We start from the raw sequence: 115,343 nt of genomic DNA on the forward strand, positions 1-115,343 counted from the left end.
CCTGCGGCAGATGCGCGCCGACGCCCTGGCGAAACTGACCCAGGCGCCGAACGCCGAACTGCGGGTGGCCACGGTTCACGCGGCTTACGATTACCTGCTGCGCGAATTCGGCCTGGAAGTGACCGCCGTGGTCGAGCCGGCCCACGGCATCGAACCGAGCCCGAGCCAGCTGAAAAAGACCATCGATCAACTGCGCGAACTGGACGTGAAAGTGATCTTCTCGGAGATGGATTTCCCGTCCAGCTACGTCGACACCATCCAGCGCGAGTCCGGGGTGAAGCTGTACCCGCTGTCGCACATTTCCTATGGCGAATACACCGCCGACAAGTATGAAAAGGAAATGACCGGCAACCTCAACACTGTGGTTCGGGCGATTCAGGAGTCGGGCGCATGACAGCCAAAGAAACACTCGAAGAATCCCCTGTAGGAGCGAGCCTGCTCGCGAAAGCGGTGGATCAGTCACCATCATCGTTGAATGACAGACCGCAATCGCGAGCAGGCTCACTCCTACAGGGTACGGGGCCGACGCTGGAGTTTGCGGAGGTTGGTTTGACGCTGGGGCGCACGACGATCCTCGACAAGGTGACCTTTCAGGTCGAGCCCGGCAGTGTGCATGCGCTGGTCGGTCCGAACGGTGGCGGCAAGAGTTCGTTGATCAAGACCCTGCTCGGGCAGATGCCGCATCAGGGCCGCCTGAGCCTGCAATGGCCGGGCGAACCCGGGACCATCGGTTATGTTCCGCAAGCCCTGGAGTTCGACCGCGGCTTGCCGATGACCGTCGACGATTTCATGGCCGCCATGTGCCAGCGGCGTCCGGCGTTCCTCGGTTTGAGCAAGCATTACGCGGCGGCGATTGGCGAAGCGCTGGAACGGGTCGGCATGCAGGACAAGCGCAAGCGGCGCATGGGTGCGTTGTCCGGTGGCGAGCGTCAGCGCGTGTTGCTGGCGCAGGGGCTGATCCCGGCGCCGCAATTGCTGGTGCTCGATGAACCGATGTCAGCCCTCGATGAGGCCGGCATTCAGGTATTTGAACGCTTGCTGGGTGACTGGCGCCAGAGCGGAATCACCGTGCTGTGGATCGAGCACGATCTGGAGGCGGTCGGGCGTCTGGCGGATCGCGTCACCGGGCTCAATCGCCGAGTGCTGTTCGATGCCACGCCGCAACAGGCACTCACTCCGGAAACACTGCTGACCTTGTTTTCCACCCATCCACGGAGCGCTGCCTGATGAGTTACGAAGCCTTTCGCTTGATGGTTCAGGGCTGGGCGTCTTCGGGTTATCTGCCGGAAGCGCTGGCCTATGGGTTCGTGGTCAACGCCCTGCTCGCCGGTTTGCTGATCGGCCCGGTGCTGGGCGGGCTGGGCACGCTGGTGGTGGTCAAGCGTTTCGCGTTCTTCTCCGAAGCGGTGGGCCACGCGGCATTGACCGGCGTGGCTATCGGCATTCTGCTCGGCGAACCCTACACCGGGCCTTATGGCAGCCTGTTCGGTTACTGCCTGTTGTTCGGGATTTTGCTCAACTACCTGCGCAACCGCACGGGCCTGGCGCCAGATACGCTGATCGGCGTATTCCTGTCGGTGTCGCTGGCACTGGGCGCGAGCCTGCTGCTAATTCTGGCGGGCAAGATCAACGTGCACATCCTGGAAAACGTGCTGTTCGGCTCGGTGCTGACGGTCAACGGCAATGACTTGCTGGTGCTGGCCATCGTCGGTTCGCTGGTCATGGCGCTGGCGTTGCCGCTGTACAACCGCATCATGCTGGCCAGTTTCAACCCGCAACTGGCGGCGGTGCGCGGCGTGGCGGTGAAGACCCTGGATTACCTGTTCGTGATTCTGGTGACGCTGATCACCGTGGCCGCCGTAAAAGTCATCGGCGCGATTCTGGTCGGCGCCCTGTTGGTGATTCCGGCAGCGGCGGCGCGTTTGCTCAGCCAATCGCTGAAGGGCTTTTTCTGGTGCTCGGTGCTGATTGCCACGGTCAGCACGTTGTGCGGGATCCTCGCCCCGATTGTTTTCGACCTGCCTATCCCGTCCGGCGCCGCGATCATTCTGGTGGCCGGTATCGCCTTCGCCCTCGCCGCCATCGCGCGCGGCGTGGTCCCCAGCCTGAAAGGGAATCTCGGATAAATGTCATTTTCTCTGCGTCAACTGACCCTGGCCGTCGCCCTGTCCGGGCTGGCCAACATCTCGTTTGCAGCGGACGTTGCGAAACCCTTGCACGTGCTGGCGTCCCTGCCGATCACTTACGGGCTGGGCGAAGTGTTGCTCAAGGGCACGAACGTCACTCTTGAACGGGCGGCGCCGGCGAACCTGCCCGGCAGTCGCCAGACCGCGTACTTCACCGGACGTGGCGCCCCGGCGCTGGCCAAACTGGCGACCGACGCCGACGCGGTGATCGGCCTGCGTTCGTTGTGGGCGGATGATCCGCTGTACCCGATTTCCCGGCGCAGCAATATCCGTATCGTCGAAGTTGACGCCGCGCGCCCGGTGGACGGCGCCCTGCCCGGCATCGCCGTGCAACCGGGCAACAAGGTCGATGGCCTGAACAGCCAGCCGTGGTTTTCCAGCAACAACATGGGGCGTATGGCGGATGTGATGGCGGCGGACCTGGTGCGCCTGGCCCCGCAGTCCAAGCCGGCCATCGAAGCTAACCTCGCGGCGCTCAAGCAGCGTTTGCTCAAGTTCAGCGCCGACAGCGAAGCGCGTCTGGCCAGTGCCGACAACCTGAGTGTGATGAGCCTGAGCGATCATTTCGGTTACCTGATCGGGGGGCTCAACCTGGAGTTGATCGGGGTCGATGCGCGACCGGATGCCGAGTGGACGCCTGAAGCGCTGACGCAGTTGGGCGCGACCTTGAAGGAGAATGGCGTGGCGGTGGTGTTGCATCACCGGCAGCCTTCGGAGGCGGTGAAGGCGGTGATTACCGGGGCGGGTAGCCGGTTGGTGGTGTTGAGTGTGGATGCGGCGGATCCGGTGGCTGAGCTGGAGGGAAATGTGGATTTGGTGATCAAGGGGTTGAGTGGGGCTTAACACTGGGCCGCTTGATTATTTGGCCGTGACACAAATCCCTTGTAGGAGCCGGCTTGCCGGCGATGGCGGCCTGACAGGCGACCATTTTTGTCCAGGAGTACATATCCATTCCTGCGGTAACGGCCACCATTGGTTTCGCCCTTACGGCGAGTCACTTGGAGAAGCGCCAAGTAACCAAGCGCTCTTGCCCCTTTCGTTCGGTGCCTCGCCATGGCTCGGCATTCCCTCGCTCCGGTCCTGCTCCGTGGGCCCGCCGCCATCGGCCATCCATGGCCGGGGGCGGCTAACCCGGCATCCATGCCGGGTTGCCCACTGCGCAGAACCTCCACTCGGCCTCTCGAGGGGGCGGGCACCTCAAAAGCCAGATCAAAAGCGAAAGGCGAGCTAACGCTCGGCCTGATGAGTGGTGAAGATCAAAAGCGTACGCGATTCCCTGTAGGAGCCAGCTTGCTGGCGAAAAACGCCCAGACACCGCGTTCTTCCAGACAGCTCGCGTCATCGTTGACGCCCATCGCCAGCAAGCCGGCTCCTACACTTTCGACCGTGTGAACCCAATCCCCGTGTGGGAGCGAGCCTGCTCGCGAAAAACGCCCAGGCACCGCGTTCATCCACCCAACCCGCGTCATCGTTGACGTCCATCGCCAGCAAGCTGGCTCCTACAGGTCCGTACCAGACAGCAAATCACCTAGGCAAAAAGAAGCCCGCCGACCTCACCGGTCCAGCGGGCTTCTTTTTGCGTGAAGTCTTCAGTGGGCCACAGCTGCCTGCTCTTCCATCTTCTTGCGCAAACTCAACGGGCGCATGTCGGTCCAGGTTTCTTCGATGTAGGCCAGGCATTCCTTTTTCAGGCCACTCTTGCCCACGGTGCGCCAGCCTTCCGGCACGGCTTTGTAATCGGGCCAGATCGAGTATTGCTCTTCGTGGTTGACCACCACCTGGAAGAGGATGTCCTCGCGGTCGAATACTGACGTCATGATGTCTCTCCATCGCTGTAAGGTGGGCTGCACCCGGTGTACAGCCGTTATGTAGAAAGAACGTTCCGCGCTCCGGAAAATTTAGAGGCTGGCAATCGCCGCCGCCAACGCTCGACCAAAAATGTCAGCCACCTGGTCGATCTCAGCCGCCGTAATCACCAAGGGCGGCAGGAAACGCACCACCCCGCCATGACGACCACCCAGCTCAAGAATCAACCCACGCTTGAGGCATTCGCGCTGGACCAGCGGCGCCAGTCGGGCGAATACCGGCGGATGACCTTGCACATCCGGCGCACCGGCCGGATCAACCAGTTCCACCCCCAGCATCAGGCCACGCCCGCGAATATCACCCAGTTGCGGAAAGTCCCGCTGCAGGATGCGCAGGTGTTCGCTCAAGCGCTCCCCCATGGCAGCAGCGTGCTCGCAGACCTTGTGCTCGACCAGGTAACGCATCACCGCCGAGCCCGCCGCCATCGCCATCTGGTTGCCACGGAAAGTCCCGGCATGGGCGCCCGGCAGCCAGGTGTCGAGCCAGTCGCGGTAAACCACTACCGCCAGCGGCAAGCTGCCGCCAATGGCCTTGGACATCACCACCACGTCCGGGATGATCCCAGCATGCTCGAAGGCAAACATCTTGCCGGTGCGGGCGAAGCCGCTCTGGATCTCGTCGACGATCAGCGCCACGCCAGCCTTCTCGGTGATGCGTCGTACACCGCGCAACCAATCGAGGTCAGCCGGGATCACCCCGCCCTCGCCCTGCACGACCTCCACGATCACCGCCGCCGGCAATTGCACGCCGGCCTCGGGATCGTTCAGCAGGTTGTCGAGGTAGTTGAGGTTGACCTGCACGCCCTGCGCACCACCGAGACCAAACGGGCAACGGTAATCGTAGGGATACGGCATGAACTGCACGCCGCTGCTGAGCAACGCGCCCAACGGCTTTTTCGGCCCCAGGCTGCCCATCAGGCTCAGCGCGCCCTGGCTCATGCCGTGATAACCGCCCTGGAACGACAGCACGGTGCTGCGACCGGTGGCCGTACGTACCAGCTTCAACGCGGCTTCCACTGCGTCAGTGCCGGTCGGGCCACAGAACTGGATCTTCGCTTCAGCGGCGAGCGCCGGGGGCAACAGACCGAACAGGTCCTGAACGAACTGGTCCTTGACCGGGGTGGTCAGGTCGAGGGTATGCAGCGGCAGTTCATCAGTCAGCACTTGCTGGATCGCTTCGATCACCACCGGGTGGTTATGCCCCAGGGCCAACGTCCCGGCCCCCGCCAGGCAGTCGATGAAACGGCGGCCCTCGACGTCTTCGACATAAATGCCCTTGGCGCGCTTGAGGGCCAGGGGAATGCGCCGCGGATAGCTGCGGGCATTCGACTCCTGTTGGCTCTGGCGCGCCAGCAAGGGCGATTCGTTGAACTGATAAAGCATCTCGGCCGGCGCCGGAGTGATCCGGGCCGACTGATCTTCCATAAGGCTGGTAGCGACTGACATCTCTCGACCCCTCAATAAGGTTTTCCTGTTCTGGAAACGCATCAGCACACCGAGGATTTAGACCCTCGGTCAGCTTTCTATGAAGGGGGTGTCAGCGCCTTGTGCATCGGAATGGCGTAGAGCCCGGCGACGGTGAAGGTTTTGGCGCAGGGCTGATAACCCAGGTGGCGATAAAAGGCTTCGCTGGTGCGGGTGCTGTTGAGTCGGACCCGAGCCAGGCCGTTATTGATCAGCCAGTCTTCAAGGTCGCTCACCAGCGCTTGCCCGGCACCCCGGCGAAACCATTCCGGCTGCACGTAGCAGAACGCGACCTTGCCGCTGATTGCCGCCATCGCCACCCCGACCGGTTTGTCCTGCAGCAGGGCGATGTTCAGGTACAGCCGAGGATCGGTCAGCCATGGCTGAATGTGTTCGATGGTTTTGTTGTGAGTCCAGGTGGCGACGGTTTGTGGGTCGTTGCGGTGGTCGAGTGCGCAACCGACGCGGATCGAACGCTCGACAATCCGGCTGATGATCCCGGCGTCGGCGGGGGTTGCCCTTGAGATGTGTATCGATGCTTCCATGGCGCTGTCACCCCAATCCATTGAGAAAAAGCTGGCGGGGACGATAGCGCTGGCGAGGGCAGGAATGCCAACGGAGAGAAGTTACATTTGATGTGCCCCCCTGTAGGAGCCGGCTTGCCGGCGATAGCGGTGGAGCAGGCAACACATTTGTTGACTGGACGGACGCCATCGCCGGCAAGCCGGCTCCTACGGGGGAATTGGTCAGACGGGTTGCAACGGCATCGTCAGCTCAACCCGCAAACCATCCGGCCGGCTGTCGAAATGCAGCGTGCAGCCACAACGCTGAACGATCGCCTGAACGATCGCCAACCCCAGGCCGCAGCCGGTGCTCTGGCCGTTGCGCCAGAAGCGTTGGGTCAGGTGTTGCAGATCATCCGCGGCAATGCCCGGGCCGTGGTCGCGCACCACGAACTGCACGCGATTACCGGTGGTTTCCAGGCTCAACTCCACCGGGCCGTCGTTCGGCGTATGGCGCAGTGCGTTGTCCAGCAGGTTGCGCAACGCGGCGATGGACAGCACCGCCGGCATTTGTACCGGGGCCAGGGACATCTTCGTCGGCGCATTGAACCGGATGCGCTGACGATCACCGCTGGCGGCGTCCTGAATCGCCAGTTTCGCCACTTGTTCGGCGCTGCATTGCACGCCGTCATCGAACGACAGGCTGCCTTCGACCCGTGCCAGCAAGAGCAATTGTTCAAGGGTGCGGTGCAACCGGTCGGCCCCTTCTTCGGCCCGGGCCAGGGATTGATCCCGCGCCGCGCCGTCGGTCATGCGCGCCACTTGCAGGTGGGTCTTGATCGCGGTCAGCGGACTGCGCAATTCATGGGCCGCGTCACCCGTCAGACGGCGCTCGCGCTCGATGGTCTTGCCTATGCGCTGGAACAATTGGTTCTGAGTATCGAGCAACGGTTGCAATTCACTGGGCAGCGGCTGGATCTGCAAGGGTTCCAGCGAGTCGGCGCTGCGCCGCATCAACGCATCGCGCATGCGGTTCAACGGCGCCAGCCCCTGGCCGATACCCAGCCACAACAGGCACAGGCAACCGAGCAGCGCCACACCCACCGGCACAGAAGCGGCCAACAGAATCGACATGTTCAGAGCTTCACGCTCGATCTGCCGATCGGCGGTGGTGATGCGCAAATCCCCTCGGGCCAGGGTGAAGCTGCGCCACGGCGCGCCGTCGATCATCTGGTCGTGGAAACCCATTTTCTCGGCTTCCAGGGTTTGTTGCGGATCGGTGTGGCTGCGGGCGAGGATTTCGCCGCGCAAGGAGCTTACCTGACACGCCATGCCCCCCGGAATGTTCAACTGTTCCGCGCTGAAATGGGTGCCCTCGCCCTTGGTCGGCAAGGCCGGCAATTGCTCCATCAGCCCTGCAACCATGCGCGCCGAAGCCACCAGCCGCTGGTCGAGGGAAAACATCATCTGGTTGCGCAGGTCGCTGAGCATCCAGGCTGCCGCCAGGGCCCAGATCAGCGCAAACGCGGCGCCGAGTGTCAGGCTCAGGCGCAAACGCAGGCTCATCACTTTTTCAATTCCTCTGCACCATCGGCCGGCCCCAGGCGATAGCCCAGGCCGCGTACGGTCTCGACAATCCCGTTGCCGAGTTTGCGCCGCAGGTGATGGATATGCACGTTGAGGGCGTTACTTTCCAGTTCATCGCTGAAACCGTAGACGCTGTCTTTCAACTGCTCGGTGGACAACACCCGTCCACGGTTATGCAACAGGGCTTGCAACAGCGACTGCTCGCGCCGGGAAAGGTCGACCGGCTGGCCGCCGAGCAGGGTCTCCCGGCTGCTCGGATCGTAGGTCAGCCGACCGTGCTCGATCAGATTGACGCTTCGCCCCGCCACCCGCCGCAACAGCGTGTGCAGGCGCGCGGCAAGTTCGCGCAAGTCGAACGGTTTAAGCAGGTAATCATCGGCACCGGCCTGCAAGCCATCGACGCGGTCGGTGACCGAATCCCGCGCGGTGAGGATCAGCACCGGAATTTCCAGCCCGCTGTGACGCAACTGCTGCAACAGCTTCAAGCCGTCCTCATCGGGCAGCCCCAGGTCGAGCACCATCACGTCGAACTCGGCCACCTTGAGCATCGCCCGGGCCGACGAAGCCGTGGCGACGTGTTCGACCGTCAGGCCTTGAGCCGTCAGGCCGGCTACGATACCGCTGGCGATCAATTCGTCGTCTTCGCAAACCAGTACGTGCATGGCGAGCTCCATGAGTAAAAAGGCGAGTCAAGCAGGTGAGGATTAAGGCCAAATTATGACGAGTGATCCGGTGGACGAGAAGTGCATTTTCAATATTTATCCCTCCCACCATAAAGACAGTTAAATATCGCCTACTGCACAGTTGGCTAGTTCAAAACCAATGCATCCGATTTAAATCGAAACACACGACCCCATCATCACCCATTTAAAACCTTCACCCCTCATATTAATCTTTAACTCGTCACACATATCCGACAACACCAAAAACACCTAAACAACAAAACCCTCAAACTCAAAAAGGAAACAACACCATGAAAAACTTCGTCGCCATCGACTGGCGTAACGGACCAGACCGTATTTACTTCTTTTTTAAGGACTCCAATACTTTCTCTCGCTTCAACCTTGGAGAAGACAGCGTTGAAAAATACCACCCAACCCCTGTCAACAATCACTGGGGGGATTTTGGCAAACATGTGAAAGACTTGCGCTTCGGATTCAATACATCAGGCATCAACTGGAAAAGCACTAACGACGGCGATATCGCCTGGTTTTTCTACCATGAAGGAAACACGCCAATGGTATGCAAATACAAACAAGGCGAAAGCAAGGTCCTGTACAAAAAACCCCTTTCAGAAACCGAGTGGTGGCCGCTCGGAAATTATTTCGACAAAATCGTCGGCGTCATGTGGGATGAGAAGGCGGACATCAAACATACTTTCTGTGTGCTGCTGAATGACGGGCGCTATTTTAATTACAGCCCTTGGCTGGAAAAACTACCGAACCCCAAACCACTCAAAAACTCCATGTGGAACGATCTGGCACCGTACAAGAGCCGCATGATCACCGCTGTATTGAACGACCACCCGGCATTCAACACGTTTTTCTACATTTTCCTGACCAACAATGAATATCTGAGATTCGACTTCAACGAAAGAAAGATACTGGGCCCCATTCCCGTGAATGAGTCTTCGTGGCCAGGACTGTTACACAGCTGAAATCGCCCCCCACACCTGCATCAGTTCAACGTCTATTAACTCCCTTTATTGCCCAGGGGTGGGCCATGTAAACGTTCGTCAAAAGGATTTGAATCATGCCGGAACTCAAAAACTTCGTAGCCGTAGATTGGCGCTCAGGCAAAGACCGCTGTTACTTCTTCTTCAAAGACACCAACACCTATTCACGATACAACAACAGCGACAATACGGTTCCACCTGATCATCCGGCCCTGGTGAACCAGGACAATTGGGGGGCATTCCACAAGCACGTAAAAAATTTGCGCTTCGGCTTCTCCACAGACCGGATAGTCGGCAGTGACAGGCTTGGCTGGGACGCTGATGTCCTTTGGTTATTTTATTACGATCAAGCAACACCGATGGTTTGCGAATACGATCAGGATTCAGATGTGGTCGTCAGCTTCATACCCGTCAGCGAATCAATATGGAGCCTGCTACTGCCCTACTTCGACAATATTATTGCAGGCACTTTCTGGCAACGACCGTTCAGAGTCAAAGGCGAGACCCTCTTCAGGTTCATTTTAAACAATGGCAAATACCTGAGCCTTGACTGGCATAGTAAAAAACTTGTCATCGCTGACATCACTGACACCACTTGGCCAGGGTTGGCGCTATATGCCACTTACGCAGATCAATTCATCACCGCGGTACAAATCGAAGGCGACGCGCTGACCCACAGCTATCTGTACATTTTCATGACCGGGAATGTCTACCTGAAGTACAACATCAGCAAAAAACGCCTTGAGAACGGGGGCGTAAAAAATGTTGCCGACCACTGGAATGGGTTGATCCGCGAATAAATTGACTCGCACGCTTGCAAACCGAAAGTTATTAATTATCGATTGTGTACGATTAAACACTGAAAGGAATCAGGATATGCCAGCACTCAAAAATTTTGTCGCGGTCGATTGGCGCGCCGGCAAAGATAAAATCTATTTTTTCTTCAAGGACACCAACAAATATTCCTGTTTTGATCTTGCTGTGGGCGCCGTCGAACCAGGGTATCCCAAGGAAATCAACGCCAGAAACTGGCATGACTTTCACTCGCACGCCAAGGATCTGCGCTTTGGTTTCACGACAACAGGGTTTCATTCGCAAATAGACGGCTCGCACAGTACGAGCTCACTTGATCTGGATGTTTTGTGGCTTTTTTATTACGTAGAAAACACTCCTACGGTCTGCCGCTACGATCAGGATCTGAACAAGGTCATTAGCGTGCAGCACGTGAAGGATTCGAAATGGCATCAGCTGCTCCCCTATTTCGATCAAATCGTTGCCGGGACTTGGTGGTACCCGGTTCATCATCCCAATGCATTTCGCTTTCTTTTAAACGACGGCACATTCCTCAACCTTGAGCTTATTTTTGAGGGAATATACAAACACCCGAAAATCAGTCACGCCCCCATCACAAACCATTACTACCCCGGACTGGAGCGTTACAAAAATCGAATCATCGGTGCAGTCCAAAACGATCAGCCTCTCTTCAACCGTTATTACTATGTTTTCCTGACCAACAACGAGTGCATCCGGTACAACATCGGAGATAACCAAGCCGAGACCGGCCCGGTCAAAATTGACGACACCACCTGGCCGGGCCTGTTGCGCGACTGAACATCTGCGCAACGCCACAGCCGGCAAGCTACCCGGTCGCGGTTAATCATCGGTTAATCGCCGCCTCCCATTGTGCACCTCACCTGCACAGGGATAAGGCTTACCCATGCGTCGTCTGTTTTTGTTTTTTGTTCTCTTGATCTCGGGTGTGGCCCAGGCAGGGACCAATCCGTTTGACACAAAACCCGAGTTCCTGCCGGTGGAAAAGGCCTTTGTCTTTACCTCTGAGCGCCTTGAATCGGGTGAAATGCAGCTTTATTGGCAGATTACCGACGGGTATTACCTTTATCAGAAGCGCCTGAAGTTCGAGGGTTTGTCCGCTGAACATCAACCTGTGTTGCCTGAAGGCGAATCCCACAGTGATGAGTTTTTCGGTGAACAGCCGGTTTATCGCCAAGGTCTGGAACTGAAGATTCCGGCGGGCGCAACCGGCCAGATCAAGGTCGGGTTCCAAGGCTGTGCAGATGCGGGACTGTGTTATCCGCCGCAATCTCAGGTCGTTGATCTGGGCGGTGGCGCAACCACTTCTGCGACCCATGAGGCACCGGATCAAGCACTGGCCAGTGGTTTGCAGCAACAGGCACTGGGCTGGAGTCTGCTAGTGTTCTTCGGCCTGGGCCTGCTGCTGGCCTTCACTCCGTGTTCGTTGCCAATGTTGCCGATTCTGGCCGGTCTGATCGTCGGCAGCGGTGCCACACCCAAGCGCGGTTTTGCCCTGGCCACCAGTTACGTCGTGAGCATGGCGCTGGTGTATGCGGCGATGGGCGTGCTCGCCGCGCTGCTTGGGGCCAATTTGCAGGCGTTGCTGCAAAACCCATGGTTGCTGGGCAGTTTCGCTGCGATCTTCGTGCTTCTGGCGTTACCGATGTTCGGTTTCTTCGAGCTGCAACTGCCGGTGGCGGTACGGGATCGCCTGGAAAATGTGTCGCGCAACCAGCGCGGTGGCAGCCTGATCGGTGCCGGCGCACTGGGTGCGTTGTCCGGCTTGCTGGTCGGTCCGTGCATGACCGCGCCGCTGGCCGGCGCCCTGCTCTACATCGCGCAAAGCGGCAATGCGCTGCACGGCGGGTTGATCCTGTTCGCCATGGGCATCGGCATCGGTGTGCCGCTGCTGTTGCTGGTGACGGTCGGCAATCGCTTCCTGCCCAAACCCGGCGCGTGGATGAACCTGCTCAAAGGCGTGTTCGGCTTCCTGTTCCTCGCCACTGCATTGCTGATGCTGCGTCCGGTGCTGGATCAATCGTTGTGGATCGGCCTGTGTGGTGCGCTGCTGCTGATTGCTGCCTACAGTGCCTGGAAACAATCGCAAGGTTTCGGCCGCGTTGCGCATCTGTTCGGTGCCAGTTCGTTGTTGCTCGGCCTATGGGGCAGCCTGTTGATGATCGGCGCGGCGGGGGGCAGTGATGACCTGCTCAAACCGCTGCGAGTCTATAGCGCCGCACAGGCGGGCAATGCCGCCCGCCCGGTTGGCCACGATGCGTTCACCACGATCAAGGACCCGGCAGTTTTGCAGCGGGAACTGGACGCGGCACGGGCGCAAGGCCAGTGGGTGTTGCTGGACTACTACGCCGACTGGTGTGTGTCGTGCAAGGTCATGGAGAAACAGGTCTTCGGCCAAACCCGTGTGCTTGACGCCTTGAGCGATGTGCGCTTGCTACGGCTGGACGTCACCGCCGACAATGCCGCCAGCCGCGAATTGCTCGGCCGTTATAAAGTGCCGGGGCCACCGAGTTTCCTGTGGATCGGCGCTGACGGCGAAGAACGTCGCAGCCAACGCATCACCGGCGAGGTCGATGCCGACACTTTCCTGCAACGCTGGACCACCACCCGAGACGCCCGTTAATGCTGACTTTTACCCTCGGCACCTTTGCCATCGCGCTTAACCACCTGCTGCTGATCAGTGCCCTGGCGCTGGCGACATTTGTCGGCTGGCGGGTGGCCAAGCGCGGTGGCGAGAACCCCGAGTCGGTGCTGTTCAGCCTGTTCCTGATCGGCATGCTGGCGGCGCGGATCAGTTTCGTGGCGCTCTACTGGATGCACTACCGCAATGATCCGTGGCAAGTCATCGACCTGCGCGACGGCGGTTTCCTCGCGCTGCCCGGGGTCATCGTGCTGTTGCTCGCGGCGTTGTATCGCGGCTGGCGTCGCCCGGGCTTGCGTCGTCCGCTGGGCTTCGGCGTCGGCAGCGGCCTGGCGTTCTGGTTGCTGGCGACGTTTTCCCTGACGATCTACGAACAGGGCACGCGCCTGCCGGACATCACCCTGCGCAATGCCGCCGGTGAAACCGTGCAACTGGTGGACTACAAGGGTGGTCCGCTGGTGATCAATCTCTGGGCCACCTGGTGCCCGCCGTGCCGTCGCGAAATGCCGGTGCTGGAAAACGCCCAGCAACACCGCCCGGACCTGACCTTCCTGTTCGTCAATCAGGCCGAAAGCATGCAAAGCGTCAGCACCTTTCTCGAAACCCAGGGCCTGAGCCTGTCCAACGTGCTGTTCGATGGCAGTGGCCGCCTGGGCCAGGCCGTGGGTTCCATGGCGTTGCCGACTACGCTGTTCTATAGCCCCGACGGTCGTTTGTTGGGCAGTCACCTGGGCGAACTGTCGGAAGCCAGCCTGGCCCGCGCCCTGGAAAATTTCGAGACGCCGAATCCGGCCACACCTTCTACCTCGTCAAGGAAACTGCCATGCCCCGCCTCCGCCACCTGCTGACGCTGACCCTGGGCGCCGCCCTGCTGCACTTGCCGTCGGTGCAGGCTGCCGAAGAACTGCCCGACGCAATCAAGAAGATCGAAGCCAAGGGCGCCAAGATCGTCGGCCAGTTCGACGCTCCGGACGGTCTGCGCGGTTATGCCGCGCAGTATCAGAACCGCGGCATGGCGCTGTACCTGACGCCGGATGGCAAGCATGTGCTGCTGGGTAATTTGTACGACGCCGAGGGCAATGACCTGAGCAGCGCGCCCTTGCAGAAACTGGTGTATGCGCCGATGGCCAAGGAAGTCTGGGCCAAGATGGAAGCCAGCAACTGGATCGGTGACGGTAACAAGGACGCACCGCGCGTGGTGTACCTGTTCAGCGACCCGAACTGCCCTTACTGCAACATGTTCTGGGAACAGGCGCGGCCGTGGGTGAAGGCCGGCAAGGTGCAGTTGCGGCACATCATGGTCGGGATCATCCGCGAGGACAGCCCGGGCAAATCAGCGGCGTTGCTGGCCGCGAAGGATCCGCAAAAGGCCCTGCAGGACCACGAAGGCGCCGGCAAGGCCAGCACGCTCAAGGCGCTGAAAGACGTACCGCCGGCGATTCAGGCGAAACTGGCGGCGAACATGCAGTTGATGGAAGACCTGGAGTTGCAGGCGACGCCGGCGATTTTCTACATGGATGACAAGGGTGAGTTGCAACAGCAGCAGGGCGCGCCTTCGCCAGAGAAGTTGGTGAAGATTCTCGGGCCCAAGTAGCTTGGTCATCCGTGTGTTGTTGGATTTAATGGCGCTTTCGCGAGCAGGCTCGCTCCCACAGGAGGAATGCATTCCATTGTGGGAGCGAGCCTGCTCGCGATGAGGCCAGTGAGGCCGACTAATTTCTCTCTGCCAAAAACGCCAACAACACCTCGGTCACGAACGCCGGATTCTCCAGGTTGGAGATATGCCCCGCCTCCGGCACCAGCACATGCTGGCAACCGATCAACCCGGCCATTTCTTTCGCTTCCGCCGGTGGCCGGGGAATGTCCTGATCGCCGCAGACCACCAGTGTGGTGCCAGCATCCAGCTCACTCAGACGCGGCAACAGATCATCCCGTCCAAAAGTGATCCGGCCCATTGGCGCGATGCTTTCACGCAAACGATCCGCGGGCAGCGCCGCCAGTGAGGCACGGAACCCCTGATAAAGCGCCGACTCCCGATCGATACCGGGACGGAAGAAGATCGGCACCACTATATCCAGCAACTGCGGCGTGATCTCGCCAGCGTCTTCGATCTGCTTGAGCAACGAAAAATAATAGTCGCGGGTCGGTTCCGGCTCGCTGCCGAGGTAGGTGTCCATCAACACCAGGCCGTTGATTCGTTGCGGTGCCGACAAGGCCAGCCGCACGCCCCACATGCCGCCGACCGACAGCCCCGCCAGCGTGACCCGATCGATGTCCAGATGATCCAGCAGCGCCAACTGCTGTCGCGCGATGTCATCCAGTTTCGTGGTGCCGTCGGGCAGCGGCCCGGATTGACCGTGCCCCCACAGGTCCGGGGCGATCACCCGGTAATGGCGTGACAGGGCAAGAATCTGCGGTACCCATTGGGCATGGTCCCACAGGTAGCTGCCGGCCAGCAGGACAGCCGGGCCGGTGCCTTGGTCGATGTAGTGAAGTGCTTGTCCGTCAATCGTAACGAAGGGCATTGGGCTGTTTCCTTTGCCGAAAGAGAGGAAGGAGACTGGTCCGGTCCCGCTCGGCAGTCAACGCTGAAATTGTGACGACAGTTATGTCGCCATCGCGAGCAGGCTCACTCCTACAGGTGGAATACATTCCAATGTGGGAGTGAGCCTGCTCGCGATGGGGCCGCAACAGACGCTAGAGAATCAAAGCCCCTCCAACTCCGCCATCAGATCATTCAACCGATCCACCTTCTCCTCGGTGATGTCACTCGCGGCCAACCCATCGATGTACTCCGCCAGTTCCTCCACCGTGCTGCACTCGAACATCGCCCGCAGCGGCACATCCCGTTGCAAGGCTTTCTGCACCCGCGAAGCGATCTGGGTCGCCAGCAACGAATGCCCGCCCAACTCGAAGAAGTTGTCGCGAATGCCAACCTTCTCGACCTTCAGCACCTCGGCCCAGATGTCCGCCAGCGTCTGCTCCAGCTCGTTGCGCGGCGCCTGGTAATCCTGGCTCTGCAACTGACCGATTTCCAGCGCCGGCAGTGCCTTGCGATCCAGTTTGCCGTTGGCATTGAGCGGCATGCGATCGAGCCACAACCAGTGCAACGGCACCATGTATTCCGGCAATTCGGCGCGCAAACGCTGCTTGATGCGCTCCAGGCGTTCAGCCGGATTGAGCGACGAGTCCGCCGCGACCAGATAACCCACCAGATGCTTGCCGTTCACCCCTTCCTGCACACCGACCGCCGCTTCGCGCACTTCCGGTTGCTCATGCAGACGCGCTTCGATTTCACCCAGTTCGATGCGATAGCCGCGAATCTTCACCTGATGGTCGATGCGCCCGACGTACTCCAGCACGCCGTCACTGCGACGCCGGGCCAGGTCGCCCGTGCGATACAGACGATCCCCCGGCTGGCCAAACGGATTCGGCACAAACACCTGCGCCGTGCGCAGCGGATCGCTGACATAGCCGCGCCCGACCCCGGTGCCGGCCACGCACAACTCGCCCACCGCACCCAGCGGCACCAGGTCCAGCGCGCCGTCGAGCAGGTACAAACGGTTGTTGTCGGTCGGCGTGCCAATCGGCAAGTAACTGCCGCGAGTCGAGGCCATGTCGACCCGGAAGAACGCCACGTCGTCCGAGCATTCCGCCGGCCCGTAGGCATTGACCAACCCGATGTCCGGGTAGCGCAGCAACCATTGATGCGCGAGTTCCGGCGGCATCGCCTCACCCGTCGGCAGCATCCAGCGCAAGCCGTCGAGGCTCATGCGTTCCTGGGCGAGCATGCCCTGGATCAGCGAAGGCACACTCTCCAGCACCGTGATGCCCTGGGCCGAAACGTGCGCCAGCAAGCCTTGCGGATCATGGGCGATGGTGTTCGGCACGATGTCCACCCGCGCGCCGAACAACGGCGCAGCAAGGAACTGCCAGACCGAAATGTCGAAACTTTGCGAAGCGGTCTGGGCGATCACGTCGGCATCGCTCAACTTCAGATACGGCACCTTGCTCAACTGGTTGTTGAGCATCCCGCGCTGCTCGACCATCACGCCCTTCGGCAGACCGGTGGAGCCCGAGGTGTAGATCACGTAGGCGAGGTTATCCGGACCGCTGTAAATGCCCGGATCAGTTACGCATATATCGCTCGCCTGCACCTCCTCCCACACCAGCAACCGAGGCCGACTGGCACACCCGAATTCTTCCAGCAACGCCACCGCCTGTTCACGGCAGGCCTGGGTGCAGACCAGCAACGGCGTGCGGCTCAGGTCAATGATCCGGCTCAGGCGCTGGCTCGGCAGTCCCGGATCCAGCGGCAGATACCCCGCGCCCGCCTTGAAGCTGCCGATGATCATCCCGAGCAGATCGAGGCTTCGTTCCGCCAGCAACGCCACCGGTTGATCCAGCCCGACGCCGGCCGCGATCAGCGCATGGCCAAGGCGGTTACCGCGCTGGTTCAGTTCGACGTAGCTGTGTTGCTGATCGAGGCAACTGGCGGCGATCCGTTGCGGGTGCTGCGCCACCTGGGCTTCGAACAGCGCCACGTAGCTCTGTTCCAGTGGGTAAGCGTGTTCGCTCTGGTTGCAGCCGTGAATCAGGAAATCCTGTTCCTCGACACCCAGCAGCGGCAGGTCCGCCATGTCGCCATGGAAGCCCTCGACCAACGCCAGCAGCAAGCGCTTGAACTCGCCGAGCATGCGCTCGACCGTCGATTCATCGAAGTAACGCTGGTCGTAAGACAGGTGCAGGCCCAGGTCATCGCCCGGATAACACACCGCCGTCAACGGGAAGTTGGTGTGGGTTCGGCCCGAATCCGAGGTCGCGTTGAGACTCTGTGCGCGGTCCAGCACCGAGACTTCCACCGGGGCGTTTTCAAACACGAACAGGCTGTCGAACAACGGCTGGCCCTTCGGCAATTCGCTGTGTTCCTGGATGCTCACCAGCGGCAGGTATTCGTACTCGCGCAGTTGCATGTTGCTGTCGAGCAAGCCGCTGAGCCACTGGCGCACGCTGCAACGTTGATCGTCCTCGGGCATTTTCACCCGCAGCGCGATGCTGTTGATGAACAGCCCGACGGTGCGTTGCATCTCCGGCATGTCCACCGGACGCCCGGCTACGGTGACGCCGAACAGCACGTCGCGATCACCGCTCAAACGCCGCAGCACCAGGGCCCACGCCGCTTGGGCGAAGGTGTTGATGGTCAGTTGATGGGCTTGGGCCAGTTCGCGCAGTTGCGCACCGTCGCGGGCATCGAGCCGGGTGTAACGGTCGCCGACGATCATGCCGCCGCTGTCGCCGGCATGTTCGCGCAGGAATGGCCGGTCGCTCGGAATTGGCGTGGTGCGCTCAAAGCCTTGCAGATTGGTTTTCCACCACTGCCGCGCTTCGGCCAGGCTCTGGCGTTGCAGCCAGCCGATGTAGTCGCGGTAGCGTGGCGGCACCGTCAGTTGCGCTTCGCGGCCTTCACCCAGCGCGGTGTAAATCTCGAAGAAGTCGTTCATCAGCAACGAGCGGCACCAGGCATCGATCAGGATGTGGTGGTTGCTCATCATGAACCAGTAGCGCGCCTCGCCCACGCGGATCAAGCGCAGGTGGAACGGCGCCTGGTTGAGCAGATCGAACCCGGCTTCGCGCTCGCTTTTCAGCAGCGCCTGCAGCTTCGGTTCCTGCTCGGCCTCGGCGATCGCGGTCCAGTCGAGGTACTCGATCGGCGTGCTGCCCGGCTTGTGGATAACTTGCAGCATGTCTTCGCCAACGTTCCAGCAGAACGAGGCGCGCAAGGCTTCGTGACGGGCGATCACCGCTTGCCAGGCTTCGGCAAAACGTTGCGGATCGAGCGCGCTGTTGATGCGGTAGCGGTCCTGCATGTAGTAGAGGCCGGTGCCCGGTTCCAGCAAGGTGTGCAGCAGCATGCCTTCCTGCATCGGCGTCAGCGGGTACACGTCTTCGATGGCGGCGGCCGGGATCGGCAGCGCATCGAGTTGCACCTGAGTCAGCTTCGCCAGCGGGAAGTCCGACGGTGTCAGGCCACCCGCCTCATCACGCAAGCAATGCTCGATCAGGCTGTGCAATTCGCCCAGGTAGGCGTCTGCCAGTTCGTTGATGGTTTGTGCGTCATAGCGTTCGGCACTGAAGGTCCAGCGCAGCACCAGTTCGCCGCCGTAGACCTGACTGTCAACGCTCAGCTCGTTGGGCAGCGGCGCCCGTGGATCGTGGGCGGCACCGATCGGCTCATCCAGCGGACGGAACAACGCGTCCGCGCCGAAGCTCTGGTCGAACTGGCCAAGGTAGTTGAAGGTGATCGGCGCCACCGGCAACGCGGCCATGGCCTCACGGCACGGGTCGTCGGCGAGGTAACGCAGCACGCCATAACCCAGGCCTTTGTGCGGCACGCTGCGCAGTTGTTCCTTGATCGCTTTGATTGAGGCGCCCTGCCCCGCGGCTTCTTCAACATTCAGCGGGGTCAGGCGCAGCGGGTAGGCGCTGGTGAACCAGCCGACGGTGCGGGTCAGGTCGATCTCGTCGAACAGTGTCTCGCGGCCGTGACCTTCGAGTTGAATCAACGCCGATTCGTCACCGCTCCAGCGACACAGCACCCGGGCCAATGCCGTCAGCAACAGGTCGTTGACCTGGGTGCGGTAGGCGCTCGGTGCCTGTTGCAACAACCGGCGGGTGACCTCGCTGTCGAGGCGCACGCTGACGGTTTGCGCATGACGATTCTGTCGCGCACCCTCAGGGTGCTCGCACGGCAACCCGGCGTTCGGCCCGGCCAGTTGCGACTGCCACCAGCCCAGCTCTTCGCGCAGGGATTCGCTGCTGGCATAGGCCTGCAAGCGTGCGGCCCAGTCCTTGAAGGCGCTGGTTTTCGCCGGCAACCTGACCGACTGCCCGACCTCCAGTTGGCGATACACCGTTTGCAGATCGTCCAGCAATACGCGCCAGGAAACACCGTCCACCACCAGATGGTGGATCGCGAAGAACAGCCGTTGCTGCCCTTGCGGCCCGTCGACCAGCAGCGTGCGCATCAACGGCCCTTGCTCCAGGTCAAGGCTGCGCTGGGCATCGGCGAACAACGCCGCGCATTTGTCCATCGAGGTCACACGCACTTGCCACAGCACCGGTGCGTCGGACACTTTCTGGTGCGCCGCCGTCCATGCGCCGCCGGCCTCGGTAAAGCGCAGGCGCAAGGCATCGTGCTGCTCAATCACCGCCAGCAGCGCCTGCTCCAGGCGATGGGGTTCCAGGACCACGGTCGGCTCCAGCAGCAGCGCCTGATTCCAGTGCTGACGCTCGGGCATCTCGGTGTCGAAGAACCAGTGCTGGATCGGGGTCAAACGCGATTCGCCGGTGAGCAAGCCCTGCTCGGCCGTGACCTTCTCGGTGCGGCTGGCCACCGCGGCGAGGGTCTGCACCGTCTGGTGCTGGAACAGGTCACGCGGGCTGAAGTGAATGCCCTGTTGCCGTGCGCGGCTGACCACCTGGATCGACAGGATCGAGTCGCCGCCCAGTTCGAAGAAGTTGTCGTTGAGGCCGACCTGCGCGACGTTCAGCACTTCACACCAGATCTGCGCCAGCGTCAGCTCCAGCGCGTTGCTTGGCGCCACGTAGTGTTGACGGTTGAGCTCCGGGTCCGGCGCCGGCAAGGCGCGGCGGTCGAGTTTGCCGTTGGCGGTCAGCGGCATGCTCGCCAGGAGGATCAGGTGCGTCGGCACCATGTATTCCGGCAGCTGCGATTTCAGGTGCGACTTGAGGGCGTCGCGCAGTTCGGTTTGTTGCGCTTCATCCTGCTCCGCAACCTCGGTGACCAGATAGCCGACCAGTTGTTTGCCGCTCGGGGCGTCGAGGGCCAGGACTACCGCTTCACGGATCGAGTCATGGTCCAGCAGACGGGTTTCGATCTCGCCCAGTTCGATACGGAAACCGCGGATTTTCACTTGATGGTCGATGCGCCCGAGGTACTCCACCAGCCCATCGGCGCGCTGGCGCACCAGGTCGCCGGTGCGGTAAATCCGCCCGCCACCGACGGCAAACGGGTTGGCCACGAAGCGCTCCGCGGTAATGCCCGGACGCTCGTGATAACCCTGGGCCAGGCCCGCACCGCCGACGTACAACTCGCCGGTCGCGCCTTGCGGCACCAGTGCCAGGTCGGCGTCGAGAATGTAGGCCACCCGCGCGCCGATCACGCTGCCGATCGGCACGCTGCCCAAGCCTTCTTCGAGCTGCTCCGGTGCCAGACTGGCCAGCGGCATGACCACGGTTTCGGTCGGGCCGTAGGCGTTGAAGAACAGGCTCGGTTTGAACGCTGCGCGAATCCGCGCCAGGTGTTCGCCAGTCAAGGCTTCACCGCCGGTGATGCACATGCGCACGGGCAGGGTTTCGTCCTGCGTCGCCAGCCACTGTGCGAGTTGGCTGCCGTAGCTCGGGGTGAAACCGAGGATGTTGATGTGGTGGCGGCGGATCAGCCCGCAGATTTCTTCCGCGTCCCACTGCCCTTGCGCACGCAACACAACCTGCGCCCCGCTCAACAACGGCACCAGCAAACGCTCGGTCGCGGCATCGAAGTTGATCGAGTAGAAGTGCAGTTCGCAATCGTCCGGACGCATGCCGAAACGCTCGATCACCGCTTGGCAGTGCATGGCGATTTCACCGTGGGACACCACCACGCCTTTCGGCTTGCCGGTGGAACCGGAGGTGTAAATCAGGTACGCCTGATGCTGTGGCAGGCTGATGAACGGCAGCTCGGTGGCCGGATAGTTGGCCAGTTGCGCCGCGTCTTCTTCCTGGCACCAACGGGTGACAGTGGGTGGCAGCTCACCGAGGGCCTTGAACATCGCCGCATCGCTGAGCAGCAGACCGATGCCACTGTCTTCGATCATGTAATGCAGGCGGTCGAGGGGGTATTCCGGATCGAGCGGCACGTAGGCGCCGCCGGCCTTGAGGATCGCCAGCAGACCGATGACCATTTCCAGCGAACGCTCAAGCGCCAGGCCGACACGCACCTGCGGCCCGACACCGCGCTCACGCAGCATCCAGGCCAGGCGATTGGCGCGGCTGTCGAGTTCGGCGTAACTCAGGGTTTCACCGGCAAACGTCAACGCCGGCGCATCTTTGCGCATCAGCGCCTGCTCGCTGAACAGGTGATGGATGCACTGATCCAGGCGATGCTCGCCCGGCTCGACGCCGAGGCTGTCGAGCAGGTTTTGCTGTTCCGTGGCTTCGAGCAATGGCAGTTCGCTGAGGCGTTGTTGCGGGTCGGCCAGCAGCGCTTCCAGCAGGTTGCGCCAGTGCCCGGCCATGCGCGCGATGCGCGGTTCGTCGAACAGGTCGGTGCTGTAAGTCAGGCAGCAACCCAGTCGATGATCGAGGTCGGTGACTTCCAGGTTGAGGTCGAACTTGGTCGCCCGCGCATCGTTGGCCAGGTACTCGACGGTCATGCCGGCGAGCGTGCGGCTCTGCTGGAATTCCCAGCGCTGCACGTTGCACATCACCTGGAACAACGGGTTGTAGGCAGCGCTGCGCGGCGGTTGCAACGCTTCGACCAGATGATCGAACGGCAGGTCCTGATGGGACTGGCCTTCGATCACGGTGTGGCGCACCTGTTCGAACAATTCGCCGACGGACATCTGCCCGTCGAGCTGGCAACGCAGCACTTGGGTGTTGAGGAACGCACCGATCAGCCCTTCGCTTTCCGGACGAATGCGGTTGGCCACCGGCGCGCCGATGCGCAGGTCGGTCTGGCCACTGTAGCGATAAAGCAGCACGGCCAGCGCGGCGGTCATGGTCATGAACAGGGTCAGGCCGTTTTGCGCGTTGAAGGCGCGAACCCGCGCGGCGAGTTCATCGCTGAGGTCGAAACGGAACAGCTCACCCTGGTGGCTTTGCACCGCTGGACGCGGACGATCAGCCGGCAACTCCAACAGCGGGTGTTCGCGACCCAGTTGCGCGGTCCAGTAATCGAGCTGGCGCTGGCGCTCGCCGGACTCCAGCCACTGACGCTGCCAGACGCTGTAATCCAGGTACTGCACCGGCAACGGCGCCAGCGGCGATTCGCGGTCATCGACGAAGGCTTCATAGAGCGCACTGAGTTCCCGGGCGAAGATGTCCATCGCCCAGCCTTCAGTGACGATGTGGTGCAAGGTCAGCACCAGGTAATGTTCCTGCTCGGCGGTCTTGACCAGGCAAGCACGCAGCAACGGCCCGGTTTCCAGATCGAAGGGCTGATGCGCTTCGCTGTCGGCCAGGGCCTGTACCCGCTGCTCGCGCAAATCGGCCTCCAGCGCGGAGAAATCCTTCCAGTCCATGCGCATCCCGGTTGCTGGGTGCACCCGTTGTTGCGCCACGCCGTCGATGCTCGGGAACGTGGTGCGCAGGGTTTCGTGACGCATGATCAGCGCTTGCAACGCGGTCTCGAAGCGTCCGACATCAAGCACGCCGCGCAAGCACGCCATGCCACCAACGTTGTAGGCCGGGCTGTCCGGCTCCATCTGCCAGAGGAACCACATGCGCTGCTGGGAATAGGACAGCGGCACCGGTTGGCTGCGGTCGACTTTCTCGATCGGCGGTTGCTTATTGGTGCTGCCGCTGGCCTGAATCTGTTGCACCTGCCCGGCAAAGGCGCCCAGCTCGCTGTTTTCGAACAGTGCGCGCAGCGGCAATTCAACGTCGCAAGCCTGACGGGTGCGGGAGATGATTTGCGTGGCCAGCAGCGAATGGCCGCCGAGGGCGAAGAAATCGTCGCGCAGACCGATCTGCTTCAGGCCCAGCACTTCACGCCAGATCCCGGCGATCTGCTGTTCAAGTTCGGTCACCGGTTCGACGTGTTCGCGGACTTGCCATTGCGGTTCCGGCAAGGCGCGACGGTCGAGTTTGCCGCTCGGGCTGAGGGGCATTTGTTCCAGGCGCATCAGTTGCGCCGGCACCATGTATTCCGGCAGCTCGGCCGCCAGCGCGGTTTTCAGGCGGGCGGTTTGAGTGTCTTCGGATTCACCGGTTTCGCTGGCGGTGTAGTAACCGATCAACTGTCCGCCGGCGGCGGTTTCGCGCACCAGCACCACGGCTTGCGCAACACCGTTTTGAGCCAGCAGACGTGCTTCGATTTCTTCCGGCTCGACGCGGAAGCCGCGCAGTTTGACCTGCTGATCGAGGCGACCGAGGTATTCGATCACGCCATCGGCGGTCCAGCGCGCGCGGTCGCCGGTGCGATACAGACGTGCGCCCTGCTCGCCCAACGGGTCGACGACAAAGCGTTCCGCGGTCAGCCCCGGACGGCCCAGATAACCTCGGGCCAGGCCGATGCCGCTGATGCACAGTTCACCCGGCACGCCGGCCGGTACAGGGTTGAGATCGCTGTCGAGCACGCGGCAAATGACGTTACCCAACGGCCGGCCAATCGGCGAACGCTCGCCATCCGCTGCGCTGCAATGCCAATGGGTGACGTTGATCGCGGTTTCGGTCGGGCCATAGCGGTTGTGCAGTTGCACCGCAGGCAACTGTTCCAGCACACGGTTGCGCAACTCCGCCGGCAACGCTTCACCGCCAGAGAACACGCGGCGCAGGCGGGTGCATTCGGCGCTCAGCGGTTCGTCGATGAACAACGAAAGCAGCGGCGGCACAAAGTGCAGCGTGGTCACGCCGTACTGTTGAACCAGCTGCGCGATGCGATGCGGATCGCGGTGCTCGCCGGGGCCGGCGATCAGCAGACGGCTGCCGGTGATCAGCGGCCAAAAGCACTCCCACACCGACACGTCGAAACTGATCGGCGCCTTTTGCATCAGCACATCGCTGTCGTTCAGGCGATAAGTGTCCTGCATCCATTGCAGGCGTTCGGCGAGGGCCGCGTGGGTGTTGCCGACGCCCTTCGGCTGCCCGGTGGAGCCGGAGGTGTAAATCACGTAGGCGAGGTTATCGCCGTGCAAATGCAGCCCCGGCGCCTGGCTCGGCCAGCTCTCCAGGTGCAGCGCATCCATGGCGATCACGCTGACGCCGTCGGTGGCGGGCAAGCGGTCGAGCAATTGGGTTTGGGTCAGCAGCAGTTCCACGCCGCTGTCGCCGAGCATGTAGGCCAGGCGCTCGGCGGGGTAATCCGGGTCCAGCGGCACGTAGGCACCGCCGGCCTTGATGATCGCCAACAGGCCGATCAACAGTTGCGGCGAACGCTCGGCGGCGATGGCCACGCAAACATCCGGGCCGACACCTTTATCGCGCAGGTAATGCGCCAGGCGGTTGGCCTGGGTGTGCAGTTCGGCGAAATCGAGGCTGCCGCCCTCCCACATCAGCGCGATGCGTTCCGGGGTCAGGCGCGCCTGTTCGTTCAGCCGTTCCGGCAGCCATTGGCTGGCAGGTGTGCACGGCGCGACGCTCCAGTTTGCTTGCTGATCGTGCTCGCTCGGCGTCAGCAGTTGCAGGTCGCCGATGGCGGTGGCCGGTTGTTCGCAGATGGCCCGCAGCAGGTTGCTGAAATGCTCGGCCAGGCGCTCGATGGTCGTGGCGTCAAACCGTTCGCTGGCGTAGTCGAAGGACAGGCTGAGGCGACCGTTGCGGTCTTCTTCGCTGTGCAATTGCAGGTCGAACTTGGCCTCGCGGCTGTGCCACGGCAGTTCTTCCGCGAGTAACCCCGGCAACCGGCGCAGCGCGCTCAAGTCCCGTTGCTGGTGGTTGAACATGACCTGGAACAAACCTTGTTCGCGAGCCTGCGGGAACGCTTCCAGCAGTTGCTCGAACGGCAGGTCCTGATGGGCTTGCGCGCCCAAGGCTGCCTGGCGGGTTTGCGCCAGCAGTTCAACAAACGGCAACCGCGAGTCCAGCTCGGCGCGCAGCACCTGGGTGTTGATGAAAAAGCCGATCAGCCCTTGGGTTTCCAGGCGCGGACGGTTGGCGTTCGGCACACCGATGCGGATGTCGCGCTGGCCGCTGTAGCGGTGCAGCAGGCTCTGGAACGCCGCGAGCAACAGCATGAATGCCGTGGATTCGTGGGCCTGGGCGGTCTGGCGAATGGCGTCGCTGAGGCACGCGTCCAACTGCACGGTGTGACGCGCGGCGCTGTGCAGGTGTTGCGCCGAACGCGGGTGATCAGTGGCCAGGCTCAACACCGGATGCTCATCGCCCAACTGCGTTTTCCAGTACGCCAGTTGTCGCTCGCCCTCGCCTTGCGCCAGCCACTGACGCTGCCAGCTGCCGTAGTCGGCGTACTGGGTCGGCAACGGTGCGAGTGTCGCCGTTTGCCCTTGGGACGCCGCAGCGTACAGGCGCGAGAACTCGTCGATGAGCACGTTCAGCGACCAGCCATCGGCAATGATGTGGTGCAGCGTGACCAACAGCTGATGGTCCTCATCGTCGAGGCGTACCAGCGTCACCCACAGCAGCGGGCCTTTCTCCAGATCGAACTGGGTGTGCGCTTCGTCGTCGCGGATTTGTTGTGCGCGAGCCTCACGCTCGGCAACCGGCAAATCGCTGATGTCGATCAGTTGAAGGTTGAACGCGCTCGCGCCATCGACCTGTTGCAACGCCACGCCGTCGCGCTCGAAGAAGCGAGTGCGCAAGGATTCGTGACGCTCGATCAGTTGCTGGAAGCTGGTGCGCAAAGCGTCTTCATCCAGCTCGCCACGCAAACGCAAGGCACCGGGAATGTTGTAGGCGCTGCTGTGCGGGTCCAGTTGCCAGGTGATCCACAGACGGTTTTGTGCCAGGGATTGCGGCATCGGTTCGCTGCGTGACAGCGCGTTGATCGCGCCTTGGGCAAGGCCGCCGTCCTGTTGCTGCTGCGCGACCGCAGTGGCAAATGCGCCCAGGGTCGGCGCTTCGAACAACAGGCGCAGGTTCAGCTCCAGGCCCAGCGCTTCACGCAGGCGCGCCACCACTTGGGTGGCGGCGATGGAGTTGCCGCCGAGCAGGAAGAAGTGGTCATCGGCGTTGACCTGCTTCACCTGCAACTGCTCGGACCAGATCTGCCCGATCAGGCTTTGCAGCCCGGAACCCGACTCGGCATTGGCCGCGCCTGCCGGCGCCGTCGACGGGAACAGCGCATAACTGTCGAGGCTGCCGTCCGCCAGGCGATTGCGGCACGCCGAGCGTTGCAGTTTGCCGCTGGAGGTCTTGGGCAATGCGCCCGGATTGAGCAGCACCACCACGCTCGGCGCTTCCTGATACGCCTCGGCCACCGCTTGGCGAATGGCTTTGATCAGCGCGTCGGGCGGCAGGATTTTCTGCACGCTCCGGCTGATTTCCGCGGCGATGCCGATGCCTTCCTGACCGTCGATGTTCACCGCGAACGCGGCGACGCGTCCTTTGCGCACCACTTCCACTTCACGCTCGATGGTTTGCTCAAGGTCTTGCGGGTACAGGTTGTGACCGCGAACGATCAGCATGTCTTTCAGGCGCCCGGTGATGAACAGCTCGCCGTCGCGCAGGAAACCCAGGTCGCCGGTGCGCAGCCAGGTTTTTCCAGCGTGCTGCACGAAGGTCTTGGCGCTGGCCTCGGGGTTGCGCCAGTAGCCGTGGGCGATGCTCGGCCCGCTGGCCCAGACTTCGCCGACCGAGTTGTCGGCCAATTCGTTGAGCGCCGCAGGATCGATAATCAGCACTGCGTGATCCGGCTGGCTGATGCCACAGCTCATGATCGCGCTGCCCTCGCCCGCTTCGGCACGGTTCTGTGCCAACGCTTGGTCTTCCACGCGCAGATGGCCGATGCCTTGGCCTCGCGGCGTACCGGCAACGAACAGGGTGGCTTCCGCCAGGCCGTAGGACGCCATGAAGCTGTCCGGGGTGAAACCGCACGCGGCGAACTTCTCGGCGAAACGCTCCAGGGTGTCGAGACGAATCGGTTCGGAGCCGGAATACGCCACGCGCCAGCCGCTGAGATCGAGGCGCTCCAGCGCCGACTCACTGACGCGCTCGCTGCACAGTCGATAGGCAAAATCCGGCCCGCCGCTGATGGTGCCGCCGTACTCGCTGATCGCTTCCAGCCAGCGCAACGGCCGGCCGAGGAAGTACGCCGGCGACATCAAGACGCACGGCACGCCGCTGAAAATCGGCTGCAACAGACCGCCGATCAAGCCCATGTCGTGGTACAGCGGCAACCAGCTGACGATCACGTCTTCAGGGTTCAGGTCGATGCCGAAACCGTGGCGGATCAACAGCTCGTTGGCGACCAGGTTGCCGTGGCTGACTTGCACGCCTTTCGGCAACGCGGTGGAACCCGAGGTGTATTGCAGGAAGGCAATGTCGTCGTCTTCGAGGTTCGGCTCGCTCCACTGGGCGGCCAGCGCGCCATCAAGCGTGTCGACACACAGCAGCGGTGGCGCGCCTTCGATGTGCTGCAAGGCATCGCGCAGACCAGCGCTGGTCAAGAGCAGGCGCGGTTCGGCGTCGCTGATGATCGACAGCAAGCGCTCCTGATGATGACGCTTGGCCGACTCCGGCGGATAAGCCGGCACCGCGATCACACCGGCATACAGGCAACCAAAAAACGCCGCGACGTAATCCGGGCCACTAGGAAACAGCAGCACCGCGCGATCACCAAAATCGGTTTCGGCCTGCAACGCGCCAGCAATGGTGCGCGCCCGTTGATCGAGCTCGCGATAACTGAGCACCACCGTCTGATCCGGGGTTTCGGCGAGAAAACGCAAGGCCACCCGATCCGGCGTCAGGGCCGCGCGGCGCTGAAGGGCTTGGACCAGTGTGCCAGGGATTTCGAATGCGTCGGTCATGAGGTTTCCTGCCTGAATTCGGCTGTAGGAGCGAGCTTGCTCGCGAAAAAAGGAGGACGCCGCGGGGTGTCAGACTCCCATCGCCATCGTTGGCGACCATCGCGAGCAAGCTCGCTCCTACAGGGGTATGAGGATTGCGCTGTTCCATTCACCAATGAGAACGGATGACGTCTTGAAATAATTAGTCGGCAGGCTGGATCGTCAACGGGGGCGGGCACCGCAGGCAGACGCTGCGAGCAAAGGCATCAGCGTGTCGCAGTTCGCACTCCTGCACCATTGAGAAGCATTAGTTCTCTTTCTCAATTGACAATCATTATCATTCAGAATAATTTGTCGCTCGATGTGTAGGACGGCTCCGAAACCTGTGCAGTCCCACCGACCCCATTTGCAGCAAGGTGATTTCCATGACGGAACAAGTATCCACAAGCAGGTGCGATTCACCGCTACTTCAGGCATTCGTGGACAATCGACTGATCCTGGTCAAGATTGCCGCCCGTATTACCGGCTGCCGGTCACGTGCCGAAGATGTGGTTCAAGATGCGTTCTTCCGCCTGCAATCGGCGCCGCAAATCACGTCCTCGATCAAGGCTCAGCTCAGTTACCTGTTCCAGATCGTGCGCAACCTGGCGATCGATCACTACCGCAAACAGGCGCTGGAGCAGAAGTATTCGGGGCCTGAAGAGGAAGGATTGAACGTGGTGATTCAAGGCGCTTCGCCGGAAACCTCGCACATCAATTTCTCGACCCTGGAAAACATCGCCGACGCGCTGACGGAGCTGCCGAGCCGCACCCGTTACGCCTTCGAGATGTATCGCCTGCACGGCGTGCCGCAGAAAGACATCGCCAAGGAACTCGGCGTTTCGCCGACCCTGGTGAACTTCATGATCCGCGACGCGCTGGTGCATTGCCGCAAAGTGTCGGGCAGCCGCGCGGACACTTTCGCCCGTCGATAAGATCTGAAAACCTTATCGCTCCTTTCGCGAGCAGGCTCGCTCCCACAGTTGGAATGCGCTCCATTGTGGGAGCGAGCCTGCTCGCGAAAGCTGACTCAAGGCCACCACAGACCTTGAGCCCTACCCGTCACGCCAACACACACCGCTCAAAAAACCGCTCCCGCCCCACCACCATCAACGCCGCGCGCTTGTGCGGGAAGTCGAACTCTTTCTCGCAGTAAAACCGCTGCCCCTGCATGTAACCGATCATCTTCGCGTTATCGGCACGCGGCTCGGCGACCAGCCGTTGGGTACGCGGATCATCAAGAAACAGATAATGCGTCAACGCCGATAACCAGCTCGCCACCTTGTGCGGACCGCGATGGTTTTCCTCGCCGACGAGCATGTGAATGCCACGGTCATAATCATCCGCGTCATAGAACGGCGCGATCCGGTCTTCCTTGGCCCAATACGCTTCGAAGTAGGCAAACGGCTGATCGTCGAAACAGCCGATCAGCGTCACGGTGTGGGGATCGGCTTCGAGTTTGCTCAAGTACTCGCGATGCTGTTCGAGACTGCCCTCTTCCTGCCAGAAACTGGCGACCCGCGCACTGTTTTGCCAGCGGTTGAACCGCGCCAGGTCCTGGTCAATGTCCACCGTTCGCAGGGAAATCCACGCGCCCAGCCGGGCATCGAAACGCCGATAGACTTCGCCTCGCGGTTTCACCGGACGCCGTGGATGACGCTTGCCGCCGCTGATCACCTTTTGCTGCGGATAGCCGCTGGTCAGCGATGTGCCCAGCCAGGGTTGGGGCAATTGCCAGAACAGCGTGCGCTCGCAATGGTACTGGCCGGCAATTCCGCTAGGGATCAGCAATCCGCTGAGCAAGGCTTCCGAAGGAACATCTTCCAGAAACCAGGTCAGGCGCTGGCACTCCGGGTTGCGAGCAAACAGCCAGTAACTGGCGGCCCACACGGCGCGGGTGTCGACGCGCACCTCGACCTGCACTTGCCATTCCGGTTCGCGCTTCAGGCGCAGGGAAATCGGCGGCTGCATGTCCAGGCTCAGCGCCAGATGGTTTTCGCTTTCTTCAGCAACAAGGCGACTGCCCGTCGGCAAGGTCAGGACAGTCAGGTCATTCAGATCGGGCATGGGTCGGGCTCACGGTAATCGTCGACAGTTCAACGATGTGACGTGAGCCAGCGCGGAAAATTTAGGCGAAGTCGGCAAACACTCGATTTGAAGCGCGCAACTCAGTTGCCCGGAACCGGCACCACCGCGATCTTGTACGGATCGAAAATTTTCAGCATCTGGCCGTTGTCCCGCAGCCGTTGCAGCAGCTTGCCGAAGGCTTCGCCACTGATGGGTGAGGCCGGGCGCAGAATGGCGTAGTGGTGATAGACCTGATCGACTCGATCGGAGACCAGCAACTGGTCGCCGACTTTCTCGTTACGCAACAGGTAATCGCTCAGGTAGGAGCGCGTCACCAGGGCAATGTCGGCGCGACCGCGCAGCACCATCAGCAGGTTGCTGTCGTGGGAATAGGTCAGCGTGGCGTTGTAGTTTTGCGCAAGGACTTTAGGATCGGCATTGAAGTTGGCGAATTCGTAGTGATAGCCGCTGAACAAGGCCAGGCGCTTGCCGGTAAGGTCGGCGAAATAATCCTGCTGACGATTCGGCAGTCGTTGCGCGACAAAAATCTCGGCGTCTTCCAGGCCCATGTCGACACTGGTGTGGGGGATGTCTTTCCAGCCCCAGTTCGGGTTTTCGAAAATCGCCATGTCCACCCGGCCCTGCTTGAAGTCACCAAAGCGTCGGGGAATGGAAGTCGGTACCAGCACAAACTGATAGTCGCTTTGCGAGGCATTAAGCGCTTCGACCAATTGCGGCAACAGGCCGGTGTCGGCACCGGACTCGGGGCGCACGGTATAAGGCGGGAAATGTGCGGCCCCGATGCGTACCAGTGACGCAGCAGGCGAAGGCAGTACCCACAACGCCGCAAGCGCCGCCAGCAAAAGCCGCGAAGCCGTCCGAATTGGCGAAGACATCAAAACAACCCACTCCCCATAAAAATACGCATCAATCCATTCAAGCTAGGCGGTTTCGGCTACTTAGCCAGTTTCCACCGGGCCTGCGCAATCTATTGTTTCTCTTCCAGCACCAGAATCAACGCCTCATCGGCCAATTGATCGAGATTCATGCTGCCTCCAGCGCGAAACCAGGTGGTCGTCCAGGACAGCGCACCGGTCAGGAAACGTCGGGTAACGAAGACATCGCCACGGATAAACCCGGCGTCCTTGGCTTCGCCCAGCACTTGCAACCAGAGTTCTTCGTAAATGTCGCGCAGCGCCAGGACCTTTGCCTGGCCGTCTTCGGACAGCGAACGCCATTCATACACCAGCACCGCCATGGCCTCGCCGCTGCCGCCCATGATCGACTGCAATTCACAGCGGATCAGCGCCAGCACACGCTCGCGCACGTTGCCGGCCTCGGCCAGTGCGGCGTGCATCAACGCGGTGTTGTAACGAATGGTCTCTTCCATCACCGCCCGCAGGATTTCGTCCTTGCTTTTGAAGTGATGGAAAATGCTGCCCGACTGAATGCCCACGGCGCCCGCCAGGTCGCGGACCGTGGTGCGCTCAAAGCCTTTATTGCGAAACAGGTGAGCCGCCACTTGCAGCAGTTTGCCGCGGGCGCTGTCGGGATCGGTCAACTGGCCGCTGTCGACCAGTTCTCGCATGACCCTCAGGGCTTTTTGCTCGTCCACCCGTTCTCTCCTACAGTCGAGTTCACCGCTGAAAAACAGCGGGGTTGCGCGGGCAATTTAAGCTGGCGAACGCAACCAAGCAAGCGCTCGGGCAGAAGATATTCGAGGCATTTACAAACCAAGCGCTTGCTTGGTAGTCTCGACGCACGTTTGTGGGAGGTGGCTATGGAAAAGGCAGTGCCTGAAACGATCCGCATCGGTTGCGCCAGCGCCTTCTGGGGCGACACCTCGACCGCCGCCGCGCAACTGGTGGAAGGCGGGCATCTGGACTATCTGGTGTTCGATTACCTGGCCGAGATCACCCTGTCGATCATGGCCGGCGCGCGAATGAAGGATCCGCAGGCCGGTTACGCCAGCGACTTCATCGAAGTCCTCACGCCCCTGCTGGGAACACTCGCCGAACAGAACATCCGCGTCATCAGCAATGCCGGCGGCGTCAATCCGCAAGCCTGCGCCGCGGCACTGCAGGCGGCCTGCGACAAGGCCGGGGTGGCGGTGAAAATCGCCGTGCTGCTGGGCGATGACTTGCAACCGCAGTTCAAACAGCTCGGCACCCTTGGCCTCCACGAAATGTTCAGCGGCGCGCCGTTGCCGTCGATGTGCGTGTCCACCAACGCCTACCTCGGTGCGCCGGGGATTGTCGAAGCCCTGCGCCTGGGGGCGGACATTGTCATCACCGGGCGTGTGGTCGACAGCGCCGTGGTCAGCGCTGCGCTGGTGCATGAATTCGGCTGGTCCTGGCACGATTACGACAAGCTCGCCCAAGCCGCCCTGGCCGGCCACATCATCGAATGCGGCGCCCAGTGTACCGGCGGCAACTTCACCGACTGGCGCGATGTTCCCGACTACGAGCACATCGGTTTCCCCATCGTCGAAGTCAGCGCCGACAGCCAGTTCATCGTCAGCAAACCGCCAGGTTCCGGCGGCCTGGTCACGCCGCTCACCGTCGGCGAACAAATGCTGTATGAAATCGGCAACCCGCAGGCCTATCTGCTGCCTGATGTAATTTGCGATTTCACCCAGGTCAAACTTCAGCAACAAGGCAAGAACGCGGTCCGGGTGCACGGCGCCAAAGGCCTGCCGCCCACCGATCAGTACAAGGTCAGTGCGACGTATCCGGACGGTTTCCGCTGCACCGCCAGTTGCCTGATCGCCGGGATCGATGCGGTGGCCAAGGCTCGCAGGGTCAGCGAAGCGATCATCAACAAAACCTCGGACATCTTCAGCCAGCGCGGCTGGGCTCCCTACAGCGAAGTGAACATCGAACTGCTCGGCAGCGAGGCGACATACGGCCCTCACGGCCAGCGCCAGGACAGCCGCGAGGTGGTGATCAAACTCGCCGTGCGCCATCCGAACAAGCAGGCATTGATCGTGTTCTCCCGGGAAATCGCCCAGGCCGCCACCGGCATGGCGCCAGGCCTGACCGGGATCGTCGGCGGGCGGCCGACGGTGTATCCGCTGATCCGCCTGTTCTCGTTCCTCATCGACAAAAACGCCTGCACGCTGGAGATTGATCTCAACGGTCAACGCCATCCGTGCGCCCTGCCCGCTCTCGATTCGCTCGCCACCGCCAACCTGCCCGTGCCGTTCGAGCCACCGAAACCCGCAGGCCGCGCCGACGCCAGCGTGGCGCTGATCAAACTGGCGGTCGCGCGTTCCGGCGACAAGGGCAATCACAGCAACATCGGCGTCATGGCCCGGGATCCGGAGTACCTGCCATGGATCGCCGAGGCCTTGACCCCGGAAGTGATCGTCGACTGGATGAGCCACGTGCTCGACCCGATTCACGGGCGCGTCGAACGCTGGTACCTGCCCGCCAGCCACAGCCTCAACTTTCTGCTGGAAAACGCCCTGGGCGGAGGCGGTGTGGCCAGCCTGCGGATCGATCCTCAAGGCAAGGCGTTCGCCCAACAACTGCTGGATATCCAGATTCCGGTGCCTCAGCGCATCGCCGACCAGGTCAACTAGAGGACTGCCGCCGTGGCCTACGATTCGATTTTCAAAGCCGATCTGTTTGCCGGCCAAAACATCATCGTCACTGGTGGCGGCAGCGGCATTGGACGCTGCACCGCCCATGAGCTGGCGGCCCTCGGTGCCCATGTGCTGTTGATCGGGCGCAAGGCCGACAAACTGAAAAGCGTCGCCGCCGAGATTGCCGAAGACGGCGGCAAGGCGGACTGGATGACCTGCGATATCCGCGAGGAAGAAGCGGTCAGGCATCTGGTCAGCGAACTGATCCGCCAATACGGGCCGATTCACGGGCTGGTCAACAATGCCGGTGGCCAATACCCGTCGCCGCTGGCCTCGATCAACCAGAAGGGTTTCGAAACCGTGATGCGCACCAACCTGGTGGGCGGTTTCCTGATGGCCCGGGAAGTGTTCAACCAGTCCATGAGCAAACACGGCGGTGCCATCGTCAACATGCTCGCTGACATGTGGGGCGGCATGCCCGGCATGGGCCACTCGGGCGCGGCGCGTTCGGGCATGGACAACCTGACCAAGACCGCCGCGTTCGAATGGGGTTACGCCGGCGTGCGGGTCAACGCGGTAGCGCCGGGCTGGATCGCGTCCAGCGGCATGGACACCTACGAAGGCGCGTTCAAAGCGGTGATCCCGACTTTGCGCGAACACGTGCCGCTCAAGCGCATCGGCACCGAATCGGAAGTCAGCGCGGCGATCGTGTTCCTGCTCAGTCCGGCGGCGGCGTTTGTCAGTGGCAGCACTTTGCGCATCGACGGTGCCGCCAGCCTTGGCGGGCGGGCGTGGCCGATTCACAAGGCTTCGAACAGTGAGTCGTACAACGGTTTCCACCGCGCCTACTTACCTGACGTGCTTAAGGACAAGGAATAAGCCATGCCGGTGATTCAGACGCAGATCGACCCGCTCAGCGAACAGTTCGCCCAAAATCGAGCCGCGATGCTCGCCGGGATCGAGCACGTCCGCCAGCTCGAACAGAACCTGCTGAACAAGGCCGCCGAAGCCAAGCCCAAATTCGACAAGCGCGGGCAACTGCTGCCCCGCGAACGCCTTAATTTGTTGCTTGACCCCGGCGCGCCGTTTCTCGAACTGGCGAGCCTGGCCGGCTATAAGTTGCATGACGACAAGGACGGCAGCTCGGCCGGCGGTGGCTTGATCGCCGGGATCGGCTACGTGTCCGGCGCCCGGGTCCTGGTGGTCGCCAACAACAGCGCCATCAAGGGCGGGACGATTTCCCCCAGTGGCTTGAAAAAGTCCCTGCGTCTGCAACAGATCGCGATGGAGAACAGGCTGCCGGTGATCACCCTCGCCGAGAGCGGCGGTGCGAACCTCAATTACGCAGCGGAGATTTTCGTCGAAGGCGCACGCAGCTTTGCCAACCAGGCGCGGATGTCGGCCATGGGGCTGCCGCAGATCACCGTGGTCCACGGCTCCGCCACAGCGGGCGGTGCGTATCAGCCCGGGCTGTCGGACTACGTGGTGGTGGTGCGCGGCAAGGCCAAACTGTTTCTCGCCGGCCCGCCCTTGCTCAAGGCGGCTACCGGCGAAATCGCCACCGACGAGGAACTGGGCGGTGCCGAGATGCATGCGCAAACCGCTGGCACCGCTGAATACCTCGCCGAAAACGATGCCGACGGCGTGCGTCAGGTGCGAGAAATTGTCCGCTTGCTGGCGTGGAATGATCAGCTGCCGTGGTTGCCCGAACGTCCGTGGGAAGCACCGCTCTACCCCATCGACGAGCTGCTCGGGCTGATTCCCGATGACCCGAAAAAACCCTACGACGTTCGGGAAATCATCGCGCGGATCGCCGACGGTTCGAACTTCCTCGAATTCAAGGGCGAGTTCGATCAGCAGACGGTCTGCGGCCATCTGCAGATCGAGGGCCGCGCCTGTGGTTTCATCGGCAACAACGGCCCGATCACGCCCAAAGGCGCGAGCAAGGCGGCGCAGTTCATTCAGCTCTGCGACCAGAGCCGCACGCCGCTGTTGTTCTTCCACAACACCACCGGCTTCATGGTCGGCACCGAATCGGAGCAGCAAGGCGTGATCAAGCACGGCGCCAAGATGATCCAGGCGGTGGCCAACGCCCGGGTGCCGAAACTGACGATCGTCGTCGGTGGCTCCTATGGCGCCGGCAACTACGCGATGTGCGGTCGCGGCCTCGATCCGCGCTTCATCTTTGCCTGGCCCAACAGCCGCACGGCGGTGATGGGTGGCGCGCAGGCCGGCAAGGTGCTGCGAATCGTCACCGAGGCCAAGCAACTCAAGGACGGCTTGGTGCCCGACCCGAAAATGCTCGACATGCTGGAGCAGGTCACCGCGCAGAAACTCGACAGCCAGTCCACCGCGCTGTATGGCAGCGCCAATCTGTGGGACGACGGCTTGATCGACCCTCGCGACACCCGGACCTTGCTCGGTTACTTGCTCGACATCTGTCATGAAGCGGACATGCGGCCGCTGCAAACCAACAGTTTTGGCGTAGCCCGGTTCTGAACCGGCCAGAGGAGAACAATAAAAATGATCTTCACCCAGGAACACGAAGCACTGCGCCGCACCGTTCGCCAGTTCGTCGATCACGAGATCAACCCGCACATCGACGAGTGGGAAAAGGCCGGACGTTTTCCGATCCACGATATCTTCCGCAAGGCCGGTGAACTCGGTTTGCTGGGGATCTCCAAACCGGAAAAATTCGGCGGCATGGGGCTCGACTACAGCTACTCGATTGTCGCCGCCGAAGAGTTCGGCACCATTCACTGCGGCGGGATCCCGATGTCCATCGGCGTGCAGACCGACATGTGCACGCCGGCCCTGGCGCGATTCGGTTCCGATGAGCTGCGTGAAGAATTCCTGCGCCCCGCCATCACCGGCGAACAGGTCGGTTGCATCGGCGTCTCCGAAGTCGGTGCCGGGTCCGACGTGGCCGGGTTGAAAACCACCGCGCGCAAGGACGGCGACGACTACGTGATCAACGGCAGCAAAATGTGGATCACCAACTCACCGAGCGCCGACTTCATCTGCCTGCTGGCCAACACGTCGGACGACAAACCGCACATCAACAAGTCGCTGATCATGGTGCCGATGAACAGCCCCGGTATCAGCCTCAGCTCACACCTGGACAAGCTCGGCATGCGCAGCTCGGAAACCGCCCAGGTGTTTTTCGACAACGTGCGCGTGCCGCAACGCAATCGCATCGGGCATGAGGGCGCGGGGTTCATGATGCAGATGCTGCAGTTCCAGGAGGAACGCCTGTTCGGCGCGGCGAACATGATCAAGGGCCTGGAATACTGCATCGACAGCACCATCGAGTACTGCAAGGAGCGCAAAACCTTCGGCAGTGCGCTGATCGACAATCAGGTCATCCACTTCCGCCTGGCCGAACTGCAAACCGAAATCGAATGCCTGCGGGCCTTGGTTTATCAGGCTACCGAGCAATACATCAAAGGCCAGGATGTCACGCGCCTGGCATCGATGGCCAAACTCAAGGCCGGGCGACTGGGCCGCGAGGTCAGCGACAGTTGCCTGCAATATTGGGGCGGCATGGGTTTCATGTGGGACAACCCGGTGGCCCGTGCCTACCGCGATGTGCGGCTGGTTTCGATCGGCGGCGGTGCCGACGAAATCATGCTGGGGATCATCTGCAAACTCATGGGCATCCTGCCGGGGAAAAAGAAATGAACAGCCTGCCGGTTTGCCAGACGCTGTTGCTCGAACCGCATAACGGCGTGCTGCACATCACCCTCAACCGCCCGGAAAGCCGCAATGCGATGAGCCTGCAGATGGTCGCGGAGTTACGCTCCGTGCTGGCGGCGGTGGGTGATGACCGTGGCATCCGTGCCCTGGTCATCGGCGGTGCCGGCGGGCATTTCTGCGCCGGTGGCGACATCAAGGACATGGCCAGTGCCCGTGCTCAAGGCGCAAACGCCTATCGCGACTTGAACCGCGCGTTCGGCGCGTTGCTGCAGGAAGTGCAGCACGCGCCGCAAGTGGTGATCACGGTGCTGCAAGGCGCGGTGCTCGGCGGTGGTTTTGGGCTGGCGTGCGTCAGCGATGTCGCCCTGGCGGATCACCAGGCGCAGTTCGGCCTGCCGGAAACCAGCCTCGGCCTGTTGCCGGCACAGATCGCGCCGTTTGTGGTTCAGCGCATCGGCTTGACCCAGGCTCGGCGGCTGGCCCTGACCGCGGCACGGTTCGACGGCACACAGGCGCGGCGTATGGGGCTGGTGCATTTTGTCGAGCATGATGCACAAGCGCTGGCCGAACGTCTGGATGAAATTCTGGCTCACGTGCTGTGCTGTGCGCCGGGGGCGAATGCGATGACCAAAAAACTGTTGCTGGCCAGCGCGGGGCAACCTGCGGACGCGTTGCTGGATGAAGCGGCCGAGTGGTTCAGCGAAGCGGTGACCGGGGCTGAAGGCGTCGAAGGCACGATGGCCTTTGTGCAAAAACGCAAACCGGGGTGGGCGCCATAAAAAAATCGCCAGCAAGCTGGCTCCTACACGGTCTGATGAACAACCTGTAGGAGCCGGCTTGCCGGCGATGAGGCCATCACCTTCACCGCAAACACCAAGGGAATAACCCAATGCCCGCCCTGAAAAAAATCCTGATCGCCAATCGTGGTGAAATCGCCTGCCGCATCCAGCGCACGGCTCAAGCCCTGGGCTACCGCACCGTCGCCATCTTCAGCGACGCCGATGCCGATGCCCTGCATGTCCAGATCGCCGACGAAGCCGTCAACATCGGCCCGGCCCCGGTGCAGCAGTCTTACCTGAACATCCCGGCGATTCTCGATGCAGCCCGCCGCACCAACGCTGACGCCATTCACCCCGGCTACGGCTTTCTCTCGGAAAACGCCGAATTCGCCCGCGCCTGCCAACACGCCGGCATCACCTTCATCGGGCCCAGCCCGGACGCCATCGAGTTGATGGGCAGCAAACGCCTGTCGAAACTCGCCATGCTCGACGCCGGTGTGCCGTGCATCAGCGGCTATCAGGGCGCCGAACAAGACGACGCAACCCTGAGCCGCGAAGCCGAGCGCATCGGCTTTCCGCTGATGATCAAGGCCAGCGCCGGCGGTGGCGGACGCGGCATGCGTCTGGTGCACGATGCCGCCAACCTGCTGGCACAGATTCGCACCGCGCGCTCCGAAGCGATGAATGGGTTTGGCAGCGATGAGTTGATCCTCGAACAAGCGCTGATCGATCCGCGTCACGTCGAGGTTCAGCTGTTCGGCGACCAGCAGGGCAACCTGATCTACCTCGGCGAGCGTGACTGTTCGATCCAGCGTCGCCACCAGAAAGTCATCGAGGAAGCGCCCTGCCCGGTCATGACCGCCGAACTGCGCCAAGCCATGGGCGAAGCGACGCTGAAGGCGGGTCGCGCAGTGAATTACGTCGGCGCCGGCACCGTTGAATTTCTGCTGGATGCGCGCGGGCAGTTCTACTTTCTGGAAATGAACACCCGGTTGCAGGTGGAACACCCGGTGACAGAACTGATCACGGGCCTGGATCTGGTGGCCTGGCAGCTGCACGTCGCCGAAGGCCTGCCGTTGCCGCTGCGCCAGGAACAGGTGCAACTCAACGGCCACGCCATGGAGGTGCGGCTGTATGCCGAAGACCCGAGCCAGGGCTTTCTGCCACAAACCGGGCGCATTACCACTTGGGAACCGGCCTTGCAGAGCGGCGTGCGCATCGACCATGGCTTGATCGAAGGCCAGCAGGTCAGCCCGTTCTACGATCCGATGCTGGGCAAGATCATTGCGCATGGCGCCACCCGTGAAGAAGCCCGCCGCAAGTTGCTGCGGGCCGTGCAGGACAGCGTGCTGCTGGGCCTGCCGAGCAATCAGCGTTTGCTCGCCGGCCTGCTGGAACATCCGCAGTTCATCAGCGGTGAGTTCAGCACCGGGTTTATTCCGACCCATTTCGCCGATCATCCTTGCCTGCATCCCCACGAACCCAAGATCGAGGAACTGGCGATTGCGGCGGCGCTGTTCTATTACGCGTCCGCCCAGGTTCACTCCACCGCACTGGCCGGTTGGCGCAACAACGCCAGTGTGCCGCTGCATTACCGCATCGGCGTGGAAGATCGGGATTGGCCGGTGCAATTGGACGCGGTGCCGGGCGAACCGTACCGGATTCATGTTGCCGGACAGGCCCTCGAACTGAGCGTTATCCAGTGCGACGGGCGCTGGGCCACCCTGGACATCAACGGCATCCGCCAGCGTCACGCCTACCGTCTGGCGGCTGGGCAACTCTCGCTGTTTACCCGCCCCGGCAGCCTGCGTCTGGAGGATCGTACGCAAGCGCAGATCAGTGGGCTGGCCAGCGTCAGCTCCGGCACCCTCAAGGCACCGATGGACGGCGCGATCGTCGACGTGCTGGTCGCTGAAGGCAGCCCGGTCAGCAAAGGGCAGCTGCTGGTGGTGCTGGAGGCCATGAAAATGGAGCATCCGCTGAAATCGGGCATCGATGGCGTGCTCAAGCGGCTGCAGGTCCGGGTCGGTGATCAGGTAAAAAATCGTCAGATTTTGTTGGAGGTCGAATAACCCGCTAGGCGGATGCGCCGGGTTTGGCTACGCTCAAGCGCTATCAGGATGCGGATACCAGGAACCCTGCAATGCCTCACTGGCTGGTCATAGATCTGGAAGCCACCACCGACGAAGGCGGTTGGCCGGTCACGGAAATGGAAATCATCGAAATCGGCGCCACCCTGGTCGACCGCCAGGGACGCGAGCAGGATCATTTCCAGCGTTTCGTACGCCCGTTGCGTCGCCCCCTGCTCACGCCGTTTTGCCGGGAACTGACTCACATCACCCAGGCCAACATCGACAGCGCACAACCGCTGACCGACGTCTGGCCGGCCTTCGAGCGCTGGCTCGGCCAGCACCATTCCCGACTGGAAGGCTGGGCGAGTTGGGGCGATTACGACCGCAAGCAACTGATTCAGGAATGGGAGCGTCTGCAACTCGACAGCCAGCTGAGCCGCGTGCCGCACATGAACCTCAAGCAGCGCTTCGCCAAGGCCCGACGCCTGGAACGTCCGCTGGGGCTCAACGGCGCGCTGCAACTGGCGGGCATGCAGTTCAGTGGCCAGCAGCACCGGGCGCTGGAGGATGCGCGCAATACAGCGCGTCTGTTGCCGCTGATTCTGCCCCTCTAGAGAGGTGACGTCGCCCGGAGCCTTGTGCATACTGGCCGGCCCTTTTTAGCCCTTTTCGAGGAATCGCCCATGTTTAAAGTCAACGAGTACTTCGACGGCACCGTCAAGTCGATCGCCTTTGGCACCGCTGAAGGTCCCGCGACCATCGGCGTCATGGCTCCGGGCGAATACGAATTCGGCACCAGCCAGCGTGAAATCATGCACGTGGTTTCCGGCGCCCTGACCGTCAAGCTGCCGGACAGCTCCGACTGGGAAACCTTCGCCGCCGGCAGCCAGTTCAACGTGCCAGCCAACAGCAAATTCCAGCTGAAAGTGGCCGTCGACACCGCTTACCTGTGCGAATACCGCGGCTAACCCCCCGGGTTTCACAGCGCAAAAAAAATGCCCGTGTCCTTGGACACGGGCATTTTTCATTCAGGGTCGCTTACTCCAGGACCGTGACCGGCATGCCCACTTCGAGCTGGCCATTGCCATCGTTGACCAGATTCTGGCCAAACATCGCGCCGTCTTCCTGGGCCCGGTATTTCTGTAGGGTCGCCAGCGGCTCACGATCATCACTGCGCACGCCGGTTTGCGGGTCGATGGTGGTCAGGATGCAACGCGAACACGGCTTGACCACACGAAACTCGACATCGCCGATGCGGATACGCTTCCAGCCATCTTCGGCATAGGCCTCACTGCCCTCGATCACCAGATTCGGCCGGAAGCGCAGCATTTCCAGCGAACGCCCGACCTTGCGCGACAAGTCTTCCAGAGACGCCTGCCCGATCAGCAACAACGGGAAACCATCGGCAAAAGCCACCTGATCGTCGTCCTTGCCGTAACCGGCCTGAGTGGTGCGCGCGCGATCCAGCGGCACTTGCACGAGGCGCGTTGGCTTGCCGATGAATTCACTGACCCAGGCCGCGGCCTCGTTACTCGCATCGGGGACACGCAAGGTGTCGCGCCAGATGGTCACACCGCGCAGTTCAGCGTCGCTGGCGGGCAAGGCAATATCGATCGGCGAGTGGCCGGGAGCGCTGAGGGTCAAGCCACCGCGGGCGTTCCATAACGCCGACAACTGGCTCATCTGTGCGACCGCACGCTGGGTCAGGAAACGCCCGCTGGCCTCGTCCACCAGCATCCAGCGTCGATCACCGTCCAACCCCAGTTTGTCGAGGCTGACCTGCTGCAGGGACTCGCCCTTGCCGGATTTCAACGGAAAACGATAAAGCGCGCTCAGACGCAGCATGGCCAGCTCCCTGGTGGGCAAAAAACGTCACCCTATACGAGCTTGATCGCCGAATCAAAGGCCAACATGCCTACCTGTAGGAGCGAGCCTGCTCGCGATGGTCGTTAACGATGACGCACACTCTCCGACTAGACGCGGCGCATTCAAGACCATCGCGAGCAGGCTCGCTCCTACAGGTAACCCGTGAATCAGGCTGGCACTTCGTCGAGCATCAGGCGCTGGCGCACCACGTCGACCAGTTTGTCCGGCTGGAACTTGGAGAGGAAGTTGTCGCAGCCGACCTTCTTGACCATCGAATCGTTGAAACTACCCGACAGCGACGTGTGCAGCACCACGTAGAGGCCGCGCAGGCGTGGGTCGTTGCGGATCTCGGTGGTCAGGCGGTAGCCGTCCATTTCCGGCATTTCCGCGTCGGTGAAGACCATCAACAGCTTGTCGGTCATGTTGACGCCAGTGTCGGCCCAGTTCTTGAGCATGTTTAGTGCTTTCAGGCCATCACTGGCAATGTGCATTTTCACGCCCAACTGCCCGAGGGTGTCGCGCAGTTGCGAGAGCGCTACGTTGGAGTCGTCCACCAGCAGCACTTCGCGGCCACGGGCGCGCTCCAGGACCGGGTCGTCGAGTTTCTCGCGAGACACCTTGGCGTTGTACGGGACGATTTCCGCCAGGACTTTCTCGACGTCAATGATTTCCACCAGTTGATCGTCGACCTTACTGATGGCCGTCAGGTAATGCTGGCGGCCGGCGCTGGTCGGCGGTGGCAGGATGGCTTCCCAGTTCATGTTGACGATACGGTCCACGCCGCCGACCAGGAAGGCCTGCACCGAACGGTTGTACTCGGTGACGATGATCGTGCTGGTCGGGCTTGGCACCAGCGGGCGCATGCCGATGGCTTGGGACAGGTCAATGACCGGCAATGTCTGGCCACGCAGATTGACGACGCCGCAAACAAACGGGTGACGCTGCGGCATCAGGGTCAGCTTCGGCAGCTGCAAGACTTCCTGAACCTTGAAAACGTTGATCGCGAACAATTGCCGGCCAGCCAGCCGGAACATGAGAATTTCCAGGCGATTCTCACCCACCAGTTGCGTGCGTTGGTCTACCGTGTCGAGAATGCCGGCCATCAATGACTCCTGGGCTTGTTCTGATGAATTCACTAAAGAAGGTTATCGGCTGTTTTGGCCGGACCTTGACCCCCATACAAAATGCCACGCGCAGGCATTGATGTCACATTAACATCATGCTTTACTGCGCCCGTCGATTCATCAGCTTCAAATCCCTGCCGCGCGACAACAGTTCGCACGCAAGGTTCCCGCGCGTAAGGGAATCCCCTAGTAACAATCAGGCCCAACCTGATATTCGCAATATCTAATAGCCATTAATGTGACGCCATTCTCATTGCATGAACGGAGTCAGGCTTTTGTGTGCGATCGCAGGTCAGTGGCCATCCACCCTCTCGAGTTTCCCTGCCTGCCTCCGGGCCGGACGAAGCGCGATCTCACAACGGCACTGCAACGCCAGAGCACTGATCGTCCTCGCCGACACACACGACATTCCCTCATTTGACATGACGTTGTGGAGATAATCATGCCGAACCGTAAAGAGTGGATTCAGCGACTCCCGGAGTTTCTCGTCGAGGCTGAAACGCTCCTGGCCAAATCGGAGGAGTGTCTGAGTCATTTGCAATTGATCAGCAATGACAAGGATGCCATCGACTGCATGATGGGCACTCTCCTCAAACTGGCCAGCAGGGCCGATGCCCTCGCCCTCGTCGCCGTTTCGGAGTTTTCCCTGCACATTCATGGCCTGCTGAACCAAGCCCAGAATCATGTGGACCTGCACGATCAGGCGCTGAGTGCACTCAAGGACTGCTTCACATTAATGGCGTGGCAACTCGAACTGATTGATCAGAACACTGGCCAACTCAGCCTGGACGACAGCGAACAGACATCGCTGATCGAGGCTTTTGCCTTTCAGGTCGGGCAAAGCCAGTTTCAGCCGCAGGCTAATTCCAAACCGTTTACGCTCGTTACCTATTCGGAACGCCAGGCTTAATTTTCTGATAACTATGTGATGATTAGTATTCTTATTGTCATGATGCCCCTCTACTAACTAGAGCACGCTCATGTCGCAATTGAATATTTCATATCTGTCGACGACAGTTCGATACAAATAACCCCCTCCTGACGGCACACTTTTTCCATTGTGGAACTAACGTCCAAACCTTTATTTCCTGACTGTATGGACATATATACCAAACGCGACCAACGGTATCTTAAGTGGTATTATGCCGACCATTAGTTGACGTCAATTAATGGCAGAGTGACTCAGACATAGACCCGTCAGTCAATATGACCGGTCTGCCCGCAGCGAACATCCATTGGCTCCATCCGCTATGTACGCCAGCCTCAAGTCAATTACCACGTGGCCACCCTCCCGAGAAAACGCACGCCGGTTCACACTGTTGCTGTGTACCTGCTCGGCGCTTGGCAGCCTGGCGATTTATAGCCTGTCCACTCATCTGCCACTTGGCCTGTTGCTGCTTAATATGGCAGTGCTGGCATGTGTCTGGGTGCAGCATTACCTGTCGCGCAAGTCCATAAAATTCGAACCTCAAGAACTGGCCGACCGGTTATTGAAGGTCCAGGAAAACGAACGCCATCGACTCAGCCGGGAATTGCATGACGACATTGGCCAATTGCTCACCGCAGCAAAACTTCAAAGTGAATGGCTCAAACGCCGAATGCCCGACGACCTGCAAGAACAATGTTCCGTGCTCTGCGACACGCTGGAAGAAACCCTGACCAAGGTCCGTGACGTATCGGCCATTCTCAACCCCAGGCAGTTGACGAGCCTAGGGCTGGAAGCCAGTCTGCGGGCGCATTTGCTCAAGACCCTCGGCAATACGCCGGTGCACTGGAGCCTGGAATGCCATTCACGACTGACCGGCATACCGGAAGAAATGGCCGTGGCCGCGTTCCGAATCACCCAGGAAGCAGTGACCAATATATTGCGTCACGCCGAAGCGAAAAATCTGTTGGTTCGCCTGCAACGCCAACCTCTAGGCCTGGTACTGTCGATCAGTGACGATGGCCAGGGTTTTGCGCCGGCGATCGACCCGGGTCGCGAGGGACAACGTGGCATGGCCGGGATGTCAGAACGGATCGACCAGTTGGGTGGCACCTTGCGCGTGACCAGCGAGCCCGGAAAAGGCACTCAAATCGAAGCTCTCTTCCCGTGGGCGCCCCGCGCGCTGGAACGGGCCAGTACGAAAAAGGTTATGCATTGACTTGTAACTTACTTCTGGTGGATGACCACTCGCTGATCAGGGCTGGCGTGCGCGCCCTGGTGCTGGATATTCCCGGCTACGCGGTAATCGGTGAAGCCAACGACGGCTCACAGTTGCTCGAGATGGTCGAGCGGCTGTCCCCGGATATCGTGCTGCTGGATATTTCCATGAAAGAAACCGGTGGCCTTGAAGCCTTGCAGCGACTCAAACGAGTCCGTCCGCAAAGCAAGGTACTGATTCTGTCGATGCACACCGACCCGGCATTGATCATGCAGGCACTGGAATCCGGCGCGCATGGCTACCTGCTCAAGGACACCACAGGGACCGAACTCGAACATGCCCTGGATGCCCTGCGCAATAACGAGCGCTACCTGAGCCCGGCCATCGCCCATACCGTCATCAACCAGGCGCTGACCCGAAACCAGAAACACCAGCCGGACCCCGCCGATTCGCACAACCTGACGGCGCGCCAGCTGGAAATCCTTCGGTTGATCGTTCGCGGGAAATCCACCCGGGAAATCGCCAACGGCCTGGGTCTGAGCATCAAGACGGTTGAGACCCATCGCTCACAAATCATGAAACGCTTGCAGATCTACGATGTGGCGGGCCTGGTACTGTTCGCCGTTCGCGAGCAAATCATCAGCCTGGACGATTGATCGCCGCAGGAACGCTCAGCAGCGGCGAGTTCTCGGGCAGATGCACCCGCAGTGCGGCCGGACGCGCCGAGAAGCGCAAGCTGTCACCTTCAAGCGGCTCGCCATCGAGGTTGATGTAAAGACCTTCCGAGACCTTGATCTCGACCCATGGCAAGCGTGCGCGCACAAACATGCTGTCGATACCGAAGCCATCGGCGAGCAGACTTTTCAATGTGCCGACCACTTCCTGCGGCGCAGGCAGAATGCTGATATCCAGCAGGCCGTCATCCGCCAGGGCCTGCGGACACAGCACATGACCGCCACCGGCCTGGCGTCCATTACCGATCCCCAGCGCCAGGAGCTCGCCACTCCACTGAAAATCCGGACCATGCAGCTCGCCATAGGCTGAATGCAACTCGCTGAAGCGCGATAAGCCGGTGAACAGATACGCCGCGCCACCGAGTACTTTTTTCAGGTCCTCCGAAGTATTCGCCGTGACCTGGCTGCCAAAGCCACCCGTGGCCATATTCAGGAACACCTGACCGCCCACTTCCCCCAGATCAATGGCCCGCGGTTCTGCATCAAGAAGATCCAGGGCTTGAGCAGGCTCCAGAGGGACACCGGCCGCGCGGGCAAAATCGTTGGCCGTTCCCAATGGCATCAACGCCAGACTGGCCTGATTCGAGTGCCCGGCCATTGCCTCCGCAATATCGCGTAATGTCCCGTCGCCACCACCGGCGATGACCTTCGTATAACCGGCGGCCAGCGCCTCTTCCACTAATCGCTGCGCATCACCGGCCTCCCAGGTCAGGCGAACAGCCAACTCCCAACCTTGCGCACGCTTGTCCTGGACCGCCGCCCGAACTTCCTCGTTGAGCGCCTGCTTGCCATGCAGAATCAACAGCGCCTTGCGTTCATCCATTACGGTCACTCCCCTGATTGAATTGCGTATGGGAAATGTGACCCCGTTGTGCCCCATAAAAGTCGCAAAAAAGTGAATTATTTCAAGTCGAACGCTAACGAGGTCCTACAAGGCGGGATTTTTTCTTACAAAACGTGAGGAATCGGCTCAATTGACCCAGGAAAGCGATTGGTACAAGTTGGTGGTTACGAGCATTCATTACAGGGACGTACCATGCAAAGCCATGACACCAGGTTGCCGGCCCCTCCGGTCACACCGCTCGCAGAGAGACGGGCCAGTTATCAAACCGAACGACACAACAGCGCAAAACCCACTGGAGAAGTCGATATGGAACCTCGCGTCGTTGAACTCGAAACCCACCTCAAATACATCCGCAGGGACATGGAAGAGGTCCGGGGCGACGTCAAATCCATCAAGCACCGGCTCGCCTACGCGGCGGGTGGAACAGCCGTGGTCATCGGGCTTTTGGGGTGGATCGCCAACAGCCGTTTCGATCAGCTTGTGGCACTTCTTGCTCAATAAGTGGCGGCGATAAACACAAAACCCGGTCTGAACAACCGGGTTAGCGTGATCGTTGTGTGACAGAGATCAGCCCAACACTTCGCTTAGTGGAATGAACCCTACGCTGTCTCCCTCCACCAGTGTGCGATCTTCCCGTACTTCGACCAAACCATCAGCCCACGCAGCACTGCGCAATACACCCGAGCTCTGGTTCTTGTAGATGATTGCCCGGCCGTTCTCCAGACGCCCTCGCAAGTACTCACGCCGGTTGCCTGCCTTGGACCAGACAAACCCTGCCGGCACCTGGATTTTCAAAGGTTCAACCTCTTGCACGCCTTGGCGACGCAAGAGATAGGGTTGCGCCAACAAGGCAAAGGTCACCAGGGTCGACGCCGGATTGCCGGGCAGCCCGATCACCGGAACCCCGCGGAATTGTCCAACCGTCAGCGGCTTGCCTGGTTTGATCGCGAGTTTCCACAATGTGAGCTCGCCCTCTTCCCGCAAAGCGATGCCCAGAAAGTCGGCCTCGCCTACCGAGACACCGCCGGTCGACAATATCAGGTCGACATCTTTTAACGCTCCGAGGCGTTCGCGCGTCGTAACAAGGTTATCGGGAAGAATACCGGAGTCGATCACTTCACAACCCAGGCGCTGCAACCAGCTGCAAAGCAAGACCCGATTGCTGTTGTAGATCTGGCCTGGCCCCAGTGCCTGACCTGGCTCAACCAGCTCATCACCCGTGGACAGGACCGCAACGCGAACCTTCCGAATCACCTCCAGTTCAGCGCATCCCAGCGAAGCAGCCAGTCCTTGTTCAATCGGCCCAAGGCGCGTTCCGGCAGCCAGTATCAGTTCACCGACCGTGGTTTCCTGGCCTTGTGGACGAATGTTTTGTCCTGGTGTCAGCGCTTCGATGAAACGGACTCGCTCATCGGCCAGCACTTCGGCGTTTTCCTGCATCTCGACGCAGTCGGCACCTGCGGGAACAGGCGCACCGGTGAAGATTCGCGCGCAGGTACCGGGCTTCAAGGGCTCCGGAGCATTGCCGGCAAAAATCTTCTGGCTGACCACCAACGGCTCGCCCGTCCAATCTGCTGTACACAAGGCGTAACCGTCCATGGCACTGTTCGGCCATGGCGGTAGATCAAGCGTCGAAACCAGGTCCTCGGCCAGCACGCGGCCCTGAACCTGCGCCAACGGCAAGCGCTCTCGCTCGACAATCGAGGAGGCTTCGGCCATTTCCAGCAGGCGCGCCAGTGCTACCTCGACAGCCATCAAGCTGCCAGCCTTGCCTGGCTTACCCACGGGATTCACAAGGTTCCGCCTGTTTCAGATGAGGAACGAAATTGCACGGCCGGTGCCGGGAATCCAGTTGTTCGGCAAGAATGCCGTCCCAGCCGGTGCGCACGGCGTTGGTCGAACCTGGCAGGCAGCAGACCAGCGTGCCGTTTGCCAGACCGGCGAGAGCGCGAGACTGGACCGTTGAGGTGCCAATATCCGCCACCGATATCTGGCGGAACAGCTCGCCAAAACCATCGACCTGCTTGTCCAGCAGGCAGCTCACCGCTTCGGGCGTACTGTCGCGTCCCGTGAAGCCTGTGCCCCCGGTGATCAGTACGACCTGCACGACATCATCGGCAATCCAGTTGGCAACTTGCGCACGAATTTTGTACAGGTCATCTTTAAGCAGAACCCGGGCGGCCAGGTTGTGGCCGGCAGCGCTCAAGCGGTCGACGAAGACCTGACCTGAGGTGTCGGTTTCCAGGGTACGGGTGTCGCTGACAGTCAGCACCGCGATGTTGAGCGGCGCGAAAGGTACATCAGCCTTGGCTTTCATAGGCTCGTCCAGTTGTAGGAGAAACAGCCCGGTGTTATATCACAGCGCCTCTTTATTTTGCCGCCTCCATGGAGACCCGCCATGACCTCGCCTACACAGTTGCCTTCCTGCTCGATTCTGCTTTTAGCGGGCGGGCGCGGCCAGCGCATGGGCGGTCAGGACAAAGGGTTGGTCGAGTGGCACGGTGAGCCACTGATTGCACACCTTCATCGCAAGACCCGCGCGCTGAGCGATGACCTGATTATCTCTTGCAACAGAAACCTGGAAAAGTACGCGCCTTACGCCGACCGGTTGGTCCATGACGATGAAGGTGACTTTCCGGGGCCTCTGGCCGGTATTCGTGCAGGACTGAACGTCGCTCGCCATCACTATCTGATGGTGTTGCCGTGTGACGTTCCCCGCATCGATGCCGCGCTGCTCGACAGCATGCGCGAAACCGCCAGCCAGCATCCCGAAAAGCCTTTGATGCTGCGTCATGGCGATCATTGGGAACCCCTGCTCTGCGTGATCCCGGTGACTCTACGCGAAGCATTTGAAAACGCCTGGCATGAAGGCGAACGCAGCCCGGGTCGCCTCATGCGCAGACTGGGCGCTACTGCCCTGCAGGTCCCGGACAGCGACCCTCGCCTGGCCAACCTCAATACTCCGGAACTCTTGAGCACCCACAAGACCGTGTCAGATTGACACTAGCCAAGGAACTTGCGCGCGTTGTATACGTCTCACGCTCAGTAACCAAAAGAATTCCTATTCGGAGACACACTCATGACTCAACGGACCCTCGCCACTTTCATGCTCGCACTGGGCCTCGCGACCCTCGCCGGTTGCGCATCCCCTACTGTGATCACCTTGAATGACGGTCGCGAAATCCAGGCCGTCGACACACCAAAATACGACGACGAAGCTGGTTTCTACGAGTTCGAACAGCTGGACGGCAAGCAAACCCGCGTCAACAAGGATCAGGTTCGTACCGTTAAAGAGTTGTAATACTTGCGGCGACACCAGATACAGAAAAGCCCGCTTTAAAGCGGGCTTTTTCGTGGCTGGAAAACAACCGTTACCATTGCAGGGTGATGGCGCTTTCAAAGTCTCTTTGTTCGCCGGTGACCGGATCCACGAACCGCAGCCCTTGGGCGAGAAGTTTCAAAGGATTGGCATAGTCGTCTTCAACATCCTTGAGCACGTTCGGGTAGAACGGGTCATTGCAGATGCTGGCACCCAAGGCCGTCATGTGCACACGCAACTGATGCTTCTTGCCCGTCACCGGGTACAGACCATAGCGCCAGAGATCACCGTTTTTCTCCCGGACCTCGACAGCCGTTTCGGTATTGGCAACGCCCGGCCCTTCCTGCATGCGGAAAAAAGGCTCGCCATCGATGAGCCGACTCTTGTGGACCAAAGGAAAGACCTGTTCAGGTATTGCCCCGGCGATGGCCTCGTAGCGTTTCTCGATCTGCCGCGTAGGAAACAGTGACTGATAGGCGGAACGGCTCTGAGGATTGGCTGAAAACAGCACCAGGCCCGCCGTATGCCGGTCAATTCGATGCAAAGGCACAAGGTGCGGGTTATCCAGGCGACGAATCAAACGCCGCAACAGTGTCTGTTCTACGTACTCGCCCGCCGGTGTCACCGGCAGAAAATGCGGCTTGTCAGCCACCACCAGATGCTCGTCGGCGTACAGGATCGACTCAATGACGGGGATCGGTTTTTCGTCCGGAACTTCCCGGAAATAGTGAATCCGCAGACCTTCCTTGTAGGCGAGATCAAGGGCGATCGGCACGCCATGGCCGTCAAGTACGCGTCCCCGGGCAATCCGATCCAGCCATTGCTCGCGGTCGATGGCGCTGAAGTGCTCACACAAACAATCGAGTACGGTCTGCCACGGCCCAGGTGGCAAGTAAAGCGTGCTGGCCTGGTTGTGCGCAGCGGAAAAAGTTGAAGTGGACATACGAACGCTCTGACCCTCAATACAGGTCGGTATTATCCAGCAGAGGCCGGATCGAACCTAGAAGAGAATCCTCAGGCCGGGATCGACCGCTCCCGTGCCGCCGCTTCGGTAAATTCCTTGAGCCAGCGCAACACCTCGACCGCTTCCCAGCGTCCCGGATCATAAAGCGCGTACAACAACCCCTGATAACCCACGACATCCAGCTGCCGGTGATAACCCGCGCGCTGGAAGAGCGCTTCGATCTCTGCAAAGCAGGTGTTGAAATGCAACTTGTTGAACGGAGTCTTCCCTTCCGTGACCAGGCCATCCAGACGCAATTCGGCAACGGCGTCACGCACCACGTCCACCGACATCCGGTTCACGCTGCTCTTCAATTGTTCGACATTGACCAAGATTCATCCCTCTGACGTCCGGTATCGGCAACCCGATTAACTGTATGAACATACAGTAACCGAAGAACCGGCATTTCGCCAATCGCTGTAAAAAGTCAGCGACAGATGGAAATCAGGAAACGGGAGGGGTCAACGCAGGAACGCCACCACCTGTTCGGCATCGAACGGCCAATTGAGTTCGGCGCCGGTGTCGCGACGGCGCAATACCGGGATGCGCAAACTGTAGGCCTCGAACCAGGACTCGTCCTCGGCAATATCCACCAGTTCGACCAGCAGGCCATGCTCGACGAATTCCATCAGCATGGCTTCAGCCACTTCACAAAGATGGCACCCAAGAGTACCGAACAGCTGACATTCAGGAGGCATGAGCAGAGGATCCGGCAAAGTAGGCGTTCATTCTAGGCCCGTGATCAGAAGCAGTCGAGCCGATGACCCGAGCCTGCGAATTTCAAATGATTTCCGCAAACTCCTGACTCAAATCATCCGGACTGAAAGCCAATTACGCGATCCTCTCGGCCTTTTTGCCTCTACGCTGGAGTAGCCAGCCTCTGTCACCGGAGTTTTTAGTGTTTGCCAACCTGCTGATCATTCTCGCCTCCTCCCTGGTGGTCATTGCATTGTTCCAGCGCCTGCGCCTGCCACCGGTGCTGGGTTATCTGTGCGTGGGGCTGATGATTGGGCCGACGGCATTCGACTGGATCAATGACAGTGAAGAGTTGCCCGACCTCGCCGAACTCGGGGTGGTGTTCCTGCTGTTTTCCCTCGGGCTTGAGTTCTCCCTGTCGAAAATGATCGCGTTGCGCAAAGTGGTGTTCAGGCTGGGCAGCCAGCAAGTACTGGCGACCGCGATTCTGCTGGGAAGCTTGCTGATGCTGATGGGCCTGTCGGCGCCCCCTGCGCTGCTGCTCGGCGCCGGCCTGTCACTGTCCTCCACGGCGATTGTCAGCAAAGAGCTGGGCAGTCTCGGCGAGATTTTCAGCAGCCACGGCCAGAACGCCATCGCTGTCTTGTTGTTCCAGGATGTCGTGGCCGTGTTGCTACTGACCCTGGTGCCGGTTTTCGCCGGCAGCAGCGCTCAAGCCTGGTACTGGGCGCTCCCTGTCACGCTGGGAAAGACCGTTGTGCTGTTCGTCGGCCTGTTAATGGCCAGTCGCTGGTTGCTGCCTCGACTTTTCCATGAAGTGGCGGCGGCCCGTTCCGCCGAACTGTTTGTCCTGCTGGCGCTGGTGATTGTCTTGCTGACGGCCTGGCTGACTCACCTGCTCGGACTCTCCCCTGCCCTCGGCGCCTTTCTCGCCGGCATGCTGCTTGGGGAAAGCCACTACCGTCATCAGATCGAAGCCGACATCCGCCCGTTCCGCGACATTTTGCTCGGCGTATTCTTCGTCAGCATTGGCATGCTCATCGACTTGCAGTTGTTCGTCAGCCACAGCTTGCTGATCCTCGGCCTGACCCTGGGTTTGCTGGTGATCAAGGGGTGTGTGGTCGCGCTACTGGTCAAATGGCGCGGCAGTGATGTTGAAACGGCCTGGCGCAGCGGCCTGGCACTGGCCCAGGGGGGCGAGTTCTGCTTTGCGCTGATGGCCCTGATGCAACAGAACAAAATGATGCCGGCGGATCTCGGCGGGCTGCTGCTGGCGGCAACGTTCTGCTCGATGGTGCTGACGCCGTTGTTGCTGCGCGTGGCTCCCCGCCTTGCCACGCGTCTGCATCGCAAGCCAAACGAAGAAGCCAAACTCGAGGAAATAAGCACGCTTAACGCCGGTTTGCACAGCCATGTGGTGATCTGTGGTTACGGTCGGGTCGGTCAGTCGATCGGGCGAGCGCTACGCAATGCGCTGCAGCCCTATATCGCGCTGGACACCGATCCGGTGCGTGTCCAGGAAGCCGCCGTGGGTGAAACCTGCGTGCACTATGGTGACTCCCGGCGCGGTGATCTGCTGCTGGCGGTCGGGCTGGCGCGCGCCAGGCTACTGGTGATTGCCGTGGACCAGGCCGATATCGCGTTGCTGATTCTCAAGGAGGCGCGCCGATTGAATTCGACCGTTCCAATCCTGGTACGCACCCGCGACGACAGCCAACTGGCCGAATTGAAGGCCGCCGGCGCCAGCGAAGTCGTGCCCGAATTACTCGAGTCGAGCCTGATGCTCGCCTCCCACGCATTGATCATGCTGGGCTTACCCGCGCATCAGGTCCAGGAGCGGGCCGACCAGATAAGGCGGGACCGCTATCGCCTGCTGCACGGTTTTTATCCCGGTGCCGACGATGAAGAGAACTGATTCAATCCTGGCTCACGGCGCCGATCTTGTGCACGGACAAGTCCGCGCCGTAATACTCTTCTTCCTGACTCAGGCGCAGACCATGGAGCGCCTTGATCACGCCATACACCGCAAAGCCCCCGAGCAGCGCTACGACGACGCCCAGTGTGGTGCCGATCAACTGACTGATCAGACTCACCCCGCCCAGGCCGCCCAATGCACTCTGGCCAAAGATGCCGCAGGCGATTCCGCCCCAGACACCGCACAAGCCATGCAATGGCCAGACACCCAGCACGTCGTCGATGCGCCATTTGCCTTGGGCCGCGGTAAAACACCAGACAAACAGTGCCCCGGCGATGGCGCCTGTCACCAGCGCTCCCACCGGGTGCATCAGATCGGAACCGGCGCAAATCGCCACCAGCCCGGCCAGCGGGCCGTTGTGCAGGAAACCCGGGTCATTGCGCCCAACGATCAACGCCGCCACGGTGCCACCGACCATGGCCATCAGCGAATTCACCGCCACCAGCCCGCTGACACCCTGCAAGGTTTGCGCGCTCATCACGTTGAAGCCGAACCAGCCAACAATCAGGATCCACGACCCCAGCGCCAGGAATGGAATGCTCGAAGGCGCGAATGCCACCAGCTTTCCGTCGCGATAGCGACCTTGCCGTGGCCCGAGCAACAACACCGCGGCCAAGGCGAGCCAGCCGCCCATGGCGTGGACGACCACCGAACCGGCGAAATCATGGAAAGCGGCACCAAAGCGCTCCAGCAACCAGGCTTGCAGGCCATAGTTACCGTTCCAGATCATGCCCTCGAAAAACGGGTAGATGAACGCCACAATCAACGCCGTCGCACACAGCTGTGGCACGAACCGCGCACGCTCGGCGATGCCGCCGGAAATGATCGCGGGTATCGCCGCCGCGAACGTCAGCAGAAAGAAGAACTTCACCAGGCCATAACCATGATCGGCATTGATCACGGACGCCGGTTGCAGGAAGGTCACCCCATAGGAAATCCAGTAGCCTATAAAGAAGTAAGCCAGGGTCGAAATGGCGAAGTCGCTGAGGATCTTCGACAAGGCGTTGACCTGGTTCTTCTGCCTGACCGTACCGACTTCGAGGAAGGCGAAACCGGCGTGCATGGCCAAAACCATCACGGCGCCGATCAGGATGAACAATGTATTGGAGCTATGGACCAGACTGTCCACAGCGCTTTGCAGATTTTCCATGGAGTTGGCAGACCTGTAGGCTAAAAAGCACCAAAGCAGTTCGCGCAGACATTTCATGCACCAAGTTGTATCCATCCGGGATCAACCAGAAATCAGGATGAACCGCTTTGGCGCACAAGACCGAAACCGCTGCGCGAGTTTTCGTTATTCGGGATAAGGTTTTGCTCGTTTCACGCCCGGTAACGGCGCAATACCGCGTGCCGACGCACCACGACACAGCAAAAGTTGTACCAGACATTTGTACTGAACCTTCGCCCAAGGCTCATACTCGAACGCAACAGAAGCCACTTACGGAGATCACCAATGGCCAGCATCAAGGCAAAGACTGCTCAAGAAATCCTGATGAACGATTTTCAGACACTGGTCAGCGACACCGAGCGGTTGCTGGAACACACCGCCACGCTGGCTGGCGATCAGGCTGACGAGTTGCGCGAGCAGATCCACGACAGCCTGCTGCGTGCCCGCGAAACCTTGAAACTGACCGAAGATTCCCTGCGCGAACGCGGCAAAGCCGCTGTCACGGCCACCGAGGACTACGTGCAGGCCAACCCATGGCAGTCGGTTGGAATCGCGGCCGGCGTGGGTTTCCTGATCGGTCTGCTGGCAACCCGGCGCTGATTATGGCGATCGGTGAACCAGACCCGTCCGCAACGGGCTCAAGCTCTTCAACGCGGCGCCTGGGTGCCGCATTCCTGGGACTTCTGCACAGCCATGTCGAACTGTTCGGCATCGAATTGCAGGAACAGAAAGCCCGCACCGTCAGCCTGCTGCTGTTCGCCGGGCTGGCGCTGGTGTTCGCCTTGCTGTTGCTGGTGGGGTTGTCGACGCTGGTCATGATTCTGTTTTGGGACACCTATCGCCTGCCCGCCATCATCGGGCTCTGCGTGTTCTATGTCCTTGCCTGTATCTTCTGTGGGGTGCGTTTGCGAGCGGCGATCTTCGATGAATCTTCGCCCTTCCACGGCACCCTGGAAGAACTGGCCAACGATCGGGAGCGCCTGTTGCCATGAACCTGCCTGAACTGCCTCACAACAGCTCGCGCACGGAAATGCGCAAGGCGCTGATTCGCCTGCGCATGGAAATGCATCGCCAGGAAATTCGCCACGAATCCGCACAATTGCTGCAACCCCTGCAGCGGGTGCGCGGGATGACGCAAAGCCTGCAAGGCGGTTTCGGCATCAAGCATGCCCCGCTCTGGGGCGTCGCGGCGGTGACCCTGCTGGGCTTTTTGACCGGCAAGGGCGCCAAGAGCGGCGGCGCAAGCAGCCTGACGCGACTGATTCGCCTGGGCACCACACTGGGGCCCTTGATCAAATTGGTCCTGGGTTCCTCGCCCAAACACTGAAGCCACTATCTGGCTGCATTCTTGCAACATCTCCGGGATGAACCTCTTTATCGAGAGGTTCAAACCTGCGTGCCTACCCGATCACCAGGTTTTATCCAAAAACAAGAACTGCTAAGGAGGCCTCGTGATCGACGGGCAACCGCTTGCCTGCTTTCAACCGTTCATCGATACCGCCACCGGTCGTATCGCCGGTGTCGAAGCATTGGGTCGACTGCGCCAGGCCGACGGTCAACTGGCCTCCGTGGGCCCGTTGTTCGCCGACCCGCGAACGCCTGCCATCGCCCTGCGTCGGCTGGATCGGCAGATCCGCGATAATGCCCTGAGCCGTCTGCATGAAGCGCCCACCGACTGGTTTCTCAGTCTGAACATGTCACCGCGCTGGATCACTCGCTTGCGCCCTGACCAGGCTTTGCCAAGCCTCAGACAGCTGAGCCGGCATGGTGTCGACCCTCAACGCATCGTTTTCGAAATCACCGAACTCGGCGGCGATATCCAGCGCCTCGCAGACGTGGTGGTTCGCTACCGGCAAGCCGGTGCGCGGATCGCTATCGATGATTTTGGCGCCGGTTACTCACAGCTCGATCGCGTTCTGGCCTTGCAGCCGGACATCCTCAAGCTTGATATGCGATTGTTCCAGGCCGCTGCGTTGGGCGGGCCCAGCAGCGACGTGGTCAAGGCCCTCGCGCAAATGGCCGAGAAAACCGGCTGCTGGATCATTGCCGAAGGCGTCGAAACCGAAGCACAACTGAATTTCGCCCTGGAATGCGGCTCGCGCTATGTGCAGGGTTTTCTGTTCGCCCGTGCGCAAGTGGACTTCTTTGCCACCGACGCGTTCGTCGAGCGCTTCGCGCAACTTCGTCAGCGTTATGTCCAGCAAAAACTGGCTGAACGCGGACGCCTGATGACCATGCGTCAGCAACTCTGCGAGTTGATGGCCATCCTGCAAGCGTGGGCCCAGGCCCGTGCACCGCTGAGCGACTTACCGCAACTGGACGCCTTTCCGTGGTTGTTGCGCTTCTATCAATGCGACCGACACGGCACGCAATTGACGCCGAATCTGGAATGGCGCAACAACGGCTGGGTAGCCGACGATCGCTACCTGGGGCACAACTGGTCATGGCGACCGTACTTCTATCATCTGCTGGCAGAGGGCTGGGATGAACGTCGGCTGACGCTTTCCAACACTTACCGCGATGCCACCAGCAACCAGTACTGCCTCACCGCCGGACAGTTTTTCAACAACGGCGAGCGTCTGCTGCTCATCGACATCGACGCCGCCGGGCTGTAGTTCCGCTTGCAGGCACCGGTGCGAAACGGGAAGCTAGGCGCTCAGTCACCTGACGGAGAGAACCAGCCTTGGATTGGCAAACCCTGCTCACCCGCGAACGCCTCGGAAAGCCTCTGCACAGCCCGGAAGAACTCGGCCGCAGCCCTTTTCACAAAGACCACGACCGCATCATTTTCTCCGGAGCTTTTCGCCGTCTCGGGCGCAAGACCCAAGTCCACCCGGTCTCCAGCAACGATCACATTCACACGCGCCTGACCCACTCACTGGAAGTCAGTTGCGTCGGGCGCTCGCTCGGTATGCGCGTCGGTGAAACCATCCGCAGCGCCCTGCCTGACTGGTGCGAACCCAGCGACCTGGGCATGGTGGTGCAATCGGCTTGCCTGGCCCACGACATTGGCAACCCGCCTTTCGGCCACTCCGGTGAAGACGCGATCCGCCACTGGTTTCAGCAAGCCGCCGGCCGTGGCTGGCTGGATGCAATGAACGAAGCCGAGCGCAACGACTTCCTCAATTTCGAAGGCAATGCCCAGGGTTTCCGCGTGCTCACCCAGCTGGAATATCACCAGTTCGATGGCGGCACGCGACTGACCTACGCGACGCTGGGCACTTATCTGAAATACCCATGGACGGCCAAGCACGCCGACTCCCTGGGTTACAAAAAGCACAAGTTCGGCTGCTATCAGAGTGAGCTGCCGCTGCTGGAGCAGATCGCCCATAAACTCGGCCTGCCGCAACTCGAAGAGCAGCGCTGGGCGCGTCATCCCCTGGTGTACCTGATGGAGGCTGCCGACGATATCTGCTACGCGTTGATCGACCTCGAAGATGGTCTGGAAATGCAGTTGCTGGAGTACGCCGAAGTCGAGTCCCTGCTACTTGACCTGGTGGGCGATGATCTGCCGGAAACCTATCGCCTGCTCGGCCCGCTGGATTCTCGTCGGCGCAAACTGGCGATCCTGCGCGGCAAAGCCATCGAACACCTGACCAACGCCGCGGCCCGCGCCTTCGTCGAGCAGCAGGACGCGCTGCTGGCCGGCACATTGCCCGGGGATCTGGTGGAGCATATGCACGGCCCCGCCAAACGCTGTGTGCTCAATGCAAAAGACATGGCGCGCAAAAAAATCTTCCAGGACAAGCGCAAGACCCTGCATGAGATCGGCGCCTATACCACGCTGGAAATCCTGCTCAACGCCTTTTGTGGCGCGGCGCTGGAACAGCACAATGGTCGGACGCCCTCCTTCAAAAGCCGTCGCGTCCTCGACCTGCTGGGCAACAACGCACCGAATCCCCACGGGCCGTTGCACACCTCATTCCTGCGCATGATTGATTTCATCGCAGGGATGACCGACAGCTACGCCAGCGAGATGGCGCTGGAGATGACCGGCCGTTCGAGCCATTGATAAACCCCGCTGATCAGTCATTACACCCTCTGTACTGGCTGATCAGCCCTTGAATGTCAAAGTGCATTCAACCTTGTGCGAATTCCCCTACACCGCGCGACGAGCAAACTGATCGAATGCTCGCACTAATTGCGAAACAATCAGACGCCCCTCTGTATGAGAGAAGAAGCGTGTGTAATCCGAAGTTAAAAGACGATGTGCGCATCCTGCTGGTGGAAGATCATCCGTTTCAACTACGGGCGACTCAGTACCTTCTTGAAAGTTACGGCTTTAGCCAGCTGACGACCTCCGACAGCGCCCAAGGCGCCCTGCAGCAGATGCTGACGGCGGCGCAACCGTTCGACATTCTGTTATGCGACCAATGCCTGCCTGATCTTTCCGGGGTTGACCTCATCGAACTCGCCAGTCAGCGCGGATTGATCAGACGGGCAATATTATTAAGCAGCCTGACATGCGTAGAACTTGAAGGATTGAAAGGAACCGCAAATGCACAGGGGCTGCCTTTATTGGGTTATTTGACAAAGCCATTGAAACAATCCGAATTCAGAAAACTATTGAACTCAACATATTTATAAGAACCAAATCCCAACACCCCATACCAAACAGCAAACCAGTACTTACAAACTAAAAACTGAAGAACAAGGTGATCACCACAACTTCCCCCCGTCCTCATTCAAAACCTAGTTGATACGTAGTCCCATTCCCCTTCATTTGTAGGACTATTCCTATATTACTGCTTAAGGTCCGTCAGTTCATGCGCCCCATCAACTATCTGAGCTAAGGTGCGCGCTTTATTTGAGCTCGCATGGGATTTGATTATGAACTCCGTTTTTATTGTCGACGATCACCCTGTTATCCGCCTTGCCGTTCGAATGTTGCTCGAGCACGAAGGCTACAAAGTTGTCGGTGAATCCGATAATGGGGTCGATGCCATGCAAATGGTTCGTGAATGCATGCCCGACCTGGTCATTCTCGATATCAGCATTCCAAAACTGGATGGCCTCGAAGTCCTTGCACGTTTCAACGCAATGAGTACACCGCTGAAGACACTGGTACTGACTGCCCAGTGCCCGACACTGTTCGGCATACGCTGCATGCAATCCGGCGCATCGGGCTATGTCTGCAAACAGGAAGACCTGAGTGAACTGGTCAGCGCCATCAAAGCCGTATTGTCGGGTTACAACTACTTCCCGAGTCAAGCGTTGAATCCTGTCCGTAGTGATGACCTGCGTTACGCCGAGCTGGAACTGTTCAAGTCGGTCAACGATAGAGAGTTGATGGTGCTGCAACTTTTTGCACAAGGCAGGACCAACAAGGAAATTGCCAAAGGCATGTTCCTGAGCAACAAGACGGTCAGTACCTATAAAAAACGACTCATGCAGAAACTCAAGGCCAAATCCCTGGTTGAACTCATTGAGATGGCAAAACGTAACGCATTAGTGTGAGGCACAGGATGCCCCGTCGAATAAAGGACTATCTGTTGCTCATGGCCGCTGGTTTATGCCTGAGCACTTCGGTACCCGCTGCGCAGACTGCCAGCGAACACTACAGCCTGCTCAGTCGCTCGACTGTCAGCCATCTGGATGTCGAACTGAGTCTGTCACAGCGACAATGGATGACGAGCAAGCGCGAACTGATCCTGGGCACGTCGGCCCCGGACTATCCACCTTTCGACCTGACGGTCAGCGGCAACGTCTACGAAGGCTTCACCGCCGATTACGCCGGAATCCTCAGCCAGACCATCGGTTTGCCGATCAAGGTCCAGCGATTCGCGTCTCGGGGGGCTGCCATCAAGGCCCTGGAAAAAGGCGAAGTCGATCTGCTCGGAACCGCCAACGGGTTCGAGGCCCACAATACCGACATCGTGCTGTCTGCTCCGTACGCCGTGGATCAGCCAGTCCTGGTGACAAGGGAAGGAGAAACACGATCCCTGACCGATGGCCTTGCCGGCCTGCGGCTGAGCATGGTGTATCACTATTTGCCCCTGGAGGAAGTCAGGGCCCTTTACCCCAACGCGATCATTACGTCCTACCCGTCCTACCAGAATGCGATCAACGCAGTCGCCTTCGACCAGGCCGACGTCTTTCTGGGCGACACCATCTCGACCCACTACATGATCAACAAGGGCTACCTGAACAACATCCGCATGGCCAACTTTGGCAAGCACGAAGCCCACGGATTCAGCTTCGCCGTGCACAAACACAATACCGAGCTGCTCGGGATCATCAATGCGATGCTTACGGCTATCCCCGCCAACGAACGGCAGGACATCTCCGAGCGCTGGAGTGCCGGCAGTGACCTTCTGCTCACGGACCAGAAGCTGCAGCTCACCGACACCGAGGAACACTGGCTGGCGCAGCACCCGGTGGTGCGCGTCGTGGTCAATGAAGCCTTTGCCCCCCTGACGTTTTTCGACAGCGACGGCAATTTTCGCGGGGCGGTCGCAGACCTACTGGAACTGATCAGATTGCGAACCGGCCTGCGCTTCGATATCCGTCGCAGCCGCAACGACGACGACATGATCGGGCAGATCAAAGACGGTAACGCGGACGTGATCGCCGCCCTGCTCCCCAGCGCCAAACGTGAAACAGCGCTGAACTTCACCCGCCCCTTCCTGCAAAACTCTTTTGTCCTGCTGACTCGCAAAGCCGCCGACAGCCCGGCGAATCTCGAGCAGATGGCGGGCAAACGCCTGACCATCGCCCGGGGCAACCCGCTGGTGGATTACCTTCGACGCGAGTTCCCGCGGATCAGGCTGATTGAAACCCCGGATACGTTCAGTGCCGTGGAATTGCTCGCTGAAGGCGAAGCAGAGGGTGCGGTGAATTCGCTGGTCATCGCCAACTACTTCATTTCATCACGACTTTTTGAACCCTCGCTTCAGATCCGCACCACCATCGGCACCCGACAGGCCGCGTTTTCCCTGGCGACCGGACGCGATGCAAAAGAGCTGAATGCCATCCTCAACAAAGCACTGCTGAGCATCGCACCGGAAGAACTGGGCATTATCAACAGCCGCTGGCGTGGCTATTCAGCGTCCTCGCAAAGTACCTGGCGCAACTACCAGCGATTGTTTTATCAGATTGGTATCGGCGCCGGCGTGCTGTTGCTGCTTTCCACTGCCTGGAATGCCTACATGCGTCGCCAGATCAAACAGCGTCAGGCCGCCGAGCGTGCACTGAATGATCAGTTGACCGAGCGGCGCCAACTGTTCGAGGAGCTGCGCTGTGCGAAGGAGCGCGCCGATGAAGCCAATCGCGCCAAAAGTACCTTTCTGGCGACCATGAGCCATGAGATCCGCACGCCGATGAATGCCGTCATCGGCATGCTCGAACTGACGCTGAAACGCATCGAGCACAGCCATCCCGACCGTCCTGCCATTGACGTTGCCTACAACTCGGCCAGGGATCTGCTGGAACTGATCGGCGACATTCTCGACATTGCCCGGATCGAGTCCGGACGTCTGAGCCTGAGCCCTGAGCGGGTAAATCCGAGTGAAATCGTGGGCTCGGTCGTGCGGATATTCGAGGGATTGGCCCGCCAGAAAAACCTGGATTTGCTGCTGGAGTTCAACCCGGCCATCCCGGCATTCGACCTTTCGCTTGACCCGATGCGCTTCAAGCAAGTGCTGTCGAACCTGATCAGCAACGCCATCAAATTCACCGAGCAGGGCCAGGTCAGGGTCTCCGTCGAGTTGCTCACGACAGTGGAAACCGGCCAAGTACGCATGCTGTTGCAAGTTGAGGACAGCGGTATCGGGATCAGTGAACAGGATCAGCGGCGACTGTTCGAACCCTTCGCCCAGGCCGATGACAGTGGGCAGTCCGGCAGAGGCGGCGCCGGGCTGGGCCTGGTGATCAGTCGAAGCCTGTGCGAAATGATGGGCGGAAACCTGAATTTGCGTAGCCAGCCGGGAGTCGGCACCTGCGTCCAGGTGTCGTTGCTGCTGCCCACTCTGCCCCTCGAGCAGGCGCCGCGAACCGTCGAAGCGCCCATCCACACGTCCATGGCGCCCTTGAATATTCTGGTGGTCGACGATCACCCGGCCAATCGCTTGCTGATGTGCCAGCAACTGGAGTTTCTCGGGCATCGATTCAGCGTTGCAGAGGACGGCGAGGCAGGTCTGGCGGCGTGGAAAAGCGCGAGATTCGATCTGGTGATTGTCGACTGCAACATGCCGGTCATGAATGGATACGAACTCGCCCGCGCCATCCGTCACCATGAACGGCAAGCCGGTCGCCCCGCCTGCACCCTTCTGGGATTTACCGCCAACGCACAACCGGAAGAACGGCAGCGCTGCCAGCAGGCCGGCATGGACGACTGCCTGTTCAAACCATTGACCCTGACCGCCTTGAGCCAATGGGTTGCAGGCATCGCACCGCCCGATCGCACCCCCGCCTTCAGCCTGGAAGGGCTGCACAGATTGACGGGAGGCAACCCGGCCATGGACCGGCGATTGCTGACGGAACTGTTCACCAGCAACCGCCTGGACCGACAAACGCTACAAGCATTATCCCGATCAAACCCACCGCAGTTGTTTCTCGATATCGCCCACAAAATCAAGGGCGCCGCGCGGATCGTCCAGGCCAGCCGGTTGATCGACAGCTGCGAGGCGCTCGAACAGGCCTGCCACGAAGGGTTTACTCCAGACGAAGTGGCCGAATGCAGCCGGACCGTTGAGCGCGCGATGCTCGAACTGGAGCGCGCATTGCAGCAACAAATTGCGCAAAACGACGAAAGCAGAATGACGGAGCCTTAACTATGCTTGGTCGCTGAGCAGTGTGTTAAACATCATGGAGAGACCCTGCAATGCCCAGCCCACTGCGCCCGGATCAACGGCGGTTTCCCCTGCACGTGCACATCAGCGTGATGTTTACCCTGCTGTTGCTGCTGACCGGCGTGGTGCTGGGCATTTTCAACTATCGGCAGACCACGCAGATCATTCTTTCCAGCAGCGAAAAGCTTTTCGAGCGCGTCGAGCAGGATGTCCGGCTGGACCTGCATTCCACCTATGAGCCTATTCGTCACCTGTTGAGCCTGCTGGTGTACAACCCCGCGGCGCAAGCGCCTGACCTGGAACAACGCCTGCTGTTGCTCGGCCCCTTCAGCCAGTCACTCAGGGACAACCCCGACCTGGCCTCGCTGTACGTGGGCTACGACACCGGCGATTTCTTCATGGTTCGCCCGCTGCGAACCCCGGCCCTGAAATCACTGCTCAATGCACCGGACAGCGCGGCGTACCAGGTCTGGAGCATCGAGCACAGCAGCGGCCAAGGACGCTCCCAATCCTTGTTTTTCGACCAGGACCTGAACCCCATCAGCCGGGTGGACAATCCTGATGACACCTACGATCCGCGAACACGCGCCTGGTTTTCCAGCGCCCGTCGCGACAGCGATCAGATCACCACGGAGCCCTACCTCTTTTTCTCCACCCACAACGTCGGTACTACCCTGGCCCGACGCAGCGGTGCACACGCCGTCATGGGCGCCGACCTGACACTCGCGGAATTGTCCGCCACCCTGGCCAAACATGTCGTCACCCCCGGTACCGAAATCGTGCTGTTCGATGCCGAAGGCAATGCCATCGCCTACCCCGACACCGACAAACTGATCGTCGACGACCAGACCGCCCGCTTGAGCAAGGCCGCCGACCTGAGCCCCGGCCTTGGCGTATTGATCAACACTCCCCCCGCCGGCAATCGGCTGGAAGCTGCCGGCCGCCAATGGATCGTTGCCCGCAGCCACATGCAGGAAGGCGGTCCCCAGGGACTGCAACTGGCGCTGCTGGTGCCGGAGGACGAGTTGCTTGCCGAGGCCTATCGCATGCGCTGGCAAGGAGCGCTGATTACCCTGACCACGTTGCTGTTGTGCCTGCCACTGGGCTGGCTGACCTCGAGAATCCTGGTCAAACCTCTGCGCACGCTGGTGCAGGAAGCCGATGCCATCCGCAGTTTCAATTTCAATTTCCCCGTCTCCCGTGGCTCTCCGGTGCTCGAAGTCGATCAACTGAGCGTGTCGATGACCCGCATGAAAGACACGCTGGCGAGCTTCTTCCAGATCACCGACAGCCTGAGCGCCGAGACCCGGTTCGCGCCGTTGCTGGAACGGGTGTTGTTCGAAACCGTGAAGATCGGCCAGGCCCAGGCGGGCCTGATCTACCTGCGGGACAATGACGGCGATCGCCTAGAGCCTCACGGCCTGGTCATCAACGAACGTTCACATCCATTGCCAGCGTTCGATCTTCACGGTCACGAACCGAAGGACCCGCAAAGCCCGGAGTGGCTGCTGCAACTGTCGAATGCCGACAATGTGGTCACCAGCTTCGGTTTCGAACAGGCGGGGGATTTGCAGAAGGTATTGCTGGAAATGGAATGCCCACGAGTGCATCTGATCGGTATCCGCCTGCACAATCGCCATAACGAAACCGTGGGCCTGCTGATCCTTTTGCTTGAGGACAGCGGCGATCAACGTGACCTGGAGAAACTTCGCCCGGACCGTATCGCCTTCCTTCAGGCCGTTTCCGGTGCGGCTGCCGTGAGTATTGAAAGCCAGCGCCTGCAGGCCAAGCAGAAACAACTGCTGGATGCCTTCATCCAATTGCTCGCCGGCGCGATTGATGCCAAGAGCCCTTACACCGGCGGTCACTGCCAGCGAGTGCCGGCGCTGACGCTGATGCTCGCCCAGGCCGCCGCGGCCAGTCAGGAACCGGCCTTCCGCGGCTATCAGCCCACCGAAGACGAGTGGGAGGCGCTGCACATCGCCGCATGGCTGCACGACTGCGGCAAGGTCACCACACCGGAATACGTGGTCGATAAAGCCACGAAACTGGAAACCCTGAACGACCGCATCCACGAAATCCGCACCCGTTTCGAAGTGCTCAAGCGCGATGCCTGGATCCAGTACTGGCAGGCCATCGCACTGGGCGGGGACGAGCAGCCGCTGGCTGAACGGCGCGATGCCAGTCTGGCCGGGCTGGACAACGACTTTGCCTTCATTGCCCGCTGCAATCTGGGCGGTGAAGCGATGGCCGAGGCTGACCTGCAACGCCTGCGCGAGCTGGCCCAACGCACCTGGACCCGAACGCTGGACGATCGGCTGGGCGTGTCCTGGGAAGAGAATCGGCGCCAGGCACGAACACCGGCGCCGAGCCTGCCGGTCAGCGAGCCGTTGCTGGCAGACAAACCCGAACATCTGCTCGAGCGCGCCGAAGGCGAACTGATTCCGGAAGACAATCCCTGGGGATTCAAACTGGATGTGCCCCGCTACAAGTACAACCGGGGCGAGCTCTACAACCTGAGCATTGCCCGGGGTACGCTGACTCGCGAGGAGCGTTACATCATCAACCACCACATGGTGCAGACGATCCTGATGCTCAGCCACCTGCCCTTCCCCGGTCATCTCAACAACGTCGCGGAAATTGCCGGCGGCCACCACGAAAAAATGGACGGCACCGGTTATCCCAAACAGTTGAAACGCGAAGAAATGAGCCTGCCGGCGCGAATGATGGCGATTGCCGATATTTTCGAAGCGCTGACCGCTGCCGATCGCCCCTACAAGAAAGCCAAATCCTTGAGCGAAGCGCTGGGCATCATGGCCTTCATGTGCCGTGATGCCCACATCGACCCGGAGCTGTTCGAGCTGTTCATCAACGCGGGAATCTACCGACAGTACGCCGACCGCTACCTCGACCCGCAGCAGATCGACGCGGTGGACCCGACAGGCCTGCTGATCAAGGCAGGGCTGCGGGCATGATCAGCAGTCGGTCAGGCGCAGGAAGATCTCAGCCAGTTTTTCGATACCGGCCTGATCGTCAGCGCTAAACCGCGCGAGCGTCGGACTGTCGAGGTCCAGCACGCCGATCAGCCGACCGTCCTTGACCAGCGGCACGACCAGTTCGCTGTTCGATGCGCTGTCACAGGCGATATGCCCGGGGAATGCGTGCACGTCTTCCACCAACTGGGTCTGCAACGTCACCGCCGCTGTCCCGCATACGCCACGACCGAAGGGAATCCGCACGCAGGCGATCTGCCCCTGAAACGGGCCCAGCACCAGCTCTTCGTTGCGATTGAGGTAGAAACCGGCCCAGTTCAGGTCATCCAGCTGATTGAACAGAAACGCCGAAAACTGCGCGGCGTTGGCGATGAAATCACGCTCGTCCGCCAGCAGCGATTCCAGTTGCGCATGCAGCATGCCGTAGCCTTCAAGGCCCTGGCCGCTTTGTTGTAGATCAATCATGCCTTGTGCTCCAACAGCTTCAGCCCAACCCAATAGCGGGCAAATTGATAAGCGCAACGTCCGTTGCGATTGCCGCGGCCAGTGGCCCAGCGCACCGCCAGGATGTCCAGTTCTTCGTCACGCTGCCACGTGAGGCCAGCCTTGTCGGCCAGCTGACCGATCCAGTGCTCGACCACGTTGAGGAAGTGCTCCTGGGTAAACGGATAGAACGACAGCCACAGGCCGAAACGGTCCGACAGCGCGATCTTGTCTTCCACCGCTTCGCTCGGGTGCAGCTCGCCGTCGACGCGCTTCCAGTTCTCGTTATCGCTTTCCTTCTCCGGCACCAGATGGCGGCGGTTGGAGGTGGCGTACAGCAAGACGTTGTCCGGCGCTTGTTCCAGGGAACCGTCGAGCACGCTCTTGAGCACGCGGTAGTCGCCTTCGCCCGCCTCGAAGGACAGGTCATCGCAGAACAACACGAAACGCTGGGGCAATTTGGCGATCTGCTCGACCACGCGCGGCAGGTCCGCCAGGTGATCGCGCTCGATTTCGATCAAGCGCAGACCGGCCTTGGCGTGCTCGGCCAGCAACGCGCGCACCAGCGACGATTTACCGGTGCCGCGCGAGCCCCAGAGCAACGCGTGGTTGGCGGGCATGCCGTCGATGAATTGTTGGGTATTGCGCCCCAGCTGCTCCAGTTGCCGGTCGACGCCGATCAGGTCGGACAAGCGCATGTCGAGGCTGACTTCCAGCGGTAGCAGAAAACCGCTGCGGCCCTCGCGTTGCCAGCGTGCGGCCAGGCATTGCGTCCAGTCGATCGCTTGACGAGGTGCAGGTAGCAGCGGTTCGATACGGGCCAGAACGGCATCGGCGCGTTCAAGAAAAGCATTCAATCGGGAATCCACGTCTTCTCCTCGGGCACGTTCACAGTAATGATGGCGCTACAGCGACGAAACATGGCGCTCGGTGCCTGGGTCATCCCTTGTTGCACAAGGGCTCGCGAGAACATCGGTATCCACGCATGATCGACTATGCTTGAGCAGCGAAGGGAAACGGAAGTGGTTCGACACCCCATGGATATCAAGTTCACCAACCGGCTGTCTTACAAGCAAGCCCGGCTGACCGTGCTGGTCGGTTTCATTCTCGGCACGCTGCTCAGCCTGCTGCAAATAGGCATCGATTATGCCAGTGAAGACGCCTCCATCAACCGGGAAATACTGTCTTTACTGGAAATCAGCCACAACCCCGCTTCGCGCATTGCCTACAACATCGATTCCGAACTCGCCCAGGAGCTGACCCTGGGCCTGCTGCGCTCACCGGCGATCATCGGCGCGCAACTGACCGACAACAACGGTTCGGTGCTGGCGAACGTCAAGCGTCCGGGCTCGCAGAGCGGCTACCGGGTGATCAGTGACTTCCTGTTCGGTGCCGAACGGGCGTTCGAAGACCGCTTGTACCTGGATCATCTGCCGAATGAATCCCTCGGCACCCTGCGCCTGGAGGTCGACACCTACGCCTTCGGCAGCCGCTTCCTGAAACGGGCCGAAGTGACCTTGCTCAACGGTTTCGCCCGTAGCCTGCTGCTCACCGGCATCCTGTTGGCGTTGTTCTACGTGATGCTGACCAAACCGCTGGTGCGGGTCATTCGAGAACTCAGCGGCCGCGATCCGCGCAGTGCCGAGCCCACCTGGCTGGAATACCCGGCGGGTCACGAAAACGATGAGATCGGTGTGCTGGTCAAGGTTGCGAACCAGCAGTTCGAGAACATCGCCACCGAAATCCAGCAGCGGCGCAACGCGGAAAACCGTCTGACCGACTACCTCGGACAGCTGGAAAACATCGTTTCGGCACGCACCGCGGAACTCAAGGCCATCAACAGCCGCCTCAGCCAGTCCAATCAGGAACTGGAAGTCGCGCGCAGCACGGCTTTGGACATGGCCGAGGCACGCTCGGTGTTCCTCGCCAACATGAGCCACGAAATCCGCACACCGCTCAATGGTTTGCTGGGAATGATCGCTCTGTCCCTGGATGGCCCTCTCAATGCCGAGCAACAGCAACAACTGTCGATCGCCCACGACTCGGGCAAAGTATTGGTGGAGTTGCTCAACGATATTCTCGACCTGTCGAAATTCGACGCCGGTCAGCTCGAACTCGAACACATTCCGTTCGACCTCGGTTCGCTGGTCGAGGACACCGCCAACCTGCTGTCGCAGAACGCTGCGCCAAGTGTCGAGCTGACCTGCCTGATCGACCCGGCCTTCCCGGCCCTGGTGCTCGGCGACCCGACGCGGGTGCGGCAGATAGTCAGCAACCTCCTGTCCAACGCGCTCAAGTTCACCCGATTCGGTCGGGTCGATGTGCGCCTGTCGACGCACCAGGACGGCGTCCGGATCGAAGTCTGCGACACGGGCATTGGCATTCCCCAGGATGCCCAGGTCAAGATTTTCCAGCCCTTCACCCAGGCCGGCGCCGGCATTACCCGGCAATTCGGCGGCACCGGGCTGGGGCTGGCGCTGACCTACAACCTCTGCGAAGCAATGGAGGGTCGCCTCACCATCAGCTCGGAAGCGGGCTTCGGCAGTCAGTTCTGCGCCGATCTGCCGCTGCCCTGCCACACCCGCGCCCTGCTGCCGATGACGTTGCGCGGCAAAGTCATCGCGATCACGGCCGCCAGCAGCGGCCTGGCCGAATTGTTGAAGAGCCTGTTGCCGGGCTGGGGTCTCGATTATCAGCAGCGCTCCATCGATGACGCGATGATCGGTCAGAAACCCGACATGGTGATCACCGATTGCCCCGAATGCCTGTTTAACCTGCGCCCCAGATGCACCGCGCCGATTCTGTTGGTGACGGCCTACGGCAGCTTCATGCCCAGCGAACAGGCCAGCGCCCTCGCGCCGCTGCAACAGCAGGCGCGCCCGCTGGCGCGAAATGCGCTGTACCAGACGTTGCGGCGAGTCCTGCAACCGGAAATCAACCTTCTCAACGACGCCCGGCTCGAAGCCCTGTCACCTCAACGACGCGGGCGGGTGCTGCTGGTAGAAGACAATCCGGTGAATCAGCTGGTGGCCAAGGGCATGCTCGGAAAACTCGGCTGCGAGGTCATTGTCGCGGCTCACGGCGGCGAGGCACTGGATCAACTGGAACACAGTGAATTCGATCTGGTCCTGATGGACTGCAACATGCCGGTGATGGACGGCTACGAAGCCAGTCGACAAATCCGTCGCAGCGGACGCTGGCCACAATTGCCCATCGTCGCCCTGACCGCCAACGCCATGTCCGAAGAACGCGAACGTTGCCGTGCGGCGGGCATGAGCGACTACCTGGCCAAACCGTTCCGGCGGGAAGAACTCGCCGCGTTGCTGGACATGTGGATGCCGGCTACGACAGTGCCTTGATTTGCCCCAACAGATGATCGAGGCCATCGCGCAAGTCGTTAAGCCGATCCAGATCGACGCCGCTGTCGCACAACAGACGGGCCTTGAGCGGCCCGACCTGATCACGTAACGCCTTGCCGCTGGGCGACAGGCTCAGATGCACTTCTCGCTCATCCCGCGCCGAACGCTGACGCTGCACCAGTTGCAACTGCTCAAGGCGCTTGAGCAGCGGCGTCAAGGTGCCGGAATCCAGAGCCAGACGCTCGCCCAATGCCTTGACCGTCGGTTGCTCCGGTGCCGCGTCCTGCCATTCCCACAACACCAGCATCGCCAGGTATTGCGGGTAGGTCAGGCCGAGCTGATCAAGCATCGGCTTATAGGCACGGATCACCGCCCGTGACGCGGCATACAGCTTGAAACAGAGCTGGCTGTCGAGCTTCAGGGAATCGACGGACAAGGTGTTCATTTGAGCAGGGCTTCGATCTCGCGGCTCAGGTCCTGCGGCTTGGTCGCCGGCGCGAAGCGCTTGACCAACTGGCCGTCCTTGCCGATCAGGAACTTGGTGAAATTCCATTTGATGCCCTGGGAACCCAGCACGCCCGGTGCACGTTTTTTCAGCTGTACGAACAGCGGATGGGCGCCGGTGCCGTTGACGTCGATCTTTTTGAACAACGGAAAGCTGACACCGTAGTTCAACTCGCAGAATTCGGTGATCGCCCCTTCGTTGCCCGGCTCCTGCTTGCCGAACTGGTTGCAGGGAAAACCGAGCACGACCAGGCCCTGGTCCTTGTAGGTCTGCCACAGTTCCTCGAGGCCTTTGTACTGCGGGGTGAAGCCGCATTTGCTCGCGGTGTTGACCACCAATACGGCTTTGCCGGCGAAATCAGCCAGGGTCTTTTGTTCGCCCTTGATGGTGGTGACAGGGATGCTCAGCAGGTTGTCGCTCATGATCCGGACTCTTGAAGGGAGGAAGATGAGACAAACATAGCGAGCAATTGAATTGTGTGCAATTTAATAAATCGATCGCCACACCACAAAAAACTGTAGGAGCTGGCTTGCCAGCGATGACGTCCTCGAACGCAATGCAAAATTCGAGGGCCTCATCGCTGGCAAGCCAGCTCCTACCAGTACTGCGGTGAATTTACGAACGCGGAACGAGATCCAGGCACACCGAATTGATGCAATACCGCAACCCGGTCGGTGGCGGGCCGTCGGGGAACACGTGCCCCAGATGCGCATCACATTTGGCGCAAACCACTTCCGTCCGGATCATGCCGTGGCTGACATCCCGGATCTCGGTCATGGCGCTGTCGCCGATCGGCGCATAGAAACTCGGCCAGCCGCAGCCGGAATCGAATTTGGTTTTCGAGTCGAACAACGGTTCGTTGCAGCAGATGCAGTGGTAGACACCGTCGACCTTGCTGTCGTTGTACTTGCCGGAGAACGGCCGTTCGGTGCCCTTGAGGCGGCAAACGTTGTACTGCTCCGGATCGAGCATCGCCCGCCATTCTTCCAGGGTTTTTTCCAACTTTTCCATCATCACACCTCGGGAGCTGAAAAAGCCCGATCTGTGTCTTTTCCACGGATCGGGCGGCACGTATGATTGCGCCTCGTCAAACGCCAGTCTGGCAGCCAGACCACGCGCATTCAAACGGATTTATGAGTGCTGCATTTCAAGGCGTCAGGCCTGTGTGAATACGCAGGATTCCCAGTACGGCAGGTCAAACGCCGCCTGGATCGTTCATTTTCGGGAACACATCGCCATGCAGGTCAGCAAATCGAACAAGCTCGCCAACGTCTGCTACGACATTCGCGGCCCGGTGCTCAAGCACGCCAAACGCCTGGAAGAGGAAGGCCATCGCATCCTCAAGCTGAACATCGGCAACCCGGCACCCTTTGGTTTCGAAGCGCCGGACGAAATCCTCCAGGACGTCATCCGCAACCTGCCGACCGCACAGGGTTACAGCGACTCCAAGGGCCTGTTCAGCGCGCGTAAAGCCGTCATGCAGTACTACCAGCAGAAGCAGGTCGAAGGCGTCGGCATTGAAGACATCTACCTGGGCAACGGCGTTTCCGAACTGATCGTGATGTCGATGCAAGCCCTGCTGAACAATGGCGACGAAGTGCTGGTGCCGGCACCGGACTACCCGCTGTGGACCGCCGCGGTAAGCCTATCGGGCGGTAATCCGGTGCATTACCTGTGCGACGAGCAAGCCAACTGGTGGCCGGACCTGGCCGACATCAAGGCCAAGATCACCCCGAACACCAAGGCGCTGGTGATTATCAACCCGAACAACCCGACCGGCGCGGTGTATTCGAAGGAAGTGTTGCTGGGCATGCTGGAACTGGCGCGCCAGCACAACCTCGTGGTGTTTTCCGACGAGATCTACGACAAGATTCTGTACGACGATGCCGTGCACATCTGCACCGCCTCCCTGGCGCCGGACCTGCTGTGCCTGACCTTCAACGGTCTGTCCAAGTCCTATCGCGTGGCCGGTTTCCGTTCCGGCTGGATCGCCATTTCCGGCCCGAAACACCACGCGCAAAGCTACATCGAAGGCATCGACATGCTGGCGAACATGCGCCTGTGTGCCAACGTTCCAAGCCAGCACGCGATCCAGACCGCTCTCGGCGGCTACCAGAGCATCAATGATCTCGTGCTGCCGCAAGGTCGCCTGCTGGAACAGCGCAACCGTACCTGGGAACTGCTCAACGACATTCCTGGCGTGAGCTGCGTCAAGCCGATGGGCGCGCTGTATGCGTTCCCGCGCATCGACCCGAAAGTCTGCCCGATCCATAACGACGAAAAATTCGTGCTTGACCTGCTGCTGTCGGAAAAACTGCTGGTGGTGCAAGGCACGGCATTCAACTGGCCATGGCCTGACCACTTCCGTGTGGTGACCCTGCCGCGCGTGGATGACCTGGACATGGCCATCGGACGCATTGGCAACTTCCTCAAATCCTACCGTCAGTAGTGGCGACTGGCCTCGTGCGGCTTTTTGCCTGAAAGTCGCACGAGGATTAATTCAGCAACATATCTTTGTCTCTCACCGAACCCTCCCGCCTCTATTGCCAGCAGACACCCTGTTTCGTGACTACGCCTAACAACGACGGGGCTTGCGAGAGGAATCCGCTGACAACCGCTTCCCGTATCTACATCGGAAATGCCCTGCAAGCGACTAGACTCTGGCTGTAGGACACAGTTTGAAATAGTCACCCGGTTGAATAGCCCGGTGCAGCACCTTATATACCCCGCAGTACGCTACATCTTTAGCAAAAGGAGATTTCTACAACCATGATGCGCATCCTGCTGTTTTTGGCCACTAACCTGGCGGTCGTGCTGATTGCCAGCATCACCCTGAGCCTTTTCGGCTTCAACGGGTTCATGGCGGCCAACGGGGTTGATCTCAACCTCAATCAGCTGCTGATTTTCTGTGCGGTCTTTGGTTTCGCCGGCTCGCTGTTCTCGCTGTTCATCTCCAAGTGGATGGCGAAGATGAGCACCAGCACCCAGATCATCACCCAGCCACGGACTCGTCATGAGCAATGGCTGCTGCAAACCGTCGAGCAACTGTCCCGGGAAGCCGGGATCAAGATGCCCGAAGTCGGGATTTTCCCGGCCTACGAGGCGAATGCGTTCGCCACGGGCTGGAACAAGAACGACGCACTGGTCGCGGTCAGCCAGGGTTTGCTCGAGCGGTTCTCGCCGGATGAAGTGAAAGCCGTTCTGGCCCACGAAATCGGTCACGTGGCCAACGGTGACATGGTCACCCTGGCGCTGATCCAGGGCGTGGTGAACACCTTCGTCATGTTCTTCGCACGGATCATCGGCAACTTTGTCGACAAGGTGATCTTCAAGAACGAGGAAGGCCAGGGCATCGCCTATTACGTGGCGACCATCTTTGCCGAGCTGGTACTGGGCATTCTGGCCAGCGCCATCGTCATGTGGTTCTCGCGCAAACGCGAATTCCGCGCCGACGAAGCCGGTGCAAGCCTGGCCGGTACCGCCGCAATGATTGGTGCCCTGCAACGCCTGCGTGCGGAACAAGGCCTGCCGGTACACATGCCGGACACCCTGAATGCATTCGGCATCAACGGTGGCATCAAACAGGGGTTCGCCCGCATGTTCATGAGCCACCCGCCGCTGGAAGAGCGTATCGACGCACTCCGTCGCCGGGGCTGATCAGGCTCGGCACCAAAAGGAAGGCCCGCGGAGATGCGGGCCTTTTTTTGTTTGCCTGAATTACCGGCTGGAAACCCGATAAACCCGCTCCTCAAGCCGTGTCACGCCGCTTTCGACGAACTTCCAGCTCTCACCCAGAACATCCTGATCCTCCAGAATCTTCAACGACCACACTGCCCCGAACAACCGCTGCACTTCGTCATCCAGCACGGCAAACGGCGGTCCGTCCTTTTGCGCCTGGTCGTAATCCAGCGTGATCAAAAGCCCCGACGCATCCTTGGGCAGAATACGATTCAGGTGACTCGCGTACTGCTCGCGCATGGCTGGCGGCAGTGCGATCAATGCCGCCCGGTCGTACAGGCCTGCGCAATCGGCCACATCGCCGGCAGTCAACTCGAAGAAATCACCACACCACAACTCGATCGAGCCTGCGCGGTAAACCTTGAAGGGCCCCTGCTCAGTGACATTCGGGTCAAAGTGATGTTCGTTGAAGAAATCTTCGACAGCCTTTTCCGACAGCTCAATCCCCAGGACTTCATGCCCCTGGTGCGCCAGCCACAATAAATCCAGACTTTTCCCACACAACGGCACCAGTACGCGCGCGCCCTCCTCCAGCCCCAATTGTGGCCAGAATCGTTGCAGATAAGGGTTTACTTGCGGCAGATGGAAGCCGATCTGATTCGACTGCCACCGCTTGTGCCAAAACTCCGGCTGCATACATATCTCCGAAAAATTCGATCAAAACACCCTAAAACTTATATTAGATTTAGATCAATGATCTGATTGAAGATGACGCCATCTTAACTCTCAGGAGCTCATTCATGTTCCCCAGCCTGTACATATCCCATGGCTCCCCCATGCTTGCCCTGGAACCCGGCGCCAGTGGGCCGGCCCTCGCGCGCATTGCCGCCGAGTTGCCGAAACCCAAAGCCATCGTGATTGTTTCCGCGCACTGGGAAAGCAACGAACTGCTGGTCAGCGGCAATCCGCAACCTGAAACCTGGCATGACTTCGGCGGATTCCCCAAGGCCTTGTTCGAGGTGCAATACCCGGCGCCCGGCGATCCACAATTGGCCGCTGAAGTGGTCGAGCTGCTGCAGCGCAGCGACCTGCCCGCGCGCATCGACGGCAAACGCCCCTTCGACCATGGCGTCTGGGTACCGTTGTCGCTGATGTACCCGCAGGCAGATATCCCGGTGGTGCAGGTTTCGCTGCCGACACGCGGCGGCCCGGCCCTGCAGACCCGCGTCGGCCATGCCCTGGGCAGCTTGCGCGAACAGGGCGTGTTGTTGATCGGCTCCGGCAGCATCACCCACAACCTGCGCGAACTGGACTGGCATGCCGGCCCGGAAAGCGTCGAGCCCTGGGCCAAGACATTTCGCGACTGGATGATCGAGAAACTCGAAGCGAACGACGAAGCCGCGTTGCACGACTATCGCCAGCAAGCACCGAACGCTGTGCGCAATCACCCCAGTGATGAGCATTTGTTGCCGTTGTACTTCGCCCGCAGTGCCGGAGGTCAGTTCAGCGTCAGCCATAAGGGCTTCACCATGGGCGCACTCGGGATGGACATTTACCGCTTTGGTTAAGAGCCTGCGGTGGCCAGGTTCAGACCACATCGACGCCGACGTGAATCGCATCGTGCCGCCAGAACTCAAGGTCACAATCGATCAACCGCTCGTGTTGGTCGTAATTGACCCGGGCGATGCGCAACCCCGGACTGCCAACCGACACCCGTAACGCCGCCGCTGCGTCCACCGACAACGCCGTCGGCACGATCTCGAAGCGCACGCGCCCGTAATGCAGGTCGTAATGCCGTGCGTACAGTTCGGTAATCGACTGATTCAGATCCATGTCCAGGATCCCCGGAAAATACTGCGGATTGAGGTAGTGCTCGACGTACAGCACCAGTCGCTCATCAATCCGCCGAGCCCGGCAGACCTGGATCACGCTCGACAACGCCGGCAATTGCAACCACGCGCAGATCGCCGCCGATGCCGGTTGCAACCGTGCCGAAATCACCTCGGTGGACGGCACCCGCCCCTGCGCACTGACCATCGCGTGGAAGTGACTGCGCTGCATCAGGTTGTAAGCCAGACGCGGCGGCGACACGAACCAGCCCCGGCGCTCCTCCCGATAAATCTGCCCTTGGGCCTCCAGCTGCAGCAACGCTTCGCGCACGGTAATCCGTGTCGTGCCGAACAACTCACTGAGCTTGCGCTCCGCCGGTAACTTGCTGCCAGGCGCCAACAGACCATGGTCGAGCTGCTCCTGAAGAACCTGCCCGATGGCTGTCACCGCTTTGGTTGTCTCGATGCGCATCAACGTTACCTATCTGGACTAGACCAGCACTGTTTCGGAGCAGAACCGTCATTTGAAACGACTATGTCAACTTTCAGCAAGCCTAGGCACTGCACATGACTGACAGATGACAAAGGCGCTGAACGGTGCGCTGAAACATCTGCAATTTAACGGCCAAGTCCTTTCATATCAGTTCTTTAGCCATGGTCTACGCTTACTCCGAAGCCTGAGCGCTGATCTGAAGAAAATGCTGACGGACCGCTGGTCGACATCAAAATGTCATCAGGGGCGCCTAGATTGGCTCAGGTATTGCTGACCTAGACCAACACAACCGCAATCGCAGCGTTGAAAACGCCCAAAGGAGCTTCGGATGAAAAAGCTTTTCCTGGCATCACTGTTAGGTTCGACCATTGCCATGTGCACCGCCGCCATGGCGGCTGATGATTTGAAAACCCTGGAAGCCGCTGCGAAAGCGGAAGGTGCGGTCAACAGCGTCGGCATGCCCGATGACTGGGCCAACTGGAAAGGTACCTGGGAAGACCTGGCCAAGACCTACGGCCTGAAGCACATCGACACCGACATGAGCTCGGCCCAGGAAATCGCCAAGTTCGCCGCTGAAAAAGACAACGCCACCGCCGACATCGGCGACGTCGGTGCCGCGTTCGGCCCGATCGCGGTCAAGCAGAACGTTACCCAGCCCTACAAGCCATCCACCTGGGATCAGGTACCCGCCTGGGCCAAGGACAAGGACGGCCACTGGGCCCTGGCCTACACCGGCACTATCGCTTTTATCGTCAACAAGAAGCTGCTGCACGGTTCCGAAGCGCCCACCAAATGGGCTGACCTGAAAACCGGTAAATACAAAGTGTCCATCGGTGACGTGAGCACTGCCGCCCAAGCGGCCAACGGCGTTCTGGCTGCGGCACTGGCCAACGGCGGCGACGAGAAAAACCTGCAACCCGCGCTGCTGCTGTTCGCTGACATCGCCAAGCAAGGTCGCCTGTCCATGGCCAACCCGACGATTGCCACCATGGAAAAAGGTGAAATCGAAGTGGGCGTGGTCTGGGACTTCAACGGTTTGAGCTACAAGGCCAAGATGGCCAACCCGGATGACTACACCGTGCTGATCCCTTCCGATGGTTCGGTGATTTCCGGTTACACCACCATCATCAACAAATACGCCAAGAACCCGAACGCCGCCAAACTGACTCGCGAATACATCTTCAGCGATGCCGGTCAGATCAACCTGGCCAAGGGTAATGCCCGTCCGATCCGCGCCGAGCACCTGACCCTGCCACCTGAGGTCCAGGCCAAGCTGCTGCCTAACGAGCAGTACAAGAAGGTCACTCCGATCAAAGACGCGGACGCGTGGGAAAAGACTTCCAAGGCCCTGCCGCAGAAGTGGAACGAAGAAGTCATCGTCGAAATGAAGTAATGCTTCATTTGTAGGAACCGGCTTGCTGGCGATTGCATCACCGCGGTGCTTGATAGACCGCGGTGCCTGGATCGCCAGCAAGCCGGCTCCTACAGATTCATGTTGAGCCATCTGTTTCGCGGAGTCCCGCCCCTATGAAGCACAACGTCATCCTTGTCGTGCTCGACGGCCTCAATTACGAGGTTGCGCGCCACGCCATGGGGCACCTGCAGGCCTACGTTGGCGCAGGACGCGCGGCGCTCTACAAACTGGAGTGCGAACTGCCGGCCCTGTCCCGACCGCTGTATGAATGCATCCTGACCGGCGTTACGCCGATCGACAGTGGGATCGTCCACAACAACGTCTCGCGCCTGTCCAACCAGCGCAGCATCTATCACTACGCCACCGACGCCGGCCTGAAAACCGCGGCGGCGGCTTACCACTGGGTCAGCGAGCTGTACAACCGTTCGCCGTTCGTGGCCGCCCGGGATCGTCACACCGACAGCCCGGACCTGCCGATCCAGCACGGGCATTTCTACTGGAACGACCACTATCCGGATTCGCACCTGTTCGCCGACGCGGAAAACCTGCGCCTGCGCCACGCGCCGAACTTCCTGCTGGTGCACCCGATGAACATTGACGACGCCGGGCACAAGCACGGCCTCGACACCCCGCAGTACCGCAACAGCGCCCGCTCGGCCGACATCATCCTCGCTGATTACCTGCAAGGCTGGCTCGACGCCGGCTACCAGGTGCTGGTGACGGCCGACCACGGCATGAACAACGATCGCTCGCACAACGGCCTGCTGCCCGAAGAGCGTGAAGTACCGCTGTTCGTCCTCGGCAACGCATTCAGTTTCAACGCCGATGCAGCGCCAAAACAGACTGAAATCTGCGGCACCGTCTGCGAACTGCTGGGCGTGGCCCACGACAAACCGGTATGCCAGGAGCTGCTCAAGTGAATGCCATGATGCGCGGAAAATGGCTGGCCGCCTTGTGCCTGGTGCCCTTCGCCCTGTTCTTTATCGTGTTCGAAATCGCCCCGCTGGTGTGGGTGATGATCAACAGCCTGCAATCGGAAGAGTTCGGCTGGGGCCTGGCCAACTTCACCAAGATCTTCAGCTCGAAATTTTATTTACAGGCGATCCAGTACAGCCTCGAGATCAGCTTCTGGTCGAGTGTGTTCGGGATCATCATCGCAGTCCTCGGCGCCTACTCTCTGCGCCGAGTCGACTCGAAACTGCGTAACTTCGTCAACGCCTTCGCCAACATGACCAGCAACTTCGCCGGCGTGCCCCTGGCCTTCGCGTTCATCATCCTGCTGGGTTTCAACGGCAGCATCACCATCATGCTCAAGCAGGCCGGGATCATTCAGGACTTCAACCTGTACTCGAAAACCGGCCTAATCATTCTCTACACCTACTTCCAGATTCCCCTGGGCGTGCTGCTGCTCTACCCGGCCTTCGATGCGTTGCGCGAAGACTGGCGCGAGTCCGCCGCGTTGCTCGGCGCCAGCGGGTGGCAGTTCTGGCGCCACATCGGTCTGCCGGTGTTGACGCCGGCCCTGCTCGGCACCTTCGTGATTTTGCTGGCCAACGCGCTCGGCGCTTACGCCACGGTTTACGCCCTGACTACCGGCAACTTCAACGTGCTGCCGATCCGCATTGCGGCCATGGTCTCCGGCGACATTTCCCTGGACCCGAACCTCGCCAGCGCCCTGGCCGTGGTGCTGGTGGCGTTGATGACCCTGGTGACTGTCGTGCATCAGCTGCTGTTGAAGAGGAGCTACCATGTCTCGCGCTGAATTGGGCCCCGCCGGTGTCTATCACCGCGTCGTGGTGTACCTGCTGTTTGCCATTCTGTTATTGCCGCTGCTCGGGACGCTGATCTACTCGATCGCCAGCAGTTGGTCGGCGACCATTCTGCCCAGTGGTTTCACCCTCAAGTGGTACATCGCGCTGTGGAGCGATCCGCGCTTCCTGCACGCGTTCGGCCAGTCGCTGCTGGTCTGCGTCGGCTCGCTGATCCTGTCGGTGGTGCTGATTCTGCCGCTGCTGTTCGTGGTGCATTACCACTTCCCGAAACTCGATGCGCTGATGAACATCCTGATCCTGCTGCCCTTCGCGGTGCCTCCGGTGGTGTCGTCGGTGGGGCTGTTGCAGCTCTACGGTTCGGGGCCGTTCGCGATGGTCGGCACGCCGTGGATCCTGATCGGCTGCTACTTCACCGTGGCGCTGCCGTTCATGTACCGCGCGATCACCAACAACCTGCAAGCGATCAACCTGCGCGACCTGATGGACGCCGCCCAACTGCTCGGCGCCAGCACTTGGCAGGCGGCCTTTCTGGTGGTGTTGCCGAACCTGCGCAAGGGTTTGATGGTGGCGCTGCTGCTGTCGTTCTCGTTCCTGTTCGGTGAGTTCGTGTTCGCCAACATCCTCGTCGGCACCCGCTACGAAACCCTGCAGGTCTACCTCAACAACATGCGCAACAGCAGCGGCCACTTCACCAGCGCGCTAGTGATTTCCTACTTCTTCTTCGTACTGGTCCTGACCTGGGCAGCCAACATCTTGAACAAGGACAAAAGCGAATGAGCTATGTCAGCGTCCAACACCTGCAAAAGAATTACGCCGGCACCACGGTATTCAGCGACATCAACTGCGAAATCCAGAAGGGCGAATTCGTCACCCTCCTCGGCCCGTCCGGTTGCGGCAAATCCACGCTGTTGCGCTGCATCGCCGGGCTGACCTCGGTCGATGGCGGGAAAATTTTGCTGGATGGCGTCGATATCGTGCCGTTGAGCCCGCAGAAACGCGGGATCGGCATGGTGTTCCAGAGCTACGCCCTGTTCCCCAACATGACCGTGGAGCAAAACGTCGCGTTCGGTTTGCGCATGCAGAAGGTCAACAGCGACGACAGCCAGAAGCGCGTCGCCGAAGTGCTGAAACTGGTGGAGCTGCACGACTTTGCCGCGCGATACCCGCATCAGCTGTCTGGCGGGCAATGCCAGCGTGTCGCACTCGCTCGTTCCCTGGTGACCCGGCCGCGCTTGTTGCTGCTCGATGAACCGCTGTCGGCGCTCGATGCGCGGATTCGCAAACACCTGCGCGAACAGATCCGTCAGATCCAGCGCGAACTCGGCCTGACCACGATCTTCGTCACACACGATCAGGAAGAAGCGCTGACCATGTCTGACCGGATTTTCCTGATGAATCAGGGAAAGATCGTACAGAGCGGCGACGCCGAAACCCTCTACACCGCGCCAGTCGATGTATTCGCTGCCGGTTTCATCGGCAACTACAACCTGCTGGATGCCGACAGCGCGACGAAGTTGCTGCAACGACCGATCAACCATCGCATCGCCATTCGTCCCGAAGCCATCGAGCTGAGCCTGAACGGCGAGCTCGATGCGCAAGTGCGTAGCCATAGCCTGCTGGGCAACGTGATTCGCTACCGGGTCGAGGCTCGCGGCGTGGAACTGGTGGTGGATGTGCTCAACCGTTCGGCGGCCGATCTGCATCCCGATGGTCAGCGCCTGGCGCTTTCCATCGATCCGACGGCCCTGTGTGAGGTAGCCTGATGCCTTTGCTGATGTTGAAGAGAGAACTGCACTGATGGCCCTGGCAATTTTTGATCTGGACGAAACCCTGATCCACGGCGACTGCGCCACCCTCTGGAGCGAGCAAATGGGCCGCCTGGGCTGGGTCGACCCCGAGTCGTTCATGCGTCAGAACAACGAACTGATGGACGCTTACAGCCACGGCAAGTTGCGCATGGAGGACTACATGGCCTTCAGCCTGGAGCCAATGATCGGGCGCACGCCTGAAGAGGTCGACCACCTGGTCGGGCCGTGGGTGGAAGACTTCATCGAGCCGATCATCTTCAGTGACGCGACCAAGACCATCGCCGCCCACCGCAAGGCGGGTGACCGGATTCTGGTGATCTCGGCGTCGGGCACACACCTGGTCAGGCCGATTGCCGATCGCCTGGGCATCGACGAGATTCTCGGCATCGAACTGGAAGTGTTGCACGGCGTTTATAGCGGCAACACCGTCGGCACCCTGACTTACCGCGAAGGCAAGATCACGCGCCTGCTCGAATGGCTGGATGCGGAAGAGGAAAACCTCGAAGGCGCGAGTTTCTATTCGGACTCGCGCAATGATTTGCCGCTGCTGTTGAAGGTGGATTTCCCACACGTGGTGAACCCGGACCCGGTGTTGCGCGAACACGCCGAAAAAGCCGGCTGGCCGATCCATATCTGGAAATAACCAAGTCACCTGTAGGAGCGAGCCTGCTCGCGATGGGCGTGAACGATACGCGTGCTGTCAGGTAAAACGCGTCGCCTTCAAGTTCATCGCGAGCAGGCTCGCTCCTACAAGGGTTACGTAAGGCTTTCGTCGATCACCAGCACCAGCTTCCCCGCCACCTTGTTGCTGGCCAACTCGGCAAACGCCGCTTCCGCATCCTTGATCGGGAAGGCCTTCGCCAACTGCGGACTCAACCGCCCTTCGGCAAACAGCGGCCAGACATGCTGGCTCAAATCACTGAACAGATCCGCCTTGAACTGATCGTCGCGACTGCGCAAGGTCGAGCCCAGCAGTTGCACGCGCTTGCTCAGCACTTGCGCCAGATCCAGCTTCGCCTCACGGCCACCCATCAGGCCGATCAGCACCCAGCGGCCATCGAGAGCCATCAGTTTGAGATTGAGCGCCGCGTAATTGCCCCCGACCGGGTCGAGAATCACATCGAACGGCCCCAGGTCGCTCAGGCTCTCGAGGTCGCCATTTCGCACCACGCCACCTTGCGCACCGAGCGCTTCGCAGTAAGCCAGGCGCTCGGCAGAACCGACGCTGACCCAGCACGGGTTGCCGAACGCCTTGCACAGCTGAATGGCAGCTGAACCGATTCCACTTGCTCCGGCGTGCAGAAGAACTTTCTCACCCGGTTTGAGCGCAGCCAATTGAAACAAATTCAGCCAGACGGTCGCATAGACTTCGGGTAGCGCTGCCGCCTCGACCAGGGAAAAACCTTCGGGCACCGGCAGCACATGCCGTCCGTCGACAACCACTTCTTCTGCCATCCCACCCCCGGCCAGCAAGGCGCAAACCCGATCTCCCACCTGCCAGGACGAGCCCGGCCCGACCTCGCTGATCACCCCGGAACACTCTAGACCGAGCACCTGACTGGCTCCCGGCGGGGGCGGATAAAGCCCCGCTTTCTGTAACAAATCGGCGCGATTGAGGCCCGCTGCCGCCACACGAATGCGAACTTGCCCTACATCACATGTAGGACTGGGCTCTTCAAGCCACTCCACTTGACCTTCCACGCCTTGCAATGCTTTCACAGTGCCTCCATAGTGAGTCTGGACTGAGCCCGAAGCTGTATCGCCGGGCTTTTTGCATTATGCGACCGGCCCTTGTGGAACCGGCGACTTCAAAGACGGCCTAATATGCGTTATCAATTGTCCCCGCGTCGAATCAGCATGAAGCATCTGTTCCCCAGCACCGCACTCGCCCTATTTATTGGTATCGGCCTGATGCCGATGTCGAGCAATACGTTCGCAGCCAATAGCTGGGACAAGCTTCAGCCTGATCGTGACGAAGTGATCGCCAGCCTGAATGTCGTCGAGTTGCTCAAGCGCCATCACTACAGCAAGCCGCCGCTCGATGACGCGCGCTCCGTGATTATCTACGACAGCTATCTGAAGCTGCTGGATCCTTCGCGCAGCTACTTCATGGCAAGCGACATCGCCGAATTCGACAAGTGGAAAACCCAGTTCGACGACTTCCTCAAGAGCGGCGACCTGAACGCCGGGTTCACCATCTACAAGCGCTACCTGGACCGCGTAAAAGCGCGTCTGGACTTCGCCCTTGCGGAGTTGAACAAGGGCGTCGACAAGATCGACTTCACCACCAAGGAAACCTTGCTGATCGACCGCAAGGACGCTCCGTGGCTCAAGTCCACCGCCGAACTGGACGACCTGTGGCGCAAACGCGTCAAGGACGAAGTGCTGCGCCAGAAGATTGCGGGCAAGGACTCCAAGCAGATTCAGGAAACACTGACCAAGCGCTACAAGAATCAACTGGCTCGCCTGGACCAGACCCGCGCCGAGGACATCTTCCAGGCGTACATCAACACCTTCGCCATGTCCTACGACCCGCACACCAACTATCTGTCGCCGGATAATGCGGAAAACTTCGACATCAACATGAGCCTGTCCCTCGAGGGCATCGGTGCCGTGTTGCAGAGCGACAACGACCAAGTGAAAGTCGTGCGCCTGGTGCCAGCTGGCCCGGCGGACAAGACCAAGCAGGTCGCTCCGGCCGACAAGATCATCGGCGTTGCCCAGGGCAACAAAGAGATGGTCGACGTGGTTGGCTGGCGCCTCGACGAAGTGGTCAAGCTGATCCGCGGCCCGAAAGGCACCGTGGTGCGACTGGAAGTCATCCCGGCCAGCAATGCGCCGAACGACCAGACCTCCAAGATCGTGCCGATCACCCGTGAAGCGGTGAAGCTTGAAGACCAGGCGGTGAAGAAGTCGGTCCTCAACCTGAAACAGGATGGCAAGGACTACAAGCTCGGCGTCATCGAGATCCCGGCCTTCTACCTCGATTTCAAGGCCTTCCGTGCTGGCGATCCGGACTACAAGAGCACCACGCGCGACGTCAAGAAACTGCTGACCGAGTTGCAGAAAGACAAGGTCGACGGCGTGGTCATCGACCTGCGCAACAACGGCGGCGGTTCTCTGCAGGAGGCCACCGAGCTGACCAGCCTGTTCATCGACAAAGGCCCGACCGTACTCGTGCGTAACGCCGATGGCCGTGTTGACGTGCTGGAAGATGAAAACCCGGGCGCGTTCTACAAAGGCCCGATGGCGCTGCTGGTCAACCGTTTGTCCGCTTCGGCTTCGGAGATTTTTGCCGGCGCCATGCAGGACTACCATCGCGCGCTGATCATTGGCGGCCAGACCTTCGGCAAAGGCACCGTACAGACCATTCAACCGCTGAACCATGGCGAGCTGAAACTGACCCTGGCCAAGTTCTACCGGGTTTCCGGCCAGAGCACCCAGCATCAGGGCGTACTGCCGGACATCGATTACCCGTCGATCATCGACACCAAGGAAATCGGCGAGAGCGCCCTGCCGGAAGCCATGCCGTGGGACACCATCCGTGCGGCCATCAAGCCGGCGGTCGACCCGTTCAAGCCGTACATCACCCAGCTCAAGTCCGAGCATGACGTGCGTTCGGCCAAAGACGCGGAGTTCGTGTTCATCCGCGACAAGCTGGCCCTGGCGCAGAAGCTGATGGCGGAAAAAACCGTCAGTCTCAATGAAGCCGAGCGTCGTGCCCAGCACGCGGATATCGAAGCCAAGCAACTTGCCATGGAAAACATCCGTCGCAAGGCCAAGGGTGAAGAGCCGCTCAAAGAGCTGAAGAAAGAAGACGAAGACGTTGCCGCGGCCGAGCCGGACAAAATCAAGCCAGAAGACGATGCCTACCTGAGCGAGACCGGGCGGATCCTGTTGGACTACTTGAAGCTCAATACCGCGGTTGCCAAGCACTAAGCCACACGAAAGATGATGGCAATTTAATGCTGACGCTCCCCGGAGCGTCATCAAACAGTCATCATTCTGTCGTGAAATAAAGGACTGGGAACACCTCTTTCATCGGAGGTTGCTCCCAGTCCTTTTTTTATCGCCAGAGATCGCCATGACCACGACCGAACAGCTGAGTGCGTTGAGTTCAATTCTGACTCAAGGCGGTTTGCACAGCCTGTTCCAGCCGATCGTCTCGCTCTCTGAACGACGAATCATTGGCTACGAGGCCCTCAGTCGAGGTCCCTCCAACAGCCCGTTGCACTCGCCCATCGCCTTGTTCGCCATCGCCCGTCAGGCCGGCCGTCTGAACGAGCTGGAAATCGCCTGCCGCGAAAGCGCCTGCCGACGCTTCAACGAGCAACAACTGCCGGGCAAACTCTTTCTCAACGTGTCACCGGAATCCCTGCTCGAAGCGGCCCACCAACCGGGCCGGACCCTGCAGTTGCTGCAGGATTTCGGTATCCCGCCCAGCCAGGTCGTCATCGAACTCACCGAACAGACGCCGACCGACGATTTCCAGCTGCTGCAAAATGCGCTGCATCACTATCGGGCGATGGGTTTTTCCATTGCACTGGATGATTTGGGTGCCGGCTATTCGAGCCTGCGCCTGTGGTCCGAACTACGGCCTGACTACGTGAAGATCGACCGGCACTTCATCGATGGCATTCATCAGGATGCGCTGAAGCGTGAATTTGTCGGCTCCATCATGCAGATTGCCAAAGCGTCCCGGGCCCAAGTGATCGCCGAAGGTATCGAACTGCCGGAAGAACTCGCGGTGTTGACCGACATGGGCGTCGATCTGGTCCAGGGTTACCTGCTCTGTCGGCCCCAGGAACACCCGCCAAGGGATGCCAGAAGCCTGATGCCCAAACAGGACAGCTCCGCCGTGGCCTTGAACGACGAAGGCAGCGACCTCAGCGCCCTTCTCAACGATCAACCAGCGGTTGCGCGGGATACGCCGACAGCCACAGTACTGGAGGCCTTCCGCCGTCAGGCCAACCTGAACTCGCTGGCGGTGCTCGATGAACAGGGCCAGCCCTGCGGCATCGTCCATCGGCATTCGCTGTCGGACGCGCTACTCAAGCCGTTTGCGACCGACCTGTTCGCGCGCAAGCCCATCAGCCGCCTGATGAATGACGACTTTCTCGCCGTCGAGATGAGCCAGTCGCTGCAACAGGTCAGCCGCCTGATCACCAGCCGCGCCCGCCAACGCATCGAAGAAGACTTCATCATCACCCTGAACGGCAGCTATCTGGGATTGGGCCGGGTGATCGATGTGTTGAAGCTGATTACCGAACTGAAGATCCAGCAAGCCCGTTACGCCAACCCGCTGACCCTGCTGCCAGGTAACGTGCCGATCCAGCAATGCCTGACGCGCCTGCTGCAACAGCAACGGGAATCGGTGATCTGCTACGTGGACATCGACAGTTTCAAACCCTTCAACGATATCTACGGCTACGGACGCGGGGACGAAGTCCTACTCTGCCTGGCGCAATGCCTGAATGATCGTGTCGACCCGTCCCGCGACTTCGTCGGCCATATCGGCGGCGACGATTTCCTGCTGGTGCTCGGACCGGAAGACTGGCGCAAACGTTTGAACCAGCTGCTCGATGATTTCCAGAGCCAGTGCCGGCGTTTCTACCGCAGCGAACACCTGGAGGCCGGGTGCTTCATCGCTCCGAACAGACAGGGTGTGCGCCAGGAATTTCCGCTGTTGTCACTGTCCATCGGCGTGGTGCATCTGCATCCGCAGGCCTGTGGACAACTCGATGCGAGCCAGTTGGCGGAGCTGGCTTCGCAGGCCAAGCATCACGCGAAGAATGTGCCAGGGTATAGCGTGCACGTGATTGATAGCCTGGCGCTGCCGGCGCGCGAGGATGAGATGCTGATGGGGCAGCGGTGACAGTCAGGACGTCTTCGCGAGCAGGCTCGCTCCCACAGGGATCTTTTGTACGCTGAAGATCCACTGTGGGAGCGAGCCTGCTCGCGAAGGCGTCAGACTGGCCAACTCAAATCGAACAGGTTCACTCTGAACCGCGAGCCATCAACTCTTTCAATTTGATCTCGGCCAACGGATGCCCAGCCCTGGCAGCCATCCCCCAAAACCGCGCCGCCTCAACCGGATCCGGCGCCTTGCTCGCCGTCCCCGCCAAACTGATCACCCCCACCTGATACGCCGCTTTGCCATCCCCTGCCAAAGCTGCCAGGCGCAACAATCGGACACCTTCCTCACGAGCCCCAAGGCCCACGCCGCGAAAGGTCAGAATGTGGCCATAGAAGCTCTGGGCGCCGACATCGCCCAGGTTGGCCATGCGTGCGAACTGGCCTTCGAGCCAGCGCCAGCCACGGGGTTGACGAACGAACCACGACCAGTGAAAAAGCCGGCGCGCCAGCCAATAACCGGCCCGCGCCTTGAGCCGCAAAAACACTCAGGCCTCAGCCGATTCGGGGTATTCGTACTCGAAAACCCGCACCACTTCCGAAGCATGCCAGGACGCCGCGGCGACGCCATCGGACGGCCCGGAAAAACGCCCCAGACGTTCGACGCATTCAAAGAAACCGGTGCGTGGCAGGCGACTGGCGCCCTGGCTGATCACCAGCGAACTGCGCAAGGGCTGCTCGGCCTTGGCGTCCAGCGCAGCCAGGTGTTCAAGTGCCGCGGTCAAGGTCTGCATGGCCGGCGTCGGCAGCTGCAGCCGCTCCAGCAACGCGCGATAGGTCAGCAAATGTCGCTGGCGGCGCGCCTGGTCCAGCTCGCCCAACAACCCGTCCCAATGTTGACGACTGATGCGTACGCTCACGATTCTTCCCTCCACCCCGGCACCGTCAACTCCCAGGCCAGGCTGCGGCGAATCGCAGCGTCGGGTTGACGCTCGCCACTTTCGATCAAGGCCAGATAAGACGGGCTGATGCCTACCGTGCGGGCGAGCGCCTCAATGGCGATGCCCTTCCCTTCGCGCAAACTGCGTAGTTGATCCAGACCTGGAAGTATCTGATCTGGCGTTGCCGCATGACGCACCTGAGCCTCGCGCGGCGGTTGCTTTTCGATGCCTGCTGCTTTCAGTAGAGCCTGATACTGAGCCCACGGCACAACCGCATACTCGGGCTCGCCTTCGCGTGTGATTATCTGAATATCCATGACTTCCCCGTAGGACAACGACACTTAGCGAGTCGGCGCTTTTCCCTAGAAGTGTAATCCTAACAGCGGCCAAGGTCGCGGGGGTATGTATATAGGGATGATCCTGAATCGGCTCAGTTTTTTTTCGGGCCCTGAAGTTGAAGTTGCTCCGGGGTATCCGGCAGTCGTTCGACCACCGCGAGCTTCTCCGGCAACTGACGTTTGCGCCAGGCGCGAAAAGCATTGAGCTCGTCGTCAAGGACCTTCATCAGCCAGGCGAGCACGGCGATGTCATCGAGCATGCCGAACACCGGGATGAAATCGGGAATCGCATCCACGGGGCTCAAGAAATACATCAAGCCCGCCACCACCGAGATCAGCGCCTTGGGGCTGATGGCACGGTACTCGCCACGCCAATATGCGAGGCACAAAGCCTGCAACAGGCGCAGATCGTCCTTGAGCTTGCCCAACCGGTTGCCTTGGCTCGCGCCTTTGCTGGCCACGGCGAACAACAGGGTCGGCAATCGCCCACGGGCGAGCAGGCGACCGGCCAGAGGCAGGAAACGAGCGAAATTCCAGGGTGCTTTCATCATTCCTCCCGCTGAAATGTTATCCACACAAATTGTGGATAACCTTGTGAACAGACCTGCATTTCACGGCTGCAAGCCCCGTTTCATAAGGGCTCGGCTCAGATCGGGCGTTTTTTACTCACATAAAAAAACCCAATATTTCATTGACTTGGCGCTCCGGCGCGGCTAGTCCAAGCGTCTTCAATGGCTATGACTCCAGCCTGCAGTATCCGTTCGCTTTGTTTAACTCCACCGAACGCCAGATGCAACAACGCCCCGCATAAAGCGAGGCGTTGTTGTCAGAACAACCGCAAATTACTTGGCGGCGTCGTCTTGCTTGGCTGGATCCTTGATGGCCAGCAGTTCCAGGTCGAATACCAGCACCGAATTGGCCGGGATCGCCGGGCTTGGGCTTTGCGCGCCGTAAGCCAGTTCGCTAGGAATGTACAGTTTGTACTTCTCGCCAACGTGCATCAGCTGCAGGCCTTCGACCCAACCCGGGATCACGCCGCTGACCGGCAGATCGATCGGGCTGCCACGCTCAACGGAGCTGTCGAAAACGGTGCCGTTGGTGAGGGTACCGGTGTAGTGCACAGTCACGACGTCAGTCGGCTTTGGCTGTGGGCCGTCGGCTTTCTTGACCACTTCGTATTGCAGGCCCGAAGCAGTGGTGGTGACACCCGCTTTCTTGGCGTTGTCTTCGAGGAATTTCTTGCCGGCGGCTGCCGACTCTTCGCTCATCTTGGCCATGCGCTCTTCAGCTCGCTTTTGCAGCGCGGCGAAGGCTTCGACCAGTTCTTCGTCCTTCAGCTTCTGCTCTTTCTTGCCAACGGCATCTTCGATGCCCTGGGCTACGGCCTTGGAGTCCAGATCATCCATGCCTTCCTGAGCCAGGCTCTTGCCCATGTTCAGGCCAATCCCGTAGGAAGCTTTTTGCGCCGGGGTTTTCAGCTCTACGCTGGTCTGCGAATCACAACCCGCAAGTACCAGGCTAACCAGGGCCACCGCCGCCGCCAACCGATGCTGTTTCATGCTATTTCCTTGTTCATGCGCCTAAAGGGCAATCGAGTAAAGCCGCGAGCTTATCAGGCGGCCACGACCAATGGCTACCGGCATGAGAGCAGGAAACTTCTGATAAGTTCAGGTGTTTTAACGCATTTCCGGAATCGGATGATGAAGCTTCTGTCATCTTCGCCCCACAGACACAACTGACCCGTCCCACAACATCCGGCGTAATGGCCACTTGCCGCACGTTTGCGGCTCAGGCATAAGGGAGCGACAACTCGACAAGGATGTTTATCTTGCGCCTCTTTTATCGCTTGCTGATTCTGATCGTTGCGCTGCTGGGCCTCGCCCTCGCCGTGATCCTGTATTACGTCGCCAACCCGAAACTGCCGACCTGGACGCCTGCGCAGCAGGTGCATTACCTGGAGCAGTGGAGCGCGACCGATCGCCAGACCTACTACTTCACGCCCCAGGGCACGCAAGTCAAAGGCTTGCGCTACGACTGGTTCGGCGCGCTCGAACTGCCTTTTTCGCAGCAGCGCTTTGCCAGCCCGGAGTACCTCGCACGCTTCGGTTTCCTGGTCGATCCCGGCCAGAAAGCCACGCCGAACAACCCCGGCAACCTGCCCGTAGGCTTCGCCCGCCATCAAAACCCCGGCAGCCAGGAGCAGTTTCTGGACATCACCTGCGCCGCCTGCCACACCGGCGAGTTGCGCTTCAATGGTCAGGCCATCCGCATCGACGGCGGTTCGGCACAGCATGTGTTGCCGTCCAGCGTTCCTACATTGCGTGGTGGCAGTTTCGGACAGGCACTGGTCGCGAGTCTCGCCTCGACTTACTACAACCCTTGGAAATTCGAACGCTTTGCCCGCAACGTGCTGGGCCAGGACTACGACGCCGGGCATGAACAGCTGCGCAAGGACTTCAAGACCTCGCTCAACACCTTCCTCAAAGTCGCCTGGAACGACACCCATCGCGGGCTCTACCCGACCGAGGAAGGCCCTGGCCGTACCGACGCCTTCGGACGTATTGCCAACGCCAGTTTCGGTGACGCGATTTCCCCGGCCAACTACCGGGTGGCCAACGCGCCGGTCGACTACCCGCAGCTGTGGGACATGTGGACCTTCGACTGGGTGCAGTGGAACGGCTCGGCCCAGCAGCCGATGGCTCGCAACATCGGTGAGGCCCTTGGCGTCGGCGCCACGCTGGACTTCTTCGACAGCAATGGGCAGCCGCTGATGGGCGACGATCGCTACCCGTCCAGCGTCCGGGTGCGCGACCTGCACCAGATCGAAGAAACCCTGCAACGACTCAAACCACCCACCTGGCCAGAAGAACTGCTGGGCGCCATCGACAAACCGCTGGCAGTCAAGGGACGCGCGCTGTTTGCCGAAAATTGTGCCGGTTGCCACGTTCCACGAGCGACCCAGGAAGGCGAGCGCTGGGTCCAGCATTTGCACATGCTGCCGGTGGACGTCATCGGCACCGATCCGACGGCGGCAAACAACATTGCCAACCACCGATTCGACCTGACCGCCCTGCAATGGAATCCGGCAGAGCTCGCGCAGATGGACGTGAAGCTACACCCGGAACCGAAGGAACCGCTGGATCTGAGCCAACTGTCGGTGGCCAAGGGCCTGGCGTACGTCACGGCATTCGTCGAGAACCGCGCTTACCGCGAAGCCAAGGTCACCCCGGCAGAAAAGCCAAAGCTCGACGGCTTCGGGCTGCCGATCGGCGTTCGCGAAAAAGTCGCCTACAAGGCCCGGCCGCTGGCGGGCGTATGGGCGACGGCGCCATTTCTGCACAACGGTTCGGTGCCGAGCATTTATCAACTGCTCTCACCCCAGGATGAACGCGCGACCACCTTCTACAAGGGCACGTTCGACTACGACCCGCGCCACCTGGGCTATCGCACCGAAGCCTTTACCAACGGCTTCCTGTTCGACACGCGCATTACCGGCAACCACAACAGCGGCCATGAATTCCGCGCCGGTGAACGGGGTAACGGGGTGATTGGCAGGCTGTTGCAACCCGAGGAGCGCTGGGCGCTGCTGGAATATCTGAAAGTGCTGGGCGGCCCGTTGGAGAAACAACTGCCATGATCATGTCCACGTTCAAAAAGGATTTACCGTTGCTCGCCCGGTTCTGGTTGTGGCTCGGCCGCCTGATCGGCAAGACCCTGCTGATTCTGCTGTTGATCGGCCTGCTCGGCTGGGCGCTGGCCACCGCCTGGTACGCCTGGCAACACCGTGGCCCGGTCTCAGCCCTGGAGCAGATCCCGGACGGCGAAGCCGCCATGACCCAAGACGTGATCCAGACGGCCGTGCGCATTGTCGATCAGCACCGCGAAAACACCCGCTACCTACGTGATGCCCACGCCAAGGCGCACGGCTGCGTGAAGGCCGAAGTGCAGGTTTTACCAGGGCTGGCGGCAGAGTTACGTCAAGGTGTGTTCAGCGAGCCGGGCACGACCTGGCAAGCGATGATGCGCCTGTCCAACGGTAACGCCTATCCACAGTTCGACAGCCTGCGTGATGCCCGGGGCATGGCGATCAAACTGCTGGATGTGCCGGGCAAGCAACTGCTTGGCGATCGCCAGGGGCTACACGAACAGGACTTCGTGATGTTCAGCCATCCGAACTTCTTCGTCAGCGATGTCGCCGAGTACCGACAGAATGTCGCGGCGCAGGCTGACGGTAAAAAGGTCATGGCCTTTTTTCCGGGCTGGGATCCGCGCACCTGGCAAGTCCGTCATTTGCTGATTGCCCTGGCAACGCTGTCCCCGCCGCCGGAAAGCCCGGCGCAAACCACTTACTTCTCGGTGTCGCCGTATAAATTCGGCGAGGGCAATGCCAAGTTCCGGGTGATGCCGGATTCGCAAAATTGCCCGGCCTATGTATTGCCAAAACAGAATCAGGACCTGCCGAACTTCCTGCGTAGCGCCCTGACCCAGCAGTTGTCCACGGATCGGGTGCCGGCGTGTTTTGTCTTGCAGATTCAGCGGCAGGATGCGAACAGGTTCATGCCGATCGAAGACACCAGTATCGAATGGCGCGAGCAGGATTCAGCGTTCGAAACCGTGGCCCGGATCACCCTGCCACCGCAGGACTTCGACAGTCCGGCGCAGAATCTGCAATGCGACAACCTGTCGTTCAATCCGTGGTTTGGCCTGGAGGCGCACCGTCCGATTGGCGGAATCAACCGGCTGCGCAAGGCGGTGTACGAGGCGGTGAGCGACTATCGGCATAGCCGAAATGCCGGACTGTAGGAGCGAGCCTGCTCGCGATGGAGTGTCAGGCAACGCGTGTCGACTGACACTCCATCGCGAGCAGGCTCGCTCCTACAGGTTTCGCGCAATTTGCCAAATCCCAGACAGCAAAAAGCCCGCATAAAGCGGGCTTTTTCCGTGGTGACCTGGCGTTCAGTGTTCCAGGTAACCGAATATGGCGCAGCGGACGGGACTCGAACCCGCGACCCCCGGCGTGACAGGCCGGTATTCTAACCGACTGAACTACCGCTGCGCGTAGCGTTGAAAGTAAGTGGTGGGTGATGACGGGATCGAACCGCCGACATTCTGCTTGTAAGGCAGACGCTCTCCCAGCTGAGCTAATCACCCTTTACCTTCGTTGCGGGGCGCATTGTGCCACAGATTTTCATAACGTGTTGATTTAATTGATAAATAATTCAAAAAAATCTGAAAACCGGTGAAACGACACGTCCTGCAGGAACTTCAGGCAGAAAAAAACCCGCGTGAGCGGGCTTTTCCGTGGTTACCTGGCGTTCAGCGTTCCAGGTTACCGAATATGGCGCAGCGGACGGGACTCGAACCCGCGACCCCCGGCGTGACAGGCCGGTATTCTAACCGACTGAACTACCGCTGCGCGTAACACTTGAAGCGAATGGTGGGTGATGACGGGATCGAACCGCCGACATTCTGCTTGTAAGGCAGACGCTCTCCCAGCTGAGCTAATCACCCTTCACTTTCGGTGTGGCGCGCATTCTACGGAGCGACCCGACCTCTGGCAAGCACTTTTTTAAATAATTTTTTCAGGCCTTCCAAAGGCTTAGAGAAGGGTTGGCCTATGGCGCCACGAAGAGAATAATGCCCCACTTTGTATAAAGGAGAGACTCGCCCCATGTGGTTCAAAAACCTGCTTATCTATCGCCTGACCCAAGATCTGCCTTTTGATGCCGAGGCGTTGGAAACTGCACTGGCCACCAAACTGGCGCGTCCCTGTGCAAGCCAGGAGTTGACCACTTACGGTTTCGTCGCGCCATTCGGCAAAGGCGAAGATGCGCCGCTGGTGCATGTCAGTGGCGACTTCCTGCTGATCTCCGCGCGCAAGGAAGAACGCATCCTGCCAGGCAGCGTCGTGCGTGACGCCGTGAAGGAAAAGGTCGAAGAGATCGAAGCCGAACAGATGCGCAAGGTCTACAAAAAGGAACGCGACCAGATCAAGGATGAAATCATCCAGGCCTTCCTGCCACGCGCCTTTATCCGTCGTTCGTCGACCTTCGCTGCGATCGCGCCGAAACAGGGCCTGATTCTGGTCAACTCGGCCAGCCCGAAACGCGCCGAGGACCTGCTGTCCACCCTGCGTGAAGTCATCGGCACCCTGCCGGTCCGTCCGCTGACCGTGAAAATGTCCCCGACTGCCACCATGACCGAGTGGGTCACCACCCAGAAAGCCGCCGATGACTTCTTTGTGCTGGACGAGTGCGAGCTGCGCGACACCCACGAAGACGGCGGCATCGTGCGCTGCAAGCGTCAGGACCTGACCAGCGAAGAAATCCAGCTGCACCTGAGCACTGGCAAAGTGGTCACCCAGCTATCGCTGGCGTGGCAGGACAAACTGTCTTTCGTCCTCGACGACAAGATGGTGGTCAAGCGCCTGAAGTTCGAAGACCTGCTGCAGGATCAGGCGGAACAGGACGGCGGCGAAGAAGCCCTCGGCCAGCTGGACGCCAGCTTCACCCTGATGATGCTGACGTTCGGCGATTTCCTGCCGGCGCTGGTTGAAGCGTTGGGCGGCGAAGAGACCCCACAAGGGATCTAAAGCCTTGTGATCATAACTGTAGGAGCGAGCCTGCTCGCGATGGTGTGTCAGTCGCCTCTCTTTGCCTGACACACCATCGCGAGCAGGCTCGCTCCTACAGGGGTTTTGTATTGTTACTTAAAATAAGGATCAGGCCATGCGTGCACTGGCTGCATTGAGTCGCTTTGTCGGCAACACCTTCGCTTACTGGGTACTGATTTTCGCCGTCGTGGCCTTCCTGCAACCGACGTGGTTCATCGGTCTGAAGGGCGCCATCGTGCCGCTGCTGGGCCTGGTGATGTTCGGCATGGGCCTGACCCTCAAACTCGAAGACTTCGCCGAAGTCGCCCGCCATCCGTGGCGCGTGGCCCTGGGCGTGGTTGCGCATTTCGTGATCATGCCCGGCGTGGCGTGGTTGCTCTGCCAGGCGTTCCACCTGCCGCCGGAAATTGCTGTCGGCGTGATTCTTGTCGGCTGCTGCCCAAGCGGTACGTCCTCGAACGTGATGACCTGGCTGGCGCGCGGGGACCTGGCGCTGTCGGTGGCCATCGCCGCCGTCACCACCCTCCTCGCTCCGCTGCTGACACCGGCGTTGATCTGGCTGCTGGCCTCGGCCTGGTTGCCGGTATCGTTCATGGAGCTGTTCTGGTCGATCCTGCAAGTGGTGCTGCTGCCGATCGTGCTCGGCGTGATCGCCCAGCGCGTGCTCGGTGATCGGGTTCGCCATGCCGTAGATGTATTGCCGCTGGTTTCGGTGGTGAGCATCGTCATCATCGTCACCGCCGTCGTCGCGGCCAGCCAGGCGAAAATCGCCGAATCCGGCCTGTTGATCATGGCCGTGGTGATGCTGCACAACAGCTTCGGTTACCTGCTGGGTTACTTCACCGGGCGCCTGTTCAAACTGCCGCTGGCCCAGCGTAAATCCCTGGCGCTCGAAGTCGGCATGCAGAACTCCGGCCTCGGTGCTGCGCTGGCGAGCGCGCACTTCTCGCCACTGGCGGCGGTGCCGAGCGCGTTGTTCAGCGTATGGCACAACATTTCCGGCGCGCTGCTTTCGACCTATTTCCGCCGGATGAGCGAGAAAGAAGATCGGGAAACGGCAGCCCGGCAAGCGACCGAGTAAGCAGCCAACTTGATCCCCGGTTTAATGATGGGCACTATACTGCGCAACGCGAGGACGACCTCGCGGCTCGATCGAGTCATTAATCTGGGGACGACCCCGTCCATCGATGGAGGTCTGTCATGTCCTGGATCATTCTGTTTTTCGCCGGCCTGTTTGAAGTGGGCTGGGCGGTCGGCCTGAAATACACCGACGGCTTCAGCCGCCCTCTTCCCACCGCATTGACCGTTGCCGCCATGGCCATCAGTCTTGGCCTGCTGGGCTTGGCCATGAAGGAACTGCCGCTGGGTACCGCCTATGCGATCTGGACCGGCGTAGGTGCAGTCGGTACGGTGATCGCCGGGATCATTCTGTTTGGCGAGTCCATGGCGCTGTTCAGGCTGGCCAGTGTGGCGCTGATCATCGCCGGGCTGATCGGACTGAAAGTCAGCACCTGATCATCGCACCCCAATGAAAAAGCCCGCTCCCCCGGCGATACCGGAGGAGCGGGCTTTTTTAATGGCGTGGAAAGCGGATCAGCTTTCCGCCAACGCCATGCGTTCACGCGCGACCGGGGCCTTTTCCGCCTGCTCAAGCTGCATGCAGCGTTCCAGGAACAGAAACATGTAGTCGTAGCTCTTGCACACCGACTGACGCAACTCTGCCTGCAAGGATTTGCTTGGGTTCATCCCCGCCAGCGTACAGATGATTTCCAGCGCTTCCCACGGATGGGCATCGTCGTACTGGGCATGCATCTTCAGCCACTTCATGGCTCGTTTGCGGTCTTCCTCGGGGAATGCCGCCGCGTAGACGCCACTGGAACAGACCAGCGCCGACCACTCTCCGGTCGCGCCTTCAATGGCGTAGTTGGTGGCGGCAATGGCAACGATCAGCGAATCCGCCGAACTGGTGTGCCAACACCAATGGCTCAAGGCGTGCAGTTCCGGGGCTACCTGTTGCGCCTGCAAGTCTTCCAGAGTGACACCGTGCGCACGGCTCCAGTTCACCCAGTAATCGGCGTGGTTCAATTCCACTCGAATGTTACGCATCAGCCAGCGGCGCGCCATGTCCTCGCCGGGGTGGCGGGCAAAGCGGGTCTTGGTCAGGTTCTGAGCCATGTACAACGCGAACTGTTCGACCACTGGCCAACCACCGATGAGGTAGTGACGCATGGTCCTGGCGCTGAGTTTGTTGTCTCGCATGCGCCGATACAATTCGTGTTCGACTACCCGGCGTTTACTCTCGCTGCAATCCTTGATGAGCTGTTGAGCCCAGGCGGGATAACTTGCAGCTTCCATGAGGGGTCCGGTTCTGTTGAATGAGTCGATCACTGTCGGGTTCCTTTTGATTGTGATTGTAAGGATCAGCAAGAGATTTCAACGGAACGTGCCAGGCGCCTTGAACAGCAAGGGTTGAGGCCTGGCAGGACGACTTTGCAGACTATCGCAGGTAAACAGATGCGGTCGCTCAATCACATACCCTTGAGCGTAATCCACCCCGATCTCCAGCAATGCCTGCTCGATCTGGGGTGTTTCAACAAACTCGGCAATCGTACGCTTACCCATGACATGACCGATGTGATTGATCACCTCGACCATGGCGCGGTTAATCGGGTCGTCCAGCATATCCTTTACGAAACTCCCGTCGATCTTCAAGAAGTCTACAGGCAAATGTTTCAGGTACGCGAACGAGGACATTCCGGCGCAAAAGTCGTCCAGGGAAAAATGGCAACCTAACCCTTTGAGCTCATTGATAAATCTGATTGCACTGCCGAGATTGGAAATTGCGCTGGTTTCAGTGATTTCAAAACAAATCATTTCAGGCGGTATCGCATACGTAACGAACTGTTGACGCAGGAAGTCGAGGAACGCCTCATCTCCGATGGTGGTGCCTGACAGATTGATCGCACACATCGCCAAGGGGCCTTTGTGCTTTTCGGCAATGCACTGGGCAATGATCTTGAACACGTTCTGCACGACCCAGCGGTCCAGCGAGGTCATCAGGCCATAACGCTCGGCGGCGGGAATGAAGCTGTCGGGCAGAATCATCCGCCCGGCCTCGTCATGCAGGCGCAGCAGGATCTCGATGTGCCCGCCGCCCTCTTCAACGTGCCCCAGCGGCGCGATTTCCTGGGCATACAGACAGAAGCGGTCTTCTTCCAGCGCCATGTGCAAGCGCTGCACCCAGGCCATCTCGCCAAAGCGCAGCGACAACTCGGAATCGTCGGCGTGATAGACCTGAACCCGGTTACGACCCTTCTCCTTGGCCATGTAGCAAGCCATATCGGCCGCACGCAATGATGTTTCGAGGGTGGTCGGCTGTTGCGTGACGTGCACCAGCCCGATGCTCACGGTGGTCACGAATGGCCGGCCTTTCCAGACAAAGTGCAGGTTCTGCACGGTCTGGCGCAGGCCCTCGGCGATTTTCTCCGCGGCCTCCGGCGCGCAATTCTCCAGCAGGATGCCAAACTCGTCGCCGCCCAGCCGCGCCAGGGTATCGCCTTCGCGCAACCCCGACTGCAACAGCGCGCAGATATGCCGCAGCAACTCATCCCCAGCGGCATGGCCGCAGGTATCGTTGACCAGCTTGAACTGGTCCAGATCGAGGAACATCAGGGCATGGCGCCCCGGGTGCCGGGTCAGGTTGTGCAGCACCTGCTCCAGGCGATATTCGAATTCACGGCGGTTGGCCAGGCCGGTCAAGGCATCATGGGTCGCCTGCCAGGACAGGTTGGCGATGTATTGCCGTTCTTGGGTCATGTCGTGCAGGACCAGCACGGTGCCGCTGACCTTGCCGGCATTGCGGATCGGCGCACCGACCAGCGTCACCGAAACCGTGCTGCCGTCCAGGCGTTGAATCAGTTTGGAATGTTCGCTGCCGCCGGTGAGCTGGCCGCTGAGAATGTGCTCGATCAGCGTAAAGCCTTCGGCCTGGGCATTTTCGTCCAGCAGATTGAACAGCGCGGCCAGAGGCAAACCGGTGGCCTGCTCAGCCTTCCAGTGAGTCAACGCCTCGGCCGCCGGATTCATGTAGGCAATGGCGCCCGCCACATCGGTGGTGATCACCCCGTCACCAATCGATTGCAGGGTGATCTGCGCCCGGTCTTTCTCCAGTTGCAGGGCATCGGCAAACGCATGGCGTTGCTTGAGCAGCTTGTGGGTGCGCATCAGGGCGAGCGCAATCAAACCCAGGGCAGTGGCAAGGTTGGTCACCAGCAGCAGGCGAAGAATGACCCGCGACCCTTCCCCCAAGGCATCGCTGAAGGCTTTCGCTGCCGGCGTCACCTCATCGTTGATGGCAAAGATCTGCTCCTTCCAGCGCTGAATGTCTGCGCGGGAGGCCGGACTGACGGTGATGTGCTGGTGCATGTCCCGCGCAACGTCATCGAGCCTGACCAGATACGCATCACCCACCGTCCAGAGGTCGATGGCTTTTTCAAGGTAAGTGAAGTGGCGGAAATTGAGGTACAGCCAGATCAGGCTGGAAACGTCATCCGGATGATTGCCACCCTTGAGGATAGCTGCTCGCGCTGCCTCGATATTGGGTGGTTGATGATCCAGTGCGACACGCAATTCGTGGCCGCCTTGGGGCACCGCAATCGCGTTCTGATACTTGAGGAAAATCCCTTCGTCGCCGCTGTCGGCGTAGAGATTGAGGTAATAGATGGCGTCTTTCTGGCCTTTGGACCAGAGACTTTCGCCGGCAACATAACCACGGACAGCCGAAAGCACATAAAGGCTGACGCCACCCAGCAAGGCCTGAAAAAGCACGACGGCAATAAATGGCCAGACGATGCCCAACAACCGTGGGGTTCCGAGAGTCCGCGTTTGATTCATGAGGTCCCTTGCATTAGCACTGCTTGATCGTCGTCCGGACGAAATCGCTAAGGCTAGCCTAGGATGGGATATCACTCTAGGCAAGCCGGCAAAGCGTGTACGCGAAAGCAGCATGGTAACAGCGTCGCGAGCCAGAGCCTGGCAATCATGCACACACGCTGTACAAGACCTCCCACCTCCCGCGCCGTTCACTCGCGGTGCAGCGCGCAGGCGTCTAGATCTGCTGCAAATGCCCGTAAAGCTTGGCGTACAAACCGCCCTCGGCAATCAACTGCTGATGGTCGCCATCTTCGGCAATCTGGCCGCCATCGAACACTAGCACCCGGTCGGCCTGCTTCACGGCCGACAAGCGGTGCGCAATGATCAGCGTGGTGCGGTGGCTGAGGAACCGCGCCAGCGCCTGGTGCAGGTTGTATTCAGTGGCCGCATCCAGCGCTGAAGTTGCCTCGTCGAGGATCACTACTTTCGGCTCGGCCAGCACCATCCGCGCAATGGCCAGGCGTTGACGCTGGCCGCCGGACAAGCGCACGCCGGAACGCCCGACAATGCTGTCCAGGCCATTGGGCAACTCGCGAATCGTGGTGTGCAGTTGCGCGATTTCCAGCGCCTGCCAGCAGGCCTCGTCGCTGCGCTCGCGCCCCATGGTCAGGTTGGCCCGCACGGTGTCGTTGAACAGCGCCGGGTGTTGCAGGACCACGGCGACGTTTTCCCGCACGGTTTCCAGACCGATCTCTTGCTGGGTCGAGCCGCCGAAGCGAATCGTCCCGGCTAGCGGCGTGTACAACCCGAGCAGCAACTGAACCAGCGTACTTTTACCGCCGCCGCTGGCACCGACAATCGCGACCTTTTCCCCGGGCGCGATCGACAGGTTCATCTGGTTCAACACCAACTCGTCGCCGTAACCGAAACTCAGCCCCTGGACTTCGATGCCCACGGTCTCGCGGCCGTTGAACGGGTCGACACCGCCCGGGTATTCAGGCTCATCGGCCCTGGCCAACAATTCGTTGATCCGCGACAGCGCGCCACCGGCGGCGTAATAGGCGTATTGCAGATTCAGCAGTTGTTCCACCGGGCCAATCATGAACCACAGGTAGCTGAACACCGCGAGCATCTGGCCGATGGACAAGTCGGAGAACAGCACCGTAAGCATGGCGGCGGCACGGAAAATATCGATGCCGAACTGGAACAGCAGACCGCTGGCACGGTTCGAGGCGTCGGTTTTCCACTGCGATGTCACCGCGTAATCACGTACCTCTCGCGCCCGTTGGCCGAGGCGCCCAAGGAAAAAGCCCTGGCGGTTGCCGGCGCGCACCTCCTGGATGGCATCGAGGGTTTCGGTAAGTGCCTGAGTGAAGCGCGAGGTGCTGTCGTTCTCGAGTTTCTTCAGGTGTTTGACCCGCTTGCCCAGCAGCACCGTGGCGTAGATCACCAGCGGGTTGAACAGCATGATCAGCAGCGCCAGCTTCCAGTGCATCCAGATCAGGATGCTGGCGGTACCGACCAGGGTCAGCATCGCCACGAGGAACCGGCTGAGGGTTTCACCGACGAATTTGTCTACAGTGTCCAGGTCTGTGACCAGGTGCGTGGTGACGGTACCGCTGCCCAGGCTTTCGTATTCGCCCAGCGAGATGCGCTTGAGCCGCTCGATCAGCCGGGTGCGGATGCGGTACACGATGTCCTTGGCCAATGCCGCGAACAACCGGGCCTGCAACACGTTGAACAACAGGGCGCCGCAACGCAGCAGCAGGGTCACCAACAGCATCAGGCCGATGTACCCCGCCGCTTTCTGCCAGCCCAATGGCAGCGCGAGGTTCATGACTTTCAGCGCGGCGTCGCCATGCCCCAGCAGCACTTCGTCCACCAGCAACGGCAGGAGCAAGGGGATCGGCACGCTGCACAACGTCGCCAGCACGGCCACGCCGTTGGCGATCCACAGGGCTTTCTTGTGGTGCAAGGCGAGGCGGCGGATCTCCGCCCAGCTCAGTCGGTCAATGCGTTTAGCGGTCGGGACGTTGTCAGGCTGGTCATGCACAGGCAGCGCGCTCCAGCCAGCGGCCGAGCAGCGGTGACAGTACGCTTAGAGGCTGATAGCCATTGGTCAGCAAGGCCAATTGACCGTCACGCTCAGCCAGCAAGGTCGGAAAACCGGCAATGCCCAGGTCCTGCACCCAAGTGAAATCGGCCGCCGTCGCGGTGTGCATGTCCGCACGGTCGAACGCCGCCGCGAACTCGATGCGTGGCAGGCCGGCCTGCTCCGCCAGTTCCACCAGCACGCTGGCGTGGGTGACGTCGCGACCTTCTGCGTAAAACGCCTGCTGGATCAAGCCGAGCAGTTTCCACGCACAATCCGGGGCGAGGTGGCGTGCAGTCACCAGCGCCCGGCAGGCGGGCTCGGTGTCGTAGACAAAGCCGTCAGGCAACGCGCCTTCACGCTTGAAGGGCTGGCCCGTGGCTTCGGTGACCGCTTGCCAATGTTCAAGGATGTAGCGCCGGGTGGTCGGCTCCAGCGCCGAACCGCTACCGGTGCGCAAACCGCCCACCACCAGATGCACCTCCACACCCGCCGCCTGCGCCTGCTCGACCAACGCATTGGCCACTGGCGCAAAGCCCCAGCACCAGGAACACATCGGATCCATCACATAGAGCAGGCGGCGTGCAGACATGGTTCAAGCCTCGGAAGGTGTTTGCTTGTAGTTGTAGCCGATCGGGTGAGGCATGTTGCGGGCCTTGGCCAGTTCGATCTGCTTCTGCCGATCAATGGCGCTGCGGCGGGTCTTTTCACTCAGCTTATCCCAACAGTGCGGGCAGCTGATGCCGGCCACATAGTGCTCGGACGCGCGGTCTTCGACGCTCACCGGGGTGCGGCAGGCGTGGCACTGATCGTAATCGCCTTCGCTGAGGTCATGGCGCACAGTCACGCGGTTGTCGAAGACGAAGCAGTCGCCCTGCCACTTGGTTTCTTCCTGCGGCACCTCTTCGAGGTACTTCAGGATGCCGCCCTTGAGGTGATAGACCTCGTCGAAACCCTGGCTGAGCATGTAGCTCGACGCCTTTTCGCAACGAATGCCGCCGGTGCAGAACATCGCGACTTTCTTGTGCACGGCCGGATCGAAGTTGGCTTTGATGTAATCGGGGAACTCGCGAAAGCTGGTGGTCTTCGGATCGATGGCGCCTTCGAAGGTGCCGATCGAGACTTCGTAGTCGTTGCGGGTGTCGATCAACAGCACTTCCGGATCGCTGATCAGCGCGTTCCAGTTCTCTGGATCAACGTAGGTGCCGACCTTTTTGTTCGGGTCCACGCCTTCGACGCCGAGGGTGACGATTTCTTTCTTGAGTTTGACTTTGGTGCGATAGAACGGCTGGTCGTCGCAGTACGACTCTTTGTGGTCGATGTCGTCCATGCGCGGGTCGTTCTTGAGCCAGGCCATCAGCCCGTCGATGCCTTCACGGCTGCCGGAAACCGTGCCGTTGATGCCTTCTTCCGCGATCAGCAGGGTGCCTTTGATGCCGTTGTCGACCATGGCCTGCAGCAATGGCTCGCGCAGGTCGACGTAATTTTCCAGGGTGACGAACTTATACAGTGCCGCCACGACAATCTGTTGTGTCATGGGTGATTCTCCAGGTGGCTACCCTCGTAAGGGGTGAACCGGATGCGAAAAAAAAACGCGCCGGGTAAGCGGCGCGTTGCGGATTCTAGCAAAAATAAACGCTTCCCTGTAGGAGCCGGCTTGCCGGCGATGGCGATCTCACGGACGCCATCGCCGGCAAGCCGGCTCCTACAGGGGCGGGACATCAGTGCGAGCCGCCGGCACAGGTCGGCGAGGCCGGAGCCGCGTCGATCTGGGCCCATTCCTCGGGCGTGTAGGTATGCAGCGCCAACGCATGGAACTCGCCCATCAGCTCGCCAAGCGTGCCGTAGACTTTCTGGTGACGCTTGACGCGGTTGAGCCCTTCGAACTGCTGGCTGACCACCACGGCCTTGTAATGGGTTTGCAACCCACGACTGTGCATATGGCTTTCATCCAGCACTTGCAGGTGCTCGGGCTGTAACAGGCCCAGCGTCGATTCGATGCGTTGTTGCATGGTCATACCGGGCTCCGCTTAAGGCTTTTTCTTGGCAGCAGGTGCAGCGGCGTTAGCCTTGGGATCCAGCTCGTTGGTCATGTCAGCCAACAGCTTGTTGACCACTGGCACGGCGCTCTCGAGCTTGGCCTGGGTCATCTGGGCCGATTGCTGGGTCAGCTGCGGCATTTTTTCCAGGACTTTCTTGCCCAGTGGCGACTGGTAGAACGCAACCAGGTCCTTGAGCTCGGATTCGCTGAAATTGGTGGTGTACAGCTTGACCATGTCCGGCTTCAGCTTGTTCCAGCCAATGGCTGCGTCCAGCGCGGCGTTGGCTTTGGCCTGATACGTTTCCAGCAAGGCTTTTTTCGATTCAGGGGCTTTGGTCTGTTCAAAGCGCTGAGCGAACATTTGCTGCACTTGCATGTACACCGGAGTGCCCAATTTGTCAGCGTGCGCCAGGGTCAGGAAAGCTTCGGCACTGGCGTTGTGGCTGGCGGTATCGGCAAAAACAGGGCCGCTGGCGCAAACCAGTGCAACCGCGGTACAGATGGCACGAAGACGAGTCATCGAGTTTCCTTTTCTAGCAGGCGAGGTAAAACCCCAAGGGCGTCCATTCTGCGCCTAAAAAACTGTGCCGCTCAACCCCAAGCCTTGTCGGACCTGATTTAGAGGGGTTGAACGGTGAAAATCCAGACTGATGGAACCACGGCCGGTCATCACGGCCTAAACTGCGCTATCAGACCTACAGGAGTGTGCACGATGAGCCGTATCGAAACCGACAGCCTGGGCCAGGTTGAAGTCCCGGATGAAGCTTACTGGGGCGCTCAGACGCAACGCTCGCTGATCAACTTCGCCATCGGCAACGAACGCATGCCGCTGGCGGTGCTGCATGCCCTGGCACTGATCAAGAAAGCTGCGGCACGGGTCAATGATCGCAACGGTGACCTGCCCGCTGACATCGCCCGGCTGATTGAACAGGCCGCCGACGAAGTGCTCGACGGCAACCACGACGACCAGTTCCCGCTGGTGGTGTGGCAGACCGGCAGCGGCACCCAGAGCAACATGAACGTCAACGAAGTGATCGCCGGGCGCGCCAATGAGCTGGCCGGCAACCCGCGCGGCGGCAAGACGCCGGTGCATCCCAACGATCACGTCAATCGTTCCCAGAGTTCCAATGACTGCTTCCCGACCGCCATGCACATTGCTGCGGCACAGGCCGTGCAACAGCATCTGCTGCCGGCGATCAGCGAACTGTCGGGCGGATTGGCGGAGTTATCTGCGCGGTACATGAAGCTGGTCAAGACCGGTCGCACTCACATGATGGATGCTACGCCGATCACCTTCGGCCAGGAGCTCTCGGCCTTCATCGCGCAACTGGATTACGCCGAACGGGCGATCCGCAGCGCGTTGCCTGCCGTCTGTGAACTGGCCCAGGGCGGCACCGCGGTGGGCACCGGGCTGAATTCACCGCACGGTTTTGGCGAAGCGATCGCCTCTGAGATCGCGGCGCTGTCCGGCCTGCCGTTTGTCACCGCCCCCAACAAGTTTGCCGCGCTGGCGGGCCATGAACCGCTGACCACCTTGTCCGGCGCGTTGAAAACCCTGGCGGTGACCCTGATGAAAATCGCCAACGACCTGCGCCTGCTTGGCTCCGGACCGCGCGCCGGTTTTGCCGAAGTGAAACTGCCAGCCAATGAACCGGGTAGCTCGATCATGCCCGGCAAGGTCAACCCGACCCAGTGCGAAGCGTTGTCGATGCTGGCGTGCCAGGTATTGGGCAACGACGTGGCCATCGGTTTTGCCGCGAGCCAGGGGCACCTGCAGTTGAACGTGTTCAAACCGGTGATCATCCACAACCTGCTGCAATCGATCCGATTGCTGGGCGATGGCTGCAGCAACTTCCAGCAGCATTGCGTCGCCGGCCTGGAGCCGGATGCCGAAAAAATGGCGGAACATCTGGAACGTGGGTTGATGCTGGTGACGGCGCTCAACCCGCATATCGGCTACGACAAGTCGGCGGAGATCGCCAAGAAGGCCTATGCCGAAGGACTGACGCTGCGGGAAGCGGCGTTGCAGTTGGGGTATCTGACGGATGCAGAGTTCGATGCGTGGGTGCGGCCGGAGAATATGATTGAGGCAGGGGCAAAGGGTTAGAAACTTGTAGTGATAGTTAGACCGCTATCGCGAGCAAGCTTGCTCCTACAAGATTTGTCGTCCGCGAATTCTGCGATCGACACAACATCTGTAGGAGCAAGCTTGCTCGCGATGAACGATAACGCGGTTTAACTGGCCGCCATCCTTACCTTTCGGGCTCGAAGCCCCGCCATCAACGACGGCCCCAACGCCACCAGCGCCGACCCCAGCACCACCAGCACCGCCCCACCATAGCCCAGACCATTGATGGTCTCGGCATGCACATACTCCGGCCACCACCACGCGGCCAGCGCTACTGCGCCGAAGGTCACCAGCGGCGTGATCGCCAGCGTCGCGCTGACTCGCGAAGCCTCCCAGTGCGCCAGCGCTTCGGCAAACGCGCCATAGGCAATCAGTGTGTTCATGCAGCACGCCAGCAGCAGCCAGCCTTGCAGTGGGGTCAGTTGCAGCGCTTCCAGCGGATGCACCCACGGCGTCAGCAGCAACCCGCAGAACAGGTAGATCACCATCATCACCTGCAACGAATTCCACACCGTCAGCAATTGCTTCTGCCCCAGGGCGTAGAACGTCCAGACCGTGGACGCCAGCAACACCAGCAGCACGCCCGCCGTGTAGTCGGTCAGCGACGTGAGCAACTCGGCCAGGCGCTGGTTGAAAAACAGACCGAAGCCGATCAGCAACACCAGCAGGCCAATCCCCTGCCCGATGCTGAAACGCTCCTTGAACACAAACAGGCTGGCGATCAGCAGCATGATCGGCCCCATCTGCACCACCAATTGCGCGGTGCCGGGGCTGAGCAGGTTCAGGCCCATCAGATACAGCACGTAATTGCCCACCAGCCCCAGCACCGCCATCAGCACCAGCCAGCCACCGCGCGGGCCCAGCACTTTGCGGCTCGGCAAGCGCCTGGTCGCGGCGAGATAGATGAACAGACAGCTGCCGGAGACCATCAGTCGAAACCAGGTCACCGTCACCGGGTCCATCACCAACAGGACTTGTTTGAGCTTGATCGGCAGGATTCCCCACAACAGGGCGGTCAGCAGGGCCAGGAACAGACCGTAAACCCAGCGACCGGATGAAATGTGCATGCGTACCCCAAAGCCCGATGGCGAGAGCCGTCATTCTAGGCGCAGTGGCGCCTGGCACACAGGGACAGTTGGCGAGCGGACGCAAATGAAACTGTGCGGGTCGCAGCAAAAAATTGGCGATCGGCCGTCGATCGGCTGGTCAGGCGCGGTAAGCAGTTAATGCATATGCTGATTGGATCCACTCACCTTCAGGAGACAGCCATGTATGGCATGCGCGCCCAGGACAACGCCCCTTCCATGCACTTTCGCAGCGACCGGATGTGTCGGGTGAACGGGGAGTTGTATTTCAGCACGCGGGAAAACACGCTGGAGGGGCCGTTTGAAAACCAGGAGGTGGCGGCGCGGGAGATCGAGGCTTATATCGAGCGGATGCGGAATTTGAGTGCCGGTCGTTAGACCGCGGCGCTCCCATCGCGAGCAGGCTCGCTCCCACATTGGAATGCAATCCACTGTGGGAGCGAGCCTGCTCGCGATAGCGATGTAACATTAGCCACAAACTCTACGGCCTAGCGCACCGCTTCAAACAACCCGGTCGCGCCCATCCCGCCACCCACGCACATGGTGACGATGCCGTAGCGCAAATTGCGCCGCTGCAACTCACGCACCAGGTGCCCGACCTGCCGCGAACCCGTCATGCCAAACGGATGGCCGATGGAAATCGAGCCGCCGTTGACGTTGTATTTCTCGTTATCGATCCCCAACCGGTTACGGCTGTACAGGCATTGCGAGGCGAACGCTTCGTTCAGTTCCCACAAATCGATGTCGGCCACTTGCAAGCCCTTGGCCTTGAGCAGCTTCGGCACCGAAAACACCGGGCCGATGCCCATTTCATCCGGCTCGCAACCGGCCACGGTGAAACCGCGGAAGAACGCCTTCGGCTTCAGGCCCAGCTCCAGCGCCTTTTCCAGGCTCATGATCAACGTCATGGACGCACCGTCGGACAACTGCGACGAGTTGCCCGCCGTGACCGAACCGTCTTCGGCAAACACCGGCTTCAATCCCGCCAGGCTTTCCAGTGTGGTGTCGGGGCGATTGCAATCGTCACGATCGACCACGCCATCGAGAATCTGCACCTGACCGGTGGCCTTGTCTTCCACGCGGTATTTCACCGCCATCGGCACGATTTCGTCGTCGAACAACCCGGCCGCCTGCGCCTGTGCGGTACGCTGCTGGCTTTGCAGCGCGTACAGGTCCTGCTCTTCGCGGCTGACGTTGTAACGGCGGGCGACGATTTCAGCGGTCTGGCCCATAGGGAAGTAGATGCCCGGCACCTGTTCCTTGAGCAGCGGGTTGATCAGGTTGTCGGTGTTGACGCTTTTCATGGTCAGGCTGATGGACTCGACGCCGCCGGCGACGATGATGTCGCTGCAGCCCGAGGCGATCTGGTTGGCGGCGATGGCAATCGCCTGCAGGCCCGACGAGCAGAACCGGTTGAGGGTCATGCCGGCGGTGCCGGTGCCCAGGCGCGACAGCACCGCCACGTTGCGACCGATGTTGTAGCCCTGGGCGCCTTCGTTGGAGCCGGCACCGACGATGCAATCCTCGACGCTGGCCGGATCGATGCCGCTACGCGCCAGCAATGCGTTGACGCAATGAGCCGCCATGTCGTCCGGACGGGTCTGGTTGAACTTGCCGCGAAAGGACTTGGCCAGGCCCGTCCGCACGCTGTCGACGATCACCACTTCACGCATGGCATACCTCATTCTTGTTGTCGGTTTGGAGTGGACCGAGCATAAGTCCACCCATTAGCCGCCGCGACAATCATTCACCCCGCGTATGCGTCACCATCGGCTGCGTCTTCAGCTTTTTTTCTCGTGCTTGTCGGACTTTTCGAACGCTTCTTCCAGTGCCCGGTTCAGCGTGCGCAACACCTTGACCCGCGCCCAGCGCTTGTCGTTGGCCTCCACCAGGGTCCAGGGCGAAATTTCCGTGCTGGTGCGATCGACCATGTCGCCGACCGCCGCCCGATAGGCGTCCCACTTTTCCCGGTTGCGCCAGTCGTCTTCGGTGATCTTGAAGCGTTTGAACGGGATCTGTTCGCGCTCTTCGAACCGCTCCATCTGCGTGTCTTTATCGATGGCCAGCCAGAACTTAACCACAATCACACCGGCATCGGCGAGCTGCTCTTCGAAGTCGTTGATCTCGCTGTAGGCGCGCAGCCAGTCGGCCGGGCTGCAAAAGCCCTCGATCCGCTCCACCAGCACCCGGCCATACCAGGACCGGTCGAACACGGTGAATTTTCCCCGGGCCGGAATATGTCGCCAGAAGCGCCACAGGTACGGATGTGCCCGTTCCTCTTCGGTGGGCGCGGCGATCGGCACGATGCTGTATTGCCGAGGGTCGAGCGCTGCGGCCACCCGGCGGATCGCCCCGCCCTTGCCCGCCGCATCGTTGCCTTCAAACACCGCGATCAAGGCGTGGCGACGCATGCGTTTGTCGCGCATCAACCCCGAGAGCCGCGCCTGCTCGGTGATCAGTTGTTCTTCGTAATCGTCCTTGTCCAGGTGCTGGGTCAGGTCGAGGCTGTCGAGCAGGTTCACCTGATCGACGCTGCTGCCCAACGGCGCGGCGCTGACTTTATCCGGGTGAATCTGCGGTCGCTTCAGGGCACCTTGCAGGCCTTCGAGCAAAATCTTGCCGACCGCCAGGCTCCGATAGCGCGGGTCCATGCCGGCAATCACATGCCACGGGGCATAGTCGCGACTGGTACGGCGCAGGATGCGTTCACCGTATTTGACGAACTTGTCGTAGGTCTGCGACTGCTGCCAGTCCAGCGGGCTGATGCGCCAGCTGTGCAGCGGGTCGTCGGCCAGGGCCTTGAGCCGCGCCTTCATTTGTTTCTTGGAGAGGTGGAACCAGAACTTGAAGATCAGCGCGCCTTCGTCGCACAGCATCTGCTCCAGACGCTCGGCACCGTTGATGCTCTGGTCGAGCCTCGGGTCCTTGATCACACCGTGAACCCGGGCCTGCAGCATCTGGCTGTACCAGTTGCCGAAGAAAACCCCCATGCGCCCGGCGGCCGGCAGCATCCGCCAGTAACGCCACGCCGGTGGCCGCGCCAGTTCTTCGTCGGTCTGCTGATCGAAGGTGCGGACCTCGATCAGGCGTGGGTCCATCCATTCGTTGAGCAACTTCACCGTCTCGCCCTTGCCCGCCCCCTCGATGCCATTGATCAGGATGATCACCGGGAAGCGCTTTTGCTGCTGCAGCTCGAACTGCACCTCGAGCAAGGCTTCACGCAGCGCCGGCACTTCGGCTTCATAGGTTTCTTTGTCGATGACGCGGTCGATTTCGGCGGATTCGAACATGGAGCACTCCCTTTCCAGATTGAGCAAGACTAGCGGATTGGGCAGGTGGACGACGGGGAAATTCCCTGTAATGCGCACCGTCCTTTGTAGGAGCCGGCTTGCCGGCGATGGCGTACTCAAGAACGCTATCGCCGGCAAGCCGGCTCCTACGAAGAGCAGCGGGGCAGAATCTGCAGCATCACCCGTCCTCCCCATCAATGGTGATCGGCTAGAATGGCCGCCTTGCCGTTGCCGAGCCTGCCATGAAACCTGTATTGCCCCACGCCCAGCTCGACTGGGACGCCCAAGGGCTCCCGCGTTCGCGGGTGTTTGATGATGTGTATTTCTCCGACCTGTCAGGGCTGGATGAAACCCGCTACGTCTTCCTCGAACAGAACCTGCTGCGCGAACGCTTTGCCGCGTTGCCGGCGGACGGGCGGCTGGTGATTGGCGAGACCGGGTTCGGCACCGGGTTGAATTTCCTGTGTGCCTGGCAGTTGTTCGAACAACACGCGGTGGCCGGCGCGCGGCTGCATTTTGTCAGCGTCGAAAAGTACCCGCTGAGTGCGCCCGACCTGCAACGGGCGCTGGCGTTATGGCCGGAGCTCAAGGCCTATTCCGATCAATTGCTCGCGCAGTACGTGGCGATCCATCAGGGCTTCCAGCGCCTGGTCCTGGACAACGGCCGGGTCACCCTGACCCTGTTGATCGGCGATGCGCTGGAACAGTTGCCGCAACTCGACGCACAGATCGACGCCTGGTTCCTCGACGGTTTCGCCCCGGCGAAAAACCCCGACATGTGGACCGCCGAACTGTTCGCCGAACTCGCCCGGCTCGCGGCACCCGGCTCGACCATCAGCACCTTCACCAGCACCGGCTGGGTGCGTCGACTGCTGAACGCGGCGGGCTTCAAGATGAAGCGCACGCCGGGTATCGGCCACAAATGGGAAATCCTGCGCGGCGCATTCCTCGGCTGGCCTGAAGATGCGCCGATGCCTGTCGCGGCCAAACCCTGGTTCGCTCGGCCAACGCCGTTGTCTGGCGAACGCCGGGCACTGGTGATCGGTGCCGGCCTGGCCGGTTGTGCCACGGCTGCCAGCCTCGCGGCGCGGGGTTGGCACGTCAGCCTGCTGGAGCGACACGACGGGTTGGCGCAGGAAGCTTCGGGCAATCCCCAAGGCGTGCTGTACCTCAAGTTGTCAGCCCATGGCACGGCGTTATCGCAATTGATCGTCAGTGGTTTCGGCTACACCCGACGCCTGCTGGAACAGTTACAGCGGGGCGTTGACTGGGACGACTGCGGTGTTCTGCAACTGGCGTTCAATGCCAAGGAAGCCGAGCGTCAGGCCCAATTGGCCGCGGCATTCCCGGAAGACCTGTTGCAGGCGCTCGATCGCGAACACGCCGAGATTCGCGCCGGCATCACCCTGCCCGCCGGCGGCCTGTTTTACCCCGAAGGCGGCTGGGTGCACCCGCCAGCGCTGTGCCAGCGGCAGGCAAGCCATCCGAACATTCAAATCATGACCCATCACGAAGTGCTGGAACTGCGCCCCGCGCAAGGTCAATGGCAAGCCTGGGATGGCGACACCTTGCTGGCCTCTGCGCCGGTGGTGGTATTGGCCGGCGCCGCAGAAATCAAACGCTTCCCCTACAGCAGAGAACTCCCGCTCAAACGCATCCGCGGACAAATCACCCGCCTGCCCGAAACACCCAAGAGCCAGGCGCTGAGCACCGTGGTCTGCGCCGAAGGTTACGTCGCCCCGGCGCGCTTGGGCGAACATACGCTGGGGGCCAGTTTCGATTTCAACAACGACGACCTGACACCGACAGCGGCCGAGCATGCCGGCAACTTGCAGATGCTCGAAGAAATCTCAACGGACCTGGTCGCCCGGCTCGATGCGGATACCCTGCAACCCGAAGCCCTTGAAGGTCGCGCGGCGTTCCGCTGCACCAGCCCGGACTACCTGCCGATTGTCGGCCCACTGGCTGACGCACAGGCATTCGCTCAGGCCTATGTCGCACTGAGCAAGGACGCCCGGCAAATACCGGACATCCCTTGCCCATGGCTGGACGGCTTGTACGTCAACAGCGGCCACGGTTCGCGAGGCTTGATCACCGCGCCGCTGTCAGGCGAATTGCTGGCGGCCTGGCTGGATGACGAACCGCTGCCATTGCCCAGGGCCGTGGCCGAGGCGTGTCACCCGAATCGCTTTGCCTTGCGCCGCTTGATTCGAGGCAAGGCCTGAGACGTTCAATCGAACGGGAAGCAAGTCTTGGCCGCATCAGCATCCAGGAACGTCCGGGTCAGATCAGTCAAAAAATCTGCCTCGGCGATCTTGAACTCGACGTCGATTGCGTCAGTTTCTGCCGTATATTTCTTTGCAAGCGACTCCTCGGTTTCGATGGCTGTGTTGTCGTCTTCATTATTGCCCTCAGCCTCCGCCTTCTTGCGTTCAGCGAGCGCTTTCTTCCGCTGTTCGTTACGCTCGTCGGCCGCGTTTATCCGCTCCTGAAAAGGGGCCGCAAACGCAGCAAACTTGCGACCACAATGCTGACGCAAAAAATCTGTCCAGTACGTGCGGCCACTGATGTAAATCGGCAGTTCGGAAGAATGCTCTGCGTTGGTGATTCTGTCCGTGGCGTCAGTCAAGTCGCTTGGTGTGACTTTGCCAAGACTTGCATGGTGCATGGTCTTGGGTTGCCCGACCAGTTTGAGCTGCTCCGCCAGCTGGATGCGATAGGCCAGCTCAATTTCCACCGGATCAAGCGATTTGTTTGCCTCGGCTTTTTCCCTGGCGATCCTGCCCAGATAATCCAGACGGAATGAACGTTCGCCAAGACGCAACAGCAAAGCGGCCTTCTCATGGGCATTGGCGGATTGCCGAACCACTGTATCCATGTCCACAACAACCTCAAGATTACTGAAGATCGTTGCCGCGGCATCATCGCAATTGGCTCTCTCCGCCCGTGCCAGCAGTTGATCGCGCAACGACGCATCTGTCTGAGTCGCCTCAATCACATTCCAGACTCGCCGGGTCATGTCCTCATGCTCGAAGCGGGTGTCCTTCGCCCCCCCGACGTCTGCCAGCAATTGAAAAAGACCACTGGAACCGGGTTCGTTTTTCAACGCCAGCCACGTGCGATTACAACTGGCATAGTTTTCTTCCGCAGGGTTCGGCATCCACAGGTCTCGAGCCCTTTGCTCAGTGAGCGCCGTGGCGTCGATTTTCAGCAGCCCCATTCCGATGCCCGTAGTGTCACTGTAAGTTTTGAGCTTCGCACGGCTCGCCACAGACACCGTGTTCCCGGCCAGATCGATTGCGCGGGTGAACGGCCGTGGCATCTGGAATAGCCAGTCCGGTAACTCCTGAATCTGATTGTGCCTGAGGTCCACCATGGTCAGATTCGGCAAACGAGCAAGGCCTGTGGGAAGTTCCGTGG

97 protein-coding genes, 4 tRNA genes and 2 pseudogenes (2 of these 103 only partly in view) are annotated in these 115,343 nt (G+C 60.4%); 56 read left to right on the forward strand and 47 right to left on the reverse strand.

Going from position 1 to position 115,343, the window contains the following annotated elements; all coding sequences use genetic code 11:
* The 4 genes in view from ACF6ZU_RS03930 to ACF6ZU_RS03945 are tightly spaced (each overlapping or abutting the next) and all read left to right on the forward strand, a layout consistent with a single transcriptional unit that may run on beyond the window.
* A protein-coding gene (locus tag ACF6ZU_RS03930) for a metal ABC transporter substrate-binding protein (RefSeq protein WP_392890615.1) crosses the window boundary here: on the forward strand, window positions 1-394 show its end. Its footprint begins 533 nt before the window's first position; only the last 394 of its 927 coding nucleotides appear in the window; its start codon lies off the left edge, out of view; the stop codon is at window positions 392-394.
* Window positions 391-1,227: a metal ABC transporter ATP-binding protein gene (locus ACF6ZU_RS03935; RefSeq protein ID WP_392890616.1), complete on the forward strand. Its 837-nt coding sequence runs from the start codon at window positions 391-393 to the stop codon at window positions 1,225-1,227. The genes ACF6ZU_RS03930 and ACF6ZU_RS03935 overlap by 4 nt, the downstream gene beginning before the upstream one ends.
* On the forward strand, window positions 1,227-2,126 hold the full coding sequence (locus tag ACF6ZU_RS03940; RefSeq protein ID WP_003226663.1) for a metal ABC transporter permease: 900 nt from the start codon (window positions 1,227-1,229) through the stop codon (window positions 2,124-2,126). Before ACF6ZU_RS03935 ends, ACF6ZU_RS03940 begins: the two co-directional genes overlap by 1 nt.
* The gene (locus ACF6ZU_RS03945) at window positions 2,127-3,029 is read left to right on the forward strand and encodes a metal ABC transporter substrate-binding protein (protein WP_392890617.1); all 903 of its coding nucleotides are present in this window, start codon (window positions 2,127-2,129) and stop codon (window positions 3,027-3,029) included. It abuts the gene before it with no gap.
* Between the two features lie 746 nt (window positions 3,030-3,775).
* Here the strand turns inward: ACF6ZU_RS03945 and ACF6ZU_RS03950 are convergent.
* From ACF6ZU_RS03950 to ACF6ZU_RS03970, 5 genes are all read right to left on the reverse strand, one after another.
* A complete protein-coding gene (locus ACF6ZU_RS03950; RefSeq protein ID WP_008033724.1) occupies window positions 3,776-4,003 on the reverse strand; it encodes an MbtH family protein in 228 nt (75 codons plus the stop codon).
* Window positions 4,004-4,084: 81 nt separating this feature from the next.
* A complete protein-coding gene (locus tag ACF6ZU_RS03955) occupies window positions 4,085-5,497 on the reverse strand; it encodes an aspartate aminotransferase family protein (RefSeq protein WP_392890618.1) in 1,413 nt (470 codons plus the stop codon).
* Between the two features lie 77 nt (window positions 5,498-5,574).
* The gene (locus ACF6ZU_RS03960; RefSeq protein ID WP_392890619.1) at window positions 5,575-6,060 is read right to left on the reverse strand and encodes a GNAT family N-acetyltransferase; all 486 of its coding nucleotides are present in this window, start codon (window positions 6,058-6,060) and stop codon (window positions 5,575-5,577) included.
* Window positions 6,061-6,261: 201 nt separating this feature from the next.
* On the reverse strand, window positions 6,262-7,587 hold the full coding sequence (locus ACF6ZU_RS03965) for an ATP-binding protein (RefSeq protein ID WP_392890620.1): 1,326 nt from the start codon (window positions 7,585-7,587) through the stop codon (window positions 6,262-6,264).
* Window positions 7,584-8,267 (reverse strand): response regulator, encoded by a 684-nt coding sequence (locus tag ACF6ZU_RS03970; RefSeq protein WP_392890621.1) that lies wholly within the window; start codon window positions 8,265-8,267, stop codon window positions 7,584-7,586. The genes ACF6ZU_RS03965 and ACF6ZU_RS03970 overlap by 4 nt, the downstream gene beginning before the upstream one ends.
* A 311-nt stretch (window positions 8,268-8,578) precedes the next feature.
* On the opposite strand from ACF6ZU_RS03970, the gene ACF6ZU_RS03975 reads away from it, so the two are divergent.
* From ACF6ZU_RS03975 to dsbG, 6 genes are all read left to right on the forward strand, one after another.
* The gene (locus ACF6ZU_RS03975) at window positions 8,579-9,262 is read left to right on the forward strand and encodes a hypothetical protein (RefSeq protein ID WP_392890622.1); all 684 of its coding nucleotides are present in this window, start codon (window positions 8,579-8,581) and stop codon (window positions 9,260-9,262) included.
* 95 nt (window positions 9,263-9,357) lie between these two features.
* The gene (locus ACF6ZU_RS03980; RefSeq protein ID WP_392890623.1) at window positions 9,358-10,080 is read left to right on the forward strand and encodes a hypothetical protein; all 723 of its coding nucleotides are present in this window, start codon (window positions 9,358-9,360) and stop codon (window positions 10,078-10,080) included.
* Between the two features lie 76 nt (window positions 10,081-10,156).
* A complete protein-coding gene (locus ACF6ZU_RS03985; RefSeq protein WP_392890624.1) occupies window positions 10,157-10,891 on the forward strand; it encodes a hypothetical protein in 735 nt (244 codons plus the stop codon).
* Between the two features lie 106 nt (window positions 10,892-10,997).
* On the forward strand, window positions 10,998-12,734 hold the full coding sequence (gene dsbD, locus ACF6ZU_RS03990) for a protein-disulfide reductase DsbD (protein ID WP_392890625.1): 1,737 nt from the start codon (window positions 10,998-11,000) through the stop codon (window positions 12,732-12,734).
* Window positions 12,734-13,600 carry a prolipoprotein diacylglyceryl transferase family protein gene (locus ACF6ZU_RS03995; protein ID WP_392890626.1) on the forward strand — a complete coding sequence of 289 codons (867 nt, stop codon included), beginning with the start codon at window positions 12,734-12,736 and terminating at the stop codon, window positions 13,598-13,600. Before dsbD ends, ACF6ZU_RS03995 begins: the two co-directional genes overlap by 1 nt.
* Window positions 13,576-14,346, forward strand: a complete 771-nt coding sequence (gene dsbG / locus ACF6ZU_RS04000; RefSeq protein WP_392890627.1) for a thiol:disulfide interchange protein DsbG — start codon at window positions 13,576-13,578, stop codon at window positions 14,344-14,346. The genes ACF6ZU_RS03995 and dsbG overlap by 25 nt, the downstream gene beginning before the upstream one ends.
* A gap of 118 nt (window positions 14,347-14,464) precedes the next feature.
* On the opposite strand, the gene ACF6ZU_RS04005 is transcribed toward dsbG, so the two are convergent.
* Both ACF6ZU_RS04005 and ACF6ZU_RS04010 read right to left on the reverse strand, forming a co-directional pair.
* Window positions 14,465-15,277, reverse strand: a complete 813-nt coding sequence (locus tag ACF6ZU_RS04005; RefSeq protein ID WP_392890628.1) for an alpha/beta fold hydrolase — start codon at window positions 15,275-15,277, stop codon at window positions 14,465-14,467.
* Between the two features lie 180 nt (window positions 15,278-15,457).
* Window positions 15,458-28,456, reverse strand: coding sequence for a non-ribosomal peptide synthetase (locus ACF6ZU_RS04010; protein ID WP_392890629.1), 12,999 nt, complete (start codon window positions 28,454-28,456; stop codon window positions 15,458-15,460).
* Between the two features lie 404 nt (window positions 28,457-28,860).
* Between ACF6ZU_RS04010 and ACF6ZU_RS04015 the strand changes: the two genes are divergently transcribed.
* Complete coding sequence (locus ACF6ZU_RS04015) at window positions 28,861-29,409, forward strand: RNA polymerase factor sigma-70 (RefSeq protein ID WP_017339972.1); 549 nt, start codon at window positions 28,861-28,863, stop codon at window positions 29,407-29,409.
* A 127-nt stretch (window positions 29,410-29,536) separates the two neighbouring features.
* Here the strand turns inward: ACF6ZU_RS04015 and ACF6ZU_RS04020 are convergent, their stop codons facing one another.
* From ACF6ZU_RS04020 to ACF6ZU_RS04030, 3 genes are all read right to left on the reverse strand, one after another.
* Window positions 29,537-30,541, reverse strand: coding sequence for a GNAT family N-acetyltransferase (locus ACF6ZU_RS04020; protein ID WP_392890630.1), 1,005 nt, complete (start codon window positions 30,539-30,541; stop codon window positions 29,537-29,539).
* A 101-nt stretch (window positions 30,542-30,642) separates the two neighbouring features.
* Window positions 30,643-31,437: a substrate-binding periplasmic protein gene (locus ACF6ZU_RS04025; protein ID WP_392890631.1), complete on the reverse strand. Its 795-nt coding sequence runs from the start codon at window positions 31,435-31,437 to the stop codon at window positions 30,643-30,645.
* A gap of 92 nt (window positions 31,438-31,529) precedes the next feature.
* On the reverse strand, window positions 31,530-32,156 hold the full coding sequence (locus tag ACF6ZU_RS04030; protein WP_392890632.1) for a TetR/AcrR family transcriptional regulator: 627 nt from the start codon (window positions 32,154-32,156) through the stop codon (window positions 31,530-31,532).
* Window positions 32,157-32,333: 177 nt separating this feature from the next.
* On the opposite strand from ACF6ZU_RS04030, the gene ACF6ZU_RS04035 reads away from it, so the two are divergent.
* The 9 genes and pseudogenes from ACF6ZU_RS04035 to ACF6ZU_RS04075 all read left to right on the forward strand — a co-directional run bounded on the left by ACF6ZU_RS04035 (window position 32,334) and on the right by ACF6ZU_RS04075 (window position 41,642).
* Window positions 32,334-34,124, forward strand: a complete 1,791-nt coding sequence (locus ACF6ZU_RS04035; protein ID WP_392890633.1) for an acyclic terpene utilization AtuA family protein — start codon at window positions 32,334-32,336, stop codon at window positions 34,122-34,124.
* Window positions 34,125-34,136: 12 nt separating this feature from the next.
* Window positions 34,137-35,006, forward strand: a complete 870-nt coding sequence (locus ACF6ZU_RS04040) for an SDR family oxidoreductase (protein WP_392890634.1) — start codon at window positions 34,137-34,139, stop codon at window positions 35,004-35,006.
* Between the two features lie 3 nt (window positions 35,007-35,009).
* Window positions 35,010-36,626, forward strand: a complete 1,617-nt coding sequence (gene atuC / locus ACF6ZU_RS04045; protein WP_392890635.1) for a geranyl-CoA carboxylase subunit beta — start codon at window positions 35,010-35,012, stop codon at window positions 36,624-36,626.
* Between the two features lie 24 nt (window positions 36,627-36,650).
* On the forward strand, window positions 36,651-37,808 hold the full coding sequence (gene atuD / locus ACF6ZU_RS04050; protein ID WP_392890636.1) for a citronellyl-CoA dehydrogenase: 1,158 nt from the start codon (window positions 36,651-36,653) through the stop codon (window positions 37,806-37,808).
* Window positions 37,805-38,602, forward strand: a complete 798-nt coding sequence (locus ACF6ZU_RS04055) for an enoyl-CoA hydratase/isomerase family protein (protein WP_392890637.1) — start codon at window positions 37,805-37,807, stop codon at window positions 38,600-38,602. The genes atuD and ACF6ZU_RS04055 overlap by 4 nt, the downstream gene beginning before the upstream one ends.
* 110 nt (window positions 38,603-38,712) lie before the next feature.
* Window positions 38,713-40,180, forward strand: a pseudogene (locus ACF6ZU_RS04060) (acetyl/propionyl/methylcrotonyl-CoA carboxylase subunit alpha); the annotation flags it as partial.
* An 89-nt stretch (window positions 40,181-40,269) separates the two neighbouring features.
* A pseudogene (locus tag ACF6ZU_RS04065) lies at window positions 40,270-40,674 on the forward strand (acetyl-CoA carboxylase biotin carboxyl carrier protein subunit); the annotation flags it as partial.
* Window positions 40,675-40,745: 71 nt separating this feature from the next.
* The gene (locus ACF6ZU_RS04070; protein WP_392890638.1) at window positions 40,746-41,288 is read left to right on the forward strand and encodes an exonuclease domain-containing protein; all 543 of its coding nucleotides are present in this window, start codon (window positions 40,746-40,748) and stop codon (window positions 41,286-41,288) included.
* A 69-nt stretch (window positions 41,289-41,357) separates the two neighbouring features.
* On the forward strand, window positions 41,358-41,642 hold the full coding sequence (locus tag ACF6ZU_RS04075; RefSeq protein WP_007940055.1) for a pyrimidine/purine nucleoside phosphorylase: 285 nt from the start codon (window positions 41,358-41,360) through the stop codon (window positions 41,640-41,642).
* A gap of 70 nt (window positions 41,643-41,712) precedes the next feature.
* On the opposite strand, the gene ACF6ZU_RS04080 is transcribed toward ACF6ZU_RS04075, so the two are convergent.
* Both ACF6ZU_RS04080 and ACF6ZU_RS04085 read right to left on the reverse strand, forming a co-directional pair.
* Window positions 41,713-42,519 carry an MOSC domain-containing protein gene (locus ACF6ZU_RS04080; RefSeq protein WP_392890639.1) on the reverse strand — a complete coding sequence of 269 codons (807 nt, stop codon included), beginning with the start codon at window positions 42,517-42,519 and terminating at the stop codon, window positions 41,713-41,715.
* A 188-nt stretch (window positions 42,520-42,707) separates the two neighbouring features.
* A complete protein-coding gene (locus ACF6ZU_RS04085) occupies window positions 42,708-43,643 on the reverse strand; it encodes a chemotaxis protein CheV (protein WP_392890640.1) in 936 nt (311 codons plus the stop codon).
* A 463-nt stretch (window positions 43,644-44,106) separates the two neighbouring features.
* Between ACF6ZU_RS04085 and ACF6ZU_RS04090 the strand changes: the two genes are divergently transcribed.
* The 3 genes from ACF6ZU_RS04090 to ACF6ZU_RS04100 all read left to right on the forward strand — a co-directional run bounded on the left by ACF6ZU_RS04090 (window position 44,107) and on the right by ACF6ZU_RS04100 (window position 46,464).
* A complete protein-coding gene (locus ACF6ZU_RS04090) occupies window positions 44,107-44,574 on the forward strand; it encodes a hypothetical protein (RefSeq protein WP_392890641.1) in 468 nt (155 codons plus the stop codon).
* Window positions 44,575-44,914: 340 nt separating this feature from the next.
* Window positions 44,915-45,808, forward strand: a complete 894-nt coding sequence (locus ACF6ZU_RS04095; RefSeq protein ID WP_392893691.1) for a sensor histidine kinase — start codon at window positions 44,915-44,917, stop codon at window positions 45,806-45,808.
* On the forward strand, window positions 45,805-46,464 hold the full coding sequence (locus ACF6ZU_RS04100) for a response regulator (protein ID WP_392890642.1): 660 nt from the start codon (window positions 45,805-45,807) through the stop codon (window positions 46,462-46,464). The genes ACF6ZU_RS04095 and ACF6ZU_RS04100 overlap by 4 nt, the downstream gene beginning before the upstream one ends.
* On the opposite strand, the gene yegS is transcribed toward ACF6ZU_RS04100, so the two are convergent.
* Window positions 46,448-47,365, reverse strand: a complete 918-nt coding sequence (gene yegS / locus ACF6ZU_RS04105) for a lipid kinase YegS (protein ID WP_392890643.1) — start codon at window positions 47,363-47,365, stop codon at window positions 46,448-46,450. The genes ACF6ZU_RS04100 and yegS overlap by 17 nt on opposite strands.
* 213 nt (window positions 47,366-47,578) lie before the next feature.
* Between yegS and ACF6ZU_RS04110 the strand changes: the two genes are divergently transcribed.
* Complete coding sequence (locus ACF6ZU_RS04110) at window positions 47,579-47,887, forward strand: hypothetical protein (RefSeq protein ID WP_392890644.1); 309 nt, start codon at window positions 47,579-47,581, stop codon at window positions 47,885-47,887.
* A gap of 66 nt (window positions 47,888-47,953) precedes the next feature.
* On the opposite strand, the gene glp is transcribed toward ACF6ZU_RS04110, so the two are convergent.
* On the reverse strand, window positions 47,954-49,180 hold the full coding sequence (gene glp, locus ACF6ZU_RS04115) for a gephyrin-like molybdotransferase Glp (protein ID WP_392890645.1): 1,227 nt from the start codon (window positions 49,178-49,180) through the stop codon (window positions 47,954-47,956).
* Window positions 49,164-49,703, reverse strand: coding sequence for a molybdenum cofactor biosynthesis protein B (gene moaB / locus ACF6ZU_RS04120; protein WP_392890646.1), 540 nt, complete (start codon window positions 49,701-49,703; stop codon window positions 49,164-49,166). The genes glp and moaB overlap by 17 nt, the downstream gene beginning before the upstream one ends.
* A gap of 81 nt (window positions 49,704-49,784) precedes the next feature.
* On the opposite strand from moaB, the gene mobA reads away from it, so the two are divergent.
* Together mobA and ACF6ZU_RS04130 are read left to right on the forward strand one after the other, a co-directional pair.
* On the forward strand, window positions 49,785-50,387 hold the full coding sequence (mobA, locus tag ACF6ZU_RS04125; protein ID WP_392890647.1) for a molybdenum cofactor guanylyltransferase MobA: 603 nt from the start codon (window positions 49,785-49,787) through the stop codon (window positions 50,385-50,387).
* 78 nt (window positions 50,388-50,465) lie between these two features.
* Window positions 50,466-50,687, forward strand: a complete 222-nt coding sequence (locus ACF6ZU_RS04130) for a YgdI/YgdR family lipoprotein (protein WP_017339994.1) — start codon at window positions 50,466-50,468, stop codon at window positions 50,685-50,687.
* Window positions 50,688-50,757: 70 nt separating this feature from the next.
* Here the strand turns inward: ACF6ZU_RS04130 and ACF6ZU_RS04135 are convergent, their stop codons facing one another.
* The 3 genes from ACF6ZU_RS04135 to ACF6ZU_RS04145 all read right to left on the reverse strand — a co-directional run bounded on the left by ACF6ZU_RS04135 (window position 50,758) and on the right by ACF6ZU_RS04145 (window position 52,406).
* Window positions 50,758-51,648: a pseudouridine synthase gene (locus ACF6ZU_RS04135; protein ID WP_392890648.1), complete on the reverse strand. Its 891-nt coding sequence runs from the start codon at window positions 51,646-51,648 to the stop codon at window positions 50,758-50,760.
* A 71-nt stretch (window positions 51,649-51,719) separates the two neighbouring features.
* Window positions 51,720-52,040, reverse strand: coding sequence for a transcriptional regulator (locus tag ACF6ZU_RS04140; RefSeq protein WP_392890649.1), 321 nt, complete (start codon window positions 52,038-52,040; stop codon window positions 51,720-51,722).
* 129 nt (window positions 52,041-52,169) lie between these two features.
* The gene (locus ACF6ZU_RS04145) at window positions 52,170-52,406 is read right to left on the reverse strand and encodes a glutaredoxin family protein (RefSeq protein ID WP_392890650.1); all 237 of its coding nucleotides are present in this window, start codon (window positions 52,404-52,406) and stop codon (window positions 52,170-52,172) included.
* A gap of 200 nt (window positions 52,407-52,606) precedes the next feature.
* On the opposite strand from ACF6ZU_RS04145, the gene ACF6ZU_RS04150 reads away from it, so the two are divergent.
* Window positions 52,607-54,319, forward strand: a complete 1,713-nt coding sequence (locus ACF6ZU_RS04150; protein ID WP_392890651.1) for a cation:proton antiporter — start codon at window positions 52,607-52,609, stop codon at window positions 54,317-54,319.
* A 1-nt stretch (window position 54,320) separates the two neighbouring features.
* Here ACF6ZU_RS04150 and ACF6ZU_RS04155 read toward each other — a convergent pair whose 3' ends face one another.
* Window positions 54,321-55,529, reverse strand: a complete 1,209-nt coding sequence (locus ACF6ZU_RS04155) for an ammonium transporter (RefSeq protein ID WP_392890652.1) — start codon at window positions 55,527-55,529, stop codon at window positions 54,321-54,323.
* Between the two features lie 303 nt (window positions 55,530-55,832).
* On the opposite strand from ACF6ZU_RS04155, the gene ACF6ZU_RS04160 reads away from it, so the two are divergent.
* From ACF6ZU_RS04160 to ACF6ZU_RS04200, 9 genes are all read left to right on the forward strand, one after another.
* Entirely contained in the window at window positions 55,833-56,147 is a 315-nt protein-coding gene (locus ACF6ZU_RS04160) for a YqjD family protein (RefSeq protein ID WP_008030332.1), read from the forward strand.
* Between the two features lie 2 nt (window positions 56,148-56,149).
* Window positions 56,150-56,539, forward strand: coding sequence for a phage holin family protein (locus ACF6ZU_RS04165; RefSeq protein ID WP_392890653.1), 390 nt, complete (start codon window positions 56,150-56,152; stop codon window positions 56,537-56,539).
* Window positions 56,536-56,874, forward strand: coding sequence for a hypothetical protein (locus tag ACF6ZU_RS04170; RefSeq protein WP_392890654.1), 339 nt, complete (start codon window positions 56,536-56,538; stop codon window positions 56,872-56,874). The genes ACF6ZU_RS04165 and ACF6ZU_RS04170 overlap by 4 nt, the downstream gene beginning before the upstream one ends.
* 124 nt (window positions 56,875-56,998) lie before the next feature.
* A complete protein-coding gene (locus ACF6ZU_RS04175; protein ID WP_392890655.1) occupies window positions 56,999-58,162 on the forward strand; it encodes an EAL domain-containing protein in 1,164 nt (387 codons plus the stop codon).
* A gap of 68 nt (window positions 58,163-58,230) precedes the next feature.
* Window positions 58,231-59,559: a deoxyguanosinetriphosphate triphosphohydrolase gene (locus tag ACF6ZU_RS04180; RefSeq protein WP_392890656.1), complete on the forward strand. Its 1,329-nt coding sequence runs from the start codon at window positions 58,231-58,233 to the stop codon at window positions 59,557-59,559.
* A gap of 116 nt (window positions 59,560-59,675) precedes the next feature.
* Complete coding sequence (locus tag ACF6ZU_RS04185; protein ID WP_392890657.1) at window positions 59,676-60,134, forward strand: response regulator; 459 nt, start codon at window positions 59,676-59,678, stop codon at window positions 60,132-60,134.
* 243 nt (window positions 60,135-60,377) lie between these two features.
* Complete coding sequence (locus ACF6ZU_RS04190) at window positions 60,378-61,004, forward strand: response regulator (protein WP_392890658.1); 627 nt, start codon at window positions 60,378-60,380, stop codon at window positions 61,002-61,004.
* Window positions 61,005-61,012: 8 nt separating this feature from the next.
* Complete coding sequence (locus ACF6ZU_RS04195) at window positions 61,013-64,318, forward strand: transporter substrate-binding domain-containing protein (protein ID WP_392890659.1); 3,306 nt, start codon at window positions 61,013-61,015, stop codon at window positions 64,316-64,318.
* Between the two features lie 50 nt (window positions 64,319-64,368).
* A complete protein-coding gene (locus ACF6ZU_RS04200; protein ID WP_392890660.1) occupies window positions 64,369-67,311 on the forward strand; it encodes an HD domain-containing phosphohydrolase in 2,943 nt (980 codons plus the stop codon).
* Here ACF6ZU_RS04200 and ACF6ZU_RS04205 read toward each other — a convergent pair whose 3' ends face one another.
* Together ACF6ZU_RS04205 and ACF6ZU_RS04210 are read right to left on the reverse strand one after the other, a co-directional pair.
* Entirely contained in the window at window positions 67,312-67,794 is a 483-nt protein-coding gene (locus ACF6ZU_RS04205) for a GAF domain-containing protein (protein ID WP_392890661.1), read from the reverse strand.
* Window positions 67,791-68,681, reverse strand: a complete 891-nt coding sequence (locus ACF6ZU_RS04210; protein WP_392890662.1) for an ATP-binding protein — start codon at window positions 68,679-68,681, stop codon at window positions 67,791-67,793. Before ACF6ZU_RS04210 ends, ACF6ZU_RS04205 begins: the two co-directional genes overlap by 4 nt.
* Before the next feature lie 168 nt (window positions 68,682-68,849).
* Here ACF6ZU_RS04210 and ACF6ZU_RS04215 point away from each other — a divergent pair, with 168 nt between their 5' ends.
* Complete coding sequence (locus tag ACF6ZU_RS04215; RefSeq protein ID WP_392890663.1) at window positions 68,850-71,171, forward strand: response regulator; 2,322 nt, start codon at window positions 68,850-68,852, stop codon at window positions 71,169-71,171.
* Here ACF6ZU_RS04215 and ACF6ZU_RS04220 read toward each other — a convergent pair.
* The 3 genes from ACF6ZU_RS04220 to msrB all read right to left on the reverse strand — a co-directional run bounded on the left by ACF6ZU_RS04220 (window position 71,155) and on the right by msrB (window position 72,687).
* Complete coding sequence (locus ACF6ZU_RS04220) at window positions 71,155-71,616, reverse strand: MarR family winged helix-turn-helix transcriptional regulator (RefSeq protein ID WP_392890664.1); 462 nt, start codon at window positions 71,614-71,616, stop codon at window positions 71,155-71,157. The genes ACF6ZU_RS04215 and ACF6ZU_RS04220 overlap by 17 nt on opposite strands.
* A complete protein-coding gene (locus tag ACF6ZU_RS04225) occupies window positions 71,613-72,098 on the reverse strand; it encodes a glutathione peroxidase (protein WP_392890665.1) in 486 nt (161 codons plus the stop codon). The genes ACF6ZU_RS04220 and ACF6ZU_RS04225 overlap by 4 nt, the downstream gene beginning before the upstream one ends.
* Window positions 72,099-72,291: 193 nt before the next feature.
* Window positions 72,292-72,687: a peptide-methionine (R)-S-oxide reductase MsrB gene (gene msrB, locus ACF6ZU_RS04230; RefSeq protein ID WP_392890666.1), complete on the reverse strand. Its 396-nt coding sequence runs from the start codon at window positions 72,685-72,687 to the stop codon at window positions 72,292-72,294.
* Window positions 72,688-72,913: 226 nt separating this feature from the next.
* Here msrB and ACF6ZU_RS04235 point away from each other — a divergent pair, with 226 nt between their 5' ends.
* The gene (locus tag ACF6ZU_RS04235) at window positions 72,914-74,125 is read left to right on the forward strand and encodes a pyridoxal phosphate-dependent aminotransferase (protein ID WP_008030363.1); all 1,212 of its coding nucleotides are present in this window, start codon (window positions 72,914-72,916) and stop codon (window positions 74,123-74,125) included.
* A gap of 320 nt (window positions 74,126-74,445) precedes the next feature.
* Window positions 74,446-75,333, forward strand: a complete 888-nt coding sequence (htpX, locus tag ACF6ZU_RS04240; RefSeq protein ID WP_392890667.1) for a protease HtpX — start codon at window positions 74,446-74,448, stop codon at window positions 75,331-75,333.
* A 60-nt stretch (window positions 75,334-75,393) separates the two neighbouring features.
* Here htpX and ACF6ZU_RS04245 read toward each other — a convergent pair whose 3' ends face one another.
* Complete coding sequence (locus ACF6ZU_RS04245; protein ID WP_392890668.1) at window positions 75,394-76,050, reverse strand: thiopurine S-methyltransferase; 657 nt, start codon at window positions 76,048-76,050, stop codon at window positions 75,394-75,396.
* A gap of 104 nt (window positions 76,051-76,154) precedes the next feature.
* On the opposite strand from ACF6ZU_RS04245, the gene ACF6ZU_RS04250 reads away from it, so the two are divergent.
* Complete coding sequence (locus tag ACF6ZU_RS04250; protein WP_392890669.1) at window positions 76,155-76,922, forward strand: DODA-type extradiol aromatic ring-opening family dioxygenase; 768 nt, start codon at window positions 76,155-76,157, stop codon at window positions 76,920-76,922.
* A gap of 19 nt (window positions 76,923-76,941) precedes the next feature.
* Here the strand turns inward: ACF6ZU_RS04250 and ACF6ZU_RS04255 are convergent, their stop codons facing one another.
* Window positions 76,942-77,655 carry a UTRA domain-containing protein gene (locus ACF6ZU_RS04255; protein ID WP_392890670.1) on the reverse strand — a complete coding sequence of 238 codons (714 nt, stop codon included), beginning with the start codon at window positions 77,653-77,655 and terminating at the stop codon, window positions 76,942-76,944.
* A 349-nt stretch (window positions 77,656-78,004) separates the two neighbouring features.
* Between ACF6ZU_RS04255 and ACF6ZU_RS04260 the strand changes: the two genes are divergently transcribed.
* The 6 genes from ACF6ZU_RS04260 to ACF6ZU_RS04285 all read left to right on the forward strand — a co-directional run bounded on the left by ACF6ZU_RS04260 (window position 78,005) and on the right by ACF6ZU_RS04285 (window position 83,313).
* A complete protein-coding gene (locus tag ACF6ZU_RS04260; protein ID WP_392890671.1) occupies window positions 78,005-79,069 on the forward strand; it encodes an ABC transporter substrate-binding protein in 1,065 nt (354 codons plus the stop codon).
* Window positions 79,070-79,203: 134 nt separating this feature from the next.
* Window positions 79,204-80,010: an alkaline phosphatase family protein gene (locus tag ACF6ZU_RS04265; RefSeq protein ID WP_392890672.1), complete on the forward strand. Its 807-nt coding sequence runs from the start codon at window positions 79,204-79,206 to the stop codon at window positions 80,008-80,010.
* A 5-nt stretch (window positions 80,011-80,015) separates the two neighbouring features.
* Window positions 80,016-80,852: an ABC transporter permease gene (locus tag ACF6ZU_RS04270; protein WP_392893693.1), complete on the forward strand. Its 837-nt coding sequence runs from the start codon at window positions 80,016-80,018 to the stop codon at window positions 80,850-80,852.
* Complete coding sequence (locus ACF6ZU_RS04275; RefSeq protein ID WP_392890673.1) at window positions 80,839-81,639, forward strand: ABC transporter permease; 801 nt, start codon at window positions 80,839-80,841, stop codon at window positions 81,637-81,639. The genes ACF6ZU_RS04270 and ACF6ZU_RS04275 overlap by 14 nt, the downstream gene beginning before the upstream one ends.
* Window positions 81,636-82,625: an ABC transporter ATP-binding protein gene (locus ACF6ZU_RS04280; protein WP_392890674.1), complete on the forward strand. Its 990-nt coding sequence runs from the start codon at window positions 81,636-81,638 to the stop codon at window positions 82,623-82,625. The genes ACF6ZU_RS04275 and ACF6ZU_RS04280 overlap by 4 nt, the downstream gene beginning before the upstream one ends.
* A 34-nt stretch (window positions 82,626-82,659) precedes the next feature.
* Window positions 82,660-83,313: an HAD family hydrolase gene (locus tag ACF6ZU_RS04285; protein WP_392890675.1), complete on the forward strand. Its 654-nt coding sequence runs from the start codon at window positions 82,660-82,662 to the stop codon at window positions 83,311-83,313.
* Window positions 83,314-83,426: 113 nt separating this feature from the next.
* On the opposite strand, the gene ACF6ZU_RS04290 is transcribed toward ACF6ZU_RS04285, so the two are convergent.
* Entirely contained in the window at window positions 83,427-84,389 is a 963-nt protein-coding gene (locus ACF6ZU_RS04290) for a zinc-binding dehydrogenase (protein ID WP_392890676.1), read from the reverse strand.
* Window positions 84,390-84,527: 138 nt separating this feature from the next.
* On the opposite strand from ACF6ZU_RS04290, the gene ACF6ZU_RS04295 reads away from it, so the two are divergent.
* Together ACF6ZU_RS04295 and ACF6ZU_RS04300 are read left to right on the forward strand one after the other, a co-directional pair.
* Window positions 84,528-86,609: a carboxy terminal-processing peptidase gene (locus ACF6ZU_RS04295; RefSeq protein WP_392893695.1), complete on the forward strand. Its 2,082-nt coding sequence runs from the start codon at window positions 84,528-84,530 to the stop codon at window positions 86,607-86,609.
* 145 nt (window positions 86,610-86,754) lie between these two features.
* Window positions 86,755-88,545 (forward strand): bifunctional diguanylate cyclase/phosphodiesterase, encoded by a 1,791-nt coding sequence (locus ACF6ZU_RS04300; RefSeq protein WP_392890677.1) that lies wholly within the window; start codon window positions 86,755-86,757, stop codon window positions 88,543-88,545.
* A gap of 121 nt (window positions 88,546-88,666) precedes the next feature.
* Here ACF6ZU_RS04300 and ACF6ZU_RS04305 read toward each other — a convergent pair whose 3' ends face one another.
* The 5 genes from ACF6ZU_RS04305 to ACF6ZU_RS04325 form a co-directional block, all read right to left on the reverse strand.
* Entirely contained in the window at window positions 88,667-89,071 is a 405-nt protein-coding gene (locus tag ACF6ZU_RS04305; protein ID WP_392890678.1) for a sel1 repeat family protein, read from the reverse strand.
* Window positions 89,072-89,443, reverse strand: coding sequence for a hypothetical protein (locus ACF6ZU_RS04310; protein ID WP_003223109.1), 372 nt, complete (start codon window positions 89,441-89,443; stop codon window positions 89,072-89,074).
* Complete coding sequence (locus ACF6ZU_RS04315) at window positions 89,440-89,781, reverse strand: helix-turn-helix domain-containing protein (protein ID WP_392890679.1); 342 nt, start codon at window positions 89,779-89,781, stop codon at window positions 89,440-89,442. Before ACF6ZU_RS04315 ends, ACF6ZU_RS04310 begins: the two co-directional genes overlap by 4 nt.
* Before the next feature lie 113 nt (window positions 89,782-89,894).
* A complete protein-coding gene (locus ACF6ZU_RS04320; protein WP_059401928.1) occupies window positions 89,895-90,350 on the reverse strand; it encodes a YkvA family protein in 456 nt (151 codons plus the stop codon).
* Window positions 90,351-90,644: 294 nt separating this feature from the next.
* The gene (locus tag ACF6ZU_RS04325; RefSeq protein WP_392890680.1) at window positions 90,645-91,361 is read right to left on the reverse strand and encodes an FKBP-type peptidyl-prolyl cis-trans isomerase; all 717 of its coding nucleotides are present in this window, start codon (window positions 91,359-91,361) and stop codon (window positions 90,645-90,647) included.
* 269 nt (window positions 91,362-91,630) lie between these two features.
* Here ACF6ZU_RS04325 and ACF6ZU_RS04330 point away from each other — a divergent pair, with 269 nt between their 5' ends.
* Both ACF6ZU_RS04330 and ACF6ZU_RS04335 read left to right on the forward strand, forming a co-directional pair.
* Window positions 91,631-93,439 carry a di-heme-cytochrome C peroxidase gene (locus ACF6ZU_RS04330; RefSeq protein ID WP_392890681.1) on the forward strand — a complete coding sequence of 603 codons (1,809 nt, stop codon included), beginning with the start codon at window positions 91,631-91,633 and terminating at the stop codon, window positions 93,437-93,439.
* A gap of 29 nt (window positions 93,440-93,468) precedes the next feature.
* Entirely contained in the window at window positions 93,469-94,605 is a 1,137-nt protein-coding gene (locus tag ACF6ZU_RS04335) for a catalase family protein (protein WP_392893697.1), read from the forward strand.
* Between the two features lie 176 nt (window positions 94,606-94,781).
* On the opposite strand, the gene ACF6ZU_RS04340 is transcribed toward ACF6ZU_RS04335, so the two are convergent.
* The 4 genes from ACF6ZU_RS04340 to ACF6ZU_RS04355 form a co-directional block, all read right to left on the reverse strand.
* A tRNA-Asp gene (locus ACF6ZU_RS04340) sits at window positions 94,782-94,858 on the reverse strand.
* A gap of 19 nt (window positions 94,859-94,877) precedes the next feature.
* Window positions 94,878-94,953 (reverse strand) — tRNA-Val (locus tag ACF6ZU_RS04345).
* 188 nt (window positions 94,954-95,141) lie between these two features.
* A tRNA-Asp gene (locus ACF6ZU_RS04350) sits at window positions 95,142-95,218 on the reverse strand.
* A gap of 19 nt (window positions 95,219-95,237) precedes the next feature.
* Window positions 95,238-95,313: transfer RNA gene (locus ACF6ZU_RS04355), tRNA-Val, on the reverse strand.
* A gap of 160 nt (window positions 95,314-95,473) precedes the next feature.
* Between ACF6ZU_RS04355 and rdgC the strand changes: the two genes are divergently transcribed.
* From rdgC to sugE, 3 genes are all read left to right on the forward strand, one after another.
* Entirely contained in the window at window positions 95,474-96,394 is a 921-nt protein-coding gene (gene rdgC / locus ACF6ZU_RS04360; protein WP_017340046.1) for a recombination-associated protein RdgC, read from the forward strand.
* A gap of 136 nt (window positions 96,395-96,530) precedes the next feature.
* Window positions 96,531-97,496, forward strand: coding sequence for a bile acid:sodium symporter family protein (locus ACF6ZU_RS04365; protein ID WP_392890682.1), 966 nt, complete (start codon window positions 96,531-96,533; stop codon window positions 97,494-97,496).
* A 119-nt stretch (window positions 97,497-97,615) separates the two neighbouring features.
* Window positions 97,616-97,930, forward strand: coding sequence for a quaternary ammonium compound efflux SMR transporter SugE (gene sugE, locus ACF6ZU_RS04370; RefSeq protein WP_392890683.1), 315 nt, complete (start codon window positions 97,616-97,618; stop codon window positions 97,928-97,930).
* A 78-nt stretch (window positions 97,931-98,008) separates the two neighbouring features.
* On the opposite strand, the gene ACF6ZU_RS04375 is transcribed toward sugE, so the two are convergent.
* The 7 genes from ACF6ZU_RS04375 to ACF6ZU_RS04405 all read right to left on the reverse strand — a co-directional run bounded on the left by ACF6ZU_RS04375 (window position 98,009) and on the right by ACF6ZU_RS04405 (window position 105,940).
* On the reverse strand, window positions 98,009-98,770 hold the full coding sequence (locus ACF6ZU_RS04375; protein WP_392890684.1) for a TenA family transcriptional regulator: 762 nt from the start codon (window positions 98,768-98,770) through the stop codon (window positions 98,009-98,011).
* 78 nt (window positions 98,771-98,848) lie between these two features.
* Window positions 98,849-101,308: an EAL domain-containing protein gene (locus ACF6ZU_RS04380; protein WP_392890685.1), complete on the reverse strand. Its 2,460-nt coding sequence runs from the start codon at window positions 101,306-101,308 to the stop codon at window positions 98,849-98,851.
* Between the two features lie 214 nt (window positions 101,309-101,522).
* Entirely contained in the window at window positions 101,523-103,340 is a 1,818-nt protein-coding gene (locus ACF6ZU_RS04385) for an ABC transporter ATP-binding protein (protein ID WP_392890686.1), read from the reverse strand.
* A complete protein-coding gene (locus tag ACF6ZU_RS04390; RefSeq protein ID WP_392890687.1) occupies window positions 103,333-103,971 on the reverse strand; it encodes a DsbA family protein in 639 nt (212 codons plus the stop codon). Before ACF6ZU_RS04390 ends, ACF6ZU_RS04385 begins: the two co-directional genes overlap by 8 nt.
* Before the next feature lie 3 nt (window positions 103,972-103,974).
* Window positions 103,975-104,916 carry a rhodanese-related sulfurtransferase gene (locus tag ACF6ZU_RS04395; protein ID WP_008035679.1) on the reverse strand — a complete coding sequence of 314 codons (942 nt, stop codon included), beginning with the start codon at window positions 104,914-104,916 and terminating at the stop codon, window positions 103,975-103,977.
* Between the two features lie 184 nt (window positions 104,917-105,100).
* On the reverse strand, window positions 105,101-105,397 hold the full coding sequence (locus ACF6ZU_RS04400) for a BolA family protein (protein ID WP_392890688.1): 297 nt from the start codon (window positions 105,395-105,397) through the stop codon (window positions 105,101-105,103).
* A 12-nt stretch (window positions 105,398-105,409) separates the two neighbouring features.
* Window positions 105,410-105,940, reverse strand: a complete 531-nt coding sequence (locus ACF6ZU_RS04405) for a DUF2059 domain-containing protein (protein WP_262171837.1) — start codon at window positions 105,938-105,940, stop codon at window positions 105,410-105,412.
* 192 nt (window positions 105,941-106,132) lie between these two features.
* Between ACF6ZU_RS04405 and ACF6ZU_RS04410 the strand changes: the two genes are divergently transcribed.
* Complete coding sequence (locus tag ACF6ZU_RS04410; protein WP_392890689.1) at window positions 106,133-107,527, forward strand: class II fumarate hydratase; 1,395 nt, start codon at window positions 106,133-106,135, stop codon at window positions 107,525-107,527.
* A 128-nt stretch (window positions 107,528-107,655) separates the two neighbouring features.
* Here ACF6ZU_RS04410 and ACF6ZU_RS04415 read toward each other — a convergent pair whose 3' ends face one another.
* Entirely contained in the window at window positions 107,656-108,615 is a 960-nt protein-coding gene (locus tag ACF6ZU_RS04415; RefSeq protein WP_392890690.1) for a DMT family transporter, read from the reverse strand.
* A gap of 201 nt (window positions 108,616-108,816) precedes the next feature.
* On the opposite strand from ACF6ZU_RS04415, the gene ACF6ZU_RS04420 reads away from it, so the two are divergent.
* Window positions 108,817-109,011 carry a DUF6316 family protein gene (locus ACF6ZU_RS04420; RefSeq protein WP_392890691.1) on the forward strand — a complete coding sequence of 65 codons (195 nt, stop codon included), beginning with the start codon at window positions 108,817-108,819 and terminating at the stop codon, window positions 109,009-109,011.
* Window positions 109,012-109,121: 110 nt separating this feature from the next.
* On the opposite strand, the gene ACF6ZU_RS04425 is transcribed toward ACF6ZU_RS04420, so the two are convergent.
* On the reverse strand, window positions 109,122-110,306 hold the full coding sequence (locus ACF6ZU_RS04425) for a thiolase family protein (protein WP_392890692.1): 1,185 nt from the start codon (window positions 110,304-110,306) through the stop codon (window positions 109,122-109,124).
* Window positions 110,307-110,414: 108 nt separating this feature from the next.
* Window positions 110,415-111,923, reverse strand: coding sequence for a polyphosphate:AMP phosphotransferase (pap, locus tag ACF6ZU_RS04430; RefSeq protein WP_392890693.1), 1,509 nt, complete (start codon window positions 111,921-111,923; stop codon window positions 110,415-110,417).
* A gap of 242 nt (window positions 111,924-112,165) precedes the next feature.
* Here pap and mnmC point away from each other — a divergent pair, with 242 nt between their 5' ends.
* A complete protein-coding gene (mnmC, locus tag ACF6ZU_RS04435) occupies window positions 112,166-114,148 on the forward strand; it encodes a bifunctional tRNA (5-methylaminomethyl-2-thiouridine)(34)-methyltransferase MnmD/FAD-dependent 5-carboxymethylaminomethyl-2-thiouridine(34) oxidoreductase MnmC (protein WP_392890694.1) in 1,983 nt (660 codons plus the stop codon).
* 5 nt (window positions 114,149-114,153) lie between these two features.
* On the opposite strand, the gene ACF6ZU_RS04440 is transcribed toward mnmC, so the two are convergent.
* Window positions 114,154-115,343, reverse strand: the 3' portion of a protein-coding gene (locus ACF6ZU_RS04440; RefSeq protein WP_392890695.1) for an NEL-type E3 ubiquitin ligase domain-containing protein. 3,718 nt of this gene lie beyond the right edge of the window; 1,190 of the gene's 4,908 nt are visible here — the last part of the coding sequence; its start codon lies beyond the right edge, outside the window; the stop codon is at window positions 114,154-114,156.

Origin of the sequence: Pseudomonas migulae (assembly GCF_043225285.1) — a bacterium.
GTDB lineage: Bacteria > Pseudomonadota > Gammaproteobacteria > Pseudomonadales > Pseudomonadaceae > Aquipseudomonas > Aquipseudomonas migulae_C.

What these genes read in the sequence shown, in the direction of transcription:
- ACF6ZU_RS03935 (WP_392890616.1), top strand. Translation starts at nt 391, where the DNA reads ATGACAGCCAAAGAAACACTCGAAGAATCCCCTGTAGGAGCGAGCCTG.
- ACF6ZU_RS03940 (WP_003226663.1), top strand. Translation starts at nt 1,227, where the DNA reads ATGAGTTACGAAGCCTTTCGCTTGATGGTTCAGGGCTGGGCGTCTTCG.
- ACF6ZU_RS03945 (WP_392890617.1), top strand. Translation starts at nt 2,127, where the DNA reads ATGTCATTTTCTCTGCGTCAACTGACCCTGGCCGTCGCCCTGTCCGGG.
- ACF6ZU_RS03950 (WP_008033724.1), bottom strand. Translation starts at nt 4,003, where the DNA reads ATGACGTCAGTATTCGACCGCGAGGACATCCTCTTCCAGGTGGTGGTC.
- ACF6ZU_RS03955 (WP_392890618.1), bottom strand. Translation starts at nt 5,497, where the DNA reads ATGTCAGTCGCTACCAGCCTTATGGAAGATCAGTCGGCCCGGATCACT.
- ACF6ZU_RS03960 (WP_392890619.1), bottom strand. Translation starts at nt 6,060, where the DNA reads ATGGAAGCATCGATACACATCTCAAGGGCAACCCCCGCCGACGCCGGG.
- ACF6ZU_RS03970 (WP_392890621.1), bottom strand. Translation starts at nt 8,267, where the DNA reads ATGCACGTACTGGTTTGCGAAGACGACGAATTGATCGCCAGCGGTATC.
- ACF6ZU_RS03975 (WP_392890622.1), top strand. Translation starts at nt 8,579, where the DNA reads ATGAAAAACTTCGTCGCCATCGACTGGCGTAACGGACCAGACCGTATT.
- ACF6ZU_RS03980 (WP_392890623.1), top strand. Translation starts at nt 9,358, where the DNA reads ATGCCGGAACTCAAAAACTTCGTAGCCGTAGATTGGCGCTCAGGCAAA.
- ACF6ZU_RS03985 (WP_392890624.1), top strand. Translation starts at nt 10,157, where the DNA reads ATGCCAGCACTCAAAAATTTTGTCGCGGTCGATTGGCGCGCCGGCAAA.
- dsbD (WP_392890625.1), top strand. Translation starts at nt 10,998, where the DNA reads ATGCGTCGTCTGTTTTTGTTTTTTGTTCTCTTGATCTCGGGTGTGGCC.
- ACF6ZU_RS03995 (WP_392890626.1), top strand. Translation starts at nt 12,734, where the DNA reads ATGCTGACTTTTACCCTCGGCACCTTTGCCATCGCGCTTAACCACCTG.
- dsbG (WP_392890627.1), top strand. Translation starts at nt 13,576, where the DNA reads ATGCCCCGCCTCCGCCACCTGCTGACGCTGACCCTGGGCGCCGCCCTG.
- ACF6ZU_RS04005 (WP_392890628.1), bottom strand. Translation starts at nt 15,277, where the DNA reads ATGCCCTTCGTTACGATTGACGGACAAGCACTTCACTACATCGACCAA.
- ACF6ZU_RS04010 (WP_392890629.1), bottom strand. Translation starts at nt 28,456, where the DNA reads ATGACCGACGCATTCGAAATCCCTGGCACACTGGTCCAAGCCCTTCAG.
- ACF6ZU_RS04015 (WP_017339972.1), top strand. Translation starts at nt 28,861, where the DNA reads ATGACGGAACAAGTATCCACAAGCAGGTGCGATTCACCGCTACTTCAG.
- ACF6ZU_RS04020 (WP_392890630.1), bottom strand. Translation starts at nt 30,541, where the DNA reads ATGCCCGATCTGAATGACCTGACTGTCCTGACCTTGCCGACGGGCAGT.
- ACF6ZU_RS04025 (WP_392890631.1), bottom strand. Translation starts at nt 31,437, where the DNA reads ATGTCTTCGCCAATTCGGACGGCTTCGCGGCTTTTGCTGGCGGCGCTT.
- atuC (WP_392890635.1), top strand. Translation starts at nt 35,010, where the DNA reads ATGCCGGTGATTCAGACGCAGATCGACCCGCTCAGCGAACAGTTCGCC.
- atuD (WP_392890636.1), top strand. Translation starts at nt 36,651, where the DNA reads ATGATCTTCACCCAGGAACACGAAGCACTGCGCCGCACCGTTCGCCAG.
- ACF6ZU_RS04055 (WP_392890637.1), top strand. Translation starts at nt 37,805, where the DNA reads ATGAACAGCCTGCCGGTTTGCCAGACGCTGTTGCTCGAACCGCATAAC.
- ACF6ZU_RS04070 (WP_392890638.1), top strand. Translation starts at nt 40,746, where the DNA reads ATGCCTCACTGGCTGGTCATAGATCTGGAAGCCACCACCGACGAAGGC.
- ACF6ZU_RS04075 (WP_007940055.1), top strand. Translation starts at nt 41,358, where the DNA reads ATGTTTAAAGTCAACGAGTACTTCGACGGCACCGTCAAGTCGATCGCC.
- ACF6ZU_RS04080 (WP_392890639.1), bottom strand. Translation starts at nt 42,519, where the DNA reads ATGCTGCGTCTGAGCGCGCTTTATCGTTTTCCGTTGAAATCCGGCAAG.
- ACF6ZU_RS04085 (WP_392890640.1), bottom strand. Translation starts at nt 43,643, where the DNA reads ATGGCCGGCATTCTCGACACGGTAGACCAACGCACGCAACTGGTGGGT.
- ACF6ZU_RS04090 (WP_392890641.1), top strand. Translation starts at nt 44,107, where the DNA reads ATGCCGAACCGTAAAGAGTGGATTCAGCGACTCCCGGAGTTTCTCGTC.
- ACF6ZU_RS04095 (WP_392893691.1), top strand. Translation starts at nt 44,915, where the DNA reads ATGTACGCCAGCCTCAAGTCAATTACCACGTGGCCACCCTCCCGAGAA.
- yegS (WP_392890643.1), bottom strand. Translation starts at nt 47,365, where the DNA reads ATGGATGAACGCAAGGCGCTGTTGATTCTGCATGGCAAGCAGGCGCTC.
- ACF6ZU_RS04110 (WP_392890644.1), top strand. Translation starts at nt 47,579, where the DNA reads ATGCAAAGCCATGACACCAGGTTGCCGGCCCCTCCGGTCACACCGCTC.
- moaB (WP_392890646.1), bottom strand. Translation starts at nt 49,703, where the DNA reads ATGAAAGCCAAGGCTGATGTACCTTTCGCGCCGCTCAACATCGCGGTG.
- mobA (WP_392890647.1), top strand. Translation starts at nt 49,785, where the DNA reads ATGACCTCGCCTACACAGTTGCCTTCCTGCTCGATTCTGCTTTTAGCG.
- ACF6ZU_RS04130 (WP_017339994.1), top strand. Translation starts at nt 50,466, where the DNA reads ATGACTCAACGGACCCTCGCCACTTTCATGCTCGCACTGGGCCTCGCG.
- ACF6ZU_RS04135 (WP_392890648.1), bottom strand. Translation starts at nt 51,648, where the DNA reads ATGTCCACTTCAACTTTTTCCGCTGCGCACAACCAGGCCAGCACGCTT.
- ACF6ZU_RS04145 (WP_392890650.1), bottom strand. Translation starts at nt 52,406, where the DNA reads ATGCCTCCTGAATGTCAGCTGTTCGGTACTCTTGGGTGCCATCTTTGT.
- ACF6ZU_RS04155 (WP_392890652.1), bottom strand. Translation starts at nt 55,529, where the DNA reads ATGGAAAATCTGCAAAGCGCTGTGGACAGTCTGGTCCATAGCTCCAAT.
- ACF6ZU_RS04160 (WP_008030332.1), top strand. Translation starts at nt 55,833, where the DNA reads ATGGCCAGCATCAAGGCAAAGACTGCTCAAGAAATCCTGATGAACGAT.
- ACF6ZU_RS04165 (WP_392890653.1), top strand. Translation starts at nt 56,150, where the DNA reads ATGGCGATCGGTGAACCAGACCCGTCCGCAACGGGCTCAAGCTCTTCA.
- ACF6ZU_RS04170 (WP_392890654.1), top strand. Translation starts at nt 56,536, where the DNA reads ATGAACCTGCCTGAACTGCCTCACAACAGCTCGCGCACGGAAATGCGC.
- ACF6ZU_RS04185 (WP_392890657.1), top strand. Translation starts at nt 59,676, where the DNA reads ATGCTCGCACTAATTGCGAAACAATCAGACGCCCCTCTGTATGAGAGA.
- ACF6ZU_RS04190 (WP_392890658.1), top strand. Translation starts at nt 60,378, where the DNA reads ATGAACTCCGTTTTTATTGTCGACGATCACCCTGTTATCCGCCTTGCC.
- ACF6ZU_RS04195 (WP_392890659.1), top strand. Translation starts at nt 61,013, where the DNA reads ATGCCCCGTCGAATAAAGGACTATCTGTTGCTCATGGCCGCTGGTTTA.
- ACF6ZU_RS04200 (WP_392890660.1), top strand. Translation starts at nt 64,369, where the DNA reads ATGCCCAGCCCACTGCGCCCGGATCAACGGCGGTTTCCCCTGCACGTG.
- ACF6ZU_RS04205 (WP_392890661.1), bottom strand. Translation starts at nt 67,794, where the DNA reads ATGATTGATCTACAACAAAGCGGCCAGGGCCTTGAAGGCTACGGCATG.
- ACF6ZU_RS04215 (WP_392890663.1), top strand. Translation starts at nt 68,850, where the DNA reads ATGGATATCAAGTTCACCAACCGGCTGTCTTACAAGCAAGCCCGGCTG.
- ACF6ZU_RS04220 (WP_392890664.1), bottom strand. Translation starts at nt 71,616, where the DNA reads ATGAACACCTTGTCCGTCGATTCCCTGAAGCTCGACAGCCAGCTCTGT.
- ACF6ZU_RS04225 (WP_392890665.1), bottom strand. Translation starts at nt 72,098, where the DNA reads ATGAGCGACAACCTGCTGAGCATCCCTGTCACCACCATCAAGGGCGAA.
- msrB (WP_392890666.1), bottom strand. Translation starts at nt 72,687, where the DNA reads ATGGAAAAGTTGGAAAAAACCCTGGAAGAATGGCGGGCGATGCTCGAT.
- ACF6ZU_RS04235 (WP_008030363.1), top strand. Translation starts at nt 72,914, where the DNA reads ATGCAGGTCAGCAAATCGAACAAGCTCGCCAACGTCTGCTACGACATT.
- htpX (WP_392890667.1), top strand. Translation starts at nt 74,446, where the DNA reads ATGATGCGCATCCTGCTGTTTTTGGCCACTAACCTGGCGGTCGTGCTG.
- ACF6ZU_RS04245 (WP_392890668.1), bottom strand. Translation starts at nt 76,050, where the DNA reads ATGCAGCCGGAGTTTTGGCACAAGCGGTGGCAGTCGAATCAGATCGGC.
- ACF6ZU_RS04250 (WP_392890669.1), top strand. Translation starts at nt 76,155, where the DNA reads ATGTTCCCCAGCCTGTACATATCCCATGGCTCCCCCATGCTTGCCCTG.
- ACF6ZU_RS04255 (WP_392890670.1), bottom strand. Translation starts at nt 77,655, where the DNA reads ATGCGCATCGAGACAACCAAAGCGGTGACAGCCATCGGGCAGGTTCTT.
- ACF6ZU_RS04260 (WP_392890671.1), top strand. Translation starts at nt 78,005, where the DNA reads ATGAAAAAGCTTTTCCTGGCATCACTGTTAGGTTCGACCATTGCCATG.
- ACF6ZU_RS04265 (WP_392890672.1), top strand. Translation starts at nt 79,204, where the DNA reads ATGAAGCACAACGTCATCCTTGTCGTGCTCGACGGCCTCAATTACGAG.
- ACF6ZU_RS04270 (WP_392893693.1), top strand. Translation starts at nt 80,016, where the DNA reads ATGATGCGCGGAAAATGGCTGGCCGCCTTGTGCCTGGTGCCCTTCGCC.
- ACF6ZU_RS04275 (WP_392890673.1), top strand. Translation starts at nt 80,839, where the DNA reads ATGTCTCGCGCTGAATTGGGCCCCGCCGGTGTCTATCACCGCGTCGTG.
- ACF6ZU_RS04280 (WP_392890674.1), top strand. Translation starts at nt 81,636, where the DNA reads ATGAGCTATGTCAGCGTCCAACACCTGCAAAAGAATTACGCCGGCACC.
- ACF6ZU_RS04285 (WP_392890675.1), top strand. Translation starts at nt 82,660, where the DNA reads ATGGCCCTGGCAATTTTTGATCTGGACGAAACCCTGATCCACGGCGAC.
- ACF6ZU_RS04295 (WP_392893695.1), top strand. Translation starts at nt 84,528, where the DNA reads ATGAAGCATCTGTTCCCCAGCACCGCACTCGCCCTATTTATTGGTATC.
- ACF6ZU_RS04300 (WP_392890677.1), top strand. Translation starts at nt 86,755, where the DNA reads ATGACCACGACCGAACAGCTGAGTGCGTTGAGTTCAATTCTGACTCAA.
- ACF6ZU_RS04315 (WP_392890679.1), bottom strand. Translation starts at nt 89,781, where the DNA reads ATGGATATTCAGATAATCACACGCGAAGGCGAGCCCGAGTATGCGGTT.
- ACF6ZU_RS04320 (WP_059401928.1), bottom strand. Translation starts at nt 90,350, where the DNA reads ATGAAAGCACCCTGGAATTTCGCTCGTTTCCTGCCTCTGGCCGGTCGC.
- ACF6ZU_RS04325 (WP_392890680.1), bottom strand. Translation starts at nt 91,361, where the DNA reads ATGAAACAGCATCGGTTGGCGGCGGCGGTGGCCCTGGTTAGCCTGGTA.
- rdgC (WP_017340046.1), top strand. Translation starts at nt 95,474, where the DNA reads ATGTGGTTCAAAAACCTGCTTATCTATCGCCTGACCCAAGATCTGCCT.
- ACF6ZU_RS04365 (WP_392890682.1), top strand. Translation starts at nt 96,531, where the DNA reads ATGCGTGCACTGGCTGCATTGAGTCGCTTTGTCGGCAACACCTTCGCT.
- sugE (WP_392890683.1), top strand. Translation starts at nt 97,616, where the DNA reads ATGTCCTGGATCATTCTGTTTTTCGCCGGCCTGTTTGAAGTGGGCTGG.
- ACF6ZU_RS04375 (WP_392890684.1), bottom strand. Translation starts at nt 98,770, where the DNA reads ATGGAAGCTGCAAGTTATCCCGCCTGGGCTCAACAGCTCATCAAGGAT.
- ACF6ZU_RS04380 (WP_392890685.1), bottom strand. Translation starts at nt 101,308, where the DNA reads ATGAATCAAACGCGGACTCTCGGAACCCCACGGTTGTTGGGCATCGTC.
- ACF6ZU_RS04390 (WP_392890687.1), bottom strand. Translation starts at nt 103,971, where the DNA reads ATGTCTGCACGCCGCCTGCTCTATGTGATGGATCCGATGTGTTCCTGG.
- ACF6ZU_RS04395 (WP_008035679.1), bottom strand. Translation starts at nt 104,916, where the DNA reads ATGACACAACAGATTGTCGTGGCGGCACTGTATAAGTTCGTCACCCTG.
- ACF6ZU_RS04400 (WP_392890688.1), bottom strand. Translation starts at nt 105,397, where the DNA reads ATGACCATGCAACAACGCATCGAATCGACGCTGGGCCTGTTACAGCCC.
- ACF6ZU_RS04405 (WP_262171837.1), bottom strand. Translation starts at nt 105,940, where the DNA reads ATGACTCGTCTTCGTGCCATCTGTACCGCGGTTGCACTGGTTTGCGCC.
- ACF6ZU_RS04410 (WP_392890689.1), top strand. Translation starts at nt 106,133, where the DNA reads ATGAGCCGTATCGAAACCGACAGCCTGGGCCAGGTTGAAGTCCCGGAT.
- ACF6ZU_RS04415 (WP_392890690.1), bottom strand. Translation starts at nt 108,615, where the DNA reads ATGCACATTTCATCCGGTCGCTGGGTTTACGGTCTGTTCCTGGCCCTG.
- ACF6ZU_RS04420 (WP_392890691.1), top strand. Translation starts at nt 108,817, where the DNA reads ATGTATGGCATGCGCGCCCAGGACAACGCCCCTTCCATGCACTTTCGC.
- ACF6ZU_RS04425 (WP_392890692.1), bottom strand. Translation starts at nt 110,306, where the DNA reads ATGCGTGAAGTGGTGATCGTCGACAGCGTGCGGACGGGCCTGGCCAAG.
- pap (WP_392890693.1), bottom strand. Translation starts at nt 111,923, where the DNA reads ATGTTCGAATCCGCCGAAATCGACCGCGTCATCGACAAAGAAACCTAT.
- mnmC (WP_392890694.1), top strand. Translation starts at nt 112,166, where the DNA reads ATGAAACCTGTATTGCCCCACGCCCAGCTCGACTGGGACGCCCAAGGG.